Origin of the sequence: Microbacterium sp. GbtcB4 (assembly GCF_019091465.1) — a bacterium.
Lineage (GTDB): Bacteria > Actinomycetota > Actinomycetes > Actinomycetales > Microbacteriaceae > Microbacterium > Microbacterium paraoxydans.
In genome coordinates, this window is sequence record NZ_JAGXJJ010000007.1 from 55,246 (window position 1) to 167,536 (window position 112,291).

The 112,291-nt window shown below is 72.0% G+C and carries 105 protein-coding genes and 1 riboswitch (1 of these 106 cut by a window edge); of the genes, 62 read left to right on the plus strand and 43 right to left on the minus strand.

The features are described 5' to 3' along the window. Positions 1-46: 46 nt before the first annotated feature. The 7 genes from KVS71_RS12295 (at position 47) to KVS71_RS12325 (ending at position 5,679) form a co-directional block, all read left to right on the plus strand. On the plus strand, positions 47-610 hold the full coding sequence (locus tag KVS71_RS12295) for a GNAT family N-acetyltransferase (RefSeq protein ID WP_217584682.1): 564 nt from the start codon (positions 47-49) through the stop codon (positions 608-610). Between the two features lie 50 nt (positions 611-660). Continuing rightward, positions 661-1,524 carry a DNA-formamidopyrimidine glycosylase family protein gene (locus KVS71_RS12300; RefSeq protein ID WP_217584683.1) on the plus strand — a complete coding sequence of 288 codons (864 nt, stop codon included), beginning with the start codon at positions 661-663 and terminating at the stop codon, positions 1,522-1,524. A gap of 67 nt (positions 1,525-1,591) precedes the next feature. Beyond that, a riboswitch (FMN riboswitch) is annotated at positions 1,592-1,736 on the plus strand. Between the two features lie 64 nt (positions 1,737-1,800). Then, positions 1,801-2,856, plus strand: a complete 1,056-nt coding sequence (gene ribD / locus KVS71_RS12305; protein ID WP_217584684.1) for a bifunctional diaminohydroxyphosphoribosylaminopyrimidine deaminase/5-amino-6-(5-phosphoribosylamino)uracil reductase RibD — start codon at positions 1,801-1,803, stop codon at positions 2,854-2,856. Continuing rightward, positions 2,856-3,497 carry a riboflavin synthase gene (locus tag KVS71_RS12310; RefSeq protein WP_217584685.1) on the plus strand — a complete coding sequence of 214 codons (642 nt, stop codon included), beginning with the start codon at positions 2,856-2,858 and terminating at the stop codon, positions 3,495-3,497. Before ribD ends, KVS71_RS12310 begins: the two co-directional genes overlap by 1 nt. Then, a complete protein-coding gene (gene ribA, locus KVS71_RS12315) occupies positions 3,494-4,762 on the plus strand; it encodes a GTP cyclohydrolase II (RefSeq protein ID WP_025103904.1) in 1,269 nt (422 codons plus the stop codon). Before KVS71_RS12310 ends, ribA begins: the two co-directional genes overlap by 4 nt. Further along, on the plus strand, positions 4,759-5,232 hold the full coding sequence (gene ribH / locus KVS71_RS12320) for a 6,7-dimethyl-8-ribityllumazine synthase (protein ID WP_060921961.1): 474 nt from the start codon (positions 4,759-4,761) through the stop codon (positions 5,230-5,232). Before ribA ends, ribH begins: the two co-directional genes overlap by 4 nt. 87 nt (positions 5,233-5,319) lie before the next feature. Further along, entirely contained in the window at positions 5,320-5,679 is a 360-nt protein-coding gene (locus KVS71_RS12325; protein WP_025103902.1) for a hypothetical protein, read from the plus strand. An 8-nt stretch (positions 5,680-5,687) separates the two neighbouring features. Here KVS71_RS12325 and KVS71_RS12330 read toward each other — a convergent pair whose 3' ends face one another. Further along, entirely contained in the window at positions 5,688-6,191 is a 504-nt protein-coding gene (locus KVS71_RS12330; RefSeq protein ID WP_217584686.1) for a GAF domain-containing protein, read from the minus strand. Then, complete coding sequence (locus KVS71_RS12335) at positions 6,188-6,685, minus strand: YfcE family phosphodiesterase (protein WP_217584687.1); 498 nt, start codon at positions 6,683-6,685, stop codon at positions 6,188-6,190. Before KVS71_RS12335 ends, KVS71_RS12330 begins: the two co-directional genes overlap by 4 nt. 144 nt (positions 6,686-6,829) lie before the next feature. On the opposite strand from KVS71_RS12335, the gene KVS71_RS12340 reads away from it, so the two are divergent. Further along, entirely contained in the window at positions 6,830-8,290 is a 1,461-nt protein-coding gene (locus KVS71_RS12340) for an MFS transporter (protein ID WP_071328121.1), read from the plus strand. A gap of 67 nt (positions 8,291-8,357) precedes the next feature. Here the strand turns inward: KVS71_RS12340 and KVS71_RS12345 are convergent, their stop codons facing one another. Genes KVS71_RS12345 through KVS71_RS12355 form a run of 3 tightly spaced genes read right to left on the minus strand, consistent with a single transcriptional unit; the run spans position 8,358 to position 9,658 of the window. Beyond that, positions 8,358-8,978, minus strand: coding sequence for an HAD family hydrolase (locus tag KVS71_RS12345; protein ID WP_234024220.1), 621 nt, complete (start codon positions 8,976-8,978; stop codon positions 8,358-8,360). A 51-nt stretch (positions 8,979-9,029) separates the two neighbouring features. Then, the gene (locus tag KVS71_RS12350) at positions 9,030-9,416 is read right to left on the minus strand and encodes a type II toxin-antitoxin system VapC family toxin (RefSeq protein ID WP_368874730.1); all 387 of its coding nucleotides are present in this window, start codon (positions 9,414-9,416) and stop codon (positions 9,030-9,032) included. Then, the gene (locus KVS71_RS12355) at positions 9,413-9,658 is read right to left on the minus strand and encodes a hypothetical protein (protein ID WP_217584688.1); all 246 of its coding nucleotides are present in this window, start codon (positions 9,656-9,658) and stop codon (positions 9,413-9,415) included. The genes KVS71_RS12350 and KVS71_RS12355 overlap by 4 nt, the downstream gene beginning before the upstream one ends. A 119-nt stretch (positions 9,659-9,777) precedes the next feature. Here KVS71_RS12355 and KVS71_RS12360 point away from each other — a divergent pair, with 119 nt between their 5' ends. Beyond that, positions 9,778-9,984 carry an AsnC family protein gene (locus KVS71_RS12360; protein ID WP_217584689.1) on the plus strand — a complete coding sequence of 69 codons (207 nt, stop codon included), beginning with the start codon at positions 9,778-9,780 and terminating at the stop codon, positions 9,982-9,984. Between the two features lie 76 nt (positions 9,985-10,060). Continuing rightward, complete coding sequence (locus KVS71_RS12365) at positions 10,061-11,947, plus strand: ABC transporter ATP-binding protein (RefSeq protein WP_217584690.1); 1,887 nt, start codon at positions 10,061-10,063, stop codon at positions 11,945-11,947. Positions 11,948-12,233: 286 nt separating this feature from the next. On the opposite strand, the gene KVS71_RS12370 is transcribed toward KVS71_RS12365, so the two are convergent. After that, complete coding sequence (locus tag KVS71_RS12370) at positions 12,234-14,006, minus strand: phosphoenolpyruvate carboxykinase (GTP) (RefSeq protein WP_254635750.1); 1,773 nt, start codon at positions 14,004-14,006, stop codon at positions 12,234-12,236. Between the two features lie 199 nt (positions 14,007-14,205). Between KVS71_RS12370 and KVS71_RS12375 the strand changes: the two genes are divergently transcribed. Next, the gene (locus KVS71_RS12375; RefSeq protein ID WP_217584692.1) at positions 14,206-15,648 is read left to right on the plus strand and encodes an XRE family transcriptional regulator; all 1,443 of its coding nucleotides are present in this window, start codon (positions 14,206-14,208) and stop codon (positions 15,646-15,648) included. 89 nt (positions 15,649-15,737) lie between these two features. On the opposite strand, the gene KVS71_RS12380 is transcribed toward KVS71_RS12375, so the two are convergent. Together KVS71_RS12380 and KVS71_RS12385 are read right to left on the minus strand one after the other, a co-directional pair. Next, positions 15,738-16,781: a winged helix DNA-binding domain-containing protein gene (locus KVS71_RS12380; RefSeq protein WP_217584693.1), complete on the minus strand. Its 1,044-nt coding sequence runs from the start codon at positions 16,779-16,781 to the stop codon at positions 15,738-15,740. 104 nt (positions 16,782-16,885) lie between these two features. Then, a complete protein-coding gene (locus KVS71_RS12385; protein ID WP_217584694.1) occupies positions 16,886-18,328 on the minus strand; it encodes a glyceraldehyde-3-phosphate dehydrogenase in 1,443 nt (480 codons plus the stop codon). 162 nt (positions 18,329-18,490) lie between these two features. Here KVS71_RS12385 and KVS71_RS12390 point away from each other — a divergent pair, with 162 nt between their 5' ends. Continuing rightward, a complete protein-coding gene (locus tag KVS71_RS12390) occupies positions 18,491-19,834 on the plus strand; it encodes an amidohydrolase family protein (RefSeq protein WP_217584695.1) in 1,344 nt (447 codons plus the stop codon). A gap of 87 nt (positions 19,835-19,921) precedes the next feature. Here the strand turns inward: KVS71_RS12390 and KVS71_RS12395 are convergent, their stop codons facing one another. The 8 genes from KVS71_RS12395 to KVS71_RS12430 all read right to left on the minus strand — a co-directional run bounded on the left by KVS71_RS12395 (position 19,922) and on the right by KVS71_RS12430 (position 29,367). Then, positions 19,922-20,911, minus strand: a complete 990-nt coding sequence (locus KVS71_RS12395) for a methyltransferase dimerization domain-containing protein (RefSeq protein ID WP_217584696.1) — start codon at positions 20,909-20,911, stop codon at positions 19,922-19,924. Positions 20,912-20,985: 74 nt separating this feature from the next. Beyond that, positions 20,986-21,660, minus strand: a complete 675-nt coding sequence (locus tag KVS71_RS12400; RefSeq protein ID WP_217584697.1) for an alpha/beta fold hydrolase — start codon at positions 21,658-21,660, stop codon at positions 20,986-20,988. Positions 21,661-21,694: 34 nt separating this feature from the next. Further along, positions 21,695-22,282 (minus strand): TetR/AcrR family transcriptional regulator, encoded by a 588-nt coding sequence (locus KVS71_RS12405; protein ID WP_025103887.1) that lies wholly within the window; start codon positions 22,280-22,282, stop codon positions 21,695-21,697. 47 nt (positions 22,283-22,329) lie between these two features. After that, positions 22,330-23,178, minus strand: coding sequence for an ATP-binding cassette domain-containing protein (locus KVS71_RS12410; protein WP_060922412.1), 849 nt, complete (start codon positions 23,176-23,178; stop codon positions 22,330-22,332). Next, entirely contained in the window at positions 23,175-24,971 is a 1,797-nt protein-coding gene (locus KVS71_RS12415) for a dipeptide/oligopeptide/nickel ABC transporter permease/ATP-binding protein (protein ID WP_105949440.1), read from the minus strand. Before KVS71_RS12415 ends, KVS71_RS12410 begins: the two co-directional genes overlap by 4 nt. Further along, on the minus strand, positions 24,968-25,909 hold the full coding sequence (locus tag KVS71_RS12420; RefSeq protein WP_060922410.1) for an ABC transporter permease: 942 nt from the start codon (positions 25,907-25,909) through the stop codon (positions 24,968-24,970). Before KVS71_RS12420 ends, KVS71_RS12415 begins: the two co-directional genes overlap by 4 nt. 73 nt (positions 25,910-25,982) lie before the next feature. Beyond that, positions 25,983-27,512, minus strand: coding sequence for an ABC transporter substrate-binding protein (locus KVS71_RS12425; RefSeq protein WP_254635726.1), 1,530 nt, complete (start codon positions 27,510-27,512; stop codon positions 25,983-25,985). 892 nt (positions 27,513-28,404) lie between these two features. Next, complete coding sequence (locus KVS71_RS12430) at positions 28,405-29,367, minus strand: aldo/keto reductase (protein ID WP_105949439.1); 963 nt, start codon at positions 29,365-29,367, stop codon at positions 28,405-28,407. Positions 29,368-29,467: 100 nt separating this feature from the next. On the opposite strand from KVS71_RS12430, the gene KVS71_RS12435 reads away from it, so the two are divergent. The 6 genes from KVS71_RS12435 to KVS71_RS12460 all read left to right on the plus strand — a co-directional run bounded on the left by KVS71_RS12435 (position 29,468) and on the right by KVS71_RS12460 (position 35,548). Further along, the gene (locus tag KVS71_RS12435; protein ID WP_217584698.1) at positions 29,468-30,202 is read left to right on the plus strand and encodes an SDR family oxidoreductase; all 735 of its coding nucleotides are present in this window, start codon (positions 29,468-29,470) and stop codon (positions 30,200-30,202) included. 94 nt (positions 30,203-30,296) lie between these two features. Next, on the plus strand, positions 30,297-31,397 hold the full coding sequence (locus tag KVS71_RS12440; RefSeq protein WP_217584699.1) for a zinc-binding dehydrogenase: 1,101 nt from the start codon (positions 30,297-30,299) through the stop codon (positions 31,395-31,397). Positions 31,398-31,405: 8 nt separating this feature from the next. After that, on the plus strand, positions 31,406-32,365 hold the full coding sequence (locus KVS71_RS12445) for an aldo/keto reductase (protein ID WP_217584700.1): 960 nt from the start codon (positions 31,406-31,408) through the stop codon (positions 32,363-32,365). Between the two features lie 23 nt (positions 32,366-32,388). Beyond that, on the plus strand, positions 32,389-33,360 hold the full coding sequence (locus KVS71_RS12450; protein WP_217584701.1) for an alpha/beta hydrolase: 972 nt from the start codon (positions 32,389-32,391) through the stop codon (positions 33,358-33,360). Beyond that, on the plus strand, positions 33,357-34,340 hold the full coding sequence (locus KVS71_RS12455) for an alpha/beta hydrolase (RefSeq protein ID WP_217584702.1): 984 nt from the start codon (positions 33,357-33,359) through the stop codon (positions 34,338-34,340). The genes KVS71_RS12450 and KVS71_RS12455 overlap by 4 nt, the downstream gene beginning before the upstream one ends. Then, entirely contained in the window at positions 34,337-35,548 is a 1,212-nt protein-coding gene (locus KVS71_RS12460; protein ID WP_254635727.1) for a multidrug effflux MFS transporter, read from the plus strand. Before KVS71_RS12455 ends, KVS71_RS12460 begins: the two co-directional genes overlap by 4 nt. Positions 35,549-35,570: 22 nt before the next feature. Here KVS71_RS12460 and KVS71_RS12465 read toward each other — a convergent pair whose 3' ends face one another. Beyond that, the gene (locus KVS71_RS12465) at positions 35,571-36,101 is read right to left on the minus strand and encodes a hypothetical protein (protein WP_217584703.1); all 531 of its coding nucleotides are present in this window, start codon (positions 36,099-36,101) and stop codon (positions 35,571-35,573) included. Between the two features lie 66 nt (positions 36,102-36,167). Between KVS71_RS12465 and KVS71_RS12470 the strand changes: the two genes are divergently transcribed. Both KVS71_RS12470 and KVS71_RS12475 read left to right on the plus strand, forming a co-directional pair. After that, the gene (locus tag KVS71_RS12470; RefSeq protein WP_105950761.1) at positions 36,168-36,752 is read left to right on the plus strand and encodes a TetR/AcrR family transcriptional regulator; all 585 of its coding nucleotides are present in this window, start codon (positions 36,168-36,170) and stop codon (positions 36,750-36,752) included. A gap of 103 nt (positions 36,753-36,855) precedes the next feature. Next, a complete protein-coding gene (locus tag KVS71_RS12475; protein WP_217584704.1) occupies positions 36,856-38,844 on the plus strand; it encodes a primary-amine oxidase in 1,989 nt (662 codons plus the stop codon). Positions 38,845-38,871: 27 nt separating this feature from the next. Here KVS71_RS12475 and KVS71_RS12480 read toward each other — a convergent pair whose 3' ends face one another. The 3 genes from KVS71_RS12480 to KVS71_RS12490 form a co-directional block, all read right to left on the minus strand. Continuing rightward, positions 38,872-39,534: an SDR family oxidoreductase gene (locus KVS71_RS12480; RefSeq protein WP_217584705.1), complete on the minus strand. Its 663-nt coding sequence runs from the start codon at positions 39,532-39,534 to the stop codon at positions 38,872-38,874. 104 nt (positions 39,535-39,638) lie between these two features. Further along, positions 39,639-40,571: an N-acetylmuramic acid 6-phosphate etherase gene (murQ, locus tag KVS71_RS12485; RefSeq protein WP_217584706.1), complete on the minus strand. Its 933-nt coding sequence runs from the start codon at positions 40,569-40,571 to the stop codon at positions 39,639-39,641. Beyond that, on the minus strand, positions 40,561-41,451 hold the full coding sequence (locus KVS71_RS12490; RefSeq protein WP_217584707.1) for a BadF/BadG/BcrA/BcrD ATPase family protein: 891 nt from the start codon (positions 41,449-41,451) through the stop codon (positions 40,561-40,563). Before KVS71_RS12490 ends, murQ begins: the two co-directional genes overlap by 11 nt. 102 nt (positions 41,452-41,553) lie before the next feature. Here KVS71_RS12490 and KVS71_RS12495 point away from each other — a divergent pair, with 102 nt between their 5' ends. Continuing rightward, entirely contained in the window at positions 41,554-42,411 is an 858-nt protein-coding gene (locus KVS71_RS12495; RefSeq protein ID WP_105949428.1) for a MurR/RpiR family transcriptional regulator, read from the plus strand. A gap of 15 nt (positions 42,412-42,426) precedes the next feature. On the opposite strand, the gene KVS71_RS12500 is transcribed toward KVS71_RS12495, so the two are convergent. Further along, the gene (locus KVS71_RS12500; RefSeq protein WP_259982286.1) at positions 42,427-43,569 is read right to left on the minus strand and encodes a DUF998 domain-containing protein; all 1,143 of its coding nucleotides are present in this window, start codon (positions 43,567-43,569) and stop codon (positions 42,427-42,429) included. Positions 43,570-43,673: 104 nt separating this feature from the next. On the opposite strand from KVS71_RS12500, the gene KVS71_RS12505 reads away from it, so the two are divergent. The 8 genes from KVS71_RS12505 to KVS71_RS12540 all read left to right on the plus strand — a co-directional run bounded on the left by KVS71_RS12505 (position 43,674) and on the right by KVS71_RS12540 (position 52,210). Continuing rightward, on the plus strand, positions 43,674-44,630 hold the full coding sequence (locus KVS71_RS12505; RefSeq protein WP_025103869.1) for a helix-turn-helix domain-containing protein: 957 nt from the start codon (positions 43,674-43,676) through the stop codon (positions 44,628-44,630). A gap of 815 nt (positions 44,631-45,445) precedes the next feature. Beyond that, complete coding sequence (locus KVS71_RS12510; protein WP_217584708.1) at positions 45,446-46,234, plus strand: MoaF C-terminal domain-containing protein; 789 nt, start codon at positions 45,446-45,448, stop codon at positions 46,232-46,234. A gap of 107 nt (positions 46,235-46,341) precedes the next feature. Further along, a complete protein-coding gene (locus KVS71_RS12515) occupies positions 46,342-46,764 on the plus strand; it encodes a nuclear transport factor 2 family protein (protein WP_025103867.1) in 423 nt (140 codons plus the stop codon). Between the two features lie 32 nt (positions 46,765-46,796). Further along, positions 46,797-47,963: an ABC transporter substrate-binding protein gene (locus KVS71_RS12520; RefSeq protein WP_060922467.1), complete on the plus strand. Its 1,167-nt coding sequence runs from the start codon at positions 46,797-46,799 to the stop codon at positions 47,961-47,963. A 176-nt stretch (positions 47,964-48,139) separates the two neighbouring features. Next, positions 48,140-49,000 carry a branched-chain amino acid ABC transporter permease gene (locus tag KVS71_RS12525; RefSeq protein WP_101846949.1) on the plus strand — a complete coding sequence of 287 codons (861 nt, stop codon included), beginning with the start codon at positions 48,140-48,142 and terminating at the stop codon, positions 48,998-49,000. Further along, a complete protein-coding gene (locus KVS71_RS12530) occupies positions 48,987-50,759 on the plus strand; it encodes an ATP-binding cassette domain-containing protein (protein WP_217584709.1) in 1,773 nt (590 codons plus the stop codon). Before KVS71_RS12525 ends, KVS71_RS12530 begins: the two co-directional genes overlap by 14 nt. Continuing rightward, complete coding sequence (locus KVS71_RS12535) at positions 50,756-51,448, plus strand: ABC transporter ATP-binding protein (RefSeq protein ID WP_217584710.1); 693 nt, start codon at positions 50,756-50,758, stop codon at positions 51,446-51,448. The genes KVS71_RS12530 and KVS71_RS12535 overlap by 4 nt, the downstream gene beginning before the upstream one ends. A 111-nt stretch (positions 51,449-51,559) precedes the next feature. Next, a complete protein-coding gene (locus KVS71_RS12540; protein ID WP_144880777.1) occupies positions 51,560-52,210 on the plus strand; it encodes an HAD-IA family hydrolase in 651 nt (216 codons plus the stop codon). Positions 52,211-52,248: 38 nt separating this feature from the next. Here KVS71_RS12540 and KVS71_RS12545 read toward each other — a convergent pair whose 3' ends face one another. Both KVS71_RS12545 and KVS71_RS12550 read right to left on the minus strand, forming a co-directional pair. Beyond that, entirely contained in the window at positions 52,249-53,064 is an 816-nt protein-coding gene (locus tag KVS71_RS12545; protein WP_217584711.1) for an SDR family oxidoreductase, read from the minus strand. Positions 53,065-53,117: 53 nt separating this feature from the next. Beyond that, on the minus strand, positions 53,118-53,960 hold the full coding sequence (locus KVS71_RS12550; protein WP_368874743.1) for an SDR family NAD(P)-dependent oxidoreductase: 843 nt from the start codon (positions 53,958-53,960) through the stop codon (positions 53,118-53,120). A 150-nt stretch (positions 53,961-54,110) separates the two neighbouring features. Here KVS71_RS12550 and KVS71_RS12555 point away from each other — a divergent pair, with 150 nt between their 5' ends. Genes KVS71_RS12555 through KVS71_RS12575 form a run of 5 tightly spaced genes read left to right on the plus strand, consistent with a single transcriptional unit; the run spans position 54,111 to position 58,871 of the window. Then, positions 54,111-55,565 (plus strand): APC family permease, encoded by a 1,455-nt coding sequence (locus tag KVS71_RS12555; protein ID WP_071327387.1) that lies wholly within the window; start codon positions 54,111-54,113, stop codon positions 55,563-55,565. A gap of 39 nt (positions 55,566-55,604) precedes the next feature. Then, a complete protein-coding gene (locus KVS71_RS12560) occupies positions 55,605-56,444 on the plus strand; it encodes a molybdenum cofactor biosynthesis F family protein (RefSeq protein WP_217584712.1) in 840 nt (279 codons plus the stop codon). A 1-nt stretch (position 56,445) separates the two neighbouring features. Then, the gene (locus KVS71_RS12565; protein WP_217584713.1) at positions 56,446-58,089 is read left to right on the plus strand and encodes an amidohydrolase; all 1,644 of its coding nucleotides are present in this window, start codon (positions 56,446-56,448) and stop codon (positions 58,087-58,089) included. A gap of 25 nt (positions 58,090-58,114) precedes the next feature. Then, positions 58,115-58,471 (plus strand): YidH family protein, encoded by a 357-nt coding sequence (locus KVS71_RS12570; protein WP_025103854.1) that lies wholly within the window; start codon positions 58,115-58,117, stop codon positions 58,469-58,471. A gap of 13 nt (positions 58,472-58,484) precedes the next feature. Beyond that, complete coding sequence (locus KVS71_RS12575) at positions 58,485-58,871, plus strand: DUF202 domain-containing protein (RefSeq protein ID WP_254635729.1); 387 nt, start codon at positions 58,485-58,487, stop codon at positions 58,869-58,871. Between the two features lie 66 nt (positions 58,872-58,937). Here KVS71_RS12575 and KVS71_RS12580 read toward each other — a convergent pair whose 3' ends face one another. The 4 genes from KVS71_RS12580 to KVS71_RS12595 form a co-directional block, all read right to left on the minus strand. Further along, a complete protein-coding gene (locus KVS71_RS12580) occupies positions 58,938-60,428 on the minus strand; it encodes an FAD-dependent oxidoreductase (protein WP_217584714.1) in 1,491 nt (496 codons plus the stop codon). A gap of 2 nt (positions 60,429-60,430) precedes the next feature. Then, the gene (locus tag KVS71_RS12585) at positions 60,431-61,909 is read right to left on the minus strand and encodes an aldehyde dehydrogenase family protein (RefSeq protein ID WP_254635730.1); all 1,479 of its coding nucleotides are present in this window, start codon (positions 61,907-61,909) and stop codon (positions 60,431-60,433) included. 48 nt (positions 61,910-61,957) lie between these two features. Further along, positions 61,958-63,568, minus strand: a complete 1,611-nt coding sequence (locus KVS71_RS12590; RefSeq protein WP_217584715.1) for an HNH endonuclease signature motif containing protein — start codon at positions 63,566-63,568, stop codon at positions 61,958-61,960. A gap of 163 nt (positions 63,569-63,731) precedes the next feature. Next, positions 63,732-64,169, minus strand: a complete 438-nt coding sequence (locus KVS71_RS12595; protein ID WP_071327392.1) for an Lrp/AsnC family transcriptional regulator — start codon at positions 64,167-64,169, stop codon at positions 63,732-63,734. Positions 64,170-64,319: 150 nt separating this feature from the next. On the opposite strand from KVS71_RS12595, the gene KVS71_RS12600 reads away from it, so the two are divergent. From KVS71_RS12600 to paaZ, 8 genes are all read left to right on the plus strand, one after another. Further along, positions 64,320-65,432: a thiamine pyrophosphate-dependent enzyme gene (locus KVS71_RS12600; protein ID WP_105949420.1), complete on the plus strand. Its 1,113-nt coding sequence runs from the start codon at positions 64,320-64,322 to the stop codon at positions 65,430-65,432. Next, positions 65,429-66,457: an alpha-ketoacid dehydrogenase subunit beta gene (locus tag KVS71_RS12605; protein WP_105949419.1), complete on the plus strand. Its 1,029-nt coding sequence runs from the start codon at positions 65,429-65,431 to the stop codon at positions 66,455-66,457. Before KVS71_RS12600 ends, KVS71_RS12605 begins: the two co-directional genes overlap by 4 nt. Then, positions 66,454-67,872 (plus strand): dihydrolipoamide acetyltransferase family protein, encoded by a 1,419-nt coding sequence (locus tag KVS71_RS12610; protein ID WP_217584716.1) that lies wholly within the window; start codon positions 66,454-66,456, stop codon positions 67,870-67,872. Before KVS71_RS12605 ends, KVS71_RS12610 begins: the two co-directional genes overlap by 4 nt. Positions 67,873-68,007: 135 nt before the next feature. Further along, on the plus strand, positions 68,008-69,327 hold the full coding sequence (locus KVS71_RS12615) for an MFS transporter (RefSeq protein ID WP_105949417.1): 1,320 nt from the start codon (positions 68,008-68,010) through the stop codon (positions 69,325-69,327). Between the two features lie 119 nt (positions 69,328-69,446). Continuing rightward, positions 69,447-70,637 (plus strand): acetyl-CoA C-acyltransferase, encoded by a 1,191-nt coding sequence (locus KVS71_RS12620; RefSeq protein ID WP_105949416.1) that lies wholly within the window; start codon positions 69,447-69,449, stop codon positions 70,635-70,637. After that, positions 70,634-71,380: an enoyl-CoA hydratase/isomerase family protein gene (locus tag KVS71_RS12625; RefSeq protein ID WP_082750143.1), complete on the plus strand. Its 747-nt coding sequence runs from the start codon at positions 70,634-70,636 to the stop codon at positions 71,378-71,380. The genes KVS71_RS12620 and KVS71_RS12625 overlap by 4 nt, the downstream gene beginning before the upstream one ends. Then, complete coding sequence (locus KVS71_RS12630) at positions 71,377-72,252, plus strand: 3-hydroxyacyl-CoA dehydrogenase family protein (protein WP_060923114.1); 876 nt, start codon at positions 71,377-71,379, stop codon at positions 72,250-72,252. Before KVS71_RS12625 ends, KVS71_RS12630 begins: the two co-directional genes overlap by 4 nt. A gap of 14 nt (positions 72,253-72,266) precedes the next feature. Beyond that, on the plus strand, positions 72,267-74,348 hold the full coding sequence (gene paaZ / locus KVS71_RS12635; protein ID WP_217584717.1) for a phenylacetic acid degradation bifunctional protein PaaZ: 2,082 nt from the start codon (positions 72,267-72,269) through the stop codon (positions 74,346-74,348). An 84-nt stretch (positions 74,349-74,432) separates the two neighbouring features. Here the strand turns inward: paaZ and KVS71_RS12640 are convergent, their stop codons facing one another. The 7 genes from KVS71_RS12640 to dhaK all read right to left on the minus strand — a co-directional run bounded on the left by KVS71_RS12640 (position 74,433) and on the right by dhaK (position 82,510). Beyond that, positions 74,433-75,041 carry a TetR/AcrR family transcriptional regulator gene (locus KVS71_RS12640; protein ID WP_217584718.1) on the minus strand — a complete coding sequence of 203 codons (609 nt, stop codon included), beginning with the start codon at positions 75,039-75,041 and terminating at the stop codon, positions 74,433-74,435. A 63-nt stretch (positions 75,042-75,104) separates the two neighbouring features. Then, positions 75,105-76,421: a phenylacetate--CoA ligase PaaK gene (gene paaK, locus KVS71_RS12645; protein ID WP_085606910.1), complete on the minus strand. Its 1,317-nt coding sequence runs from the start codon at positions 76,419-76,421 to the stop codon at positions 75,105-75,107. A gap of 31 nt (positions 76,422-76,452) precedes the next feature. Then, positions 76,453-76,830: a hydroxyphenylacetyl-CoA thioesterase PaaI gene (paaI, locus tag KVS71_RS12650; RefSeq protein WP_254635731.1), complete on the minus strand. Its 378-nt coding sequence runs from the start codon at positions 76,828-76,830 to the stop codon at positions 76,453-76,455. A 152-nt stretch (positions 76,831-76,982) separates the two neighbouring features. Beyond that, positions 76,983-78,284, minus strand: a complete 1,302-nt coding sequence (locus KVS71_RS12655) for a sensor domain-containing protein (protein WP_217584720.1) — start codon at positions 78,282-78,284, stop codon at positions 76,983-76,985. Positions 78,285-78,342: 58 nt separating this feature from the next. Then, positions 78,343-80,880: a phosphoenolpyruvate--protein phosphotransferase gene (gene ptsP, locus KVS71_RS12660; RefSeq protein ID WP_217584721.1), complete on the minus strand. Its 2,538-nt coding sequence runs from the start codon at positions 80,878-80,880 to the stop codon at positions 78,343-78,345. Next, a complete protein-coding gene (gene dhaL / locus KVS71_RS12665; protein WP_217584722.1) occupies positions 80,877-81,518 on the minus strand; it encodes a dihydroxyacetone kinase subunit DhaL in 642 nt (213 codons plus the stop codon). The genes ptsP and dhaL overlap by 4 nt, the downstream gene beginning before the upstream one ends. Next, positions 81,518-82,510, minus strand: coding sequence for a dihydroxyacetone kinase subunit DhaK (gene dhaK / locus KVS71_RS12670; protein ID WP_217584723.1), 993 nt, complete (start codon positions 82,508-82,510; stop codon positions 81,518-81,520). Before dhaK ends, dhaL begins: the two co-directional genes overlap by 1 nt. 148 nt (positions 82,511-82,658) lie before the next feature. Here dhaK and KVS71_RS12675 point away from each other — a divergent pair, with 148 nt between their 5' ends. Beyond that, positions 82,659-83,426 carry an IclR family transcriptional regulator gene (locus KVS71_RS12675; protein ID WP_217584724.1) on the plus strand — a complete coding sequence of 256 codons (768 nt, stop codon included), beginning with the start codon at positions 82,659-82,661 and terminating at the stop codon, positions 83,424-83,426. Between the two features lie 9 nt (positions 83,427-83,435). Here the strand turns inward: KVS71_RS12675 and KVS71_RS12680 are convergent, their stop codons facing one another. Beyond that, entirely contained in the window at positions 83,436-85,562 is a 2,127-nt protein-coding gene (locus KVS71_RS12680; RefSeq protein ID WP_217584725.1) for a DEAD/DEAH box helicase, read from the minus strand. A gap of 89 nt (positions 85,563-85,651) precedes the next feature. Here KVS71_RS12680 and KVS71_RS12685 point away from each other — a divergent pair, with 89 nt between their 5' ends. The 8 genes from KVS71_RS12685 to KVS71_RS12720 all read left to right on the plus strand — a co-directional run bounded on the left by KVS71_RS12685 (position 85,652) and on the right by KVS71_RS12720 (position 92,425). Further along, positions 85,652-86,071 carry a hypothetical protein gene (locus tag KVS71_RS12685; protein WP_060923570.1) on the plus strand — a complete coding sequence of 140 codons (420 nt, stop codon included), beginning with the start codon at positions 85,652-85,654 and terminating at the stop codon, positions 86,069-86,071. 87 nt (positions 86,072-86,158) lie between these two features. Continuing rightward, positions 86,159-87,145, plus strand: a complete 987-nt coding sequence (paaA, locus tag KVS71_RS12690; protein ID WP_060923571.1) for a 1,2-phenylacetyl-CoA epoxidase subunit PaaA — start codon at positions 86,159-86,161, stop codon at positions 87,143-87,145. Then, positions 87,145-87,474, plus strand: coding sequence for a 1,2-phenylacetyl-CoA epoxidase subunit PaaB (paaB, locus tag KVS71_RS12695; RefSeq protein WP_025103829.1), 330 nt, complete (start codon positions 87,145-87,147; stop codon positions 87,472-87,474). Before paaA ends, paaB begins: the two co-directional genes overlap by 1 nt. A gap of 122 nt (positions 87,475-87,596) precedes the next feature. Beyond that, complete coding sequence (gene paaC / locus KVS71_RS12700; protein ID WP_254635756.1) at positions 87,597-88,379, plus strand: 1,2-phenylacetyl-CoA epoxidase subunit PaaC; 783 nt, start codon at positions 87,597-87,599, stop codon at positions 88,377-88,379. Then, positions 88,376-88,876 carry a 1,2-phenylacetyl-CoA epoxidase subunit PaaD gene (gene paaD / locus KVS71_RS12705; protein WP_368874757.1) on the plus strand — a complete coding sequence of 167 codons (501 nt, stop codon included), beginning with the start codon at positions 88,376-88,378 and terminating at the stop codon, positions 88,874-88,876. The genes paaC and paaD overlap by 4 nt, the downstream gene beginning before the upstream one ends. Next, entirely contained in the window at positions 88,876-90,039 is a 1,164-nt protein-coding gene (gene paaE / locus KVS71_RS12710) for a 1,2-phenylacetyl-CoA epoxidase subunit PaaE (protein WP_144880757.1), read from the plus strand. The genes paaD and paaE overlap by 1 nt, the downstream gene beginning before the upstream one ends. A 9-nt stretch (positions 90,040-90,048) precedes the next feature. Then, on the plus strand, positions 90,049-90,819 hold the full coding sequence (locus KVS71_RS12715; RefSeq protein WP_217584726.1) for an enoyl-CoA hydratase-related protein: 771 nt from the start codon (positions 90,049-90,051) through the stop codon (positions 90,817-90,819). A gap of 67 nt (positions 90,820-90,886) precedes the next feature. After that, positions 90,887-92,425, plus strand: coding sequence for an ATP-dependent DNA ligase (locus KVS71_RS12720; RefSeq protein ID WP_217584727.1), 1,539 nt, complete (start codon positions 90,887-90,889; stop codon positions 92,423-92,425). Here KVS71_RS12720 and KVS71_RS12725 read toward each other — a convergent pair whose 3' ends face one another. Next, complete coding sequence (locus tag KVS71_RS12725; protein ID WP_060923485.1) at positions 92,426-92,935, minus strand: phosphoribosyltransferase; 510 nt, start codon at positions 92,933-92,935, stop codon at positions 92,426-92,428. It lies immediately after the preceding gene. Between the two features lie 160 nt (positions 92,936-93,095). Here KVS71_RS12725 and KVS71_RS12730 point away from each other — a divergent pair, with 160 nt between their 5' ends. Next, entirely contained in the window at positions 93,096-94,823 is a 1,728-nt protein-coding gene (locus tag KVS71_RS12730) for a thiamine pyrophosphate-binding protein (protein WP_217584728.1), read from the plus strand. Between the two features lie 25 nt (positions 94,824-94,848). Beyond that, entirely contained in the window at positions 94,849-95,697 is an 849-nt protein-coding gene (locus tag KVS71_RS12735) for a PhzF family phenazine biosynthesis protein (protein ID WP_217584729.1), read from the plus strand. Between the two features lie 118 nt (positions 95,698-95,815). On the opposite strand, the gene KVS71_RS12740 is transcribed toward KVS71_RS12735, so the two are convergent. The 6 genes from KVS71_RS12740 to KVS71_RS12765 form a co-directional block, all read right to left on the minus strand. Beyond that, positions 95,816-96,196, minus strand: coding sequence for a VOC family protein (locus KVS71_RS12740; protein ID WP_025103820.1), 381 nt, complete (start codon positions 96,194-96,196; stop codon positions 95,816-95,818). 76 nt (positions 96,197-96,272) lie between these two features. After that, the gene (locus tag KVS71_RS12745; RefSeq protein WP_083371087.1) at positions 96,273-96,884 is read right to left on the minus strand and encodes a response regulator transcription factor; all 612 of its coding nucleotides are present in this window, start codon (positions 96,882-96,884) and stop codon (positions 96,273-96,275) included. Positions 96,885-96,895: 11 nt separating this feature from the next. Continuing rightward, positions 96,896-98,023: a histidine kinase gene (locus KVS71_RS12750; RefSeq protein ID WP_217584730.1), complete on the minus strand. Its 1,128-nt coding sequence runs from the start codon at positions 98,021-98,023 to the stop codon at positions 96,896-96,898. 29 nt (positions 98,024-98,052) lie between these two features. Next, positions 98,053-98,814 (minus strand): ABC transporter permease, encoded by a 762-nt coding sequence (locus KVS71_RS12755; protein ID WP_144880752.1) that lies wholly within the window; start codon positions 98,812-98,814, stop codon positions 98,053-98,055. A 1-nt stretch (position 98,815) separates the two neighbouring features. Further along, positions 98,816-99,790, minus strand: coding sequence for an ABC transporter ATP-binding protein (locus KVS71_RS12760; protein ID WP_144880751.1), 975 nt, complete (start codon positions 99,788-99,790; stop codon positions 98,816-98,818). Between the two features lie 80 nt (positions 99,791-99,870). Next, positions 99,871-101,733 (minus strand): FAD-dependent monooxygenase, encoded by a 1,863-nt coding sequence (locus tag KVS71_RS12765; RefSeq protein WP_144880750.1) that lies wholly within the window; start codon positions 101,731-101,733, stop codon positions 99,871-99,873. A 128-nt stretch (positions 101,734-101,861) separates the two neighbouring features. Here KVS71_RS12765 and KVS71_RS12770 point away from each other — a divergent pair, with 128 nt between their 5' ends. After that, positions 101,862-102,569: an IclR family transcriptional regulator gene (locus tag KVS71_RS12770; RefSeq protein WP_144880749.1), complete on the plus strand. Its 708-nt coding sequence runs from the start codon at positions 101,862-101,864 to the stop codon at positions 102,567-102,569. Positions 102,570-102,628: 59 nt separating this feature from the next. Here KVS71_RS12770 and KVS71_RS12775 read toward each other — a convergent pair whose 3' ends face one another. Next, the gene (locus KVS71_RS12775) at positions 102,629-104,008 is read right to left on the minus strand and encodes an MFS transporter (RefSeq protein WP_217584731.1); all 1,380 of its coding nucleotides are present in this window, start codon (positions 104,006-104,008) and stop codon (positions 102,629-102,631) included. Positions 104,009-104,151: 143 nt separating this feature from the next. On the opposite strand from KVS71_RS12775, the gene KVS71_RS12780 reads away from it, so the two are divergent. The 8 genes from KVS71_RS12780 to KVS71_RS12815 all read left to right on the plus strand — a co-directional run. Further along, positions 104,152-105,624: a fumarylacetoacetate hydrolase family protein gene (locus KVS71_RS12780; RefSeq protein WP_217584732.1), complete on the plus strand. Its 1,473-nt coding sequence runs from the start codon at positions 104,152-104,154 to the stop codon at positions 105,622-105,624. Further along, positions 105,621-106,307 carry a GntR family transcriptional regulator gene (locus tag KVS71_RS12785; RefSeq protein ID WP_144880746.1) on the plus strand — a complete coding sequence of 229 codons (687 nt, stop codon included), beginning with the start codon at positions 105,621-105,623 and terminating at the stop codon, positions 106,305-106,307. The genes KVS71_RS12780 and KVS71_RS12785 overlap by 4 nt, the downstream gene beginning before the upstream one ends. Then, positions 106,304-107,803, plus strand: coding sequence for a 5-carboxymethyl-2-hydroxymuconate semialdehyde dehydrogenase (gene hpaE, locus KVS71_RS12790; RefSeq protein ID WP_025103810.1), 1,500 nt, complete (start codon positions 106,304-106,306; stop codon positions 107,801-107,803). Before KVS71_RS12785 ends, hpaE begins: the two co-directional genes overlap by 4 nt. 30 nt (positions 107,804-107,833) lie before the next feature. Then, entirely contained in the window at positions 107,834-109,000 is a 1,167-nt protein-coding gene (hpaD, locus tag KVS71_RS12795; RefSeq protein WP_105949396.1) for a 3,4-dihydroxyphenylacetate 2,3-dioxygenase, read from the plus strand. 9 nt (positions 109,001-109,009) lie between these two features. Beyond that, complete coding sequence (locus KVS71_RS12800; RefSeq protein WP_060922855.1) at positions 109,010-109,795, plus strand: fumarylacetoacetate hydrolase family protein; 786 nt, start codon at positions 109,010-109,012, stop codon at positions 109,793-109,795. Next, positions 109,780-110,583: an HpcH/HpaI aldolase/citrate lyase family protein gene (locus tag KVS71_RS12805; RefSeq protein WP_217584733.1), complete on the plus strand. Its 804-nt coding sequence runs from the start codon at positions 109,780-109,782 to the stop codon at positions 110,581-110,583. The genes KVS71_RS12800 and KVS71_RS12805 overlap by 16 nt, the downstream gene beginning before the upstream one ends. An 81-nt stretch (positions 110,584-110,664) precedes the next feature. Next, on the plus strand, positions 110,665-111,909 hold the full coding sequence (locus tag KVS71_RS12810) for an MFS transporter (protein ID WP_217584734.1): 1,245 nt from the start codon (positions 110,665-110,667) through the stop codon (positions 111,907-111,909). A 22-nt stretch (positions 111,910-111,931) separates the two neighbouring features. Then, positions 111,932-112,291: the start of a DUF6882 domain-containing protein gene (locus KVS71_RS12815; RefSeq protein WP_217584735.1), read on the plus strand. 363 nt of this gene lie beyond the right edge of the window; only the first 360 of its 723 coding nucleotides appear in the window; the start codon lies at positions 111,932-111,934; its stop codon lies off the right edge, out of view.

Genomic DNA, 112,291 nt, shown 5'->3' on the forward strand with positions numbered 1-112,291 from the left:
CCGGGGCGAACCGAAGGGGCCGGGTCGAGCGTTTTAGGCTGGAGGGATGCTTCCGGTCACCCTCACCACCGCACGACTCGTCCTCCACGCCCCGACGGAGGCGGACGTCGACGCGATCACCGAGGCGTGCCAGGACCCGGAGATCGCGCGGTGGACGACGGTGCCCTCCCCCTACTTCCGGCAGGACGCGGAGGACTTCGTCGCCCTCGTCGAGCAGTGGTGGGAGGACGGCTCGCAGACCGTCTGGGGTGTCTACGCCGACGACGTCCTCGTGGGCATGGTCGGACTCCACCACATCGGGGAGCATCCGGCCGGGGGCCATGCCGAGCTCGGCTACTGGGTCGTCGCGGACGCCCGCGGCCGCGGCTACCTCGTCGAGGCCGCGCGGGCCGTGCTCGACTGGGGCTTCGCGGAGCTCGGCCTCGCCCGCATCCGCTGGCAGGCCGTCGTGGGCAACGTCCCCTCCGCCCGCGCCGCCCGCGCCCTCGGCTTCCGCTTCGAAGGCACCATGCGTCAGGGACTCACCAGCCAGCGCGGACGAGACGACGGCTGGCTCGCCGGGCTGCTGCGCGACGACGACCGGACGCCGGTCGAGTGGCCGGTGCTCTGACCGCACGTCCCACGCGTGACAGCGTCGGACCCCGGTGACAGGATGGCTGCATGCCTGAGATGCCGGAGGTCGAAGGACTCGTCGCGTTCCTCGGCGAGCGCACCACCGGACGCACGATCACCCGTGCCTCCGTGGCGGCGATCGCCGCGCTGAAGACCTACGACCCGCCGATCTCGGCACTGGAAGGCGCGGCGATCACCGGGGCGGAGCGCCGCGGCAAGTTCGTGGTGCTCTCCTGCGGGTCCGAGCTGCACCTCGTCTTCCACCTGGCGAAGGCCGGATGGCTGCGCTGGTACGACACCCTGCCGACCACGCTCCTCAAGCCGGGCAAGTCGCCCATCGCGCTGCGGATCGCCCTCGACGACGGCAGCGGCTTCGACCTGACCGAGGCCGGGACGAAGAAGTCGCTGGCCGTGTACGTGGTCCGCGACCCCGCCAAGGTGCCCGGCATCGCCCGGCTCGGCCCCGACCCGCTCGATCCGTCCTTCACCCGCGACGCCTTCGCCGCGCTGCTGGACGACCGACGGATGCAGATCAAGGGTCTGCTGCGCGACCAGGGCGTGATCGCGGGCATCGGCAACGCCTACTCGGACGAGATCCTGCACGCGGCCCGCATGTCGCCGTACGCGATCGCCGGCACGCTGGACGACGCCGAGATCGACCGCCTGTTCGCGGCGATGCAGGAGACCCTCGCCGAGGCCGTGGCGGCCGCCGCGGGAAAACCTCCGGCTGATCTCAAGGACGCCAAGCGCCGCGGCATGCGGGTGCACGCCCGCCGGGGCGAGGCGTGCCCGGTCTGCGGCGATGAGGTGCGCAGCGTCTTCTTCGCCGACCGCTCTCTGGAGTACTGCCCCACCTGTCAGACCGGCGGCAAGGTGCTCGCCGACCGGCGGCTCTCCCGCCTGCTCAAGTGAGGCGCGGGGAACGGCCCCTGCCACGGAATGAAACGGGCGCGGACGCGTTGAGTACACTCAGAGCAGCAACGTGCTCCGGGGTCGGTGGGAATCCGAACCGGCGGTGACAGTCCGCGAGCGTTCCGAGTGATCGGGATGCCGATCCGGTGGAATTCCGGAACCGACGGTGATGCGAGGGACACCTCGCTAGTCCGGAAGGGAGGCAGCACGAGGCGCACGCGCGTGCGTCCGTTCCGCCACCCTGCAGCGACCCCGAGGCCGCAGAGAGGACGACGGATGGCAGTGACCGCGACAGAGCGCCGCGCGATGGATCGCGCGCTCGCCCTCGCGACCCGTGGCCCCCGCGGAGTCAATCCGCAGGTGGGCGCCGTGCTCCTCTCCCCCGACGGCGAGGTGCTGGCCGAGGGCTGGCACCGGGGCTCCGGCACTCCGCACGCCGAGGTCGACGCGCTGTCGAAGCTCGGCCCTGGCGCCGCACGCGGCGCGACCGCGGTCGTCACGCTCGAACCCTGCAACCACACCGGTCGCACCGGTCCCTGCGCGCTCGCGCTCATCGAGGCCGGGGTGGCACGGGTCGTCTACGCCCTCGACGACCCGGGTGAGGTCTCCGGCGGCGGCGCGGAGCGGCTGCGCGCCGCGGGCGTCAGCGTCGAGTCCGGCGAACGGGCCGCGGAGGCACGCGCGCTGATCGGCGACTGGCTCTTCGCGGCGCGACGCGGCCGTCCGCACGTCACCGTCAAGTGGGCGCAGAGCCTCGACGGCAGGGCTGCAGCGGACGACGGCACCAGCCAGTGGATCACCGGGCCCGAGGCGCGTGCCGACGTGCACCGGCGACGCGCCGCGGCCGACGCCATCGCGGTCGGCACCGGCACCGTTCTCGCCGACGACCCCGCGCTCACTGCCCGCGCCGGCGACGAGCTCCTTCCGCATCAGCCCGTCCCGGTCGTGATCGGCGCGCGGCCCACCCCTGCGGATGCGGCGGTGCACCGTCATCCGCACACGCCGGTGTTCTTCGACACGCGCGACCTGTCGGCGGTCCTCGCCGCGCTGCACGCGCGCGGCATCCAGACACTGTTCGTGGAAGGCGGCCCGACGCTCGCCAGCGCGTTCCTCGCCGCCGGACTCGCGGACCGTGTGCTCGCCTACGTCGCCCCGGTCCTCCTGGGCGGGAGCCGCCTGGCCGTGTCCGACATCGGCGTCCGCTCGATCGACGAGGCGCGCCGCCTCGTCGTGGACGAATGGCTGCCGTTGGGCGCAGACCTGCTCGCGATCGCGCATCCTGCGGACGCGGACGACCCGGACCACACAGGCACGGAGAAGGGAAGCCGCTGATGTTCACCGGAATCATCGAGGAGATCGGCGAGGTCACCGCCATCGCCGAGTCGGGCGACGGCTGGCGGCTCACCGTCCGCGCCCCGAAGGCGGCCGCCGACGCCGTGCACGGGGAGTCGATCGCGGTCTCCGGCGTCTGCCTGACCGTCGTCGGCTCCACCGCCGAGACCTTCGACGCCGACGTCATGAAGCAGACGCTCGACGTCGCGGCCCTCGGCACGGCGACCGTCGGGACCAGGGTCAACATCGAGAAGGCGATGCCCGTGGGCGCACGGCTCGGCGGGCACATCGTGCAGGGCCACGTCGACGGCACCGGTGTCGTGCTCGAGGTTCGCCCGGGCGCGCAGTGGAGCGTGCTCCGCATCAGCCTTCCGGACGACCTCGCGCCACTCGTCGTCGACAAGGGCTCCATCTCGGTCGACGGCACCTCGCTGACGGTGAGCGCGGTGAGCCCTTCGACAGGCTCGCGGACCCGGGGAGGGCACTGGTTCGAGGTGTCGCTCATCCCGGAGACCCTGGCGGCGACCACCCTCGGCACCCGCGCGGTCGGCGACCGCGTGAACCTCGAGACCGACATCCTCGCGCGGCACGTCGAGCGGCTGCTCGCCTTCCGCGCCGCACCGGAAGGGGGCTCGCGATGAGCCTGGCAACCATCCCCGAAGCCCTGGAGGCGCTGCGCGCCGGCCGGCCCGTGCTCGTGGCCGACGACGAGAACCGCGAGAACGAGGGGGACGTCGTCCTCTCCGCCGAGCTCGCCACCCCCGAATGGGTGGCGTGGACGGTGCGCTGGTCGTCCGGCTTCATCTGCGCGCCAATGCCCACCGACCTCGCGGACAGCCTCAACCTCCCGCCGATGGTCGCGGCCAGTGAAGACGCCCGCTCCACCGCCTACACCGTGAGCGTCGACGCCGCGGAAGGGGTGACGACGGGAATCAGCGCGAGCGACCGGGCGCACACCCTCAACGTCCTGGCCGATCCGTCCTCGACGGCGACGAGCATCATCCGCCCCGGCCACGTGCTGCCGCTCCGGGCCGTCGACGGCGGTGTGCGCGAGCGCAGCGGTCACACGGAGGCAGCGGTCGAGCTCATGAAGCTCGCCGGCCTCCGGCCCGTCGGCGCGATCGCGGAAGTCGTCGCCGAGGACGGCAGTATGATGCGGCTTCCCGGGCTTCTCGAACTCGGCGCCCGCGACGGCGTGCCGGTCATCACGATCGAGCAGCTCATCGCGCACCTCAACGAGATCGACCCGGACGGAGCCACACCGGCCGCCCAGCGCGGACGCCGCGTGAGCCTCCGTGCCGACGCCACCGTGCCCACCGACCACGGCACGTTCCGCTTCCTTGCCTACAAGGACCGCGTCACCGGCACCGACCACATCGCGGTCGTGTCAGGCGAGCCGACCGAGACCGCCCTCGTGCGCGTGCACTCCGAGTGCCTCACCGGCGAGGCGTTCGGCTCCCAGAAGTGCGAGTGCGGGCCGCAGCTCGATGCCGCGCTGGACGCGATCGACCGCGAGGGCGGGATCGTCATCTACATGCGGGGGCACGAGGGGCGCGGCATCGGGCTCATCAACAAGCTGCGGGCCTACAGCCTGCAGGAGGACGGCCTGGACACCGTCGACGCGAACCTGGCACTGGGGCTCCCGGCGGACGCCCGCGACTACGCCGCGGCGGCCGGGATCCTCACCGACCTGGGCGTCTCGAAGGTCCGGCTGCTCACCAACAACACCGACAAGGTGAACAAGCTGCGCGAGCTCGGCCTCGACGTCGTCGAGCAGGTGCCGCTGATCGTGGGTGTGGGCCCGAACAACCACCAGTACCTGGAGACCAAGCGCGACCGCATGGGCCACATCATCGGCGAAGCAGAGCTCGCCGAGGCCCTCGCGGCAGGAAAGGACGAGGAATGAGCGGCGCCGGAGCACCGAAGACGGGGAACATCGACGGGCGGGGGCTGGAGATCGTCGTGATCGCCGGCACCTGGCATGAGGTGATCTCGAACGGCCTGATCGCCGGCGCCCAGCGGGTGCTCGACGAGGCGGGGGCGACGCATCGGCTCGTGCGAGTGCCCGGTTCGTTCGAGCTCGCCGTGGCCGCACAGGCCGCCTTCGCCGGCGGTGCGGACGCGGTGGTCGCCCTCGGGGTCATCATCCGTGGCGGCACGCCGCACTTCGAGTACGTCTCGGCGGCGGCGACCGACGGACTCACCCGCGTCTCCCTCGATGCCGGCAAGCCGGTCGGGTTCGGGCTGCTCACGCTCGACGACGAGAAGCAGGGGCTGGACCGCGCGGGCCTGGAGGGCTCGAAGGAGGACAAGGGCGCGGAGGCCGCGGACGCCGCACTGCGCACCGCCCTCGTGATCCGCGAGCTGCGCGGCTGACTCCCTCCGCGCCTCGCGCCCGATCGCGGGCGCGAGGTCAGGCGTGCCTTGGTGGCGCGGAACGCCGCGCTCTCGTACGGTGAGGGCATGGAGACCCTGCGCCACATCGTGCTCTTCGTCCACCTCATCGGCTTCGCCGTGCTCTTCGGGGCCTGGGCGGCGCAGGCGTTCGGCGGCAAGCGGGTGTTCACGCGTCTGATGACCATCGGCATGACGATCGCCGCGGTCGCCGGCCTCGCCCTCGCCGCCCCGTGGGGCCTTCCCGAGGGCGTCGAGATGAACTACGCCAAGATCGGGACGAAGCTCGTCATCCTCCTCGCCATCGGCGCCCTGCTCGGGATCGGCACGGCGCGCCAGAAGCGCGACCAGGTGGTGCCGCCCGCGGTCTTCTGGCTCGTGGGCATCCTCACCGCGGTCAACGCGGCCATCGCCGCGATCTGGCGCTGAGGCGCGGATCAGCGGAGGCTGCGCTTCCAGAGCGCGGCTGACTGCTCCCCGACGCCGGCCGTTCGGATGCGCTGGCCGTTGCGTCCCCCGCGGGCAAACGTGGCCGTGACGCCCGGCGGGACATCGGAAGGCGCCACCGGGCGCGACGACCAGGTGCAGTCGCGCACATGCACGAGGTCTGCCGCCACCGCCGCCGGATCGTCGTCGTAGCGCCACGGCCCCGTCAGCGTCCCGAGCCAGAAGTACCCGTCGACGTCGCGCGTCCAGACGAGGGTTCCCGTCGGAAGCGCCGCGAACCGCTCCAGCCGCCGCGCCGACCGCTCGCCATCACGGGCGTCGACGGCCGCGAGCGCCGCGGTCAGGGAACGGGGCGCGCGGTCGAGCCGCCCGCCCATGCCGCACACCCCTTCGGCGAGCGCGCGCTCGACCGCGACCCCCGGGGCGACGGCATCGTCGCGGGAGCGCATCGGCGCCCGGTAGGCGATCGGCCCGTCGACTGCGTCGCCCGTCATCGGAGCGGCACCAGGGTCGCCTCGACATCGCGCCCGTCGACCACGACGTGCATCATCGTGTGCACCGGCTGCCGGCGTCGGTCGGTGGGAGAGCCCGGGTTGAGCAGCCGCAGCCCGTTCGGCGTCACGGTGTCCCACGGGATGTGCGAGTGCCCGAAGACCAGCAGGTCGGTGTCGGGGAAGGCCAGATCCATCCGCTTCTCGCGCCCCGTCGCGGCGCCCGTCTCGTGGATGACGGCGACGGCGGTGTCCTCCACGGTGAACCGCGCGATCTCCGGCAGCACCCGGCGGATCTCAGGGCCGTCGTTGTTGCCGTGCACGCCGTGGAGCACGCGCGCGCGGGCCTGGAGCAGCTCGACGGTGGCGAGATCGACCCAGTCCCCCGCGTGCACGACGACGTCGGCCTCGTCGATCGCCCGGAGCACCGCGTCCGGCAGCCGCTTCGCGCGCTTCGGGACGTGCGTGTCGGCGAGGAGCAGCATCCGCGTGGTCATGGTTCCCCTCCGGCCGGCCTCCCCCGACTCTACGCGGGGCACCGACGCGCTCGACCCGGTCCCGTCATCAACGTCCAGCGAACTCCCAGGAAGGCGTAGACTCGCCCGAGTCCGCTGGTATACCGGCGGAGGATCGGAGACCCCTTGAGCACCGCCACCACCCCCGCGAACCCCCGCTCGCGCGTCATCACCGCGAGCCTCGTCGGCACCACCATCGAGTTCTACGACTTCTACGTCTATGCGACGGCAGCCGTGCTCGTCTTCCCCACGCTCTTCTTCCCCAGCACGAACGACACCGCGTCGCTGCTGTCGTCGTTCGCCGTCTTCGGCGCGGCGATGGTCGCCCGCCCGATCGGCGCCGTGATCTTCGGGCACTTCGGCGACAAGTTCGGGCGCAAGGCGACCCTCGTCGCATCGCTCCTCACCATGGGCATCGCGACCTTCGTGATCGGTCTCCTGCCCACCTTCCAGCAGATCGGCTGGGTCGCCCCGCTGCTCCTGCTGATCCTCCGTCTCGCCCAGGGCTTCGCGCTGGGCGGCGAGTGGTCGGGCGCGGCGCTGGTGGCCACCGAGAACGCCCCGAAGGGCAAGCGCGCCTGGTACGGCTCGTTCCCGCAGCTCGGCGCACCGCTCGGCTTCATCATCGCGAACGGCATCTTCCTCGCCATCAACTTCGCACTCCCCCACCCCGAGGACCCGGCGCTGAAGTCCGAGGCCTTCCTCTCCTGGGGCTGGCGCGTGCCGTTCCTGTTCTCCGCCGTCATGGTCATCATCGGCCTGTGGGTGCGGCTCCGGCTCGTCGAGTCGGACACGTTCAAGAAGGCGGAGAAGACCGGGGCCATCCGCAAGCTCCCGCTCGCGACCGTATTCCGGCACCACTGGAAGCAGCTCATCCTCGGCACGTTCATCATGCTGGCGACGTACGTGCTGTTCTACCTGATGACGAACTTCACGCTCACCTACGGCACGAAGGCCGCCGACCTCGAGACCGCCTCGGCCGCCGCCCGTGCTGCCGCGGAGGCGACCGGAAAGGACTTCGACCCGAGCGCGTTCGCAGCGCAGTTCTACCCGGGCCTCGGCTTCGGCTACACGGACTTCGTGCTCATGCAGATCATCGGCGTCGTGTTCTTCGGCATCTTCACACTGCTGTCCGGGCCGATCGCCGACGCCATCGGGCGCCGCAAGCTGCTCCTGTGGGTCACCGGACTCATCGTCGTCTTCGGCCTGTCGTTCAACATCTTCCTGCTCCCGCAGGCGGACCCGAAGTTCACCGGCGCTCTCACCCAGGCCTTCCTCGTGTTCGGCTTCATGCTCATGGGCACGACGTTCGGCCCGATGGGGGCACTCCTGCCGGAGCTCTTCCCGACGAACGTTCGCTACTCCGGCTCCGCGATCGCGTACAACGTGTCGTCGATCCTCGGTGCGGCCGTGGCACCGTTCATCGCGGTGGCCCTGTGGGCGGCCGTCGGCGGCGAGCCCTGGCTCGTGGGGCTGTACCTCTCGTCGATGGCGGTGCTGACCTTCATCGCACTCATCTTCACCCCGGAGACGAAGGACCACGACTACGAGGACGACCTCGGTCTCGCCTCCGCCGTCGAGCTCTAGAGGCCGACCGAACGACGAATGGCGCCCGTGTCCTCGGACACGGGCGCCATTCGCTGTCATGGTGCGCTCAGGCCCGGAGGAACTGCTCGATCGCGGCTACGGTCTGCGGGGTGCTCCGGTGGAGGAGCGCTGACATTCCAATCTCACGGGCGCCGCGGACGGCCTCCACGTGGTCATCGATGAAGAGGACATCCTCCGGGGCCGCATCCATCCGTTGGAGCGCGCTGCGGTACGCCCGGGCGTCGGGTTTCGCCACTCCCAGCTCGTGGCTGTAACAAATGGGATCGAACACCGCAGAGAACCCGTAGCGCCGTTCCTCCTCCTCGCGCGCGCCGTCCGCCGAGTTCGAGAGGATCGCCACCCTCGCCCTTCCCCGCAGCGTCGCGGCGTGCGCGATCAGCTCCGAGTCGGCATGACCGCAGTAGGAATCCCAGAACTCCGCACGCATCTGCGCCTGGCGGTCACTGTCGAGACGCAGCACCGCCCCGAGTCCCTCCCAGAACGCCTCAGCCACTCCCGCTTCGAGGTCGATCCTCGGGAGTGCCGCAGCCGCCAGGCGCTCATCCGCTTCCTGGGGCGTGATGTCAGCCTCACGGCACCAGCGCGCCCACCACTGGTCCTGCCAGGCGTCATCGTCGACGACCTCGAGCACGCCGCCGACGTCGAACAGTATCCACTTCTCCGGCATCCGCTCACCCTAGTCTCGGAGCGGGTGGGGTGTTCTCGCCTGGCCGGGTGCTCACAGCACCACGACGTCGCAGTACCGGGCCGCCGTCTTCGCCAGCCGGCGATCGGCCGTGAGCAGAGGGACGTCGAGGGCCTCCGCGAGCGCGACATAACCGGCGTCGTACGCGGAGACGTCACCGCGCAGCGACCAGATCCGCGGGATGAGCCGACGCAGCGGATGGCGGGTAATCTCCAGCGCTCCGAACGCGTCGAGAGCCTCGCGAGCGGCATGCGCCGGCATCGAGGACCGCATCGTGAGGCGTCGGAGCACGGAGAGGACCTCGATATCGAGACCCGCATGTGCATGGAACTCCTTGCCGTGCGCCCAGACCTCCTCGCCGAGCAGTGCCTCGATCGCCGCCGAGGCATCGAGCACGACCGCCTCGGACGTCCCGCTCACTCGCGCTCGTCCCGTTCGCGATCACGGGCGGCGAGGATGCCCTCGCGCGTCAGGGAGACGCCGGCCGCGCGCGCTCGTGCCCGCGACACCTCGAGGACCTCGGCATTGCTGCGGTACCGGACGAGGTCTTCCAACTCGCGCGCGACGTAGTCCGACAGGCTCATGCGTTCCGCCGCGGCACGCTCTTTGAGCCGGGCGTGAACCTCATCCGGCAGGTTCCTCACTTGCAGCATGCGAGCCATCCTGTCAGCATCGCATGCGCTCCACATGCGGGCAAGGCCGTGCTGTGGACAACGTGCTCGTCAACACTTCTTGACGCGGGCCCGCCGCGTCAACGAATATTGACGCGAAGGAGGTCCCTATGTCTCAACGGACCACCATCGCCGCGGCCGAGGGCGGCGGACCCCTCGCCGAGCTCCACCGCCTGGCCGCGTTGCGCAAGGAGCTCGCGCGCGCCGAAGAGTCCCAGGTCCGTCGCGCCCGCACGAGCGGCTACTCGTGGCAGGCGATCGCGAGCGCCCTCGGCGTCACCAAACAGGCGGCACATCGGCGCTTCGGGCGCACCTGAGCCCATACAGCCGCCCCATAGGAAACGGCCGTCCCCCGAGTACGGTCGAAGTACCATCTCCAGATCGAGGTCCCCCATGTCCCGCACGGCGACAGCACGCCGACGCGGACGGGGCGCACCGGCCGACGGGCCCCGCGCCACCTTCCGCCAGCTCCTCCCCTTCCTCTTCGAGCACAAGCGCACCCTCGTCGTCGTCGCCGTCCTCAGCGTGTTCGGCGCCGCGACCTCGCTCGTGCAGCCCCTCCTCGTGGGCCAGGTCATCGAGGCCGTGCAATCCGACGGCACGATCGGCGTGCTCGTGTGGCTGCTCGTCGGTTTCGTGATCGTGTCGTCGATCATCTCGGGGTTCCAGCACTACCTGCTGCAGCGCACCGGCACCGCGGTCGTCTACTCCAGCCGCCGCAAGCTCATCGCCCGCATCCTTCACCTGCCGACGTCCGAGTTCGACGCACGGCGCACCGGCGACCTCGTCTCCCGTGTGGGCACCGACACCACGCTCCTCTACGCCGTCCTCACGCAGGGGCTCGCCGACGCGGTCGGCAACGTCGTCCTCTTCGCCGGGGCGCTGATCGCGATGCTGCTCATCGACCCCGTGCTGCTGCTGCTCATCGTCGTGGTGATCGGCGTCTCCGTCGTGGTCGTCGTCGCCCTCAGCGGCCGGATCCGCACGGCGTCCACCGCCCAGCAGGAGAAGGTCGGCGAGCTGGCCTCGGGCGTCGAGCGGGCCGTCGGGTCCATCCGCACCATCCGGGCCTCGGGCGCGACCGAGCGGGAGACCGCGGCGGTGACGGAGCGGGCCTCTGAGGCCTATGGCATCGGCGTGCGGATCGCGAAGATCTCCTCGCTCGTGGTGCCGGTCGCCGGCATCGCCCTCCAGCTCTCCCTGCTCGTCGTGCTCGGCGTGGGCGGCTTCCGCGTCGCCGCCGGAGCCATCTCGATCGCGGCCCTCATCTCGTTCGTGATGTTCCTCTTCCTGCTGGTGATGCCCCTCGCCTCGACGTTCGGCGCGATCACCTCCGTCAACCAGGCCCTCGGCGCGCTCGGCCGCATCCAGGAGGTCCTCGACCTGCCCACCGAGACCCAGGACGACGCCGCCACCGCCGCCGCACTGCCCCGTGACGAGGAGCCCGGTGCGGACGCCCCCGCCCTGGAGTTCCGCGACGTGCGGTTCCGCTACCCGGAGAACGTCGTCGCCGCCCGCCGTGCCGCCGCGAGGGAGGCGCAGACCCTGCTCGCCGATGCGCACCTGGAGCAGACCGAGGCCGCCGTCGACCCGCAGGACCACGAGGTGCTCCGCGGGGTGTCGTTCGCGGTCCCGCGCGGGGCACGGGTGGCGCTGGTCGGTCCCAGCGGGGCGGGGAAGAGCACCATCCTCTCCCTCATCGAGCGCTTCTACGACCCGACGGGCGGCTCCATCCGCCTGAAGGGACACGACACCCGCACCTACGCGCGCGACGAGCTGCGCGCGCACTTCGGCTACGTCGAGCAGGACGCCCCGACCCTCGCCGGCACCCTCGCCGAGAACCTGCGGCTCGCTTCCCCCGACGCCACCGATGCGGACTGCGAGCGCGTGCTCCGCGCCGTGAACCTCGGCGACGTGCTGGAGCGGAACCCCCTCGGGGTCGACGCTCCGGTCGGCGAGGACGGCGTGATGCTCTCCGGCGGCGAACGGCAGCGGCTCGCGATCGCCCGGGCACTCCTCACGGACGCCCCGATCCTCCTGCTGGACGAGTCGACCTCGTCGCTCGACGGCGTGAACGAGCAGCGCATGCGCGAGGCCATCGACGCGGTCGCCACGGACCGCACGCTCGTCGTGATCGCGCATCGTCTGTCCACCGTCGTCGACAGCGACCTCATCGTGGTGCTGCACGACGGCGTGGTCGTCGGACAGGGCACCCACGCCGAGCTCGTGGAGTCGACCCCGCTCTACCGCGACCTCGCCCGCCACCAGCTCCTCGCCTGACCCCCTCTCCCCCCTCCCCTACCCCTACTCCCCTACCCCTACTCCCCTCCCCCTGCCCTCCTCCGCCTGCTGAGACCCCGGTTTCGCGTCGAGACCCCGCCTTCCGCACGTATGCGGGGCGGGGTCTCGACGCGAAACCGGGGTCTCGACGGGAGGGGGTGCCACGAAGGCGGGGCGTCGGAGACCACTCAGCCATGGGTTCGTCTCTGATGCCCCGCCTTCGCGGGTAGGGCTCGGCCCGGAGGCCGAGGGTGCCGGCTCCCCCGAACCGGCACCGGTCTGGGGGCTACGCCTTCGCGAGGCGGTAGCGCAGCGACGCGAGCTCGGTGCGCAGAGCTGCGGGCACCCGGTCGCCGAACGTGTCGTAGAACTCCTCCGTGAGGTCGGCCTCGGCCTTCCACGCCTCGGGGTCGACCGAGAAGAGCTCGTCGAGGTCTTCCGCGGGGATGTCGAGCCCGTCGAGGTTGAGGTCCTCCACGCGCGGCAGGCGTCCGATGGGGCTGTCCACGGCCGGCACGTCGCCGGCCACCCGGCGGATGATCCAGTCGACGACACGGGAGTTGTCGCCGAATCCGGGCCAGAGGAACCGGCCGTCCGCCCCACGGCGGAACCAGTTCACCTGGAAGATGCGCGGTGCACGGTCGAACCGCAGGCCGCGGCCGACCTTGAGCCAGTGGCCGAAGTAGTCGGCCATGTTGTAGCCGCAGAACGGCAGCATCGCGAAGGGGTCGCGGCGCAGCTCGCCGACCGTGCCCTCGGCCGCCGCCGTGCGCTCGGAGGAGATGTTCGAGCCCAGGAACACGCCGTGGGTCCAGTCGGTGGCCTCGACGACGAGCGGCACGTTGCTCGCGCGGCGTCCGCCGAACAGGATGACGTCGAGCGGCACGGCCTCCTCCCAGTCCTCGGAGATCTGCGGGCACTGGGCCGCCGACACGGTGAAGCGCGAGTTGGGGTGCGCCGCGGGACGACCGGAGTCGGGCGTCCAGTCGTTGCCCTCCCAGTCGATCAGGTTCGCAGGCGCCTCGTCGGTCAGGCCCTCCCACCACACATCGCCGTCGGGACGGAGCGCGACGTTGGTGAAGATCGTGTTGCCCCACAGCGTCTCGACCGCGGTGACGTTGGTCGACTCACCCGTGCCGGGCGCGACGCCGAAGAAGCCGGCCTCCGGGTTGATCGCCCAGAGCCGTCCGTCCTCGCCGGGGCGGATCCAGGCGATGTCGTCGCCGAGGGTCTCGACCTTCCAGCCGGGGATCGTCGGGCGGAGCATCGCGAGATTCGTCTTGCCGCAGGCCGACGGGAACGCGGCGGCGACGTGGTACGCCTTGCCCTGCGGGTCGATCACGCGGATGAGGAGCATGTGCTCGGCGAGCCAGCCCTCGTCACGGGCGATCACCGACGCGATGCGCAGCGCGAAGCACTTCTTCGCGAGGATCGCATTGCCGCCGTAGCCCGATCCGTACGAGTACACCTCGAGCGTCTCCGGGAAGTGCACGATGTACTTGTCGTCGTTGCAGGGCCACTCGACGTCCGGCTCGCCCGACTCCAGCGGAGCGCCGACGGAGTGCACGGTCTTGACCCAGGGCGCGCCCTCGGCGATCTGGCGGGTGACCTCGTCGCCCACGCGAGTCATGATGCCGATCGACGCGACCGCGTAGGCGCTGTCGGTGATCTGCACGCCGATGTGCGACAGGGGGCCGCCGACGCGACCCATCGAGAACGGCACGACGTACATCGTGCGACCGCGCATCGAGCCCTCGAAGATCTCGTCCATCTTCGTGTGCATCTCGGCGGGGTCGGCCCAGTTGTTGGTGGGGCCGGCGTCGTCCTCGCGCTCCGAGGCGATGAAGGTGCGGGCCTCGGTACGGGCGACGTCGCTGGGGTGCGAGCGCGCCAGGTACGATCCGGGACGCCACTCGGGGTTCAGCTTGATGAGCTTGCCCTCGTCGACGAGTCCGCGCAGCAGCCAGTCGTTCTCAGCGCGCGAGCCGTCCACCCAGTGCACGGCGTCCGGCTGCGTGAGCGCGCGGATCTCTTCGACCCAGGCGGCGAGTTCCGCCATCGCAGGGGTGTCGTAGGAGGGGGCGGTGCCGAACGTGCGCGTCGGGGCGACAGGGGACGTGCGAGGGGTGAGGACTTCGGCCATGGCCATGACTGCTCCTTCGAAGTGTGGGGCGTTGCTTCCATCTTCTTCGCCCTCGGCGCGGACTTTCGGCCAAATCGAGCGATAAGAATCACGGTTCTTTCGATAGACTCAAACTATGGCGTCCTCCGGCATCCACCTCACGACCCTCGGCCACCGCATCCGGCACCGCCGTCTGGAGAAGTGCTACACGCTCGACGAGCTCGGAGCCGTCGTCGGGGTCGCCGGCTCCCAGCTCAGCCTCATCGAGAACGGCAAGCGCGAGCCCAAGCTCTCCCTCCTCCAGGCGATCGCGCAGGCCACCGGCACGGAGGTGACCGACCTCATCTCCGGCGAGCCGCCGAACCGACGCGCGGCCCTGGAGATCGAGCTGGAGCGGGCGCAGGAGAGTCCGGTCTTCCGTCAACTCGGGGTCTCGCCCGTCCGGGTCACGAAGGGCATGAGCGACGAGACCATCGAGTCCATCCTCGGGCTGCACCGCGAGCTGCAGCGCCGCGAGCGCGAGGCCATCGCGACCCCTGAGGAGGCCCGTCGCGCCAACACGGAGCTGCGCCTGCGGATGCGCGCGCAGAACAACTACCTCCCGGACATCGAGAAGCTCGCGGAGAAGCAGCTCAAGGCGGCCGGCCATTCGCAGGGCGCCCTGACCCACCGCACCGTGAGCATCATGGCTGAGAAGCTCGGCTTCGAGCTCATCTACGTCAACGATCTGCCGCACTCGACGCGCTCGGTCACCGACCTCGAGAACGGCCGCATCTACCTGCCCCCGGCATCCATCCCCGGCGGACACGGCCTGCGGTCCATGGCACTGCAGGCGATGGCGCACCGCCTGCTCGGGCACACGCCGCCGACCGACTACGCCGACTTCCTGCAGCAGCGCCTGGAGATCAACTACTTCGCGGCGTGCTGCCTGATGCCGGAGACCGCCGCGGTCGCCTTCCTGCAGCAGGCGAAGAAGGACCGCAACCTCGCGGTGGAGGACTTCCGCGACGGGTTCGGCGTGACGCACGAGGCCGCCGGCATGCGCATGACCAACCTGCTCACGCAGCACCTCGGCATGTCGCTGCACTTCCTGCGCGTCGACTCGACCGGAGCCATCACGCGCGTCTACGAGAACGACGACCTGCCGCTGCCGATGGACGTGACGGGAGCCGTGGAGGGACAGCGGGTGTGCCGGAAGTTCCAGGCCCGTTCCGCCTTCACGGAGCAGAACCGCACCGTCGAGCACCACCAGTACACGGACACCCCGTCCGGCACGTTCTGGTGCTCCACGCAGACCGGGTCGTCGAGCGAGGGCGAGTTCTCCGTCACGGTCGGCGTGCCGTTCGACGACGCCCGGTGGTGGCGGGGTCGCGAGACGAACGACAGGGCCGTGTCGACCTGCCCCGACGAGGCGTGCTGCCGTCGCCCGTCGGCCGAGCTCACTGAGCGCTGGAAGGGTCGGGCGTGGCCGAGCGCCCGCGTGCACACCCACATGTTCTCGCCGCTCCCCCGCGGCATGTTCCCCGGCGTGGACGACAACGAGGTCTACAACTTCCTCGGTCGCCACGCCAGCGAGTGACGTCGACCCACCCCCTTGCGTCCACCCCGGCCCGTTACGCGCGGCCGTAAGGGGCCGGGACGCGCGGAAGGGGGTGGGTCGACGCGAGGTCAGGCGAGGAACGCGGCGAAGCGGGCGAGTGCGGTGGCGACGGCGGCGGGATCCTCGGGTGCAGTGAAGAACTCCGGAGGGGTGGTGTGGGCGGCGGCGGCGTGCGTCCAGCAGCCGATCACGCGGCCGTGCTCCACGACGGTCGCCCGGACCATCCCGTTCTTCCCCGGTCCGACGGCGGCGAGGTACTCGGGGTCACAGACGACGGTGCGGTCGGCGTAGGAGATGTAGTACTCGTCGAAGGCTCCGAGGGCGAACACGGCCGGACGGCCTGCCGCGCGCCGGGGCGGGGTGCGGCCGACGAAGACCCCGTCGTCGGCCTCGGTCACCCGTGTCGCCGCGCGCTCCGCCGCCTCCCTGGACCGCCCGAGCGTCAGCCCCGACCACCACGCGAAGTCCGCGACCCCGGCGGGCCCGTGTCCCTCGACGTAGCGGACGAACAGCTCGGCCAGCGGGTCCTCCGGGTGGGCGTGGTCGCGGATGTGGTCCGCCGCGAGCACGAACCGCTGCTCCCGCGTGATGCCCTCCCGCGGCACGACCGGCCCCTGCACGAGCACGCCGGAGACCGTCAGCGCGAACAGCAGATGGATGCCGCGCTGGCCCGAGGGGTCGATGCCCATGCCCTCGAGCACCGGGAAGATCTCGCCCCTGGTGAGGCCGCCGTCACGGAGCCGCGGCGTGAGCTCCCGGACCACCGTGTCGATCATGTCGTCGTCGATGCCGAGCTGCCGCTGCCGGGAGGCCGCCTGCTGCAGCTGTCGTGCGGCCGTGACCTCCAGCACCCAGCCGAGGTCGCGCGCGGGGATCGTGTGCAGCGTCCCCCGCATGGTCCAGGCCCGGACGAGGTCCCCACGGTCGAACGCGGCGTCGACGTCACGAAGCCGTACGTCGCCCTTCGTCCGCAGGGCCAGCGCCCACCGTCCGGCCGTGAAGTCCTGGCTCTGCACCGCGAGCAGCCGCGCCGCCGCCCCCGCCACGTCCCGCTCCGGCGCCGTGAGCCCTTGGAACCGCAGCCGCTCCTCCCGCCATCGTGAGGTCTTCATGCCCCTCATCATGCCGCGACCCACCCCCTTTCGCGTGCCCCGGCCCGTTGCGTTCGCACGCAGGGGGCCGGGTCGAGCGGAAGGGGGTGGGTCGACGGGAGGGGTCAGAGGGTAACTTCGCGGCGGGCGGGGAGCACGACCGGGTGCGACCCCGCCATGGTCTCCAGCACCCGGATCACCTGGCAGGAGTAGCCGAACTCGTTGTCGTACCAGACGTAGAGGATGAGGGTGTCCTCGTCGGCGATCGTGGCCAGGCCGTCGACGATGCCCGCGCGGTGCGAGCCGACGAAGTCCGTGGAGACCACCTCCGGGCTCTCCACGTAGTCGATCTGCTGCCGGAGCTTCGAGTGCAGCGAGACCCGGCGCAGGTAGTCGTTGACCTGGTCCTTGGTGGCGGGGCGCTCCAGTGTGAGGTGCAGCACCGCGAGCGAGACGTCCGGCGTGGGGACGCGGATCGCGCTGCCCGTGAGCTTGCCCTCGAGTTGCGGCAGAGCCTTGGCCACGGCCTTCGCCGCCCCGGTCTCGGTGATGACCATGTTCAGCACGGCGGAGCGACCGCGGCGGTCGCCCTTGTGGAAGTTGTCGATGAGGTTCTGGTCGTTCGTGAACGAGTGCACGGTCTCGACGTGACCCTTCACGACGCCGTAGGCCTCGTCGATCGCGGCGAGCACCGGGGTGATGGCGTTGGTCGTGCACGACGCCGCGGAGACGATGCGGTCTTCCTCGGTGATCGTGTCGTCGTTGATGCCCTGCACGATGTTCTTCAGCGGGCCCTTGCCGGGGGCGGTCAGCAGCACGCGGGCGACGCCCTTCGCGCGGAGGTGCTGGGAGAGTCCGGCCTCGTCACGCCAGCGGCCGGTGTTGTCGACGACGATCGCGTCGTCGATGCCGTAGGCCGTGTAGTCGACGGCCGCCGGGTCGTCGGAGTAGATGACCTGGATGCGCGTGCCGTTGGCGATGATCTGCTCGGCGTCCGCGTCCACCGTGACCGAGCCCGCGAAGCGGCCGTGCACCGAGTCGCGCAGCAGCAGCGACGCGCGCTTGACGAGGTCGTTCTCGGAGCCGCGGCGCACGACGATGGCGCGGAGCCGGAGCCCGCTCCCGCCGCCGGTGTGCGCGATGAGGATGCGGGCCAGCAGGCGGCCGATGCGCCCGAAGCCGTAGAGCACGACGTCGGTCGGCGGTGCCGGGACCGCGCCGACGGCCGGGGCCAGGGTCTCGGCCAAATACTCCCCGAGCGGGCGGCCGCTCTCCGCGTACCCTTCCACGAGGCGGGCCACGTCGATCGACGAGGCGCCGGGGGCCAGGGCGTGGATGCCCTCGAGCACCGCCAGGCTGTCCTCGACGTCGAGGCGCTCGTGTCCGAGCTGGGCCACGCGCTCGTGCACCTCGACGATGCCGGTGGCCGAGAGGCCGAGCAGGCGATGACCGTGCAACGAGGTGACCACGTCGCGCTCGCGCTTGAGAGCCCCGATGAGCGGGATCATCCGCTCCGCCAGCTCTTCGCTCGCCGTCCATTCGTCGCGGTGTGCCGCGGAATCGTTCATCTGCGTCCTTGCATGTGTGAGCGCGCGCCGAGGTCGCCGGCGCGCACGAGGTTGCCGGGGTGTTCGGGGGATGACTCCAGGGTACAAGCCGCGGAACCACGCGCCGAATCGGGCAGCGCAGACGCCCGTGCGCGAGAGTTTTACGTCTACACTGGTGGAATAATGAGCAGCGCACTCCTCGGCGACGACGCCGACCTCCTTCTCCGCGGCGGCCGCATCCACACCGTCGACGCCACCGATTCCGTCGCCACCGCGATCGCCGTCCGCGACGGGGTGATCGTCGCCACTGACGCCGCCGCCGAAGCCCTCCCGGCCCGCGAGATCGTGCAGCTGGACGGTCGCACCGCGATCCCCGGCCTCAACGACGCCCACCTCCACGCCGCCTGGCTGGGCGCGCGCTGGCCGCACCTCTTCTTCTCCGACACCCCGCCCGAGGAGCAGCCCACCGGCCGCCTCGTGGCCACGGCCGACGAACGACACGCGGCCCTGCGCCGGGCCTGGGCACTGCTCGCGGAGTTCGGCATCACCAGCTACACGGAGCCGGGCATCGGCCCCGGGGAGGACGACGGCGAGACCGGCTGCTTCGGCACCGACATGCTCGACGCGTACGTGGAGCTGCACCGGGAGGGCGCGCAGACCTCGCGCGTCACGCTGCTGCGCCTGTTCGGGACGATCGACGGCGAGAGCTCCCTGGAGGACTTCGCCGCCGGACTCCCGGTGCCGCCCCCGTCGACCGACCCCCGCTGGCTCGCGATCCCCGGCGTGAAGATCTTCGCCGACGGCATCCCGCCGATGGCCACCGCCTGGACGTCGGCCCCCTACCCGGACGGGACGACCGGGCATCTGCTCACGCGCGGCGATGCCGATCCGCTCAGCGCCTTCCAGCGGATGATCGCGCTGGCCGCGAGTCGCGGTCTCCAGATCGCGGTGCACGCCACCGGCGACCGCTCGATCGAGGAGTTCCTCGCGGCACTGGAACGGCACGGCCAGACACCCCCGCCGCCGGCACCTCACCACATCGTGCACGGCGACCTCGCGACCCCCGCGCAGATCCGCCGTGCGGAGCGCCTCGGCGTCGGCTTCGCCGTGCAGCCCCTCATCGCCGCGCACACGCACTCCTGGGCGGCCGTGCAGCTCGGCGAGGCCCGCGTCGCCGCGGCGTGGCCGCTGGCCGAGATGCTCTCCTCCGGGGCGCTGACCACCGTGACCAGCGACGCCCCGATCGCCACGCCGGACTGGCGCCCCAGCCTCGATGCCTCCCTCGCCCTCCTCGCCGCCGACGGCCGGGCGGACGACGCCGCGACCCGGCGCCGGCTGCTGCGCACGATGACGGCCGACGCCGCGATCCAGGACGGCGCCGCGAGCTGGAAGGGCACCCTCGAGCCCGGCAAGGTCGCCGACATCACGGTGCTCGATGAGGATCCGTGCACCCCGGGTCGCCCGTTCGCCGATCTTCGGGTCGAGCGCACCATCGTCAACGGCCGCACGGTGTTCGCGCGCGACTGACCACCCGAGCCACGAAAACGGCGGGCGGCATGTTCACGCATGCCGCCCGCCCCTGATCCCCCTCGGACCAGTCTCGAACCGCGGTCGTCAGACCGCGGTGGCCAGGAGCACGCGCGGGCTCCCCGGCAGGGCGACGGTGTCGCGCACCGCCCAGCCGGCGTCCGTCAGCCAGCCACGGACCTGCGACTCCGGGTACACGACGGTGCCGTCGATCACGAGGTACTCCCCCGCGTGCAGGGCGTCCAGCGCGCGCTGCTCGTCGTCGTCGTCGAGGAAGAAGTCGAGCACGGTCAGCGTCGCCCCCTCGACCGCTGCGGCACGGAGCCGGCGGAAGATCTGCGCGTTCTCCTCCGCGGAGAAGCGGTGGATGACGTGGTTGGCGAACACCGCGTCGTAGGCACCCTCGGGGGCCGCAGTCGCCGTGTCCCCCACCTCGACGGCAGCCCGGTCGGCGACGCCCGCCGCCTCGACCGCCTCGGCCACGCCGTCCTCGAATCCCGGGGCGTAGACGAACGTCGTATGCAGCTCGGGGTTGCGCGCCATGACGGCGAGGGCGAACTCGGCGGACAGACCACCGAAGTCGAGGGCCTTCGTCGCGCCGGCGAGCTCGACGAGCCGGCCAAACTCCTGCGCGTGCAGGCGGTTGTACGTCATGACGCCGGCCATGAACGTGCCCCACCGCGCGTCGTCCATCTGCAGATCGCCGGGCTCGGTCGTGTCGACCGTGTGCGCGAACTGCAGCCAGTGCGGGTAGCTGATCTCGTCGAGGAACGTGAGGAACGGAGCGAGGTCGATGACCGCGCCCTCCCCCGTGAGGTAGGCGGAGGCGTCCGGAGCCAGGGCGTAGCGCCCCTCCGTCCGGACGAGGAGACCCTTCGCGGCGAGGGCGTCGGCGAGCAGCCGGGCGATCCGCTCGCTCACCCCGCAGCGCTCGGCGATCGCCGCGGCCGTGTCGGCGCCCGCGGCGACGGCGGCGAACAGCCCGATGCGGCTGGCCTGGAAGAGCTGCTTCGCGGCCATGTAGCCGGTGGCGATGTCGAGGATGCGGGCGGCGTCGGGGGTGGGGGTGTCGGTCATGGCGGATGCCTTTCGGTATGTCTACGAACGTGGGAAATAAAGGACAGGAGGACGCCGGGCGTCGGACCGGCGGGTCAGTCCGCGAGGAACCCGCGTACGGCGTCGCGGAACGCGGCGGTGTGCAGTGCCGCGAGGTGATCGCCGGGGACGCGCCGCACCCGGACGTCCGGCAGCCGCGCGGCGAGCTCGTCGATGCCCGCGGCCATCGGGTCGTCCTCGCCACCCAGGAGCAGCACCGGCATCGTCGGCGCTCCGGCTTCGGGCGCGAACGGCTCGGTCGCGAGCCCCTCGATGAGGTCGAGCAGATCGTCCGGGCGGTTGCCGGGCAGGCTCACCATGTGCACGATCATCCCGGTCAGCGGATCGACGGGAGACGGTCCACCGGCGATGGCGGCTCGCGCGGCGGAGAGGCCGACGAGCGCGAAGGGCTCCCCCGCGCTGAGGCCGCCGAGCACGAGACGCCGCACCGCGACACCCGGGTGCCGGGCGAGGTCCCAGGCGAGCCGGGCCCCGAGCGAGTAGCCGACGAGGTCGACCTCGTCCGGGCCGATCGCTGCGGCGAGCGCGTCGAGCACCGCGGCGGTCGGCACGACTCCGAGCCCGGGGGCGTCGCCGTGCGCCGGCAGATCGAGGACCCGGCGCGGCCGATCGCCGAGCACCGCCGTCCACTCACTGTCCGGCCAGTCCTGCGTGCCGCGCGAGGCGAGGCCGTGCAGGAACACCACGGGTCGTTCCGGGGGAAGGGTCATGACGGGCCGTCCTCTCGGGACCGGCCCCTCGCCCTCAGCGCAGCCGCGCGAGGAACCGGTCGATGTAGTTCTCGTAGTCGGCGATGCGGTCGCCGTCCGGGTACATGAGGTTGATGACCGTCGCACCGACCGCCGCGGAGATGTACTCGTCCGCCAGCGGGCCGTAGTCCTGATCGCGGATCGACCCCTCGTCGCGGGCCGCCTCCATGCGCGCGATGAGCGAGGCTCGCCAGGAGCCCAGGTGTCCGCGGTAGAGCTCGGCCAGCGACTCGTTCGCCATCGCGTACTCCCACAGCGCCAGGAGCACCCGGCCCGCGGCGATCTGCTCCGGGTCGCGCGGCACGGTGGCCTGCAGGAAGCCGCGCAGCGCGTCGTCCGCCGCCACCGGTTCCTGCCCGGCGGCCTCCACGCCCTCGGACATCTGCTGCAGGATCGTCTCGAACGTCGCCGCGACGATGCTCTCCTTCCCGGGGAAGTAGTGCTTCAGCGCACCGTTCGCGAAGCCCGCCTCCGCGGCGATGCTGCGCATGGTCGCCGCCTCGAACCCACCCTTCAGGATGATGCTCTTGGCCACCTCGACGATGTCCCGTCGCCGCTGGTCGTGGTCGATGATCTTCGGCATGGCGTCCTTCCGGCCGAGTCCGGGGTGTGGCGAGTTCCGGCCTGGAGCTACCGTACCGCCGCATCGGGCACCTCCCGCAGAGCGAGCCACTGCGCCCGGCGTTCCCGCTGGGACGCTGGGTCGGCGACGGGCGAGGCCAGCCGCAGCCGTTCGGCGTACGGGTGGCGTGGCGCGCGGGTGACCTGCTCCCCGTCACCGATCTCCACGATCTCGCCCCGGTACATCACCGCGACCCGGTGGCAGACCCGCCGGACGACGCCGAGGTCGTGCGACACGAACAGGTAGGCCACACCGGTGTCGCGCTGCAGCTCGATGAAGAGGTCGAGGATGGTGGCCTGCGTGGTGAGATCGAGCGCGCTGACCGGCTCGTCGCACACGATCAGCCGCGGACCGCGGACCAGGGCGCGGGCGATCGCGATGCGCTGCCGCTGCCCGCCGGAGAACTCGCTCGGGTACCGGTCCATGCTCGTGGCGGGCAGGCGCACGCGGTCGAGCATGTCGCGCACGCGCGCGTCGGCCGCCTTCGCCCCGATGCCCGTCGTCAGCAACGGCTCGGCGAGGATGTCGCCGATGGTCAGTGCCGGATTGAGGGAGCCGTACGGGTCCTGGAACACGACCTGCACGTCGTCGGCGAGCGCCCGTCGGGCCCGGCCGCCGAGGCGGCCGATGTCCCGGCCGTCGAAGCGGATGCGCCCCGCCGTCACCGGGGCGAGGCCGAGGATGGCCTTGCCGAGGGTCGATTTGCCCGATCCGGACTCGCCGACGAGGCCGAGGCACTCACCGGGGGCGATGTCGAGGGAGACGCCGTGCAGCGCGCGGAAGGCGTGCCGACCCCGGCCGTACTCGACCACGAGGTCGTCCACCTGCAGCAGGGGGTTCACCGGAGCGGTGTTCATGCGGGGACCTCCGTCCGCCGGCCGTCGAGCGCGGCGCGGCCCTCGGCTTCGTCGAGCGACGCGGCGATGAGCTCGCGCGTGTACTCCTGGGTGGGCGCGGCGAAGAGGTCGTCCACGGGCCCCGACTCCACGATGTCGCCGCCGCGCATGACGATCACGCGGTCGCAGATGTCGGCGACGACGCCGAAGTTGTGCGTCACGATGAGCAGCGCCATGCCGTACTCGGCCTGCAGCTCCCGCAGCAGTTCGAGGACCTCGGCCTGCACGGTGACGTCGAGGGCGGTGGTGGGCTCGTCGGCGACGAGGAGCGACGGCCGACCGGCGATCGCGCCGGCGATGAGCACGCGCTGCGCCATGCCGCCGGACACCTGATGCGGGTAGCTGCGCATCACGCGATCGGGGTCGGACAGCCCGACCCGCAGGAGCACCTCCCGCGCGCGCTGCCGGGCGGCGGCCTTCCCCAGCCCGTGCGTCCGGCGCAGCGGCTCGATGAGCTGGTGCCCGATCGTGTACGACGGGTCGAGATTGCTCATCGGCTCCTGCGGCACATAGCCGATGGTGCGCCCGAGCAGGGCCTGGCGCTCCTTCGGCGTCGCGTGGGTGACCTCCGCGCCGCCGACCCAGATCGCGTCGGCGGTCGCCCGGCCGGTCGCGGGGAGCAGGTCGAGCACCGAGAACACGGTCTGCGACTTGCCCGACCCGGACTCGCCGACGATCCCGACGACCTCCCCTGGCGCGACGTCGAGGGTCACTCCGTGCACGACCTCGGTCTCCCCTGTCGGTGTCGCGTGCACGACGTGCAGGTTCTCGACGCGGAGGGCCGACGCCGGAGCCTCATGACGCACGCTGCCCGTGGCGGGAGCCGCGGCGACCTCGTCCGCGGTCTCGAGCACACCGCGCCGCCGCCGTCGGGCCGCCCGCGGCGTGCGCACCTGCACGAGCTCGGCGAGCGTGGAGCCCATGATCGCGAGGACCGCGATCGTGAGACCGAGCGCGGCGGAGGGCCACAGCAGCATGAGCGGGTACGTGAGCATGAGCCGGAAGCCCTCGAGCATCATCGCGCCCCAGCTCGGCACGTTCGAGTCGCCGATGCCGAGGAACTGGAGCCCCGCCTGCATGCCCATGGCGATGCCCGCCGTGAGCGCGGTCTGGATGATGACCGGCGGGTAGACGGCCGTGATGACGTGGCGGAAGATGATGCGCGCGTCCGACAGCCCCGACACGCGGGCGGCATCGATGTACGCCTCGCCGCGGACGGCGAGCGTCTGCGACCGCGCGATGCGGAAGTAGCCCGGCACCATGAAGACGCCGACGGTGACCATCAGCAGCTCGAAGTTGTTGCGACTGCCGGCGGCGACCACGAGGAGGATGATCATCCCGGGGATCGACTGGAGGGCGTCGCTGATCCAGGTCGCGACCCGGTCGAAGACGCCGCCGAAGTACCCGGCCGCGACACCCGACGGGACGCCGATGACGAGCGCCGTGACGATCGTGATGAGCGCACCCCACAGCGTCGTCCTCGTCCCGTAGATGAGGCGGCTGAGGATGTCGCGCCCGGTGGAGTCGCCGCCGAGGAGGTGCTCCGGCGAGGGCGGGGCCTTCGCGGCTGCGAGGTCGACGAGGTTCGGGTCCATCGGCGCCAGCAGCGGCGCGAACACCCCGACGAGCACGATGAGCACGAAGATCGCGAGCGGAATGTAGCCGCCGGGGTGACGGAGGAAGCGTCGGAACAGGCTCGACCGGCGCTTCTGGGCGGCCCGGTCGAAGGCGACGCGGATGTCAGTCGTGGTCATGCGACGCGCACCTTCGGGTTGATCCAGCCGAGGACGAGGTCGAGCAGGAGGTTGATGAGGACGACGAAGACGATGGAGACCACCGTGATCCCGAGCAGCATGGGGATGTCGCCGTTCTGCGACGACTGGTTCGTGAGCTGCCCCAGACCGGGGAGGCTGAAGATCTGCTCCACCACGATCGCCCCGGAGAGCAGGCCCACGAACATCAGGGCGATCACCGTGAGCGCGGCGGGCGAGGCGTTGCGGAGGATGTGCAGGTTCACCCGGGCGGCGGACAGGCCGCGACTGCGGAGGGTGCGCACCCAGTCCTGGCGGCTCTGGGCGATCACGGCATTGCGCAGCTGCTCCGAGACGGCGACGATGCCGCCCAGGGCGAGGGAGATCGCCGGCAGCGTGATCGAGCGCAGCCACCCGTCGACGGACTGTGTCGGCGGGACGTACCCCACGGCCGGGAACCACTTGAGCTGCACGGCCAGCCACATGACGAGGACCAGGCTCACCCAGAACCCGGGGAGCGCGAAGAGGACGACGGAGATCCCCTTGATGATCCGGTCGAACCAGGTGCCGGGGCGGAGTCCGGTGATCATGCCGAACGCGACGCCGATGACCGCGGTGATGAGGGTCGCGAGGGTCACCACGGAGAGCGTGACGGGGACCTTGACCGCGAGCTGCGCGCCGACCGGCTGGAAGTTGCGCCACGAGACGCCGAAGTCGAGCAGCACGGCGTGGGAGAACCAGTCCCAGAACTGCACGATCAGGGGGCGGTCGAGACCGATCTTCGCCGCCAGCGCCTCCTGCTGCGCAGGACTCGCCGTGGTCCCGAGGAGCGAGGCGGTCGGGTCGCTGATCGCGAGGTGGGCGAGGAAGAACGTGCCGATCGAGACCGCGACGAGCAGGAGGATGCCGGACAGCACCCGCTTCGCCGTGAAGAGGAGCATGGGGGCCTCTCGAGGGTGAGGAGGAGGGGAAGGGGTGCCGGGGCGGCCGCATGGCGACCGCCCCGGCGGGCGTTCAGCCCTGCGTGATGTACCGCAGCGTCGGGAACATCATCCCCACGACGGGCTGCAGCTGGATGCCGGGCGCCGTGTAGTAGATGTTGTTCGCCTGGTACCAGACCGACCACCAGGCCTGGTCGACGAGGGCCTCGTTGAGCTCCTTGATGGCGGCGGTCTGCGCGTCGCCGCGCTCCGTCTGCACCTTCTCGACGAGCGGGGCGATGACCTCGTTCTTCGCGTAGTCGGGCTCCGGGTTGAACCACTGCACGCTCGTCAGCTGGCGAGAGACGGTGGCCACGTCGTTGCCGTCCATCGCGAGGAAGGAGATGAACATCGGGTAGTTCGGTGCGTTGAGCTGGTAGTCCGGCATCTGCATGTTGTCCCAGGTGACGGTGATGCCGAGCTCGTTGAGGGCCTGCTCGGCCGACGGTTTCCACATCTCGAAGATCGGGGACATCGGCATCGAGATGTCGAAGCCGTCCGGGTAGCCGGCGTCGGCCAGGAGCTCCTTCGCCTTGTCCATGTTGAACGCGTAGGCGTCGTTGAGCTCGGGGTCGTTGATGTCGCCGCCGTCCGGGAAGACCTGGTTGGTGGCCACGCCCGCACCGCTGCCGACCGCCGCGAGGACGGCCGCACCGTCGAACGCGTAGTTCAGCGCCTGGCGTACCTCGAGCTTGCCGAGGGGCTCGCTCTTCGCGCCGGTGTGGTCGGTGATGACGAGGCCCGCCCACCCGGAGACCCGCTGGGCCGTGTTCCAGCCCTGCTGCTCGGCCTGGTCGAGGTTGGCCACGTCGCCGTACTGCACGTTGATCTGCCCGCTGAGCATCGCGTTGTGGCGGGCGGTCGCGTCGGTGATCGGGTAGATCGAGAGCTCGGCGAACGGATATGTCTTCGCGTCCCAGTGGTCCTCGGTCTTGGTGAAGTGGTACTCGGCGCCCGCGACGCTGGTGTCGCTGTCGAGCACATAGGGGCCGGAGCCGACCGGATCGCTGCCGAGCGTGCCCGCCTCGATGGAGGCCGGGGGCATGACGTAGCTGCGGCCGAGGCCCATCAGGTAGAGGATCGTGTCGTCGCGCTGCGTGAGGGCGATGCGGACGGTGTCGTCGTCGACCTTCTCGAACCCCTCCGCGTTGACGTAGGCCTCACCGGACCGGGCGCCGGCCTTGAGGTACTCGAGGCTCGCGACGACGGCGTCGGCGTCGACCGGGGTGCCGTCGCTGAACACGGCGTCGGTGCGGATGTCGAGGTCGATGCTGAGGTCGTCGTCGGCCACGGTCCACTTCGTCGCGAGCGACGGGATCGGGGTGCCGTCGCTGTCGAGGGCGATGAGGGCGTCGTACACCGCGGACAGGTAGGGGCCGTCGAAGCCGATGTCGGCGAGGGACGGGTCCCACGAGGTGACGTCGAGGAAGTTGCCGATGTTGAGGGTGTTGGGGCCTTCGGCGCCACCGCCCTCGGACGGCGAGGGCGTTCCGCCGCCGCTGCAGCCGGCGAGCGCGAGGGTCGCGGCGACGGCGGCGGCGACCGCGAGGGGCATTCGTTTCATGGTTCCTTCTCTCGGGTGCAGGGGGTGGTGAAGAAGGTTCGAAGAGCCGCTGACCGGAGACCGGGACCGACGCCACTTCGATGTGTCGTGCTGGTTAGTCTACATGCGTGGAAAAAGAGCGCAAGCGTGTTTCCGACCCCAGCCGCGCGGACCGATGCCTCAGCGCGCACGCGCCTTGCTCCCCCGCGCACACCCCGCCTCGCGGGTGCCGGTTCCGGTGCGGGTGCCGGTGCCGGTGCCGGCGCCGGTGCCGGTGCCGGGATCACTTCCGCACCTCTCCCCTCCCCACAGGGCCCGTTTCTGATCCCGCCACTGCGCCCACCCCGCCAGCCGGATCAGAAACGCCCCTCCGCGTCGCCTTCCAGGCACCCTTTTCATCCCGCACCGGAGCAAGTGACGGCGCGGACGTACTATGCCGCCGCCCCCGAGGGACACCACACCCACCCTCCCGGGATCAAGAACGCTCCTCCCACGCGGGCAGGACGAGCACTTCTGATCCGGCGCATGCGCGGGAGCACTTCCGATCCCACACTGAGGCGAGGAGCACTTCTGATCCGGGGCGCCGAAGAGCGGTTCGCTTGCCCACGAGCGGCGGGCCCGGCGACTGACATACCGCCGCCGCCAGAAGCCGGATCAGAACCGGCCGCACGCCCTCCCCACGCGGCGGGGTTTCGAATCGGCGCGCAGAGAGTCACGCCGCGCGGGATCAGAAATGTGCGCGCGGGGCGCGCGCGAGGTGCGGAAGTGATCCCGCGCGGCGAGTGGGACGCGGGGGCCGCGCGAGGCGGGATCAGGAACGTGCCTGCGGGGCGTGTGAGAGGTGCGGAAGTGATCCCGGACGGCCGGGAGGGGGGGAGGCGGGGGGGGGAGGCGGGGCGTGGGGGGTACGGGGTCACCAGGTGCCGTCGGGGCGGACGGCGTGGTCGACGCGGCAGTCGGCGAGGGCGACGCGGACCTCGGCTCCGTGGTCGCGGGCGAGGGCGAGGGCGGCGTGGTTCTCCTCGAGCTGCGCGACGCGGGAGGCACCGAAGAGCACGGTGGCCGTCGCGGGGTTCGCCAGACAGAAGGCGATGCCGAGGGCGGCCGGGGTGACCCCGAACTCCCCCGCGACCCGTGCGACCTCGGGGTACACGGCGAGGATCCGCTCGCGGATACCTCCGACATCGGCACCGATCTTGCGCTGAGGCATCCGTCCGGTGGCGAGGATTCCGCCCTCGAACACGTCCGAGGCCTGCAGCGCGAGGGTTCCGTCGGCGAACAGCGGGCCGTACGCGTCACCCTCCGCCATGGCCCGTCGGGCGATGCCGTACTTGAGCTGCGCGAACGAGGGGCCGATCAGCCCCTGAGTGTCCGCCTCGGCCAGCGCCGCCCTGGTGTCCGCGATCCGCCAGTTGTTGATCCCCCACGAGTCGACCAGGCCGTCCGCGAGGAGAGCGTTCACGTCGGCGACGAGCCGCGGCATGTCCGGGGCGTCGAGGTAGTCCCCCACCACGAGGGTGTCGAAGCGGTCGAGGCCCGCCCGCTCGAGCGACTCCTCGATCTGCCCACGGAAGCCCTGATTCGGCCAGTCCCACAGCCAGAGCTTGCCGCACAGCACGACCGCGGCACGGTCCACCCCGCTCGCCTGGAAGGCCTCTCCGAAGAGGATGTCGGTCCGGGAGTTCTCGGCGTGCGGCCCCATGTTGTAGTACGCCACGTCGAAGAATCCGGCATCGAGCTCGACCGCCCGGTGGATCAGCTGCACGGCGTCGTCGAACTCCATGCGATCCCAGGTGTTCCACGATCCGAGGGCGAGCGGCGGCACCGTCGCCCCTCCCGGAGACAGCGGCTTGCGGGGGGATGTCGCATCGGGCATGGGGGCTCCTTCGCCGGCTCTGGGCACGGGGTTGTGTTTTTCTATGTTTGTAGAATATAACGGACTCATCCCGTCAGAACACCCGTCAGTGAGGACGAACATGACCGCTTCCCCCCGTGGCATCCTGGTCACCGGAGGCGCGTCCGGACTCGGCCGCGGGATCGCCACCGCCTTCCGCGCAGCGGGCGACGAGGTGTTCATCGGCGACGTGGACGACGTCGCCGCCGCAGCCGTCGCCGCCGAGATCGGCGCCACCGCCCTCCCCCTCGACATCGGCGACGAAGCGTCGGTGCAGGCGGCAGCCGAACGGATCCGCGAGGCCGGCGGACTCGACGTCCTCGTCAACAACGCCGGTGTCGTCGCCGGCGGGGGAACACTCCAGGAGGTCGCGGTCGACGCGGTCGATGCGGCCCTGCGCGTCAACGTCCGCGGCACGTTCCTCATGCTGCGGGTCTTCGGCAGGCTGTTCGCCGCGGCCGGCCACGGGACCATCGTCAACATCTCCTCGATCGGCGCCCGGCAGCCCACACCCGGCCTCGGGCACTACGAGGCCACGAAGGCCGCGGTCGACGCGCTCACCCGGACGGCGGCCATCGAACTCGCCGACTCCGGGGTGCGGGTCAACGCCGTCGCCCCCGGCCCCGTGCTCACGCCCCTGACCGCCGACTTCGCCTCCAACCCGGACGCCCGCGCCGCGTGGGAGTCGCGCATCCCGCTCGGCACCATCGCCGAGGTCGACCAGGTCACCCCGCTCGTGCTGTTCCTCGCGAGCGAGGCCGCCAGCCACATCACCGGGGTCTCGGTCCCCGTCGACGGCGGCCAGCTCCTCGTCTGACCCCGTCCCCCTCCGTGCAGGATCGATTCCGCCCCTCCCGGGCTCCGCGGAGGACCGTCTTCGATCCCGCCACCCGCCCCGCGACTGGAGAACCATGACCCTCCCCACCACCACCCGCGCCGCGGTGCTCGCCGCGCACGGCGAGCCGCTCACCCTGCAGGACCTCCCGCTGCCCGCCGAGATCGAACCCGGCGCCGCCCTCGTCCGCATCGCCTGCACCACGCTGTGCGGCACGGACATCGAGATCTGGGAGGGGAAGATGTCGTTCCCCGGAATGCTGCCCATGGTCCTCGGTCACGAGATGGTCGGCGAGATCGTGGCCACCGGACCCGACACCCGCGACGCGCTCGGCCGCCCGCTCTCCCCCGGCGACCGGATCGGCTGGTCGGAGTCCACCTGCGGCGAGTGCCACGGCTGCGTCGTGCTGCGGGAACCGGTCGCCTGCTCCCGCCGCGGCTACGGCTTCCTCCAGCGCGCCGACGTACCGCCGTTCGCGACGGCCGGGCTCTCCGAGTACGCGTACGTCACCCCGGGTGCCGCCAAGCTCCTGCTCCCGGCGGCGGTGAAGGACACCTGGGCCTCCATGGCGGGCTGCGCCGCGAAGACCGTCCTCCGCGCGTTCGAGCGGGCCGGCCGCATCCGCCCCGGCTCCCGCGTGGTGGTGCAGGGCTCCGGCGCCCTCGGCATCTTCGCCACGGCAGTCGCGAAGATCGCGGGTGCCGGGCAGGTCATCACCGTCGGCGCTCCCGCGGCCCGTCTGGAGCTCGCCGCCCGCTTCGGCGCCGACGCCGTCGTCGACTTCCGCGACGGGCCCGTCGTCGACCAGGTCCTGGCGCTCACCGGAGGCCAGGGAGCGGACCACGTGTTCGACTTCGCGGGCGCACCGAGCGTCGGACCGGACGCCGTCGGCATGGCCGCCCAGCGCGGCACCGTCGCGATCGTCGGCTCGACCGGCCCCGCCGGAGACGGCTTCGCCCTCAGCACGATCATGGGCAAGGAGCTCACGGTGGTCGGCTCACTCAACGGCGACATCTCCGACTACGCCCGCGCGATCGACTTCTTCACGGCGTTCGCCGACCGCTTCTCCTGGGACGACCTGTTCAGCGCCCCGGTCGGGCTCGCCGACGCCTCCGCGAAGATCGCCCACATGCACCACCTCGATGAGGTCAAGGCCGTCATCGACCCGAGCCTTTGAGGAGCATCATGACCACTCCCCTCCCCGTGCGCGAGATCGGCCGCAGCGGCCTGCACGCCTCGCTGTTCTCCCTCGGCTCGTGGCATACCTACGACCGCATGGACTTCGCCGACGCGGTCGCACTCCTCCGCGAGGCCACCGACCGCGGCGTGAACCTCTTCGACGTGGGCGTGTACTCCGCACCCGGCGCCCCGCCCGTCTTCACCGACGTGATCTTCTCGGCGATGGTGCGCGCGGCGGGGTTGCGCCGGGAGGAGTGGCTGCTGTCGTCGAAGCTCTGGCTGGAGGCCTTCGGCGCCGACGGCTTCCGCCCGCAGCTCGAGAACGCCCTGATGCGGGTGGGCACCGAGCACGCCGACCTCGTGATCCTCGGCGACCTGCGCCGCGACGACCTCGACCTGCGCGACCTCGTGCTCGACCTCGCCGCCCTCGCCGACGCCGGCCTCATCCGCGCGTGGGGCGTGAACAACTGGTCGGCGGGGAGCATCCAGGCCCTGATCGACCTCGCCGCCGCGGAAGGCGTGCCCGGCCCGCAGATCGCGCAGCTCAAGTACAGCGTCTCGCGGCGGTCGATCCCGGACGGCGAGCCCTTCGCACGCCTCTGGGAGCAGGGCCTCACACTGCAGGCCTCGGACTGCCTGGAGGGCGGGATCCTCGCCGGGACGGTGAACGGCGGCCGGCAGATCGGGCGCGACCCCGGCGGCATCCGCGAGCGGATCGTCGCCGACGTCCCCGCGTTCACCGCGGTCGCGGAGGACCTCGGCGTGACCCCGGCCCAGCTCGGCATCGCCTTCACCCTCACCCACCCCGCCCTGACGACGACCCTGTTCGGCGCCTCCCGCGTCACGCAGCTGCGGGCGAACCTCGACGCGGCCGCCCTCGTCGACCGCGTCGGCGCCGCCGAGCTGCGCCGTCTCGTCGAGCCCTTCTGGGCCGACCGCGGGGTCGTCGACCCCGAAGGCCCCTGACGCCGTCCCACCCGAGGAGAACCATGATCATCCCCGTCCCCTTCGATCCCGACGTGCAGGCCGTGCTCGACGAGATCGCGAAGAACCCGCAGCCCGCGCTCACCCGCGAGACCCTGCCGCGCGACGGCGTCGACCGGATGTTCCCGGACAACGACACCGTGATCGCCGGCCGGGACATCACCTGGGAGGACCGTGTCATCCCCGGCCCGCCCGGAGCCCCGGACGTCGAGGTCACGATCTTCCGCCCCGCGGGTTCCGAGACCTCGACGCTCCCGGGCTTCGTGAACATCCACGGCGGCGGCATGATCGTCGGCCACCGCTCGTGGGAGACGGCGCGGGTCGTCGACATCGTCGCGGAGCACGGCGTCGTGGCCGTGAACGTCGAGTACCGCCTCGCGCCGGAGGACCCGTACCCCGCGGGGGTAGAGGACTGCTACGCGGCCTTCGTGTGGACGCACGCCCACGCCGCGGAGTTCGGCATCGACCCCGCGCGCATCGTCGTGGGCGGCGGCAGCGCGGGCGGCGGCCTCACCGCGGCCGTCGCCCTGCTGGCGCGCGATCGGCGGGGCCCCGTCATGGCCGGGCAGCTGCTGCTGTGCCCCATGATCGACAACACCAACACCACGATCTCCAGTCGGCAGTACGACGGCATCGGCACCTGGCAGCGCGACATGAACCTCCTCGCCTGGTCGTGCGTCCTCGGCGAGGACCTCGCGTTCAGCACCGAGGCCCCGGCCTACGCCGCGCCGAGCCGCGCGACGGACGTCTCCGGCCTCCCTCCTGCCTACATCGAGGTCGGCGAGGCGGAGATGTTCCGCGACGAGGACACCATGTACGCCCTCCGGATCTGGGAGACCGGCGGACAGGCCGAGCTGCACGTCTGGGGCGGCGGCGCCCACGGCTTCGACATGTACATGCCGGAAGCCGAGATCACCCGCGCCGCCCTCGCCGCGCGCGCCTCCTGGCTGCGACGGATCTGGCGGGCCGCCGCATGAGCGCGCCCGAACCGGTGCCCTACGACCCGGAGCTCGTCGCCGGACTCGACGCCTTCGTCGACCTCGTGGAGGTCATCCCGCTGCGCGCCGACACGATCCACGCCAACCGCGACCACTTCGCGACGATCATCCCGCCGATGGCCGTGCAGGCCGAGGGTCGCGCCGTGACCTGGGAGGACCGGGTCATCCCCGGCCCCGTCGGGGCTCCGGACCTCGAGATCACCGTCGTGCGCCCGGCGCAGGCGCCCACGGACCCGGCACCGGCGGTGCTGTCGATCCACGGCGGCGGCATGGTGCTCGGCACGCGCTTCTTCGGCACCGCCGAGCTCATCGACCTCGCCGAGCGGCACGGCGTCGTCGGCGTCGCGGTCGAGTACCGCCTCGCCCCCGAGCACCCCGGACCGGCGCAGGCGGAGGACTGCTACGCGGCGCTGGAGTGGATGGTCGCCCACGCCGACGAGCTCGGCATCGATACCTCCCGCATCATCGCCTCCGGGCAGAGCGCCGGGGGCGGGCTCTCGGCGGCGGTCGCGCTGCTCTCCCGCAACCGCGGCGGGCCCCGGCTGGCCGGGCAGCTCCTCGGCTGCCCGATGCTCGACGATCGCAACGAGACCCCGTCGAGCCATCAGTACGACGGCTTCGGCGCCTGGGACCGGAACAACAACGACACCGCGTGGGACGCGATCGCCGGAGCCGACCGGTTCACCGACCGCGTGTCGCCGTACACGGCACCGGCCCGGGCCACGGATCTGTCGGGACTCGCTCCGGCGTTCATCGAGGTGGGCGCCGCGGAGACCTTCCGCGATGAGGCCGCCGCCTACGCCTCGCGGATCTGGGCCACGGGCGGGCAGGCCGAACTGCACGTCTGGGCGGGCGGCTACCACGGCTTCTCCGGGTTCTCCCCCGATGCCGAGGTCTCCCGGGCCGCAGTGGCCGCGCGGGAGAGCTGGCTGCGCCGCGTGCTGCGCCTGGGCGGATGAGCCTCCCGGCGCGCGGTGGGCCCGCGCGGATGGGCACTCTGCGGGCGATGCTGGTGCTCGGCATGCTGGAGGCCTTCGGTCCGCTGTCGATGGACCTCTACCTGCCGCAGCTCCCCCAGCTCGCGGCCTCGCTCGGCACGACCGAGGCCCTGGCGCAGGTGACCATGTCGGCGTGCATGATCGGCCTCGGCCTGGGGCAGCTCGTCGCCGGCCCTCTCAGCGACCGGCTGGGCAGGCGGCTGCCGCTGCTGATCGGCGTAGCGGCGTTCGCGGTGCTCTCCGCGGTCTGCGCGGTCGCTCCGACCATCGAGCTGCTGCTCGTCGCCCGCTTCCTGCAGGGGCTGGCGGGATCAGCGGGCATCGTGATCTGCCTGGCGATCGCCCGCGACCAGTTCGAGGGGGTCGAGCTCTCCCGCATGCTCTCGCTGCTGTTCCTCGTCTCGGGCACCGCGCCGATCATCGCGCCGGTGGTGGGCGGCCAGCTCGCCCGCATCATGGACTGGCGCGGGATCTTCGGGGTGCTGGCCGGGATCGGCGTCATCCTGCTGCTCGTGGTCGTCTTCCTCCTGCCGGAGACGCTGCGACCGGAGGCGCGCCACGGCGGAGGGCTCCGCGCGCTGCGGGCGCACGCCGGCGCCGTGCTGGGCGACCGGCTCTTCGCCGCGGTCCTGTGCGCCTCCGCCGGTGCGGGCGTGGCGTTCTTCACCTATCTCTCGATGTCGTCGTTCGTGCTGCAGGACGAGTTCGGCCTCAGCCCGCAGAGCTTCAGTCTCGCCTTCGCCGCCGGCGCCCTCGCGAGCATCGTCGGCAGCCAGTCGAGCCGCCTGGTCGTGCGCCGGTTCGGCCCCCTCCGCGTCTACCTCGGCGGGGTCACGGCGACGCTCGTCGCGACCACGACCTTCCTCGTCCTGGCGCTCAGCGGGACGGGGGCGGCTGGCGTGGTGGCGGCACTCGTCGGATTCATGCTGTGTGCGGGCCTCGGCGGCCCGAACGGCCAGACACTCGCCCTCGCGCATCACGGCGCCAGGGCGGGGACAGCGTCCGCCCTGCTCGGCATGTCGTCGTTCCTGTTCGGCCCGGTGCTCGCCCCGGTCGCCGCCGGGATCGGGGGCACGAACGCCGTCACGATGGCGGTCACCATGACCCTGGCCGCCGCCGTCGCGGCGATCGCCGCCTGGGCCTTCGTCCGCCCCGCCGCGCGGGAGTGAGGTCGGGCGTCGCACCGCACGGTCAGCCCGCGATGCCCATCGCGACGACCCCGATCGCCATCGCCCAGGATTCCACCGCGAGCAGCCGGGCGGTGCGCCCCCGATGCCCCGTCGGACGCAAGGCCGCGGCGAGCGTCCACCCGACGACGGCGACCGTGCCGAGCACGAGGAGCGCGCCGAGCGCACCGCCGAGGCCATGCCCCGCGTGTCCCGCTGGCGTCACGCCCTGACCCCCCGCTCCGGCGGCACTGTGGAAGGCGCAGATCGCCATCACGAGCGCCCCGAGCGCGCGGTGGCAGCAGCCGGCCGCCGATGCCGCCCCGCGGACGCCCATCGTGCCGATCATGCCGGACACGAGCATCAGGGCACCGAGCAGCAGCGCACCCAGCGCTCCTGTGATCCCCGCCGCCACCAGCAGCATCCCCACCGCCATCACCACCGCGGCCTGGCGCCCCTGCCACGGCACAGCGCGCCGGGCAGCGAGGCAGGCGCCGGCCGACACGAGCGCCGCCGCCGCCATCAGCCACGATGCTGCCGGGAGCAGGAGGTCCACAGCCGAAGTATATTGATCGATTGCTCAAAAAAGCGAGACCCCGTCGCGATGCGACACAATGAGCACGTGCCCCGCATCGTCGACCATGATGAGCGTCGCCGTCAGATCGCCGACGCGCTGCTCGTCGTCGCCGCCAGGGACGGTCATGAGAGCGTGTCCTCGCGGGCGGTCGCGAAGGAGCTCGGCGTCGCGACCGGCTCCCTGTGGCACTACTTCGACGGCTTCGACGACGTCGTCCGCGCCGCGGCGGCCGAGGTCACCCGTCGCACCGACGAGCGCATCGCCGCCGCGACGGACGGGCTGCGCGGCCTCGCCCGCCTGCGGGCCCTGATGGGCGAGGTGCTCCCCGTCGACGAGCGCACCCGCACCGAGGCGCACGTGGTCGTCGGCTTCTGGGGACGCCTGGCCACTCTCGCACCGACTCCTGACGCCGGAGCGCCGACCCTCGCGACGTGGCAGGACAGCATCCGGGAGGCCCTGGACGAGGCGGCGACCGACGGGGAGCTGCGCCCCGACACCCCCACCGGCGACCTCCTCGCCCTCCTGCGCTCGATCACCTACGGCCAGCAGGTCGTCGAGGTCACCGAGCCGCAGACGCCGGCGGCGCACTTCGCGGTCCTCGACAGCATCCTCGCCCCCTGGCGACGCTGACCTCGACATCGCCCACACGCCACGGTTGTGCACCCGTGCACGCCGTCGTATCATCGTGCCAATCCGTTTCTTGAGCGTTCGCTCGAAAATAGTGAGGTCAACGATGTCCCCGCACTCCCCCCAGCCCGTCTCCCTCGAGCCCATCGCCGCTCCGCATCCGCTCGATCCGCTCACCGGCGCCGAGATCGCCGCCGCCCGCGCGGTGCTCGACGCAGCCGGCCTGCTGACGGCGACCACCCGCGTACCGATGCTGCTCCCCGACGAAGCCACGAAGGAGGAGCTCGCGGCCTGGCGCCCTGGCGCCCCCATCGACCGCCGGGTCGACGTGACACTGCTCGACATCGCCACCGGCGTCGCGACCGAGGTGATCGTCTCGATCACCCGCGGCGAGGTCGTGCGCCAGGAGCGGGTGCCCAACGACGCCCCGCCCTACGGCCAGCCGCAGTACCTCTTCGAGGAGTACGAGCGGGCCGAGGCCATCGCCAAGGCGTCCCCGGAATGGCAGGCGGCCATGCGCCGCCGCGGCCTGGCGGACCACATGGCCCTCGCCTTCTGCTCCCCCCTGGCCCCGGGCTACACGGGCCGGGCCGACGAGGTGGGCCGCCGCGTGATCCGGTCCCTCACCTTCCTCCGATACGACGAGCAGGATTCCCCGTGGGCGCACCCCGTCGAGGGGCTGATCGTGCACATCGACCTCACCTCGGACAGCGTGATCCGCGTGGAGGACGAGGGCGACGTGCCGGTCCCGGCCGGACACGGCAACTACTACCCGGAGGTGCAGGGCGCGGCACGGACGACGCTGAAGCCCATCGAGATCACCCAGCCGGAGGGGCCGAGCTTCGGCGTGTCCGGCTCGCTCGTCGAGTGGGAGGGCTGGTCGATGCGCGTGGGCTTCAACGCCCGCGAAGGCCTCGTGCTGCACGACGTGTCGTTCCAGGGGCGCTCCGTCCTGCACCGGGCGAGCGTGCCGGAGATGGTCGTGCCCTACGGCGACACCGCCCCCGGCCGCTTCTGGATCAGCTACTTCGACGCGGGCGAGTACCTCCTCGGCAAGAACGCCAACCACCTGGAGCTCGGCTGCGACTGCCTCGGCGTGATCAGGTATCTCGATGGCTACGTCGCCGACGACCACGGCCACCCGGTGCGCATCCCGAACGTGATCTGCATGCACGAGGAGGACTTCGGCATCCTCTGGAAGCACACCGACCTCTCCGGGCGCTCCGACGTGCGGCGCTCGCGGCGCTTCGTCGTCTCGTACTTCTCCACCATCGGCAACTACGACTACGGCTTCTACTGGAACTTCGGCCTGGACGGCTCGATCGAGGTCGTCGCCAAGGCCACGGGCATCGTGTTCGCCGGTGCCGGAGAGCCGGGCGTCCGCCAGAAGCACGCGACCGAACTCGCCCCCGGCGTCTTCGCCCCGGTCCACCAGCACCTGTTCTGCGCGCGCCTCGACGTGGCGATCGACGGCCAGGACAATCGCCTCGTGGAGGTGGACGCGCAGCGGGTGCCGATGGGGCCGGACAACCCGTTCGGCAACGCGTTCACCTGGTCGGAGACGGTGCTGGAGACCGAGCACGCCGCCCAACGCGAGGCCGACTCCTCGGTCGCCCGGGTGTGGGAGGTGCAGAGCGCCTCGCGGACGAACCACGTCGGCCGCCCGACCGCCTACCACCTCGTGCCGGAGCCGACCGCCCTGCTGATGGCCGACCCCGCGTCGTCCGTCGCTGCCCGCGCGGCCTTCGCCACGAAGCACCTCTGGGCGACGCGATACGAGCACGGCCGGATCTGGCCGGCCGGGCGCTATCCCAACGCGCACCAGGGCGGCGCCGGCCTCCCGGAGTACACGGCCGATGATCGCCGGATCGACGGCGAGGACATGGTGCTCTGGCACACCTTCGGGCTCACGCACTTCCCCCGCCCGGAGGACTGGCCGATCATGCCCGTGGACTACGCGGGATTCTGGTTCAAGCCCTACGGCTTCCTCGACCAGAACCCGGCCATGGACGTGCCGGAGTCCTCCCAGGCGCACGGCGGAGCGACGGCGACGGCCTCCTGCTGCGGCGGCGACTCCTGCGCCTGCGGCCACTGAGAGCACCGGGGCCGCTCCGCCCCGTGATCAGTAGCGGGCGGAGAAGGCCCCGTCGGCCTGGAGGAGCTGCCCGGAGATCCAGCGTCCCTCGTCCGAGACGAGGAACGAGACGACGGCGGCGATGTCGCCCGGCGTGCCGAGGCGCCCGAGCGGCGTCATCCCGGCGAGGTCGGTGCGCGTCCCGTCGTCCATCCAGCCGGTGTCGATGGGGCCGGGGTTCAGGACGTTGGCGGAGATGCCGCGCGGACCGAGCTCGCGCGCGGCGGAGATCACGAGCCGGTCGAGCGCGCCCTTGGACGCCCCGTACGGCAGGTTCCCGGTGACGTGATCGCTCGTGAGAGCCACGATCGCGCCGCCGTCCTCGGCCTGGCGGGCGAAGGCCGCGATGAGGAGCAGGCTCGCCCGCGCGTTCACGGCGACGTGCCGGTCGAAGCTCTCCGCCGTGGTGTCGAGCACGCCGGACTCGACGTCATGCGCGTGGCTGAGGACGAGCGCGGAGATCGGGCCGTGCGCCTCCGCGACCTCGGCGATCAGCCGCTCCGGTCCGTCCGCGGTGGAGAGGTCGGCCGGGTGATCGGCGTCGTCGAGGTCGCTCGTGACGACGGTCCAGCCGTCGGCACGGAGCCGCGGGACGATGCCGGCGGCGATGCTGTTCACGCGCGCGGCGCCGGTGACGAGAGCGAGGGGCATGCCCTCACGCTAGTGGGCAGCCCGTCGCGGGTGCGAAAACGTGCCCCGATCGTTCCGGGCAGGAGCGCTTCGCATCCCGCGCCACGGGGAGGGCGACGACCGACTCAGGTGAGGGCGGCGATCGCGTCGCGGAGGATGCCGTCGGCGTCCGCCAGTGCGGCCGCCGCGGTCTCGGCGGACGCTCCGGTCGCGAGCAGGAGCAGCGCGAGCTTGACGGAGCCGTCCGCGGCCTCCAGCGCGGCGGACGCGGCGTCGACGTCCACGCCCGCAAGCTGCGAGACCGTGCGGATCGAGCGGGCGTGCAGCTTCTCGTTCGTCGCCAGCAGGTCGACCATGACCCCGCGGTACGTCTTGCCGAGCTTGATCATCGAGAGCGTCGTCAGCATGTTCACGACGAGCTTCTGCGCCGTGCCGGACTTCAGCCGCGTGGAGCCCGAGATGAACTCCGGGCCCGTGACGACCTCGATCGCGATCTCGGCCTCCGCGCCGATCGCCGACCCGGCGTTCGAGGCGATCGCCACCGTGAGCGCGCCGAGGCCCCTGGCGTACCGCAGCCCGCCGATGACGTACGGGGTGCGGCCGGATGCCGAGATCCCCACCACCGTGTCCAGATCGGTGAGGTCGAGGTCGCGCAGAGCGAGGGCCGCGGCCTCGTCGTCGTCCTCCGCGTTCTCCACCGCCGAGCGGATGGCCGTCTCCCCGCCCGCGATGAGCCCCACGACCATCGACGGGTCGGTGCCGAAGGTGGGCGGGCACTCGCTCGCGTCCAGCACGCCGATGCGTCCGGCCGTGCCCGCACCGATGTAGATGAGGCGACCGCCGCGTCGGAACCGCTCCGTGATGCCGTCCACCGCCGCCGCGATCTCCGCCGTGCGACCGGCCACGGCCTCGGGCACGCGCCGGTCCTCGGCGTTCATGCGCTCGATGAGCTCGGTCGTGCTCAGCAGGTCGAGGTCGCCGCGCTCGGTGGTGGAGGCCTCGGTGTCGAGGCCCGCGAGCTCGGCGAGGAGGGTGGTCAGACGGGGGTCATTCGGCACGGTGCACGAACCTTTCATGGGGGAGGTCGAGGCGACGGGTCAGCAGCAGGGCCCCGTCCATGGCGCCGCCGCGCGCGGGGACGACGCGGTGGCCGCTCGTCTCCAGGGCGCGGGTCAGGGCGGCGCGGAAGCCGTCGTGGTCGGTGAGGCCGCCGTGCAGCACGACGTCCGCTGTCGCGCCGGCGGCCGCAGCGGTCGTCGCCGCGAGGAGCCGGACGGCCTCGTCCACGATCCCGCCGGCGACGGGGTCGTCGTCTGCGGCCGCGGCGAGCACGAGGGGCGCGAGGGTCGCGAGGCGGCGGGCGAGGGCTCCGTCGGCGGCGAGCCAGGCCTGCACGGCCGAGGGCGGGCCGACGGGGGCGGCGAGCGCCGCGGTGAGAGCGGTGGGGGCGGCCAGCCCGTCGTGGGCACGGAGCACGGCACGCAACGCCTCCCGGCCGAGCCAGGATCCGCTGCCGAAGTCGCCCAGCTCGGGGCCCCAGCCGTCGACCAGACGCGCACCGGAGGGGTCGACGCCCAGCGCCACGGCTCCGGTGCCGGCGATGAGCAGCACGCCGGCCGCGCCGTCGAGAGCGCCCGCATGGGCGGTGACCACGTCCGACGCCACCGCCACGCGTGCGCCGGTCCGTGCGGCGAGCGCGGCGGCGAGTTCCGCGGCCGCCTCCGGGGCGAACCAGGCGCCGGCCGCCCCCACGCCGAGCGTGTCGATGCGCTCGACATCGTCGAGCAGCGGGAGAATCGCGGTGAGCGCCGCCTCCACTCCGCCCGCCGCGGCGAGGCCCGGGGCTCCGAGCCCGGAGCGCTCCCCGGCCGCCGCGCCGTGCACGACGAGGCGGCAGCGGGACTTGCCGAGATCGACGGTGGCGATCGTCTCGCTCATCGGCACTCCTCGGATCTGGCGGAAAGAAAGAAAAGCGACTACACAACACGTAGACTCGCTGAAAAGAATTTACCATCCCGTTCCGCCGTTCCGGAGGATACCGTGAGCATCCAGTCGACGATCGAAGCCGCCGCTGCGACCCTGCCCCCGTCGCTGGCCCGTGTCGCGGCCGCCGTGCGGGAGAACCCGAGCCTCGTGATCGACAAGACGATCAGCGAGCTCGCGACGGAGTGCCGCACCTCGGTCGCGTCCGTCGTCCGGTTCTGCCGGGCGATCGGCTTCACCGGATACGCCCCGCTGCGCATGGCCCTGGCCACCGAGCTCGGCAAGGAGGCCGCCCAGTTCTCCGCCCGCGGCGCCTACGGCTCCGAGATCTCCGACGAGGACTCCCTGGAGGAGGCCGTCTCCAAGCTCGCCGCCCTGGAACTCCTCGCGATCGAGGAGACCGTCGGTCAGCTCGACTTCGCCGTGTTGGCGGCGGCGGTCGCGGCCATCGACGGCGCCGACCGGATCCTCCTGTACGGCATCGGCGCCAGCCAGTTCGTCGCGGAGGACCTCGCGCACAAGCTGCTCCGCGTCGGCCGCAACGCCCACGTCCTCTCCGACCCCCACGAGGCGATCGCCGCCGCCGTGCTCCCCGTGGGCACGACCGTCGCTATCGGGTTCTCGCACGCCGGGTCGACCATCGAGACGGTGCGGTTCCTCGAAGCCGCCGTCGCCAACGGCGCGACGACGGTGGCCGTCACCTCCGTCAAGGACTCCCCCCTCGCCCAGGTCGCCGACCACGCGCTGTTCACCGAGGTGCGCGAGTCGACCTTCCGCGCCGGGGCGATGGTGAGCCGGATCGCGCAGCTCGCCCTCGTGGACTGCCTGTTCATCGGCGTCGCCAAGCGCCGGTACGCCGAGACCGTCGACGCCCTGCAGCGCACGCGTCAGGCGACGCGCCTCCTGCGCGACTGACGACGCCTCGCCCCGTCAGTCGAGCGCCGACTTCGGGGTCGCACGGGCGTCCGCGCGCGTCGCGGAGGCTCCCATCGTGCCGGCGGTGCGCAGGAACACGATGATCCAGCTGAAGATCAGCACGGCCGCGATGAGCTCGACCGCCGTGAGGTTGTAGTAGCCGACCGCGAAGAACGCCCCCAGCAGCACGATGACCAGCACGTACGCCCAGCCGAGCCCCACGAACACCCGCGGGATGCTGCGCACGAACCACGGCAGGCCGACGACGATCACCGCGAACACCACCGCCATGCCCGTCGCGACCGTGTTGTGCAGGCCGAAGAACTCGTCGACCGGGAAGATGCCCACGCACGCGAGGAAGATCCCCATGAGGATGAGGCCCCCGCGCACGATCGTCCGGCCGCGGCGGTCGACCGGGTCGTCGACGGGCAGCCCCGCGGTCGCATAGCGGGAGATGGTCGTCACCATGATCCCCGCGATGATGAGGGTCACGTTGAAGGCCACCGAGGCGCTGTTGCTGCTCATGCCCAGCGCCGACAGGTTGTCGCGCCACCAGTGCACGTCGCTCGACGCCAGCATCGCCGCGAACGCCCCGACGACGAGGAACACCGCCAGGACCAGCGACAGCACGGTCGGCGTCAGAGCGACGGCGCTGAGGAAGGCGACATACCCCGTGAGCGCGAAGGCCACCGCGACGAGGATCGCCCCGGGGAACGGGAAGACCGGGGCGTCGACGAAGCTCTGCTCCAGCAGCTGCGCGATGCCGAGCCAGCCGAGGTAGGCGATGGCGGCGTGCGCGAAGGCGATGGCGGCGAGGTCATACCAGCGGAGCCGGTCGCCGGGGACGGCGAATCCGTCCCTCGCGACCGAGGGGTCGACCTCCGGAGCCCGCACGGCGAGGCGTCCCAGGGCGAAGGCGAGCGCGGCCGCGATCGCACCGCCGTACGCCGCGAACATGCCGATCGAGCCGGTGCCGCTGATCGAGAGCTGGTGCCCCCAGAACACCGGCAGGGCCACGAGGAATCCCACCAGGAGGAACGCCGCGCCGACGATCAGCGCCGTCGCTTCGAACACCGCGTCCGAGGTGGCGGGTCCACGCACCTGACGGAGCACGTGCCGGATCCGCTGCCCCACCGTAGACATCATCCCGCCGTTCACGGACCACATCCTAGACGGCACCCCGCGCGGCCGTCGCCGGTGGTAGCATCGCGGAACGGATCGTATACAACGTCGTCGTTCCCACCAGCCCGAGGTGATCAGTCATGAACGGTGCCCTCACCACCCCCGCCGAATCGGTGTCGACCCTGGTCGCGCGCAACATCAGCGAGTTCCGCGCCGCCGTCTCCGAGTCCTTCGTGCCCCTGCAGGTGTCCTCCGCGGGCGCCGACCAGTTCCGCGGCGTGATCCGGGGCGCGGCCGTCGACGAGGTCCACGTCAACGACATCCGCGCGACCTCGCACGTCGTCGAACGCACGACCGAGCTCATCGCCCGCGGCGACCGCTCGTACTTCAAGGTGAGCCTGATGCTCGCCGGGACCGGGCTGCTCATCCAGGACGACCGCGAGGCCGTGCTGCAGCCGGGAGACCTCGCCGTCTACGACACCGATCGGCCGTACTCCCTCGTCTTCGATCAGGACTTCCGCACCATGGTGGTCATGTTCCCGAAGCACCTCATCAGCCTGCCCGCGGACATGATCGGGCAGCTCACGGCCGTCCGCATCTCCGGGCAGGAGGGGCTGGGCGGCATGGTCGTGCCGTACCTGACGCAGCTCGCCGGCAACCTCGACGAGCTCGCCGGCACGACGGGGGCCCGACTCGCACACAGTGCCCTCGACCTCGTGACCACCGTGTTCACGCGGGAGCTCGGTCTCGATCAGGCCTCCGCCGACCCGCATCGCGCCCTCATGCAGCGGATCCGTGCGCATATCGACCGCAACCTCGCCTCCACGGACCTCGGTCCGGCCTCCATCGCCGCGGCGCACTTCATCTCCACCCGCCACCTGCACGGTCTGTTCCAGGAACAGGGGGTGACCGTGTCGACGTGGATCCGCACCCGCCGCCTGGAGCAGTGCCGTCGCGACCTCCTCGACCCGATGCTCGCCGACCGCCCCGTCGCCGCGATCGCCGCCCGCTGGGGCTTCGTCGACGCGGCACATTTCAGCCGCGCGTTCAAGACCGCCTTCGGCGTCTCCCCCAGCGAGTACCGCGCCACCCACTGACCCCGTCGTTCCCGTCCTCCCCGTCGCGCGCGGGATCAAAACCGCCCCGCCAGCGCCCGCCCCGCGCACGTTCCTTATCCCGCACCGTCCCCCGCCCCGCGCGCGGGATCAAGAACGCACCCCAGACGCCCTTGGCAGGTGCAGTTTCGACCCCGCACCGACGAGCGGCACGCCCTGCACGGAAGAACACGACTCCCGTGCACCAGAGGTACACCGCGTTCGGGTGCGGGATCAGGAACGGGCCTCATACGCGTCCGGCAGGGGCGTTTCCCGTCCCGCACCGGGGCGGCCGCACGCGGGACGCCGGTGCGGGATCAGGAACGCACTCCACCCGCGTCCGGCAGGGACGTTTTCGATCCCGCTCCGATGAAAGGCACGCCGTGCGCGGAAGGGCGCGACTCCCGCGCGCCAGAGGACACGGCTGACCCCCGCGTGCGGGATCAGGAACGGGCCGCACACGCGTCCGGGAGGGGCGTTTTCCGTCCCGCGCCGGGGCGGCCGCAGGCGGGACGCACGTGCGGGATCAGGAACGCACCCCAAACGCGTCCGGCAGGGGCGCTTCTGATCCCGCACGGAGGGCCGGGGGCGGATCCGCGGACGTGACCGGAAGGCGGGGCTGCCGCGGGGACGGGACCGGTACGGGGCATCCGCGGGGGCGGGCTTGCCCGGGAGGGCACGCCGGTTGACTCTCGGCGCGGGATGGACTCCGCGCGCTTGAGGGCTCCCCCGGGCCGGCCGGAGCATGAGGCAAGCGCATCGCGACGACGCGGTGCCCGGGGCGACGAGGCCCCGCCGTGTGCGACGTCAGGACCCTCATGACCGACATCTCCACCGACCCCGCTCTGGACGAATGGCGCACGTACGACGAGTTCGCCGCGGGCATCGACACGTTCCGCCTGCCGAACAGGACGCTCGCCGGAACCGCGCTCATGCTCACCCTCGACGACGACACCACGCTCGCGCTCCGCTTCGACGAGGACTCCGTGACCTGGGAGGGACTGGGCTCCTCGGGACGCGACCCGTATGACGCGGTCCGCGTGCGCGACGACGTCGTCTTCGTGAACATCCCCTTCGAGACCCGCGAGCGTGAAGCCCTCACCGTCGTGTTCTCCACCACGACCCACCGCGCCACCGTCATCCGCTCCCGCATCGCGCCGGAGGCGGCCGAGGGCACCCCGCAGGTGGGGCAGGACTTCTGGGCCGCGACCACCGACGCCGGCCCCGCCACCGGAGAGGTCCCCGGTCCGAGCCGCGACCTCATCGGCAAGCGGAACATCTACCGCTACAGCCCCCACCACCTGTACGAGCACGTCTACGTGTCCAGCCAGCGCTACGCGTGGCAGTGCCTCGAGGGCGTCCAGCGCGGTCACGGCGACATGGACCTCTCCACGGTGTGGAAGTTCGCGGACGGCCTCTACCTGTTCTGCTTCCGCGAGTTCCGCATCGCGGTGGCGAGCGTCTGGCTCCACGACCTCGGCTACCAGCTCATGACGACGGGGATCTTCCTCGGACTCAACGGCGACGGCGAGTCCGAGCACTCCCGCGCCGGCGGACACATCTACCCCCTGGGCGCCGTCGCCTACCCCGACGCGCAGCCCGTCTGACCCTTCGACAGGCTCAGGGACCCCCCTTCGACAGGCTCAGGGACCCCTTCGACAGGCTCAGGGACCCACCCTCGACGGGCTCGGGGACCCGGAACGAAAGAGAGCACATGAGCAACGCAGACCTGATCCGCGAGCACTACGCCGCGAACGACCGGGGCGACCTGGACGGCATGCTCGCGCCCTTCGCGGCCGACATCGAGTGGACGGAGGCCGCCGGGTTCCCTTACGCCGGGACCTACATCGGCCCGGACGCTGTCGCCGAGAACGTCTTCGGCCGCATCCAGGAGGAGTGGGACGACTACACCGTCGCGATCGACGAGGTCGTCGACGGCGGCGACGTCGTGGTCGGCATCGGCACCTACTCCGGCACCTACAAGCGCACCGGGCGGTTCTTCGCCGCCCGGGTGGCCCACGTCTGGCGCGTGGCGGGCGGCGAGATCGTCGCCTTCGAGCAGTTCACCGACACGGAGCTCGTGAACCGCGCCCTGCGCGCGCCGTCGACGAGCACCGACACCCAGCCTTCGAGCTGACAGCACGACCCGAACAGGAGAGGCAGAAGCACATGAACAGACGAGCATCCGGCACCGCGGCGGTCATCGCCGTGGCCGCCCTCGCTCTCGCCGGCTGCGCCGGTGGCGACGGAGCCGGGGGCGACGGCGCCCCCATCGTCGTCGGCTCCGTGAACACGATCAGCGGCCCGGCGACGTTCCCGGAAGCGTCGCAGGCGGCCGCCGCCGTCTTCGACGCGTTCAACGAGGATGGCGGCCTGGACGGCCGGAAGATCGAGTACAAGATGCTCGACGACAAGGGCGACCCCGCCACGGCCACCGCCTCGGCGCGGGAGATCGTTGGCAGCGACGAAGCCGTCGCACTCGTGGGCTCCGCGAGCCTCATCGAGTGCGAGATCAACGCGAAGTACTACGAGCAGGAGGGCATCCTCTCGGTGCCCGGCATCGGCGTCGACACGGGCTGCTTCGACAGCGAGAACATCTCGCCGGCGAACGTCGGCCCGTTCAACGACATGACCCTCACGCTGCAGTACGGCTCCGAGGTGCTCGGACTCGACGACATCTGCATCCTGCTGGAGATCGCCGGCTCCACCCGCCCGACCTATCAGGCCGCGATCGACAAGTGGACCGAGATCACGGGCAAGGAGCCGAAGTACGTCGACGACACCGTGCCGTACGGCGCCTCCGACTACACGCCCTACATCGTCAAGGCGCGCGACCAGGGCTGCAAGGCCCTCGCGATCAACCCCGTCGAGCCCGACGCGATCGGACAGGTCAAGGCCGCGAACGCGCAGGGCTGGGACGACGTGACCTGGCTCTACCTCACGAGCGTCTACAGCGAGAACTTCGCCGACGCGATCGACGACGCGGGCGCTGGCATCTACGTCCCCGCCGAGTTCTACCCGTTCACGGACGACAGCGACATCAACGCGGACTGGCGGGCGCTGATGGAGGAGAACGACATCCCCCTCACCTCGTTCAGCCAGGGCGGCTACCTCGCGGCGACGTACTTCATCGAGGTGCTGAAGAGCATCGACGGCGACATCACCCGGGAGAGCGTCTCCGAGGCACTGAAGGGCATGGACCCGATCGAGAACCCGATGGTGGGCACGCCCTACGCCTTCGGCACGCAGAACACCGCGGGCTGGCCGATCATCCTGAAGTCGGGCACGAACGCCTGGGAGAAGGTCGCCGACGACTGGCTCCGGATCGGCGAATAGTCCCGCGCTTCGACAGGCTCAGCGACCCACCCCGGGTCCCTGCGCTTCGACAGGCTCAGCCACCCACCTCGACAGGCTCGGCGACCCACCCGGGTTTCCCGCGCTTCGACAGGCTCAGCGACCCACATCTGGGTCCCTGAGCCTGTCGAAGGGCCCCTCACCAGAAAGGACGCCTGATGCTCCAAGGCGCCATCGCCGGTCTCGCCGCCGGCGGCCTCTACGCCGTCCTCGGCGTCTGCCTCACCCTCATGTCGCGCCTCGTGCGCGTGGTGAACTTCGCCCAGGCCGCGACCGGCATGTTCGGCGCGTTCACCGCCGTGTGGTTCGTCCGTGAGATCGGGCTGCCCATCTGGCTGGGCTCGATCCTCGGGGTCCTCGTCGCGGGCCTACTCGCCGCGGCGATCGGGTTCATCGCCGCGACCTGGCTGTCGGAGGCCTCGACGACGACCCGCTCGGCCATGACGGTCGGCCCGCTCCTGCTGCTCATCTCGCTGTCGTTCATCCTGTTCGGCAACAAGCCGCAGCCGTTCACCCCGATCATCGCCGGCCCCGCGTTCTCCTTCGGCGGCGTGGTGATCAGCCAGGTCACCGTCGCGACGGTGGCGATGGCCGTCGTCACCGCCGTCGCCGTCCGCATCGTGCTGCGCCGTACCCGGGTCGGCACCCAGCTGCGCGCGCTGTCGGAGCGGCCGACCACGGCGGAGCTGCTCGGCATCCGCTCCCGGCCGCTGTCGATCGCCGTCTGGTTCGTCACCGGGATCATCAGCGCCATCGCGATCATCATCGTCGCGCCCTCGCAGTCGAACGATGCCACGAGCCTGTCCATGCTCATCGTCCCCGCCGCGGCGGCCGCGCTCCTCGGCGGCTTCCGCCGGCTCGACCTCGCCGTCGTCGGCGGCCTGCTCCTCGGCGTCCTCGGCGGACTCGTCGCGCAGATCGACGAAGTGGCGCTCGTGCGCAACTTCCTGCCGTTCCTGTTCATCGTCGTCCTGCTGCTGTGGACGCAACGCAAGGAGGTGTGGGATGCCGCTCGCTGACCGCCCCTGGTTCCGGATCACCTGGCCGTTCGCCGTCGCCCTGGTCGGCATCGGCGTGGGTGCGCTCCTCAGCGCCGCCCTTCCCGGCTACTTCGTCTTCCTCGCGATCAGCGCCGTCACGGCCGCGATCGCGATCCTCGGACTCGGCATCGTCACCGGCTCGGCCGGCATGATCGCCCTCTGCCAACTCACGTTCGCCGCGGTCGGCGCGTGGATCGTCTCACTGCTGAACGTGATGCAGGCGCCGGGCGGCTTCCTCGTCTGGCTCGTGCTCGGTGGCGTCGCGGCCGGTCTCGTGGGCATCCTCGTCGGGCTCCCCGCCCTGCGGCTGCGCGGGGTGAACCTCGCGGTGGTGACGCTCGGCTTCGCCGCGGCGGCCGACGTCACGCTCGTGCAGATCCAGTTCCCCGGCTCCGCGGACGGCATCGCGATCGAGCGCCCGGCACTGTTCGGGAGCGACCGGGAGTTCTTCTTCCTCTCCATCGTCGTGCTCGCCGTCTGCGGCCTGGCGGTGTTCTTCCTGCAGCGCGGCCGGTGGGGCGCGAGCTGGAAGGCCGTCGCGTTCTCCGAGCGGGGCACGGCCGCGGCCGGGCAGAGCGTGCGCACCGCGAAGCTCACGGCGTTCGCGGTGTCGGCGGCCCTCGGCGGCATCTCCGGCGGACTGCTCGCCGGACAGGTGCAGCTCCCCTTCGCCTCGAGCTTCACGCCGCTGCAGTCCCTCGCCCTGTACGTGCTGGCGATCATGTCCGGCGCGCACCTCATCGACATGGCCATCTTCGGCGGACTCCTGTGGGTGCTCGTGCCGGAGCTGCTCAAGCGGTGGGGCGTGCCGCAGGACTGGGGCTTCGTCGTGTTCGGCGTGCTGGGAGTGCAGGCGCTCACGAGCGGCACGAACCTCGGCCAGGGCATCCGCAACCTCCTGTACCGACGGGCCGACCGGCGCACGGCCAGCGCGAAGCTCACGGCGCTCCCGCCTGACGCGGGAACCGATGCGACGGCGATCACCACGACCACGACGGCCACCGTCGACGAGGCCGCCCTCGACGGCGCCCCGGTGCTCACGGTCGACGGTCTGACCGTGCAGTTCGGGGCGCTCAAGGCCCTCGACGACGTCTCGTTCACGGTGCCCGCCGCCTCGATCATGGGACTCATCGGTCCGAACGGCGCCGGGAAGTCGACCTTCGTCGACGCCATCAGCGGCTTCCTCCCCCAGCACGAGGGCCGCGTGCTCCTCGGCGACCGCGACCTCGCCGGGCTCTCCCCCACCCGGCGTGCGCGACTCGGACTGCGACGGACCTTCCAGCAGGACCGCGTCCCTCCGGCGCTGACCGTGGGCGGCTACGTGCGCTTCGTGGCCAGACGGCGGCTCGCCGCGGCGGACATCGACGAGGTCCTCGCGTTCTTCGGGTGCCCGCCGGCCCGGGCGCGCCTCTCGAGCGTCGACGTCGGCACCCGGCGGCTCGTGGAGGTCGCGGCGAACGTCGCCGCCCGCCCGCGACTGCTCATCCTCGACGAGCCCGCCGCCGGCCTCTCGCACGAGGAGCATCTGGCACTCGCGGCTCGCCTGCGCGAGCTCCCCGGGCGCTACGGCGTGGCCCTCATCATCATCGAGCACGACCTGGACCTCGTCCGCTCGGTGTGCCCGACCCTCACGGTCCTCGACTTCGGCCGCGTCCTGGCGAGCGGCCCGCAGGCGGAGGTCCTCGCGAACCCCGACGTCGTCAAGGCGTACATGGGAGAGACGGAGCTGCTGAAATGAGCGCACTGGTGCTCGACGGCGTCACGGTGAGCCGCGGCGCCGGGCCGGTCATCTCGGACGTCTCGCTGCGGGTCGCCGGCGGCGAGGTCCTGGCCCTGGTCGGCCCCAACGGGGCGGGCAAGACGAGCCTGATCGAGGCGGTGTCCGGCGTGACGCCGCACTCGTCCGGGTCGATCCTGCTGGACGGGGATCCGATCGACCGGCTCTCCCGCGTGGCGCGGGCCCGGCGCGGCATCGTGCACATCGAGCAGGGGCGGGCCGTGTTCCCGTCGCTGACCGTGCGCGAGAACCTCTCCCTCACGGCGCGCACCGCCGGGGAGATCGAGGCCGTGCTGGCGCAGTTCCCGGAGCTGGAGAAGCGCATCGACTCCCCCACGGCACTGCTGTCGGGTGGGGAGCAGCAGATGGTGGTGCTGGCACGGGCGTTCGCAGCGAAGCCCCGGGTGCTGCTCATCGACGAGATGTCCCTGGGCCTCGCGCCGGTGGTGTTCCTGCGCCTGATGCCGATCGTGTCGTCGATCGCGAAGTCCGGGGTGGCGGTGCTGCTGGTGGAGCAGTTCACGCAGCTCGCCCTCGGTCTCGCGCAGGAGGCGGTCGTCGTCGCCGGCGGCCGTGTGTCGTTCCAGGGCGCGCCGCAGGCCCTCCAAGACGACCCCGCCCTCCTCCACCGCGCCTACCTCGGGGGCTGACTCCCCGTCGACCCACCCCGTTGCGTTCCTCCCGGCCCCGTGCGCGCGTTCGCAAGGGGCCGGGGCGCGCGAAAGGGGGTGGGTCGGCGGCGTGAGGGTTAGCCTGAGGGAGTGACCGAGATCCTCCACGCCCGCGCCGCCCTCCTCGACATGGACGGGACCCTCGTCGACTCGACCGCCGTCGTGGAGCGCCTCTGGCTCGCCTGGGCGGAGCCGCACGGGATCGACCCCGAGACCGTCCTGCGCACCGTCCACGGGCGCCAGGGTCACCAGAGCATGGCGATCCTGCTCCCCGAGCGCGACCACGCCATCAACCTCCGTGAGAACGAGGTCATGCTCGCGACCGAGGCCTCCGACGTGGACGGTGTGATCGGCATCCCGGGCGCCGAGGACCTGCTCGCCGCGCTGCAGCCGTTCCCGCACGCGGTGGTCACCTCGGCCAACGTCGCGCTCATGACCGCGCGGATGGGCCAGGCCGGGCTCACGGTCCCCGAGCTCGCCGTCACCGCGGAGAACGTCTCCGCCTCGAAGCCCGATCCGGAGGGCTTCCTCCTCGCCGCCCGCACGCTCGGCATCGACCCCGCGGACTGCGTCGTGTTCGAGGACTCCGGCGCCGGCATCCAGGCCGCCCACGCCGCGGGCATGCGCGTGATCGGCATCGGTCCGCACGCGGGAGCCCACGCCCCGACCGCACACGTCGACGACCTCACGCACGTCGCCGTGGTCCCGACCGACGACGGCTTCGAGCTCCGGATCAACTGATCTCGGGGCGACGGCCACCGCCCGCCCCTGACCCGGCGCTACATCCCGGCGTGGTCGAAGGCGATGGTCGGCACGTCGACCACGTGCGACCCGCCGTCCGCCACGATCACGGCGCCGGTGATGTAGGACGACTCCCCCGACCCGAGGAACCGCACGACGGAGGCGATCTCGGCGGGCCGCGCCGGGCGGCGCAGCGGCACGTCGGCGGTGACCGTCGCGTAGCCCTCCTCCCGGGAGCCGAGACCGGCGTGCGCCGCGAACTCGTCCATCTCCTCGTCGGCCATCGGCGTCTGCACCCACCCGGGGCAGATCGCGTTGACGCGCACGCCGTGGCGCCCGTAGTCGCGCGCGAGCGTCCGGGTGAGGCCGATGAGGGCGTGCTTGCCGACCGTGTATCCGGCCACCGACGGCCCCGCGAAGAGCCCGGCCAGCGAGGAGACGATCACCACCTGCCCCTTGGCCTCGATCAGCGCCGGCAGCGCTTCCCGCGCCATCACGAACGCGGTCGTGAGGTTGGCACGGATCGCGGCGTCCCAGCTCGCGTCGTCGGTCTCGGCGACCGGGGAGAACCCGTGTCCTCCGGCGTTCGCGACGAGGACGTCGATGCGGCCGAACCGCGCGAGGATCTCGGCGATCGCGGCCTGCGCCGACGTGGTGTCCGCCGCATCCGCGACGATCGGCAGCGCCCCGACGGCCCGCTCGACCTCGTGCAACGGCTCCGGCCGGCGACCCACCACGACGACGTGCGCCCCTTCGGACGCGAAACGTTCCGCGACCGCCGCGCCGATGCCCGTGCCGCCTCCGGTGATGACGACGACGCGTCCGGAGACGCTCGATCCGACCACGGTTGCCATGTGTGCTCCTGTGTGTTCTGCGCGCGTGCGCGGTGGGGCCGGACGCGGGCGCGTCAGGCGGGGAATCCCGACCGGGCGGTGTACCCGAAGTCGCTGAGGAGGGTGGTGCCGTTGACCGCCCGGCTCCGCGGGGAGAGGAGGTAGGCGACGTGCGCGGCGACCTCGTCGGCGCTCTGCACGGGGAAGGCGGGCTCGTCGAACGCCGCCGCGCCGAGGTCGCCCCGGCTCATCGGCGTGTCGACGATGGACGGTGACACCGCGTTCACCCGCACCCCGGTACCCGCGAGGTCGACCGACAGCGCCCGCCCGAACTGGACGAGCGCGGCCTTCGAGGCGGCGTAGGGGGCCATGCCCGGGGAGGCCACGACAGCCGAGTCGCTCGCGAGCAGCACGACGGATCCGGCGGCGGACTCCCGGAGCGCCGGGATCGCGTGCTTGAGCACGAGGAACGCGCCGGTGACGTTCACGGCGAGGACGCGGTTCCACGCCTCCAGGGGCGTCTCCTCGATCGGCGTCCCGACCGGGCCGGAGATCCCGGCGCAGCAGACCACCGCGTCGAGACCGCCCAGCGCGTGGACACCGGCGGCGACGGCGGCGGCCACCTGCTGTTCGTCCGTGACGTCGGCGGCGAGCAGCACCGGATCGATGCCGGCCTCCCCCGCCGCGTCCCGGAGCGCGGCGGCGTCCCGGTCGAGCAGCGCGACCCGCACCCCCTCGGCGGCGAGCGCCCGGGCGACGGCACGACCGATGCCGGAGGCAGCCCCCGTGACGAGGGCCGTCGTGCCGTCGAGCTGCAGGTCCATCGCATCCTCCGACCGCGGCCCGGCGCCGCGCGGCGCCGACGAGACCGCGGTGTCGTCCCGGTCATCCTGCTCCGCGGTGCGGAGGGCCCGCACGCCCGCCGGCGGGGTGTGCGCGGTGGCACCATCGTCCTTCGCTCACGGTCAAGCGTCGGAACGGGGCGGCGAGCAGACTCGCTCTATCGACGATTCCCCTCGTCGTCGATGCCGTGTCCACACGGCCGTCACCCGAGCAAAGGAGCCGACGTGGCAGAGCAGACCTCCGCACCCACGACGCCGCACCACACCTCCCTCCGCCCCGGCGCCCTCGGCGTCGCGGGCATCGTCTTCCTCGTCCTGGCCGCCGTGGCGCCGCTGACCGGGATCGTCGTCGTCGCCTCCCTCGCCATCGCGCTGGGCAACGGCGGCGGCACCCCGATGTCGTTCTTCCTCGTCGCGGCCATCCTGCTGCTGTTCGCGATCGGCTACGCCCAGATGTCGAAGCAGCTCGTGAACGCCGGAGGCTTCTACGCCTTCGTCGTGAAGGGCCTCGGCCGCACCGGCGGACTCGTCGCGGGCCTCATCGCGACGCTCGGCTACAACTTCTTCGTGGTCGGCACGATCGGCACCAGCGGCTTCTTCATGCAGACGATCATCCGCGACCTCACCGGGCTCGACGTGCACTGGCTCGTCTGGGGCCTGCTGTCGATCGTCGTCTGCTTCGTGCTCGCCCGGATCGGCGTCGACTTCAGCTCGAAGGTGCTCGGGGTGTGCCTCGTGCTCGAGGTGCTCATGCTCGTCGTGTTCGACATCTCGGTGCTCGTGCAGACCGGCTACGACGTGGCGGCGTTCAGCCCGGAGGCCGTGTTCTCCGGCTCGCTGCCCATCGGCCTGCTGCTGGCGGCGACCGGCTTCCTCGGGTTCGAGGCCACCGCGCTCTTCAGCGAGGAGGCCAAGCAGCCGCTGCGCACGATCCCGCGGGCGACCTACACCTCGATCATCGCGATCGGCGTGATCCTCGGCGTCACGACCTGGGCCGTGGTGAGCGCGACCGGCGTCGCGCAGGCGCAGGCCACGGCGCTGGAGCACCTGCCCACGGGCGACCTCATCTTCTCGCTCTCGCAGCAGTACCTGGGCGGACCGCTCACGACCGTGATGATGGTGCTGCTCCTGGTGAGCCTGTTCGCGGCGATGCTCGCCTTCCACAACTCCGCCACCCGCTACCTGTACTCGCTGGGACGCGCGAAGATCCTCCCGCAGGCCCTCGCCCGCACCCGCCCGAACGGCGCCCCGCAGCTCGCGGGCATCGTGCAGGCCGGCTTCGCGGCGATCGTGGCGATCCTGTTCGCCCTCGCCGGTGCCGATCCCATCGTCACGCTCGTGCCCGCGATGCTCGGCTTCGGCACCCTCAGCGTGCTGATCCTGCAGGGACTCGCGGCGATCTCGATCGTCGTGTACTTCCGGCGCCGGAACGACCCTCGGTGGTGGAGCACGTTCATCGCTCCGGGCATCGGCTTCCTCGGCATCGCGGCCATCTCGATCCTGGCGATCGTGAACTTCAACATCGTCGCCGGCTCCGAGGAGCTCGCGATCCGTCTGATGCCGCTCCTGCTCGTGCTCGCCCTGATCGGCGGCATCGTCTACGCCGCCTACCTCCGCCGTGCGAAGCCCGCCGTCTACGACGGTCTCGCGACCGACCTGGAGCGGTTCAGCGACCGCTGACGCCCGCGCCGACCCCGTTCTCCGAAGGAAGGAAATCCCATGACGACCCTCAACCCCGCTGACACCTCCACCTGGCTGCCGCTGGAAGGACTCGCCCCCGGCTTCGACGCCAACAAGGCCCCGCACAGCACCGCCCTGAGCGGTCGCGAGATCGCCGTCGTCGACGACCGCGGCACGCGCATCGTCCACCGCTTCGACGACTCGACGGTCGCCTGGGAGTACCAGCCCGGCGCCGAGGACCCCACGGAGGCCGCGTCCGACACCGACGACTACGAGGCGTTCAAGGTCGACGACGAGCTCTACTTCGTGCAGTTCCACCACCGCTACCTCCCGAACGAGGCCGTCTCGCTCGTCCTCGACCTGCGGCACGGACGCTCCCTCGCGGTGATCTCCGAGATCCTCCCCGCGCCCGAGCAGGGCCGCACCCGCGTGCAGCACCACTTCGCCCCCGGCACCATCGAGGGCGCCGACGTCACCGGCGCCGAGGCCGCCCCCACGACCACACTCATCGGCCGTCGGGTGGAGTGGGTCTACAGCGAGGAGCACGCCTACGAGCACGTGTACCTCTCCCCGCGCTGGTACTCGTGGCAGTGCCTGGCCGGTCCCGAGCGCGGGCTCGCCGACACCGACGAGAACAGCGTGTGGGAGGTGCGCCCCGGGATCTACGTCTTCGCGTGGCGCGAGAAGGTGATCCCGTGCGCCTCGGTCACGATCGCCGACCACCGCGACGTGAACGCGATCCGCTCCCACGGCGTGCTGTTCGGACTCGACGAGAGCGGTGAGGTGCCCACGCACTTCACGTTCGGCGCACACGGCCGCCTGCTGTCGACCACCCACCACACCCCGTCGCTCGAGCCCGCGACCTTCGGAGACGCCTGACATGACCGACGTCGCCGACCTCATCGTCACCGGTTCCGTGATCCGCACGTCGGACCGCGCCCGTCCGCGTGCCGAGGCCTTCGCCGTACGAGACGGACGGATCCTCGCCGTCGGCGACCGCGCCGACGTGGAGGCGTTCCGCGGCCGTCGCACGCGGCTGGTCGAGGTCGGCGACGCGGCGGTCTACCCCGGGTTCGTCGACGTGCACAACCACCACGCGCTCGCCGGACGGACCGAGCTGTTCGAACTGTCGCTCGCCCCCTCGCTCACGCTCGACGAGATCCTGGACCGGGTGCGGGAGAAGGCGCAGGCGCTGCCCGAGGACGCCTGGATCGTCGGCGGCGCCGTGGCCACGACCCTGCTTCCCACCCTCGCCAACACCGCCACGCGGTTGCGTCTCGACGAGGCAGCGGGCGGACGGCCGGTGGCGCTCATGGAGGACTCCCGCCACAACCGCTGGGCCAGCACCCGGGCCCTGGAGCTGGCCGGCATCACGGCGGACAGCATCCCGACCTCCGGGGTGACGCTGCTCGACCCCGACGACGGCACGCCCACCGGCGTGCTCCTGGAAGCCGCCGGCATCCCGGTGCAGGAGGCGTACGACCGCAGCGGCGGACTCACGCCGGAGCAGCACGCCGCCGCGTCTCGCCGCGGCATCGAGCTGCTGAACTCCTTTGGGATCACGGCGTTCCAGGACGCCGGGGTCTCCGTCGACATCCTCGCCGCGCTCGCCGGACTCGACCGCGCCGACGAGCTGCACGCCTGGGTGGTCTCCTCGCTCCTCATCAACGACGAGATCTTCGGGTTCGACCCCATCGGCGCTCCCCTGCTCGACCGCGGCGAGGAGTTCCGCACGCCGCACCACCGTCCCGACTTCGTGAAGATCTTCCTCGACGGCGTGCCGCCCGCCCGCACCGCCTCGTTCCTCGACCCGTATCCGGCGGATCCGGTGCACGGCGCGCACTTCCACGGCGAGACGACCATGACCCTCGACGAGCTCACCGACTGGCTCCGGGCCGTCGCGGCGCGCGGTCTCGGGGCCAAGGTGCACTGCACCGGCGACGGGTCGGCACGCCTCGTGCTGGACGCCGCCGAGCGCCTGCGCGCGGAGGGCTTCACGACGCCGGTGCAGATCGCGCACGGGCAGTTCCTCGCGGAGAGCGACATCCCCCGGCTCGCGGCGCTGGACGTCTCCGCCGACATCTCCCCGTTCATCTGGTACCCGGGCGTCATCCCCCAGGCGCTCGCGGACGTGCTGGGAGAGCGTGCCGAGCACTCGCAGCCCAACCGCGCACTCCTCGACGCCGGGGCCCTCGTGGCCGGCGGCTCGGACTGGCCGGTGAGCGAGTCGCCGAACACGCTCGAGGGCCTGCAGGGGCTCGTGACACGCGCCGATCCGCTCGGCCGCGCCCCCGGCACGCTGTGGCCGGAGCAGGCGATCTCGGCCGAGGAGGCGCTGGAGGTCTTCACGATCAACGCCGCGACGGCGATGGGGCTCGGCGCCGAGACCGGGTCCCTGACCCCCGGCAAGTCGGCCGACTTCGTGATCCTGGAACGGGATGCGATCGGCGGACCGGCGGAGGAGATCGTGCACACCGAGGTCATCTCGACATGGTTCGCCGGGCGCGCGGTGCACGAGCGCTGAGCGCGCCGCGCCGTACGATGGGCGCATGCGCCGCTTCCCCGCCTCCGTCTACCGGGTCGGGGACGAGCCCGATCCCCGGTTCTCCCTCGCCAACGAGCGCACGTTCCTGGCGTGGACCCGAACCGGCCTGGCGCTGATCGCGGGTGGCGTCGCGCTCGAGGTCCTCGGCCTCGACCTGCACCCCGGGTTCCGGCTGGCCGCCTCGCTGCTGCTGATGATCGCCGGTACGGCCGTGGCGCCGCTCGCCTGGTTCGAGTGGATGCGGGCCGAACGCGCTCTCCGGCAGGGACGACCGCTGCCTGGCGCGCTGTCGGCGGTGGTGCTCGCGGTGGTCGTGGTGACGACGGGGCTGCTCGTCCTCGCCGGGGTGCTGTGGCGCTGACGGAGCCCTGCCGATGACCGCCCCCGATACTCCGGTGCCCGACACCTCGGCGCCCGATCTGTACGACCCCGGGTTGCAGCCGGAGCGCACGGAGCTGGCCTGGCGGCGCACGGCCCTCGCGATCGCGGTCGGCTCGCTGCTGTCGCTGCGGGTCTTTCCTCTCGTACTGCCGAGCGGCGCCGAAGGGTGGGGCCTCGTGCCGGGCGTGCTGGGCGTCGGCACGGCGGCGCTGCTCTGGATCGCCGCTCGCCGTCGGCAGCGTCGGACGACCGCGGTACTCACCGCGCGGGCGCGCGGGCCGCTGCCGGGCGGCGCACTCCCGCTCGCGCTGACGGTGTTCGCGACCGGGTTCGGTCTCGTCGCCCTCGCGCTCGTGGCGGTGACGCTGCTCACGCGCTGACACCCAGGAGCGCGGGGCGATCACGACAGATGCCGTGACCGCCCCGCCTCCCCTCGCCGCCCTCCCTCAGTCCGCGAGGAGGAACCGCGCGCCGCGTTCGCCGATCATGGCCGCGGGCGCGTTGGTGTTGCCGGTGGGCACGGTCGGCATGACCGAGGCGTCGATCACCCGGAGCCGCTCGATCCCGCGCACCCGGAGCTGCGGATCGACCACCGACTCCGGGTCGGAGCCCATGCGACAGGTGCCGACCTGGTGGTGATAGGTGATGGCGGTGCGGCGCACCCACTCCTCCACGTCGTCGTCCGCCACGTCCGGCCCGGGGTAGACCTCGACCGCTCCCCACTCCTCGGCGAGCGCGGGCTGCGTGCCGATCCGGCGGCACTGGCGCACGGAGGCGGCCAGGGCATCGACGTCTCGTTGATCCTCCAGCGCCGCCAGGTCGATGTGCGGCAGGTCGTCGAGGCCGGGACCGGTGAGGCGCAGCTCGCCGCGGCTGTACGGCGTCACCAGGCCCGCCATGAGCGTGAACCCGTCGGTGCCCTTCGGCTCGAGCTCTCCCCACATCGGGACGGAGAAGTGGATGGGCTGCGTGTCCGGCTGCGCGAGGCCGTCGCGGCTGCGCCAGAACAGGTGGCTCTGCGTGACGGAGACCCCCGGCTGCGGCGGGCCGACGGGCTTCTTCTCGGTCGCGAAGACGACCGGCGACAGGAGGTGGTCGTGCAGGTTCTTGCCCACAGCGGGGGCGTCGAGCACGACGGGGATGCCGAGCGCACTCAGCTCGTCGGCGGGACCGATGCCCGAGCGGAGCAGGATGACAGGAGTGCCGAGTGCACCCGCCGAGAGGATGACCTCGTCCGCGAACACCTCCTCGGTCTCGTCGCCCTCCCCCAGCCGGATGCCGACCGCACGACCGTCGCGCACGATCACCGAGTGGACGGCGCGACCGGTGAGGATCGTCATCCGGTCGGCGACGGGCTGCGCGTACACGGTCCAGGTGTTGACGCGCCGTCCGTCCTTGATCGTGACCTGCTCCTGGGAGACCCCGTCGAGCGTGCCCCCGTTGTAGTTCGGGTTGCGCGGCAGCCCCTCCTCCACGGCGGCGTCGATGATCGAGGCCTGGATGGGCGCGAGCGCGTAGTCATCGGTCACGGGCAGCAGGTCGTTCTCGATCGCGTCGTAGCTCGGCTCGACCTCGGCCCAGCCCCATCCGGTCGCGCCGGCCGCCTCCCACGCGTCGTAGTCGGAGGCCGCGCCGCGCACCCAGATCATGGCGTTCAGCGCGTGCGACCCACCGGTGACCTTGCCGCGAGGAAGATGCAGCCGACGACCGGCCGCGTGCGGCTGCGGCACGGTGAAGAAGTCCCAGTCCTCGGCGGAGTGCCACAGCTCGCCCGCCCGCGAGGGGTCGTGGATGGCCGGGTTCGTGTCGTAGCCGCCCGCCTCGACGAGCGTCACCGCGACACCGGCGTCGGTGAGACGCCGCGCGACGATGGCGCCCGACGTACCGGCCCCGACGACGATCGCGGAGCGCACCGCACCGTTGTTCGCCGCGGTCACGCTCACGCCTTCCGGCCGGGTCCGGAGACGACCTGGGTCACGGCGACGGACTTGAGCCCCTCGACGCCGAACTCCAGCCCGTAGCCCGAGCTCTTCACGCCGCCGAACGGCACCATCGGGTGCAGCCCGCCGTGCGAGTTGATCCACACCGTGCCGGACTGCATGCGCGCTGCGACGGCGCGGGCCTCCTCCGGGTCGCTCGCCCACACCGAGGCGCCGAGACCCACGTCGAGGGCGTTCGCGAGCGCGAAGGCCTCGTCGACGTCGCTGTACCGGATGACGGGGAGCGCGGGACCGAACTGCTCCTCCTGCACGAGCGCCGCGTCGTTGTCGATGTCGGCGACGATGGTGGGCCGGTAGAACAGCTCGCCGAGGTCGGCGGCCGGCTCTCCACCGGTGACGATCCGGGCGCCGCGGCTCCGCGCATCGTCGACGAGGCGACTGACGATGTCGAACTGCGGGCGGTTCTGCAGCGGCCCGAGCACGTTGCCCTCGTCGAGCCCGTTCCCCATCGGCACCTGCGCGGCGATGGCGGCGAGCGCGTCCACGACCTCGTCGTACACGGAGTCGTGCACATAGAGGCGCTTCATGGCGGCGCAGGTCTGTCCGGTGTTGATGAACGCCCCCCAGAAGAGGTCTTCCGCGATCGCGGAAGGGTCCGTGCCGGGGAGCACGATGCCCGCGTCGTTGCCGCCCAGTTCGAGCGTGAGGCGGGCGAGGTTGCCCGCGGAGCTCTCGATGATGCGGCGCCCGGTCGCGGTGGAGCCGGTGAACATGATCTTGGCGATGTCGGGGTGCGAGGAGAGGCGCGCACCCACCTCGCGGTCGCCGGAGACGCCGATGAGGACGTCGGCGGGCAGCACGTCGTTCATCACCGCGAGCATCGCCATGACGCTCAGCGGGGTGTACTCGCTGGGCTTCGCGACGACCGTGTTGCCCATGCGCAGCGACGGCCCGATCTGCCAGATGGTGATCATGAGCGGCCAGTTCCACGGCCCGATGGCGCCGACCACGCCGGCCGCCTTGTACACGAGCTCGGCGTGCAGCGTCTCGTCGTCGACGAGGACCTGCGGCTCCAGGACGGTGGTGGCGTTGGTGCGCAGCCAGGCCGAGCAGGCGCCGAGCTCGAACCGCGCGTTGGGGCCGTTCAGCGGCTTCCCCTGCTCCCGCGACAGGAGGTAGGCGAGCCCTTCGGCGTTCGCGTCGATGGCGTCGGCCGCGGCGAGGAGGAGCGCGCTCCGCTTCTCGTGTCCGAGCGCTTCCCACGCGGGCTGCGCGGCCTTCGCGCGGGCGATGGCGTCGTCGAGGTCGGAGACCGTGGCCACGGGCGCGCGTCCGATGACCTCCCGCGTCGCGGCGTCGGGGATCTCGCGCCCCTCGCCCTGCGGGGCCTGGATGCGGTCGAGCAGCGCCGCAGCGGCGGAGGCCGCGGAATCGGCTGGTCCGTGGTCGACGGCTACGGGAACGGCGGAATCGGACATCGGTGTCTCTCCTTCGAGCGGGTCACGGCGCGGACGCCGGTCTTCTTCTCATTCTCGGTCGGCCCTTCCCGCCGCACTTGTCGCGGAGCGCGCCGGAGATGTCCCCGCGCGAAGGATGCGCTCCCGCGCCGGTCCCGCGTGAGCGAATCGGGCCCCTGTGAGCGAATCGGCCCCCGTCCGGTCCGTGAAGCCGGGAAACACCGGGCGCGGCATGCGCCATCGTCGCCTCGGATCCCACCACGCCGGCCCTCGCACCTGCGGCACTCCCCCGCGCATGCGGATCTGCCACCCCGAGGTGTCCAGGGTGCGGTGGTGATGCCAGCACAGCGCGACCCCGTTGTCGGTGTGCGTCGGGCCCCCGTGCGCGTGCTCCGTGACGTGGTGGATCTCGCACCAGGCGGCGGGGACGTGACACCCGGGGATGAGGCACTCGCCGTCCCGCACGCCGATCGCCCGGCGCTGCGCCGGGGTGAAGATCCGGTCGCTCGACCCGAGCCCGACGATCCTCCCGCCTGCCCCCAGCACGACCCGCTGGACCGTCCCTCCGCACGCCGTGTGTGCGGCCACCCGCGTCGACACCGGCGTCTCGACGCCCTCGACCCGCGCCCAGCCGCGCCCCGTGGCATAGTCCTCGGCGCCGACCGTGACCACGAGTGTCGGGGCCCCACCGCCCAGCCGTGGCATGTCGTCGTGCCGGGCCGCGATCCCCAGGGCCGCCGCGAGCGCGTCGTGCTGCTTCTGTGCCCGCGTGCGCCCGTCGGCCATCCCGCCGGGGTCGCCAGACGGGAGCACATCGTCGTCCGGAGACACCGCGGTGTGCCGCCACTCAGCATCCGCGAGTTCCGCGGACGGCACGAAGTGCACGCCGGGAAGCGGCGGCCCGTCGACCTTCGGGTTCAGGTACGCGTCCCAGATCCGCTGCAGCTGCCCCGCGACCTCGGGCAGCAGTGCGCCCCGGACCGGGATCACACCGTCCTTGGCGCGCCCCAGCACCAGACCGCGAGCGCGCAACGCGATGTCTTCCGCGGGCTCCGCGCCGTCGGGGTCGAGGTACTGCACGATGAGCTGCGCCCGCACCCGCAGCTCCTCGGGCGTCGGCGCCGGACCGGGCTCGTTCTCGTCATCCTCACTGTTCTCGTCGTCGCTCTCCTCACCCCGAGCGACCTCCGCGAGATACGCGTCGGCCTCCCAGCGGTCGGCGAGGCGCACGCGAGGGCCGGCCTGCTCGATCGGCCCGGTCGCGGCCAGCAGCCCGGTCACGCCGATCGCCGCGTCGAGGAGCGCTTCACGCAGCGCCGGCCACCGCGCCGGCAGCCACTCCCCGGAGGAGAGATCGACCTCGCGTCGCACCAACCGCGCAGCCTTCACCAGGCGCGCGGCGGACGCGCCGTCGGTGCGGAGCACACGCTGCAGCAGCTCGTTCATCGAGCGGCAGCCGAACCGTCCGCAGAACGCCGGTTCCCCGGACCCCGCCGGACGCGGATCGACGCTCGCCACCGCGTCGACGATCACGGCCTCCACGCGTCGCTGGATCTCACCCGCGACCCGCAGCAGGTCCATCATCGCCCCGGCATCGAGAGCGCCTACGGTGCCGGACTGCAGCACGGCGTCGAGAGCGACGACCGTGTCGTCGAGAACCGCTGCCGGGGTGCTTTCCATACGACGATTCAACAGAGGGCCACCGACATTGCGAGGCCGGATTACCCCTGCTCAGAGCGATATTCCAGTACGCGCGAAGGACTCCTCCTGCACGCGAAGAGACGCGCAATCACCTCTCCACACCACCGCCGCACCCCAACGACCCCGTCACGGGATACGACCGTCACGCCCGGTCGAAGTCCTCGAAGATCAGGATCGTCCGTGTCGAGCGGATCGACGGGATCGCCTGGATGTCCTCCAGCACGATGCGGCGCAGGTCGCGGGCGTCATTGGCGCGCACCAGCAGCAGCACGTCGAAGTCGCCGCCGACGAGCGCCATGTGCTCGATCTCCGGGATCGCCCGGAGCCGCGCGCTCACCTCCTGCCACGTGGCCTGTTCGATCGCGAGGGTCACGTACGCGCTCGCGTGATGCCCCAGCAGCACGGGGTCGGTGCGCACGGTGTAGCCGGTGATCACTCCGGCATCGGTGAGGCGCTTGATGCGGGCATGCGCCCCCGCGCGGGAGATGTGCACCGCCTCGGCGATCGCGGTCATGGACGCCCGCGCATCCCGCCGCAGCTCCGCGAGGATCGCGCGATCCGTCTCGTCCAGCGCCGCCATGGCACCCCCCTCCCGTCCGGGAAATCCTGACATTTCGGAAGCCATTGTGGCATGTCTCGAGCAATCGTCCACGATCCCTCGACGGATCTTGGATGACTGTCGCACGCGCGGCATGCTGTCCTCATCGAGTTCGGCAAGGAAGGCGGACGGATGCACCCCCACGACATGCTCCCGCGAGACACCGCGGTACGACTGATCGCCGAGGACGGGACCACCCTCCCCGACGAGGCCTACGCGCTCCCCGCCGCCGACGTCCTGCTGGCGGCCTACCGCGGCCTCGTCGAAGGCCGTCGCATCAACGATCAGGCCGGCGCGCTCGTGCGCCAGGGCCGCCTCGCGGTCTACCCGTCGTCGCACGGCCAGGAGGCCTGCCAGGTGGCCGCGGCGATGGCACTCGGCGACACCGACTGGCTCTTCCCCACCTACCGCGACTCGGTCGCCGTGATCGCCCGCGGCGTCGCGCCTGCGGAGGCGATGGTGCTCCTCAAGGGTGACTGGCACTCGGGCTACGACGTGCGCGCGCACCGCGTCGCCCCGCAGGCCACCCCGCTGGCGACTCAACTCCTGCATGCGGTCGGCTTCGCGCAGGCGGCGAAGCACCGCGGCGAGGACACCGTGGTGCTCGCGCTCTGCGGCGACGGCGCGACGAGCGAGGGCGACTTCCACGAGGCGATGAACTTCGCGGCGGTGTTCCACGTGCCCGTCGTGTTCTTCGTCCAGAACAACGAGTTCGCGATCTCGGTCCCCCTCTCCCGGCAGACCGCCGCCCCCTCCCTCGCCCACAAGGCGGTCGGCTACGGCATGCCGGGGCAGCGCGTCGACGGCAACGACGTGGCCGCGGTCCTCGCGGTGCTCACGGAGGCCGTGGACCGCGCCCGCGCCGGTGGCGGCCCCTCCCTCGTCGAGGCGCACACCTACCGCATGCAGGCGCACACCAACGCCGACGACGACACCCGCTACCGCCAACGCGAGGAGGTGCAGGCCTGGCTCGCCCGCGATCCGCTGCTCCGCCTGCGCGCGCACCTCACCGCGACCGGCGCTCTGGACGACGAGGCAGAGTCGCGCTTCGCCGCGGGCGCGGAGGAGATCGCCGCCGCCATGCGCACCGCCCTGAACACCGATGCGGAGCTCGACCCGGAAGACCTCTTCCGCTTCGTGACCGCGACCCGCTCGCCGCAGCGTGAGGAGCAATGGCGGCTCCTCCGCGACGAGATCGCCCGCTCCCACCCCGCCGAGACGATGACGACCGGAGGCCCCCGATGACCATCGCCGAGCACGAGACGCCGGTCGCGACGGACGCCGCCACCACGACGACCATGACCATGGCCGCCGCCCTCAACCGCGCCCTCGCCGACGCCCTCGCCGCGGACTCTGACGTGGTCGTGTTCGGAGAGGACGTCGGAGCCCTGGGCGGCGTCTTCCGCATCACCGACGGACTCACCGCCCGCTTCGGCGAGGACCGCTGCTTCGACACCCCGCTCGCGGAGTCCGGCATCATCGGCACCGCCGTCGGCATGGCGATGAACGGGATGCGCCCCGTCGTCGAGATGCAGTTCGACGCCTTCGCCCTCCCCGCGTTCGAGCAGATCGTGAGCCATGTCGCGAAGCTCGGCAACCGCACCCGCGGCGGGATGCGCATGCCGCTCGTGATCCGCATCCCGTTCGGCGGCGGCATCGGGGGCGTCGAGCACCACTGCGACTCGTCCGAGGCGTACTACGCGCACACGCCCGGCCTCACCGTCGTGAGCCCGTCCACCCCGCAGGACGCCTACTCGCTGCTCCGGGCAGCCATCGCCTCGCCGGACCCGGTGGTCTTCCTCGAGCCCAAGAAGCTCTACTGGTCGAAGGGCGAGGTCGACACCGCGGTGACGGCGGAGATCGGCGCGGCGCGCATCGCCAGGGAGGGCTCCGACGTGACCCTCCTCGCGTACGGAGCCTCCGTGCCGCTCGCGCTGGAGGCGGCGGAGGTCGCCGCGGGCGAAGGGCGCAGCGTGCAGGTGGTCGACGTGCGCTCCCTCTCCCCCTTCGACGACGAGACGGTCACCGCGGCGGTGCGGTCCACGGGACGCGCGGTCGTCATCGCCGAGGCCCCGGGATTCGTCAGCGTCGCCTCCGAGATCCAGGCCCGGGTGTTCGAGCGCTGCTTCGAGTACCTGGAAGCCCCCGTGCGGCGGGTGACCGGGTTCGATACCCCGTACGCGCCGCCGAAGTTCGAGCACTGGTACCTGCCGGACGTCGATCGGGTGCTCGACGCGATCGACACGTTGCACTGGGAGGACGACGTATGAGCACCCCGGTGAAGACCGCAACCCGCGTGTTCCGCCTCCCCGACCTCGGCGAAGGACTCACCGAGGCCGGCCTCGTGCAGTGGCTGGTGGCCGTCGGCGACACGATCGCGACCGATCAGGCCATCGCCGAGGTCGAGACCGCGAAGAGCGTCGTCGAACTGCCCTCGCCGTTCGCGGGTGTCGTGACGGCGCTGCACGGCACGCCCGGCGACACCATCGACGTCGGCGCCCCGGTGCTGGAGGTCGCCGACCCCAGCAGCGAGGAGACCGCGTCCGCGCGGCAGGCCCCCGCCGCGCAGCCCGAGCACGAGGCGTACCGGCAGGAGGAGCGTGCGGGGTCGGGCAACGTCCTCATCGGATACGGCACCTCCGCGTCCGCCTCGACGGGTCGGCGACGTCGCCCCGCGGCACCACGCCCCACACCGGCACCCGCCTCGACAGCGCCCGCACCGGCGGCCCCCGCCCCTACCGCTCCGGAGTCGCCCGCACCGGCCTCCCGCGAGCCCGCGCGACCCGCGCCGGTCGCCGTCCGGTCGCCGCTCGTGCGGCGCCTCGCCCGCGACCTGGGCCTCGACGTGCACGCGATCTCCCCCACCGGAGCGGACGGGGCGATCACGCGCGCCGACGTGCTGCGCGCCGCCGTGGACCACGCGGTGGACGGCGTCGCCGCGGCCCCGACGCCGACCTCCGCGACCGCTCCCACCGGCGAGATCGACGGCCTCCCGGTTCGCAGTCGCGAGCGCCTGTCCCCGCTGCGCCGCACCGTGAGCGCCCGGCTCGCCCGCAGCCGCTCGGAGATCCCCGAGGCCACCGTGTGGGTCGACGTCGACGCCACCGAGCTCTGGAATCTCCGCGGGCAGATGGCTCCCGAGGGCGCGAAGGCCCCGTCGATCACGGCGCTGCTCGCGCGCTTCGTGCTGCTGGCACTGGAGGACTACCCGGTGCTCGCCTCCCGGCTCAGCGACGACGGCTCCGAGCTGATCTCGTTCGAGGGCGTGAACCTCGGCGTCGCGGCCGACACCGAACGCGGTCTCCTCGTCCCGGTCGTCCCGCACGCGCACCGGCTCACGGTCACCGACCTCGATGTCGCCCTGCGCGAGCTCGCGGCCACCGCGCGCACCGGCACGCTGCCGCCCGAGCGCCTCCGCGGATCGACCTTCACCCTCAACAACTACGGCGGGCTCGGCGTCGACGGCTCCGCGGCGATCATCAACCACCCCGACGTCGCGATCCTCGGCATCGGCCGGATCATCGAGCGCCCCTGGGTCGTGGACGGGGTGATCGTGCCGCGTCGCATCGTCCAGCTCTCGCTCGTGTTCGACCACCGGGTCTGCGACGGCGGGTATGCGGCCGGATTCCTCCGCCGCGTGGTGGAGCTCATCGAGCATCCGCTCCGCGCCTTCGGGCGGGTCTGAGGTCGACCCGGCCGGCGAACCCTCGTGGGCGGAGCGCCGATACGCTACGCTCGGCGATTACTGACCGATCATTCGGTAAGTCATCGCCGACGTACCCGCGTCGGCGCTCCCCCCTCGCAGAACAACGGAGTTCGCATGACCTCAGCCACCGCAGCCGCCTCGTCGACCGGAAGGATGCCCGCCGAGGAGCGGCGCGTCCTCGCCGGCACCCTCGTGGGGACGTCGATCGAATGGTACGACTTCTTCATCTACGCCCAGGCGGCGGGCCTCGTGCTCGCCCCGCTCTTCCTCGCCCCCATCGCGGAGTCGAGTCCCGGGCTCGCCCAGGTGCTCTCCTTCGCGACCATCGGCATCTCGTTCCTGTTCCGCCCGCTCGGCGCGATCGTCGCCGGACACCTCGGCGACAAGCTCGGCCGGAAGAAGATGCTCGTCTTCACCCTCGTGATGATGGGGCTGTCCACCTCCCTCATCGGCCTGCTGCCGACGTACGCCGCCATCGGCGTCGCCGCCCCGATCCTCCTGATCCTCCTGCGCATCCTGCAGGGCTTCTCGGCCGGCGGCGAATGGGGCGGCGCGGCGCTCATGGCCGTCGAGCACGCCCCGACGGCGCGACGCGGCCTCTTCGGCGCGTTCCCGCAGATCGGCGTGCCGGTCGGCATGATCCTCGCCACCTTCACCCTCTGGGCGCTCACGAGCTCGATGTCCCCCGAGGCCTTCCTCGAGTGGGGCTGGCGCATCCCGTTCCTGCTCTCGATCGTGCTCATCGCGGTCGGCTACGTCATCCGTCGCGCGGTCGACGAGAGCCCCGTGTTCGAAGACCTCCGTCGCCGTCGCAAGGAGGCGTCGGCGCCCCTCGGGCAGCTCTTCCGGGCGCACACGAAGCAGGTCGTCCTCACGGCCGTCATCTTCATCGCCAACAACGCCGCGGGCTACCTGCTGATCGCCTTCTTCGCGACGTACGCGGTGACGGGTCTCGGCATGGAGCGCCCGCCGGTGCTGCTGGCGACCACGCTTGCCTCGTTCGGCTGGCTGATCTTCACACTGTGGGGCGGTGCGCTGTCCGACCGCCTCGGCCGCATCCGCACGTTCCAGATCGGGTACGTCGCCCTCGCCGTGTGGGCCATCCCGATGTGGTTCCTCATCGACACCGCGAACATCGTCTGGTACTTCGTGGCCCTGTTCGTCATGACGTTCGCGCTCGGACTCTCGTACGGCCCGCAGGCGGCGCTGTACGCCGAGATGTTCCCCGCGAACGTGCGCTACTCGGGCGTCTCGATCGGCTACGCCCTCGGGGCCATCCTCGGCGGCGCGTTCGCACCGATGATCGCGGAGGCGCTGCTGAACCAGTTCCACGCCGCGTGGACGATCGGCGTGTACATCGCCGTCGCGTCGATCATCTCGCTCATCGGCGTCTCGCTGGTGAAGGAGACGAAGGGCGTGGATCTCAGCGTCTGACTCCTGGTCCGGGATCGCGGCCGGCCGTATGCCTGTGCCATAATTACCTTACGATCGGTCAGTAATTCACGACCGGCCGCTCCCGGACCACACCAGGACGACGAAGTCAGGAGATCCGCATGCCAGAGGCCTACCTCGTCGGAGGCGTCCGCACCCCCGTCGGCCGCTACGGCGGCACCCTCTCCGCCGTCCGTCCCGACGACCTCGCGGCGCTCGTCGTCGGCGAGGCCGTGCGTCGCGCCGGGCTCGACCCGGCGCGTACGGAGCTGGACGAGGTCATCCTCGGCGCCGCCAACCAGGCCGGAGAGGACAACCGGAACGTCGCCCGGATGGCCGTGCTCCTCGCCGGTCTCCCCGACACCGTGCCGGGCATCACGGTCAACCGCCTGTGCGCCTCCGGGATGTCCGCCGTCACCATGGCCGCGCAGGCGATCCGCGCGGGCGACGCCGATCTCCTCGTCGCCGGGGGCGTCGAGTCGATGACACGCGCCCCCTGGGTGCAGGCCAAGCCGGAGAAGGCGTGGGCGAAGCCCGGAGCCGCGTTCGACACCTCGATCGGCTGGCGCTTCCCGAACCCGCACCTCATCGCGCGGGACAAGGCCACCTTCACGATGCCGGAGACGGCGGAGGAGGTGGCCCGCGTCGACGGCGTCACGCGCGCCGAGGCCGACGCCTTCGCCGTCCGCTCGCAGCAGCGCGCCGCCGCCGCGATCGCCGCCGGCCGCTTCGCCCCGGAGATCGTCGGCGTCCCGGTCCGCGACGGCGAGGTGCTCGTCGACGAGGGCCCGCGCCCGGATACCACCCTCGAGGTGCTCGCGCGCCTCCGTCCCGTCGTGGCCGGCGGAGAGGTCGTCACGGCCGGCAACTCCAGCGCCCTCAACGACGGCGCCTCGGCCGTGCTCGTGGCGAGCGCCGAAGCCGTCGAGCGCCACGGCCTGACGCCCCGCGCGCGGATCGTCGTCGGCACCTCGGCCGCCCTGGCTCCGGAGATCATGGGACTCGGACCGGTCCCCGCGACGGAGAAGGCGCTGCGCCGCTCGGGGCTCTCCCTCGACGCCATCGGCGCCGTGGAGCTCAACGAGGCGTTCGCCTCGCAGTCGCTCGCCTGCATCCGGCGGCTCGGCCTCGACGAGGACCGCGTGAACGCCGACGGCGGCGCCATCGCTCTCGGCCACCCGCTCGGCTCGTCCGGCTCGCGCCTGCTCGTGACACTGATGGGACGCATGGAACGCGAGGACTCCCGTTACGGCCTCGCCACGATGTGCGTCGGCGTCGGCCAGGGCGCGGCCGTGATCCTGGAGAAGGTGTGAGGGGCGCGGACGAGCCGCTGCTCGTCACCCGCACCGCGGACCGCGTCGTCGCGACCCTGAACCGTCCGCACAAGCGCAACGCGATCGACCAGGCCACGATCGACGCCCTGCACGCGCTGTGCGCCGAGCTGGAGGAGACGCCGCGCACGCTCATCCTCACCGGCGCCGACGGGGTGTTCGCGGCGGGCGCCGACATCGCCGAGCTTCGGGACCGTCGTGCCGACGACGCCCGTCGCGGCATCAACGCCCACGCGTTCGTCCGCGTCGCGGAGCTGCCGATGCCCGTGATCGCCGCGATCGACGGCTACGCGCTCGGCGGTGGCGCGGAACTCGCGTATGCCGCCGACATCCGCCTCGCGACCCCGACCCTGAAGATCGGCAACCCGGAGACCGGCCTGGGCATCCTCGCCGCCGCCGGAGCGAGCTGGCGGCTCAAGGAGATCGTGGGCGACGCCCGTGCCATCGAACTGCTGCTCACGGGGCGCACCGTGCACGCCGAGGAGGCCCTCCGCATCGGGCTCGTCTCCTCGCTGCACGAACCCGCCGATCTCCTCGGCGCCGCCCACGCGGTCGCCGACCGCATCGCCCGCAACGACCCCGCGGCGACCATCGCGACCAAGCGGGTCTTCCGGGCGCCGCGCGACCAGCACCCCGCAGCCGACCTCGAGGAGCAGGCCGCGCTGTTCGAGAGCCCGGAGAAGCACCGTCGCATGACCGCCTTCCTGGAACGGAGAGACCGATGAGCACGCCCTCCTCCCCCGAGGCCGCAGTCCCGACCCGCGTCGGCGTGCTGGGTGGCGGACGCATGGGCGCCGGTATCGCCCACGCCTTCCTCCTCGCCGGATCCCCCGTGACCGTCGTCGAGCGGGACGACGCCGCGGCCGCGGCCGCTGCCGCCCGCGTGTACGGGTCGATCGAGGCCTCGCTCGCCCGCGGCACGGCGATCGAGACGGCCGAGGCCTACCGGGCGCGGTTCGCGACCGGGACCGACGCCGCCCTGTTCGCGGACTGCACCCTCGTCATCGAGGCCGTCCCGGAGGAGCTGTCGCTGAAGATCGACGCCCTCACCCGTGTCGAGCAGCACCTCGCGGACGATGCGGCGCTGGCGTCCAACACCTCGTCTATCTCGATCGACGAGCTCGCCGCGGTGCTCGACCGCCCGGCGCGCTTCCTCGGGATGCACTTCTTCAACCCGGTGCCCGCCTCGACCCTCGTGGAGGTGGTCCGTGGCGGCGCGACCGCGGAGACTCTCGTCGCGGACGCGGCCTCCTGGGTCCGCGCGCTGGGCAAGACGCCCATCGTCGTCGCCGACGCCCCGGGTTTCGCGTCCTCTCGCCTCGGCGTCGCCCTCGGCCTCGAGGCGATCCGGATGCTCGAGGACGGCGTCGCCTCCGCGGCCGACATCGACGCGGCCATGACCCTGGGCTACAAGCACCCGGTGGGACCGCTCCGGCTCACCGACATCGTCGGGCTGGACGTCCGGCTCGGCATCGCCGAGTACCTCGCGGCACAGCTCGGCCCGCGCTTCGAACCCCCGGCCCTGCTGCGTCGCCTCGTCGCGGAGGGGCACCTCGGCCGCAAGAGCGGACGCGGCTTCTACGAATGGGACGACTGATGAAGGGAACCCCCATGACCGAGATCCTCCCCAGCTACGTGCAGGGCTCCTGGTGGACGCCCGCCTCCGACGCGGACGCCACCGCGGTGCGCGACGCCTCGACCGGGGAGACGGTGGCCCGCGTCTCCACCGCCGGTCTCGACCTCGGTGCGGCGCTCGACTTCGCCCGCACCACCGGCCAGGCCGCGCTCGGGGAGCTCACGTTCCACCAGCGCGCCGTGCTGCTCAAGCAGCTCGCGCTCGCGCTGACCGCCCGCAAGGAGGAGCTGTACGCGCTCTCCAGCCGCACCGGCGCCACCGCGCAGGACTCCTGGGTCGACATCGACGGCGGCATCGGCGTGCTCTTCGCGTACTCCAGCAAGGGCCGCCGCGAGCTGCCGAATGCGAAGGTCTACGTCGACGGCGCCGTGGAGAACCTGTCCCGGGACGGCTCCTTCCTCGGTCGGCACATCTACACCCGGCTGCCCGGGGTGGCGGTGCAGATCAACGCCTTCAACTTCCCCGTGTGGGGCTCGCTGGAGAAGTTCGCGCCGGCCTTCCTCGCCGGTGTCCCCACGGTCGTGAAGCCCGCCACCCCCACCGGCTACCTCACCGAGGCCATGGTGCGGGTGATGGTCGAGTCCGGACTGCTGCCCGAGGGGTCGCTGCAGCTCGTGTCCGGCAGCGTGCCCGACCTCTTCGACCACCTCCGCCTCGGCGACCTCGTCGCGTTCACCGGCTCGGCGTCGACGGCGGAGCGGCTGCGGGCTCACGACGCGGTGCAGACCGGCGGGGTCCGCTTCACCAGCGAGACCGACTCGATCAACGCCTCGGTCCTCGGCACGGATGCGGCCTCCGGCACCCCGGAGTTCGACGCCTACGTGAAGCAGCTCGTCGCGGAGATGACGTCGAAGGCCGGGCAGAAGTGCACCGCGATCCGGCGGGCGATCGTGCCGGAGGACGCGGTGGACGACGTGATCGCCGCCGTGCGCGACCGGCTCGCCGCGCGGATCGTCGTGGGCGACCCGCGCGCGGAGGGCGTGACGATGGGACCGCTCGCCTCGACGGCCCAGCGCGACGAGGTGCTCCGGCAGGTGGCACGGCTCCGCGAGGGTGGAGGCGAGCTCGTGATCGGCTCCCCTGAGACGCCGACGGTCCGCCGCGCGGACGGCAGCGAGGGCCCCGCGGAGGACGGCGCGTTCGTGGCGCCGATGCTCCTGCGCTTCACCGATGCGACCAGCCCCGCCGTGAACGAGATCGAGGCGTTCGGCCCCGTCTCCAGCATCCTCGGCTACCGCACGCTGGACGAGGCGGCGGCGCTCGTGGCCCGCGGCGGCGGCTCGCTCGTGACGAGCGTCGCGACGCACGACCCGGAGGTCGCGACCACGCTCGCCGCGGGGATCGCCGCGTACAACGGCCGCGTGCTCTTCCTCGACCGCGACGACGCCCGCAGCTCGACCGGCCACGGCTCCCCGCTCCCGAACCTCGTGCACGGCGGCCCCGGTCGCGCCGGCGGCGGCGAGGAGCTCGGCGGCATCCGGGCGGTGCTGCACCACATGCAGCGCACCGCGGTGCAGGGCTCCCCGGAGATGATGACCGCGCTCACCGGCGTCTGGCACCAGGGGGCCTCGGCCCGCCCGTTCGACACCGACGACGGCGTGCACCCCTTCCGGAAGTCGCTGGCGGAGCTGCGCATCGGCGATCAGGTCGTCAGCCCCTCGCGCACCGTCACCCTCGACGACATCGAGACGTTCGCGGCGTTCACGGGCGACACGTTCTACGCGCACATGGACGAGGCGTCGGCGGCGGCGAACCCGTTCTTCCCCGGACGCGTGGCCCACGGCTACCTGCTGGTGTCGTGGGCGGCCGGGCTCTTCGTCGATCCGGCTCCCGGTCCCGTGCTCGCGAACTCCGGGCTGGAGAACCTGCGCTTCGTGACCCCGGTGTCCCCCGGCGACGAGATCCGCGTCGAGCTCACCGCCAAGCAGATCACGCCGCGGGAGACCGACGAGTACGGCGAGGTGCGCTGGGACGCGGTCCTGAAGAACCAGGACGACGAGCTCGTCGCGACCTACGACGTCCTGACTCTCGTCGCGAAGGAGCTCACCCCCGCCTGATCCCGAGACCCCGGGTTCTCGTCGAGGCCCCGCCCTTCCCACGCGGATACGGCGGGGCCTCGGCGCGAAGACGGGGTTTCGGGGTCAGGGGTGGCGGAGGCCGTCGAGGGCGATCGCGACGACGTCGTCGGCGAGACGGTCGGCGCCCTCGCGACCGCCGGGGCGGTACCACTCGACGATCGAGTTGATCATGCCGAACGTCAGGCGGGCGACGACGGCCGCGTCGATGTCGGAGCGCAGGGCGCCCTCGGCCTGCGCCTCCGCGACGAGGGCCGTGATGCGACGGTCGAACGCCCGGCGCCGGGTGAGGGCGCGGCGCTCGACGTCGGTGTTCCCGCGCACGCGCAGCAGCAGCGTCACGGCGGGGAGCTGGTCCACGAGCACATGCACGGCCCCGCGGAGCACGTGCTCCAGGCGGGCGACCGCATCGACGGCTCCCCCGCTGTCCGGGAGGGGCGCGTCGACCACGGCTTCGAGCCCGCCGAGAGCGCTGTCGAGGGCACGGTCGAGCATCTCGTCCTTCGACCCGAAGTGATGGTAGATCGCCGACTTCGACAGCCCGAGGCGCTCGGCGAGCATCCCGATCGAGGTCGCGTCGTAGCCGTGCTCGTTGAAGGCGGCCACCGCGACGGCGAGGATCCCCTGCTGGTCGTACCCGGGGCGGCCGCGCCGCGTGGTCTGCATCTCGGACATCCCCCTCAGTCTCGCACCGCCCGCCGCGCGCATCGCGGAGGTCGACGCCGAGACCCCCGCGTGTCAGCGCAGGTCGTAGACGCGCTTGTACTTGCCCTCGCTGCGCGGCAGCGCCCCCGGCTCCTCCAGCCGCACGGCGACCGACGAGCCGATGAACACCTTGATGCGCTGCACCAGCACCTGCGCCGCCGCCTCGCACGTCTCCACGGACAGGTCGGGGTGCCGCTCGATACGGACGGTGAGGGCGTCCATCCGCCCTTCCTTCGTCAGCTCCAGGATGAAGTGCGGCGTGAGCTGCTCGATCCCGAGCACCAGCTCCTCGATCTGCGTCGGGAAGAGGTTGACGCCGCGCAGGATGATCATGTCGTCGTTGCGTCCGGTGACCTTCTCCATCCGCCGCATACCCGGACGCGCCGTGCCGGGGAGCAGGCGGGTGATGTCGCGCGTGCGGTAGCGGATGACGGGGAACGCCTCCTTGGTGAGCGAGGTGAAGACGAGCTCGCCCCGTTCGCCGTCCGGCAGCGCCTGCAGGGAGTCGCCGTCGATCACCTCGGGCAGGAAGTGGTCCTCCCACAGATGCGGGCCGTCCTTGGTCTCGAGGCACTCGTTGCCGACGCCCGGCCCCATCACCTCGCTGAGCCCGAAGATGTCGAGGGCATCGATGCCGAGCCGCTGCTCCAGCTCGTGCCGCATCTCGTTGGTCCAGGGCTCCGCGCCGAGCACCGCGACCTGGAGCGAGGTGGACCGCGGGTCGATGCCCTGCGCGGCCATCGCGTCGGCGATCGTGAGGAGGTAGCTCGGGGTGCACAGGATCGCGTCCGGCTCGAAGTCGCGGATGAGCTGCACCTGCCGGGCGGTCTGTCCGCCCGACATCGGGATCACGGTGGCGCCCAGGGCTTCGATGCCAGCATGCGCCCCCAGCCCGCCCGTGAACAGGCCGTACCCGTAGGCGTTGTGCACCTTCATGCCGCGCCGGATGCCGCTGGCGCGGAGCGACCGGGCCACCAGCGTCCCCCAGCGGTCGAGGTCGCCGCGCGTGTAGCCGACGACGGTCGGGCGGCCCGTGGTGCCGCTGGACGCGTGGATGCGGGCGACGTCGGCCATCGGCACCGCGAACATCCCGAACGGGTACGTCTCGCGCAGATCGTCCTTGGTGGTGAAGGGCAGCCGGTGCACGTCGTCGAGCGTGCGGATGTCGTCGGGATGCACGCCCGCCTCGTCGAACTTCCGCGTGTAGAGCGGTACGTTGCGATAGGCGTGCTGCACGGTCCACTGAAGGCGCTCGAGCTGCAGGCGCTCGATCTCGGCGCGGCTCATCCGCTCCTCGGGGTCGAGCTCGTCGGTCGTCGGCGGGCGGAGGGCGGAGGCGGGGGCGGTCATCGTCGACACGGGGACTCCTCGGAACGGCGGATCAGAAGGTCTGGGAGGTGGTGCGGGAGCGGCCGCGGAACTCGGCGACCGCGTCGCCCTGCTCGTCCACGACCGTCACGTCGTAGAGGCCGGAGCGACCGGTGCGGGTGCGGCGGACGGCCGTCGCGGTGAGCGTCTGGCCCGCGACGGTGGGCTTGAGGAACGAGATGTCGGCACCGGCGGCCACCGTCACCCGGTCGTCTTCGTTGCAGGCGATCGCGAAGGCGGTGTCGGCGAGCGCGAACACGAGCCCGCCGTGGGTGATCTGGAAGCCGTTGGTCATGTCCTCACGGACGTGCATCGACACGACCGCGTGCCCCGGGTCGTCGCGTTCGACCACGAGCCCGAGCATCGCCGAGGCCCGGTCGCGTTCCATCATGGCCCGGTTCGGCCGCACGGCCTCCGCCGTATCCGTCGCCTCCGTCATCGCCGACCTCCTCGTCGCGCTGGGACGGGACGACCGCGTCCCGTCCGCCCATACTAACTGAACGATCGGTCAGTAACGCAAGGGCGTCGGGGACGCGGGTGGGGTCACTCGATCCGGAACGGCGTCCGCAGCGTCGCGTCCTCCACGGTGACGCCGGTGATCACCGCCGCCGGGTCGGAGAAGTCGCGATCCGCGCGGAAGCGGATCGTGCCTCCCTCGCGCGTGGACCACTCGTAGAAGTACTCGCCGGACGAGACCACGCGGAGGAACGTGCCCTCAGGGAAGGCCGCGACCGCCTCCGTCAGCGGAGCGCCGATCCGGACTCCCCCGGCGGCGGGCAGCGCGGCGCCGTCCGGCTCGACGTCGCCCTGGATGTTCGCGATGCCGGCGGTGACCGCCGCCAGCGCATCCCCCTGCTCGGCGAAGTGCAGCACGAGGCGGGACGTCCCGTCGGCGCTCACGACGCGCACCTGCCGGTCGGACCAATCGAACTCCTCCACGGTGGCCCCCGGGATCGCCGCCACCGCCTTCTCGCGCGAGGTGCCCAGCACGAGGGGGCCCACACCCGTCGTCGTCATCTCCCAGTCGCTCCACGGAGCGGCAGGGTCGGCGGGCACCGGGGTCTCGGCGACCAGCGGGTCGTCCGTGAGCTCCTCGATGAGCGCGGCTTCCGCCTCGACCGCCCGATCCCGCAGGAGCAGAGCAGCGCGCTCGGCGTCGAACGCGGAGCCGTCGAGCGCCGGCTGCCGCAGGTGCACGACGACGTTGCCGACGGCGGCGAAGGCGTGGTGCGCGCGCCAGGGATTTCCGCCCGCGTTCATGGTCATCGTGCCGGCGAAAGCCCGCACGCCCTCCTCATCGGGCACGGCGACCGCGTCGAAGGTGCCTTCACCCCGAGCGTCGAACTGCGCGCAGCGGTCGACGGTCGAGGCGAGCAGGTCCATGCGCTCGGCCGCCACGTCCTCCGACGCGAATTGGAGGATCTCCTGCTTGCCGCTGTTCTGCGTGTCCTCGGCGTCCGCCCAGGGCACCGTGCGCGCCCCGATGCTGAACATCGAGGTCTCCATGATCAGCATCCCGCACACGGACGGGGTGAAGTCCGGGCCGCCCCCGTCCGCGTACTGCAGCAGAGTGTCGTCGACCTCACCCGCCGGCGGCGCGGACGGAAGCAGGTCGGCGACCTCGGCCGGCGTGAGCGCGAAGGCGTCGAGGTCGTCCCCCACGAACAGGAGCGGGCCGTCGTACGGCTCCGGCGTCGGCGTCTCCGTCACCGGAGAGGCGGTCGCCGTGGGCGTCGCCTCCGGGGTCGCCGCGCATCCGGGCACGGCGATCAGCACCGCTGCCGTCGCCGCCGCGAGGAACGCCGCGCCGCGCCTCTTCCGCCTCCCGGGCACCGCAGCCGTCATGAACCCCTCCGAGTGGTCTCGTGCGCACCGATGCGCGCCCCTGAGGGAAGGATAGCGGTCAGGATCCGGGACTCAGGACGGCGGCGGCCGCCCGCTGTGCGTCCGCCGCGGTTCTCGCGCCGCTCGCGCCCTCGGCCGCTCGCCGGCAGGCATCGGCGTCCACGGCGTCGAGCGCGGCCGCCACCCGCCCGAGGGCGCGCGGCGTCATCGACAGCGAGGTCGCTCCGAGCCCGACCAGCACGGGGGCGAGTGCCGGGTCACCGGCCGCCTCCCCGCAGATCCCGACCGGCTTGCCCGCCGCCCGTCCCGCTGCCCCGACCGTCCCGATCAGCCGCAGCACCGCCGGCTGCCAGGGATCGTTGAGATCGGCGAGCGCACTGGACAGCCGGTCCGCAGCCAGGGTGTACTGCGCGAGGTCGTTGGTCCCGAGACTCACGAAGTCCACGACCTCGAACAGCTCGGCGGCCAGCAGCGCCGCCGCCGGGGTCTCGATCATGATCCCCGCTCTGTCCAGGCCCGCGGCACGGCACCGTGCGGCGAAGTCCGCCGCCTCGTCGACCGTGGCGACCATCGGGGCCATGACCTCCACCTCGGCGGACTCCGCATCGGCGGCCCTGGCCAGCGCGCGCAGCTGGTCGTCGAGCAGGGCGGGCCGGCGCCGGGAGAGGCGCAGACCCCGGACGCCGAGCGCCGGGTTGTCCTCGTCGTCGTCGTTCGCGAACGGCAAGGGCTTGTCGCTCCCCGCATCCAGCGTGCGCACGACGACCTTCCGCCCGGGGAATGCGCGCAGCACCCCGCGGTACGCCTCGACCTGCTCCTCGATGCTCGGCGCCTCCGTCCGGTCGAGGAAGCAGAACTCGGTGCGGAAGAGTCCGACCCCCTCGGCGTGCGCAGCGGCCGCGCTCCCGGCGTCCGCGGCCCCTCCGACGTTGGCCAGGAGCGGTACGCGGGTCCCGTCCGCGAGACGGCCCCGTCCGTCGAAGGTCACCACGACCGCCGCGGCCCGCGCCTCGGCGATCTCCGCCTCGTCCGGGTCGACGTGGATCGTGCCGCGATCCCCGTCGACGAGGAGCATGGCCCCCTCCGGGATGCCGGTCGCCCCTGGCACTCCGACCACGGCCGGGAGCCCCAGCGCCCGCGCGATGATCGCCGTGTGCGACGTGGGTCCGCCGTCCGCGGTCACGAGAGCGACGCAGCTCCCGCCGTCCAGCGCTGCCGTGTCGGCGGGAGCGAGGTCGGTCGCGACGAGCACGAACGGCTCGTCTCGTTCGGGGACGCCTGGCATGTCCACCCGGAGGATCTCGGCGATCATGCGATCGCGGACGTCACGGATGTCGGCGGCGCGTTCCGCCATCCTCCCGCCGAGCGCCGCGAGCGCCGCCTCATGCGCCGCGGACGTCTCCCAGACCGCCCGCGCCGCCGTCCGCCCCTGTGCGCGCACGAGGGCGGTGGCTTCGGCGACGAGCTCCGGGTCCGAGGCGAGGAGCCGGGACGCGTCCAGGATCGCCCGCGCCTCTCCGCGGGCCCGTTCGGCGCGCGAGCGCAGCTGATCGGCGACGGCGACCGCCGCCCACTCGATCGTGGAGACCTCCGCCTCCCGACCCTCCGGCGGGACGACGGTCTCGGCATCCGGTTCCGGGAGTGCCGGCGCGAGGGACACCGCCCTCGCGGCCACACGTCCCGGGCTGACGCCGCGGCCCTGCAGCTCGGATCCGGAGACGATCTCCGGCGTCGGCGCCGACTCGTGGTCGGCCCGGGCTCCCGCCTGGTCGTCGCCGGCGGTGGCGCGCGCGGGCGCGGTTCCGGGGCTGCCGGCGGCGCCCTCGTCCGTCTCGACGCCCTCGCCGAACCCGCCCTGGAAGAGCGACACCAGGCGGTCGATCGCCGCCTCCGCGTCGGCTCCCCGACCCGTGAGCTCGATCTCGGTCCCCTGACGTGCTCCGAGTGCGAGCAGCCGGGTCAGGCTCCCGGCCGCGGCTTCCGGGCCGTCCGGCAGCCGCCGCAGGCGCACGTCCGCGCCCGCCGCCGATTCCGCGATCAGGGCGGCGGGCCGGGCGTGGATGCCGAGAGGGTTGCGCACCCGCACACGACGGGACACCGTCTCCCCGGCCGGCTCCGACCCGTCAGGAGCGGGCTCCGCGGGCGACGTCTCGGTGTCTTCTACCGTCGCATCGTCCGTCGGGCCGAGCTGACCTGTCTTCGCGGCGAGGGCCGACGCGGCTTCAGCGGCGACCGCATCGAGGTCGCCCCCGGCCGCCGCGGCCACGACCGCGGCGAGGAGCCCCTCGACGAACGGCGCGGGCGCGAGCCGCACCGGCACGTCGCTGCTGCGCAGTTCCAGCGCGAGCTCGGCGCTCAGCACGGCCGAACCGAGGTCCATGAGCACGAGCACGCCGTCGACCTCGGCGGCGAGCTCGTCGATCGCCGCCGAGACCGCGACGGCGTCCGTCCCCAGGATCGGCGCGCCGTCCGCGTCCACGCCAGCGCCGGCCGCCACGCGGACCTGCACGCCGCCGCCCGGCACCATCTGCAGGGCGAGTTCGAGTGCCGCCTCCCCGAGCCGGGCACTGTGGGAGACGGCGACGATCCCGATCATCCGGCGTCCGCGAGGGCCGCCGCGAGCGCCTCGAACAGGAGCGCGGTCGAGGCGGCACCGGGGTCGAGGTGACCGGCGCTGCGCTCACCGAGGTAGCTCGCCCTGCCCTTCCGGGCGACGAGCGGCACCGTGGCGTCGCGACCGGCGACCGCGGCATCCGCCGCCGCCCTGGCAGCGGCCGCCGTATCCGCACCTCCGGCGAGGGCCGTGTCGAAGGCGTCCACCGCGGGGGCCATCGCATCGAACATCGTCTTGTCGCCCGCCTCGGGCTTGCCCCGCGCGACGATGCCCTCGAGGCCCGCCCGGAGCGCGGCGGCCAGCGCCGGTCCGTCGAGCGACGTCACCGCACCGGCGGACATCCCCATGCGCAGGAAGAACGTGCCGTAGAGGGGGCCGCTCGCGCCGCCCACCGAGCTCACCAGCGTCATGCCGACGGTCTTGAGCAACTCGTCGATCGTCGCGGGCGTCGTCGCCGCGAGCTTCTCCCCGACCGCCGTGAAGCCCCGCGCCATGTTCGCGCCGTGGTCGGCGTCCCCGATCGCGGAGTCCAGTTCCGTGAGCCAGTCGCGCTGCGCGGTGACGGCCTCGCGGTACCGGGAGATCCAGTCGACGAGGACGTCGGTGCCGACGGCCGCCATCACGCGCCCCACCGCAGGCCGGGGGTGTTCACCGGGGCGTCCCACAGCCGCAGCAGCTCGTCGTCGGCCTTCAGCACCGTGACGGAGCACCCGGCCATGTCGAGGGAGGTGATGTAGTTGCCCACCAGGTTCCGCGCGATCTGCACGCCGGACTTCTCCAGGATCGCGGCGACCTCGCCGTACATGAGGTAGAGCTCGATCAGGGGCGTGGCGCCCATGCCGTTGAGCATCACGATCGCGGGTCCTGCCGCATCGAGGTCGCCGAGGATCGGCTCGACGAGCTGCCGGGCGATCTCCGACGCGGGGGCGAGCGGCTCACGGTGTCGGCCCGGCTCTCCGTGGATGCCGATGCCGATCTCCATCTGGTCGTCGGGGAGGTCGAAGGTGGGCTTGCCCGCGGCGGGGACCGTACAGCTGGTGAGGGCCATGCCCATGGAGCGCCCCTGACCGTTGATGCGCTTCGCGAGGTCGACCACGGCCGCGAGGTCGCGGCCCTCCTCCGCAGCGGCCCCCACGAGCTTCTCCAGCAGGACCGTGAGGCCGACGCCTCGGCGTCCCGCGGTGTAGAGCGAGTCCTGCACGGCCACGTCGTCGTCCACGACGACCGTGCCCACCTCGATCCCTTCCATGGCGGCGAGTTCGGCGGCCATCTCGAAGTTCAGCACGTCGCCCGTGTAGTTCTTGACGATGTGCAGCACGCCGGCGCCGCGGTCGACCGCCTGGGTGGCGACCTGAACGCGGTCGGGGGTGGGCGAGGTGAAGACCTCGCCGGCGACGGCCGCGTCGAGCATGCCGGTGCCGACGTAGCCGCCGTGCAGGGGCTCATGGCCGGATCCGCCGCCGGAGACGACGGCCACCTTGCCCTGCGCCTTCGGTGTCGCCCGGGTGATGACGTGGTTCTCCAGGTCGACCGAGAGTTCGGGGTGCGCGGCGGCGACGCCCTTCAGGGACTCGACGAGGACGTCCTCCGGGGCGTTGATGAGCTTCTTCATCCTGCGATCTCCTTCGATGCGGCGTGAGTCTCGAGCGAAAATCCGAAAAGGATTCGTCAATGTCGAATATGCTCGGAGCCTGCCGGGTTGTCAAGATCGATCCGGCGACCGGAAACCCGGCTCGACGACGACCGGAAGGAGGACGCGCATGATCCAGGCGATCGACCGCGCGGCGAAGATCCTCGACCTGCTCCAGGGCGCCCGCCACCTCGGCATCACGGACCTCTCCGCGGCCCTGAGCCTGCCGCCGTCGACCGTGCACGGCCTCGTGAAGTCGCTGCGCGCGCACGGCCTCGTCGCGAAGGAGCGCGGCGGACAGCGGTACATGCTCGGCCCCACCCTGTTGCGGCTGAGCAACGTGTACCTCGACACCCTGGACGTGCGGGCGCGGGCGATGCGCTGGACGCAGGAACTGGCGCGACGCACCGGGATGTCCGTGCGCCTCGGCGCCCCGCACCTCACGGACGTCCTCGTCATCCATCACAACCTCCGCCCCGACGACAGCCCTCAGATGCTGGAGACGGGGATGGCGGTCCCCGCCCACGCCTCCGCGATGGGGAAGGTGCTCCTCGCGTACGACCAGGGCTTCCAGGAGAGCGTGTTCGCCGAGCCCCTGCGCAGCCTCACCGGCGACACGGTCACCGACGTCGCCCGGCTGACCCTCGAGCTGCCGGGGATCGCGGAGCGCGGGACGGCGGCGGAGAGCGATGAGGCCGTCCTCGGCGAATCGTCCCTCGCGGCGCCGATCGCCGACGCCTCGAACACGATCGTCGCCGCGGTGGCCGTCGTGCTGCCGACCGCGGAGGCACCGGCATCCGACACCGTCGTGCACGCGCTCCGCGAGACGGCACGGAACATCTCCCGCGAACTCGGCGCGACGACCTGGCCACCGCCCGTGGCCCCCGCCCAGGACTGACGGCGGCGGTCAGCCGCGCAGGCCGAGCGCGAACGGCAGCACGGCCGTGGCCCCGGCCTGCCGCACCGCGCGCGCCGCGACCGTCAGGGTCCAGCGACTGTCGATGAGGTCGTCGACGAGCAGCACCGGGCCGGCGGGGACCTCGAGATGCGCCGCGTCGAAGCGGTCCCACACCCCCGCGAGCCGGAACACGCTGTTCCCGCCCGCCTGCCCCGAAGGCCCTCCGCCGCGCCACTCCAGCGCGCCGAGGTACGGCAGCCGCCCGATCTCGGACAGCCCGCGGGCGAGGGAGTCGACGAGCTGCGGATGCGACCGCGACGGCATCGCGATCACGGCCACCGGCCGCTCCGCCCAGTCCCACCCGGCGAGCACGCGCACGCACGCCTGCAGCAGCGCCGGGCTGATCGGCGCGTCCGGGGCGCCTGCCGCGAAGATCTCGCGCAGCGTGCCGCCCAAGCCCAGGTCGGTGAGCCGGGCGAGGGCACGCCCCTCATCGGCCTGCTCTCCCGCGGGGATGCGGCCGCGCACCGGCACATCGAGGCGGTCGGCCCCTGTCGGCCACGCGCGACGCGGCTCGACCGGCACGCCGACCCGGTCGAGGGAGGCCGCCGCCTGCACGCTCGCCGTCTGCGCGACCTCCGCCGGGAACCACACGCCCGCGCAGTTGTCGCACCGGCCGCAGGGGGCCGCCGTGTCGTCGTCGAGAGCCCGCTGCAGGAAGGCCATGCGACAGCCGTCCGTGCGCTCGTACTCCAGCATGTGCTCCTGCTCCGCGACCCGCTCGGCGGCGATGCGCTCGTAGCGTTCGGCGTCGTACGTCCACGGCTGTCCCGTCGCGACCCACCCACCCTGCACGCGACGCACGGCACCATCCACGTCGAGCACCTTCAGCAGCAGCTCGAGGGGCGTGCGGCGGATGTCGACGAGGGCCTCCAGCGCCGGCGTCGAGATCGGGCTGTCGCCGAGCGCCGCGATCACCCGTTCGGCACGCTCCCGATCCGGCATCGACGCGGTCGCGAAGTAGTGCCAGATCTCACGGTCTTCGACACCGGGGAGCAGGAGCACGTCGGCGCTCTCGCTGGCACGCCCCGCTCGTCCCACCTGCTGGTAGTACGCGACGGGCGAGGACGGGGCTCCGAGGTGCACGACGAATCCGAGGTCCGGCTTGTCGAACCCCATGCCGAGGGCGCTGGTCGCGACGAGGGCCTTCACCTCGTTGCGCTTGAGCATGCCCTCCGACTCCGCACGCTCCTCGGCGTCGGTCTGCCCCGTGTAGGCGCGCACGTCATGGCCGTGATCGCGCAGGAACCGCGCGGTGTCGACCGCCGCCGCCACCGTCAGCGTGTAGATGATCCCGCTGCCGGGGAGGTCGTCGAGGTGGCTGAGCAGCCAGGCCAGGCGGCTCGCCGAGTCCTTGAGGCGGAGCACCCCGAGCCGCAGCGAGGTGCGGGCGAGGGGCCCGCGGATCGTGAGCACGGGCACCGTCTCCGCTTCGCCCGCACCGCCAGGCAGCGCCCCGAGCTGCTCGGCCACGTCTGCCACCACGCGGGAGTTCGCCGTCGCGGTCGTCGCCAGCACCGGCACATCGGCGGGCATCTGCGCGATGAGGTCGCGCAGTCGGCGGTAGTCCGGGCGGAAGTCGTGCCCCCAGTCGCTGATGCAGTGCGCCTCGTCGACGACGAGCATGCCGAGCCGCGCCACCAGCGCGGGCAGCTGCTCCTCTCGGAAGGCCGGGTTGTTCAGCCGCTCCGGCGAGACGAGCAGCACGTCGACGTCGTCTCCGGCGAGCCGCTCCTGCACCTCTGCCCACTCGTGGGCGTTCGTCGAGTTGATCGCCACGGCGCGCACGCCCGCACGCTCGGCCGCGGCGATCTGGTCGCGCATGAGCGCCAGGAGCGGGGAGACGAGCACGGTGGGGCCGGCTCCCTGCCGGCGGCGGAGCAGGGTCGCGACGAAGTACACCGCCGACTTCCCCCACCCGGTGCGCTGCACCACGAGCGCGCGGCGACGCCCCTCCACCAGCGCCTCGATCGCCTCGAACTGGCCGTCGTGGAAGTCGACGTCGGGACGACCGACGAGTTCGCCGAGGGCGGCGCGGGCGGCCTCGCGGAGGGGGACGGCGGTCGGAGAGGTCATGCCCTCCACTCTGCCGCAGACCTCGGACAGGACTCCGACCGCCGCCCGCTCTCGGTGGATGACCGGTGGGAAGGCCGTAGCGTGGAGGAATGATCACCCGCGAACTCGCCGTCGCGCTCCGCGATGCCGGTCTGACCTGGAAGCCCGCGGAGGGTGACCGGTTCCAGCTCGATCTGCCCGACGAGGTGGAGCTGGAGGCGGAGGCCGACGTCTTCACGGTGAGCGCGATGACCATCGAGGCGAGGCAGACGCCGGCCGGCACGGACCTCGCCTTCAACGGCACGACGGAGTGGGCGCTCGACGCTGTGACCCTCGCCGATGCGGTGTGGCTGCCGCGCGAGGACCAGCTGCGCGACCTCCTCCGCGGGACGTTCCGCACCCTCACCCGCCTCCCTGACACGTTCCGCGTCGAGATCGAGCTCGCCGGTGCTCCCCTGCGGTTCGAGCACCCGGATCCGGCGGAGGCCTACGGCCGCGCGCTGCTGGCGCTGATCTCGCGCTCCCGTTGACACGCCCTGTTGAATCGGGCCGTCGCGTGTGTCAGAATTACCTAACGATCGGTCAGTAAAGAAGGACCGGAGCCCGAGGAGTCGACGATGACCAGTCCCGCAGACCTGTCCCTCGTGGACGGCGAGACCTCCGACGAGGAACGCCTGTTCGACGAGCTGATCGCGAACGAGCAGCGCATCGAGCCGCGCGACTGGATGCCCGAGGCCTATCGCAAGACGCTCATCCGGCAGATCTCCCAGCACGCGCACTCCGAGATCATCGGCATGCAGCCCGAGGGCAACTGGATCACCCGCGCACCGAGCCTCAAGCGCAAGGCGATCCTCATGGCGAAGGTGCAGGACGAGGCCGGGCACGGCCTCTACCTCTACTCCGCCGCGCAGACCCTCGGCATCACCCGTGACGAGATGATGGACCAGCTCATCTCCGGCAAGGCGAAGTACTCGTCGATCTTCAACTACCCCACCCCGACCTGGGCCGACATGGGCGCGATCGGCTGGCTCGTCGACGGCGCCGCGATCTGCAACCAGGTGCCGCTGTGCCGCGCCTCCTACGGCCCCTACGGCCGCGCGATGGTGCGCATCTGCAAGGAGGAGTCGTTCCACCAGCGCCAGGGGTTCGAGATCCTGCTCTCGCTCATGCGCGGCACCGACGAGCAGCGGCAGATGGCGCAGGACGCGGTGGACCGCTGGTACTGGCCGAGCCTGGCGATGTTCGGGCCGCCCGACGACCAGTCCCCCAACTCCGCCCAGTCGATGGCGTGGAAGATCAAGCGCTTCTCCAACGACGAGCTGCGTCAGCGGTTCGTCGGCATGCTCGTGCCCCAGGCCGAGATCCTCGGCGTCACCCTCCCCGACCCGGACCTGCGGTTCGACGAGGAGACCGGTCGCTACGAGATGGGCGAGATCGACTGGGACGAGTTCTTCCAGGTGCTGCGCGGCAACGGCCCCTGCAACGCCGAGCGTCTGGAGCGCCGCCGCACGGCGCACGACGAGGGCGCGTGGGTGCGGGAGGCCGCCGCGGAGTACGCCCGCAAGCAGCGTTCCCGCCTGACCCCTGAAGGGGCGGTGGCGTGATGGCGACCCCCGGGGCCGACCCTTCGACGAGCTCAGGGACCCAGGGCCGCGAGGTCTGGCCCCTGTGGGAGATCTTCGTGCGGGCGAACCGCGGGCTGAGCCACGTGCACGTCGGCTCGCTGCACGCCCCCGACGCCGACATGGCCATCCGCAACGCGCGCGACCTCTACACCCGCCGGGGCGAGGGCGTGTCGATCTGGGCGGTCCCCGCCGAGGCGATCACCACGAGCGACCCCGATGCCAAGGGGGCGTACTTCGAGAGTCCCGCCGGCAAGAACTACCGGCACGCGGTGTACTACACCGCCTCCGAGGGGGTGCCGCACCTGTGACCCTTCGACAGGCTCAGGGCCCCAGCTCCGCTCAGGGCCCCAGCTCCGCTCAGGCCCCCGGCTCCGCTCAGGGAGCCGGCGCCGTCCACGGGGAGGCGCATGGCGACGTCTCCGTCGACGAGCTGCGGCTCAGCGAAGAGCTCGCCGGCGCGGGCACGACCGCGGCGAGCGCCGACATCGCCGAGTACGCCCTGTGGCTCGGCGACGACGCGCTCATCCTGTCGCAGCAGCTCGGCGCCTGGATCTCCCGGGCCCCCGAGCTCGAGGAGGACGTGGCACTCGGCAACATCGCCCTCGACCTGCTCGGCCACGCGCGCTCCTTCCTGCACTTCGCAGGCACGTGGGACGGCCGGTCCGAGGACGACCTCGCGTACTTCCGCGACGAGCCGGAGTTCCGCAGCGCCTGGATCATGGAGCAGCCGAACGGCGACTTCGCGCAGACCATCGCGCGCCAGCTCGTCGCCTCGGTCTACCTCGTGGAGCTGTACACCGCCCTCCGCGCGAGCTCCGAGCCCACGTTCGCCGCGATCGCGGAGAAGGCGCTCAAGGAGGTCGACTACCACCGGGACCACGCCGTGCAGTGGGTGCTGCGCCTGGCGGGCGGCACGGAGGAGTCGCGGCGGCGGATGATCCGCGCCCTCGCGGATGTGTGGCCGTACGTCGATGAACTGTTCCGCGACGAGCCGCTGATCGACCGGCTCGGCGACGTCGCCGTGCGCCCGTCGACCCTCCGCGCTCCGTTCGACGCGGTCATCGCCACCGTGTTCGCCGAGGCCGAGCTCACGGTGCCGGAGGTTCCGGCGTCGTCGGCGGGTGGCCGGAACGGCGCGCACGCGACCCCCTTCGGCCACCTCCTCGCCGAGATGCAGGTCCTGGCCCGACGACACCCGGGGGCGTCATGGTGACCCGGACCACTGCCGACACGACGGCCGAGGCGTGGCGGATCGCCGCCGCCGTGCCGGACCCGGAGGTGCCGGTGCTCACGATCGAGGACCTCGGCGTGCTGCGGGCGGTCGAGCTCCGCGGCGAGCGCGTGATCGTCGACATCACGCCGACCTACAGCGGGTGCCCGGCCATGGACACGATCCGCGACGACGTGGTCCTCGCGCTCACAGCCGCCGGCTTCGCGGACGTCGAGGTGCGGCTCGTGCTCTCCCCCGCGTGGACCACCGACTGGATGAGTGACGCCGGGAAGCAGAAACTCCGCGAGTACGGGATCGCGCCGCCCAGCGGCCGCGCGGCCGTACCCGCCGGTCCGATCCGGCTCGCCCTGAGCGTGCGCTGCCCCCGATGCGGCTCGCTCGACACCAGGGAGGTCTCCCGCTTCGGGTCGACCTCGTGCAAGGCGCTGTACGAGTGCCGGGCATGCCTGGAACCCTTCGATCACTTCAAGGTGCACTGATGTCGCTGTTCTCCCCGGCCCCGACGACGACGCCGGCGTCCTCTCCCGCCTCCGCCTCCCGGGCGCGGAGCCGTGCCCGGTTCCACACGCTCGAGGTCGAGGACGTCCGTCCGCTCACCGAGGACGCCGTCGAGGTGACCTTCACGGTGCCCGCGGAGCTCGCCGACGACTACGACCACCTCCCCGGGCAGTACGTGGCGCTGCGGACGACGCTGGACGGCGTGGAGGTGCGGCGTTCCTACTCGCTGTGCCGGGCGCCCGAGCATCGCACCGACGGGGCGCCCACCCGCCTGAGCGTCGCCGTGAAGCGCGACGAGGGCGGGACGTTCTCCACCTGGGCCCAGACCGGCCTGCACCCGGGCTTCCGCATCGACGTCATGAGCCCCCAGGGCACGTTCACCTCCGGTCTCGACGATCTGGACGAGAAGCACGTCGTCGGCATCGCTGCCGGCTCCGGGATCACGCCGCTGATGGCTCTCGCGCACACCGTGCTCTCCCGCTCGCAGACCTCGCGGTTCACGCTCCTCTACACGAACCGGTCGACGCTGGACGTGATGTTCCTGGAGGACCTCGCCGACCTCAAGGACCGCTACCCGACGAGGCTCACGCTGCACCACGTGCTGTCCCGCGAGCAGCGGACCGCGCCGGTGCTCTCCGGCCGCATCGACGAGCCCAAGCTGCGGACGATCCTCGACGCGCTGATCGACCCGGCCGACGTGGACGAGTGGTTCCTGTGCGGACCGCTCGCGCTCGTCGACCTCTGCCGGGAGGTGCTGGCCGACGTGGGCGTGCCCCGCGAACACGTGCGCTTCGAGCTGTTCACGACCGGCGACGAGCCGGTGCGGGCCGCTCGGCCGGTCACAGTGCGCTCGGGCGAGAAGACGGTGCGGATCGAGGTGAACCTCGACGGCGTCTCGTCTACGGTGGAGAGCCCGGTCGCGGCGCGCGAGTCGGTGCTCAACGCCGCACTGCGGGTGCGGCCGGACGCCCCGTTCGCGTGCGCGGGCGGCGTCTGCGGCACCTGCCGCGCGCGCGTGCTCGAGGGCAGCGTCACGATGACCGAGAACTACGCCCTGGAGCCCGACGAGCTGGAGCGCGGCTACGTGCTCACCTGCCAGTCCCATCCCACCAGCGACCGCGTGGTCGTGGACTACGACGTCTGAGGAGTCCTGATGATCGATCTCGCCATCGCCGACGACGTCGCCACCGTGGTGCTCGACGCCCCCGCGAAGCTCAACGCCCTGGACGAGGCCGCCCTCGCCGAGCTCGACGCCGCGTACCGGGAGGCGGAGGCCGCCGGGGTGCGGGCGCTGCTGCTCCGCGGTGAGGGGCGGGCGTTCTGCGCCGGGCGGGACATCTCCGCCGTCGATCCGCGCGACGACGACGTGCTCGGCTACCTCGGCGGACGCGTGACGCCCCTGCTGCAGCGGATGTCCCGCTTCCCGGCGCCGACGTTCGCCGTCGCGCACGGCGCCTGTCTCGGCGTGGGACTCGGCCTGCTCATCGCGACCGACGTCGTGTACGTCGCCGAGTCCGCGAAGATCGGCTCCCCGTTCGCCGCCCTCGGGGCGACCCTCGACTCCGGCGGGCACGCGCTGTTCCTCGACCGGCTCGGCGCGCACAAGACGCTCGACCTCATCTACACGGGGCGGCTCATGAGCGGCACGGAGGCCGTGCGCTCGGGGCTCTTCTCTCAGGTGTTCCCGGACGACGAGGTGCGGGCCGCCGCGGCGGCTGCCACCGCGGCCGCTGCCCACGGCGCCACGGCCGCCTTCCGGGCGAGCAAGGAGCTCGTCGCCCGCATCCGCGACGAACGCCTCACCCTGTGGGAGTCCATCGACGTCGAGAACGCGGCGCAGGCCGCCCTGTGCGACACCGAGGACTACCGCGAGGGCTTCGCCGCGTTCCAGGAGAAGCGGAAGCCGGAGTTCCGCGGGCGCTGACGTCACGGCCCTGTCGTCGCTGTCAACCGTCTCGTGCGGTGTCCGACCCCGGTGGGAGGATGCCCGCATGCTGCTCTCGGAGCTCGTCACCACCACCGACCAGGTCGCCGCGACCTCGTCTCGCCTGGCCAAGATCGAGGCGATCGCGGCGCTGCTCCGCCGGGCCGACGCCGACGACATCGCACCTCTCGTGGGACTGCTCCTCGCCGCGCCGCGCCAGGGTCGCCTCGGCGTGGGCTGGCGGGGGCTGACGAATCTCGCGATCGAGCACAGCGCGACCTCGACCCTGACCATCGCGGAGGTCGACCACGTCTTCGACACCCTGGCGCACACCTCGGGCTCCGGTTCGGCCGGCGTGCGCAGCGAGCTGCTGCACGACCTCGCCGCCCGGGCCACCGCTCCCGAATGGGACTTCCTGACCAGGGCGATGCTCGGGGAGCTCCGCACCGGCGCGTTGAGCGGCGTGCTCCTCGACGCGATCGCCCGCGCCGCCGAGGCCCCGCCTGCCACGGTGCGACGGGCCGCCATGCTCTCCGGCGACCTCGGTGAGACGGCGCTGCTCGCGCTCACCGGTGCCGAAGGAGCGCTCGACGAGGTCGGGCTCCGGGTGGGACGCCCCGTGCTCCCCATGCTCGCGGCCACGGCGCCGACGCCCACGGCCGCCCTGGAGATCACCGGACGCGCCTCGGTCGAGTACAAGCTCGACGGCGCGCGGATCCAGGTGCACCGCCGCGGCGATGAGGTCGGCATCTACACACGGAGCCTCGCAGACGTCACCCACCGGCTGCCCGAGATCGTCGAGGTCGTCCGCGGTCTTCCCGCGCAGGAGGTCATCCTCGACGGCGAGACCCTGGCGCTCGACGAGGACGGCGGTCCCCGGCCGTTCCAGGAGACGATGTCCCGGTTCGGCGCGGATGCCGCGCGCGAGCTCGCCCTGCGACCCTGGTTCTTCGACGTCCTGCACGTGGACGGCCGCGACCTACTGGACGAGCCACTGTCGGTGCGTCAGGAGGTCCTGGCCGAGGTCGCCGGCGAGTGGCGCATGCCCGGCATCGTGACCGACAGCGCGGAGGAGGCCGAGCGCCTGTCCCGCGAAGCCCTGGCGGCCGGTCATGAAGGCGTGCTCGTGAAGGCCGTGGATGCGCCGTACGCCGCCGGCCGTCGCGGCAAGTCCTGGGTGAAGGTGAAGCCGGTCCTCACGTTCGACCTCGTCGTGCTCGGCGCCGAGTGGGGGTCGGGGCGACGGCGCGGCTGGCTGTCGAACCTGCACCTCGGCGCGCGGGACCCGGATGGCGACTTCGGCGAGCCCGGCGGCTTCGTGATGGTGGGCAAGACCTTCAAGGGCCTCACCGATGCACTGCTGCAGTGGCAGACCGACGAGTTCCCGGCGCACGAGACCCATCGCTCCGCGTCCACGGTGTTCCTCCGGCCGGAACTCGTGGTCGAGATCGCGATCGACGGCGTGCAGCGGTCCCCGCGTTACCCCGGCGGCCTCGCCCTCCGCTTCGCCCGGGTCAAGGGCTACCGTCCGGACAAGACCGCTGCGGAGGCCGACACGATCCAGACCCTCCTGGCCCTGCGGCGCGGTGCGGCGGACGACGCCTGATCAGGCCGTGGGCGGGAGTCCCTCGTCCTCCTGACGCACCGTGCCGCGGAACGACCAGGGGAAGTCGATCCAGAGGTCGGTGTCCTTCCACGCGAAGTCCGGCTGGATGATCGTCGAGGGCTTCGTGTAGATCGTGACCGAGCGGACGTCGGCGCCCTTCTCCTGCAGCAGCTGCACCGCGAGCGCCAGCGTGCGACCGGAGTCGGCGACATCGTCCACGAGCAGGACGCGGCGACCGTCGAGGTAGGCCATGTCGAGCTCGGGCGGCAGCACCTCCGGGGCGTCCAGCACGGTGCCGATGCCGGTGTAGAACTCGACGTTGATGGCGCCGCAGTTCTTCACGCCGAGCCCGTACGCGATGGCGCCGGCCGGGAGCAGGCCGCCGCGCGCGATCGCCACCACGACCTCCGGCTCGAAGCCCGTCGCGATGATGTTCCGCGCCAGATCGCGCGTCGCCGCGCCGAAGCCGTCCCACGTGAGCGTCTCGCGCTCGATCGATGCATCCGTCATCGGTCCATTCTCGCGCATCCGCTCCGTCCGAGCCGCCGCTAGACTGAGCAGGTCCGGCCCCGCCGGTGCCTGAAAAAGAGGCACGAAGCACCTCGCATCGCCGCGAGGGCGAGACACATACGGATCCCCCTTCTCCGTCCCTGTCTCGAAAGGCTTCCCCATGCCCTCCGTCTCCGCGCACGTCGCCCTCACCCTCGCCCAGCACGTCGATGCCGTCTTCGGCGTCATGGGCAACGGCAACGCCTACTTCCTCGACGCCCTCGAGACGCAGACGGACGCCACCTTCACCGCCGTCCGTCACGAGCAGGGCGCGGTCGTCGCGGCCGACGCGCACTTCCGCGCCTCCGGCCGCATCGCCGCGGGCACCTCCACCTACGGCGCCGGCTTCACGAACACGATCACGGCGCTGGCCGAGGCCGTGCAGGCGAACGTGCCGCTCGTCCTCGTCGTCGGTGACGAGCCCACATCGGGGCCGCGGCCGTGGGACGTGGACCAGATCGCTCTGGCCTCGGCGGTGGGCGCGCGCACCTACACCGTCGGGTGGACCGATGCCGCCGCGACCACCGTCATCGCCGTCGAGCACGCCCTCACCTATCGCGTGCCCGTCGTGCTCGCCATCCCCTACGACGTGGCCGCCCTCGAGGCCGGCGCGGTGCCGGCGGCCCCGGCTCCCCGCCTCCCCGCGCCGCTCGCCCCGCGCGGGGACTTCGCCGAGGGCATGCTGGATGAGATCGCCGCCGCCCTGCGCGACGCCGAGCGCCCGTTCCTCCTCGCCGGGCGCGGGGCCTGGCTGGCCGACGCGGGCGAGGCTCTCGGCACCCTCGCCGCGCAGACCGGGGCCCTCACCGCCTCCTCCGCCCTCGGCCGCGGCATCTTCCCGGACGCCCGGTACGACCTCGGCGTGACGGGCGGCTTCGGCGCCGAGGGGGCGATGGAGCTCGTGCGGACCGCCGACGTCGCCGTGGTCTTCGGCGCGAGCCTCAACCAGTTCACGATGCGCTTCGGCGAGCTGTTCGCCCCGGGCACCCGGGTGTACCAGATCGACACCGCTCCGGCCGCGACCCATGCCCACGTCGGCGGCTTCGTGCGCGCCGACGCCCGCCTCGGCGCCGAGGCCCTCGTCACCCGCCTCTCCTCCGGGCACGACTTCGGAGATGCCGCCGGACTCGCCGGGGCCACCCCCGACTCCGGCGGCGTGTCGGGCGCGGGCTCCGACGTTGTGCCCGCCCGACCCTGGAGGGAGACGGTCGACGTCGCCGCGGCCCGCGCGTACGAGCCCGGAGACGAGCTCGCGCCGGACGGCCGCCTCGACCCGCGTTCCGCCGCGCGCCGGATCGCCGAGCTCCTCCCCGAAGACCGCGTCGTGGTCTCGGACGGCGGGCACTTCATCGGCTGGGCGAACATGTACTGGCCGGTCGCCGCGCCCGACCGGATGATGATGATCGGCACCGCGTTCCAGTCGATCGGACAGGGCTGGCCCAGCGTGGTCGGCGCCGCCCTCGCCCGTCGTGACGCGACCATCGTGCTCACCTCCGGCGACGGCGGTGGGCTCATGGCGATCGCCGACCTCGAATCGGCCGTGCGGGCAGCGGGCGGACGCGGCATGGCCGTGGTCTGGAACGATGCCGCGTACGGCGCCGAGGTCAACCTCTACGGGCTGAAGGGCCTGGCCGAGGGACCGATGCGCATCCCCGAGGTCGACTTCGCCGCGTTCGGGGCCGCGGTCGGTGCGGAGGGCGTCGTCGTGCGGACGCTCGACGACCTGGAGCGTCTTTCCACCTGGGCCGAGGAGGACCCGGCGACCCGGCGCTTCCTCGTCCTCGACCTCCGGATCTCCGGCGACGTGATCGCGCCGTACCAGCAGGAGATCATCCGCGTGAACTCCTGACCGCGCGGGCCGATAGGCTCCCGGAATGACGGATGCTCCCGAGGTCCTGCGCTACAGCGCCTTCGCCGCGACGCCGGACGGCGGCAACCCCGCGGGGGTCGTCTTCGACGCCGACGGGCTCGATGAGGCGGACATGCAGCGGATCGCGGCCGAGGTCGGCTACTCCGAGACCGCGTTCGTACAGGAGGCCGCGGCGGACGGCTCCCGCTTCCGCGTGCGGTACTGGTCGCCGGCTGCGGAGGTGCCGTTCTGCGGGCATGCGACGGTCGCGACCGCGGTGGCCCTCGCCGAGCGGCAGGGTCCGGGGGCGGTCGTGTTCGAGACCGCGGCCGGAGACGTGTCCATGGAGTCCTTCGCGGACGCCGACGGCCGGGTCACGGTGTCGTTCACGAGCGTCGAGCCGGAGGTGCGCGACCTCGACCCCGTCGTGCGTGACCGCCTCCTCGCTCTGCTGGGGATGGAGCCGGGCGATGTCGACCCGCGCTTCCCGGTCCGCGAGGCGTTCGCGGGCAACTGGCATCCGATCGTCTTCGTCGCCGACCGGGAGCTCTTCCACCAGTTCCGCTTCTCCCCCGCCGACGTGGCGGCCCTCATGCGCGCACAGGGGTGGCACGGCACGGTGACGGTGCTGCACGCCGACGATCCGGCCGAGATCCAGGCCCGCAACCTCTTCCCCGTGGGGCGCATCACGGAGGATCCGGCGACAGGGTCCGCGGCCGCTTCCGTCGGCGCCTATCTCCGCGCCCAGGGCTATCCCGGCGACACCGTCCGCATCCATCAGGGCGCCCACGTCGGTCGCCCGAGCGAACTCCGCGTCGCGATCCCGTCCTCCGGCGGCCTCGTCGTCTCCGGCGGAGCCACCCGCCTCCCCTGACCTCCCGGGCTCCCTGATCCCGGACACCTACCACGCACGTCCGGACTGCTCCGCCCGCACGACCCCGCCCGAACCCGGACCAGACCCCGGAACCGCCCCGAACCCGGACCCGGACCCGTCAGCCCTGGGCGCTGTAGTCCGGGAGCTCCTGCAGGGTCCAGGTGTTGCCGTCCGGGTCGTCGAAACGCACGAAACGGCCCCAGTCCTGCTCGTCCACGCCCTCCGCCTCCACGCCGAGACCCCGCAGGTGTGCGAGAGCCTCGTCGGCGTCGGGGACGACCACCTGGATGGTGTTCTGCTGCCCCGGCTCCAAGCCGCTGGTCAGCCCCGTGCCGAAGGCGATCGAGCAGGCCGATCCCGGCGGGGTCATCTGCACGAACCGCAGCCCCTCGTACGGCACCTGATCATGGTCGGCGTGGAAACCGATCTTCACGTAGAAGTCCTTCGCCCGGTCGACATCGCTGACCGGCACGAAGATGAGTTCGATCTTCCAGTCCATCACGCACTCCTCCTGTCGGGCTCCGTCACCCGACGGCCCTCACAGTACGCGCGGCCTCCGACACCCGCCAGAGGAGTCAGAGCCAGCCCTTGTCGGACGCGATCCGCACCGCCTGCGCCCGGTTCTCGGCACCGGTCTTGCCGATCGCGGCGGAGAGGTGGTTGCGCACGGTGCCCGCCGATAGGAACACCTCCGCCGCGATGGCCGCTGCGGATCGTCCATCGGCGGCCAGCCGCAGCACCTGCCGCTCCCGGTCGCTCAGCGGGTTGGCTCCCTCGAACAGGCTCTCCTCGGCGAGTTTCGGATCGAGCACCCGGAGTCCGGCGTGCACGCGGCGTACGGCCGCGGCGAGTTCCTCGGCCGGGGTGTCCTTCACCACGAACCCGCTCGCCCCGGCGTCGAGTGCCGCGCGCAGGTATCCGGGTCGCGCGAACGTGGTCACCACGAGCACGCGCGTCTGCGGACTGGCCGCGCGGATCTGTTTCGTCGCCTCGACGCCGTCCACGCCCGGCATCTGGATGTCCATCAGACACACGTCCGGCTGCAGGTCCTCCGCCAGGCGCAGCGCCTCCGCGCCGTCCGCCGCCAGGCCCTGCACCTCGAGATCCGGCTCCAGGTCGAGCAGGGCCCCGAGCGCCCCGCGCACGAGAGCCTGGTCGTCGGCGATGAGCAGCCGGATCGGAACCATCGGGGCCGCCGTCACCACGTCACCTCCACCCGCGTGCCCGCCACCTCGCCGGGCCGCATGGTGAACCCGGCGCCGGCCGCCGCCGCGCGCTCCCGCATCCCCCGGATGCCGTTGCCCTCGCGATGCCCGGTCGCGGACGCGGGCCCGACACCGTCGTCCTCCACGGAGAGCACGCCCGGAGCGATGCGCACACGGACGGCCGCGGCCCCGGAGTGCCGCAACGTGTTGGTCGTCGCCTCGCGGAGGATCCAGCTCGCCGTGATCGCCTGGACCGGCGAAAGGGCGTCCGGGGTCCCGTCCACGACGAGCGCGATGTCCGCGGCGCGCAGCGAATCCTCGGTCGACGCGAGCTGCTCGACGAGGGTCGTCGCCCGCGCACCCGCGACGGTCTGCCGCACTCCCGCGATGGCCTCCGCGGTCAGACGTTCGATGTCGGCGAGCTCGGCCTTGGCGCGCTCCGGGTCGGAGTCCATCAGCCGCCGCACGAGCTGTGCCTTGAGTCCGACGACCGTCAGCGAGTGGCCGATGAGGTCGTGCACGTCGCGCGCCACGGCTTCCCGCCCCTCGCTGGTCGCCAGCTCCCTGCCCAGCTGCTCCGCCTCCGCCGAGCGCACGATGAGCCAGGTCGAGACCGTGTTCACGACGCCGAGGAGGGTGACGATCGCGAGGACGGACAGGTAGGAGAGGTTGTCGGGGATGAGGAAGACGCAGCCGGCCGCCACCACGAGCGCGGCGATGGTCGTGATCCAGTGCCAGGCACGGGTCAGTCCGTACGAGGCGAACGACATGATGAACGGCAGGAAGCTCAGCGCCGACCCGCCCACGGCCGGGATCGTGACGAGCGCGCAGGCGATGAGCGCGGCGAACGTGATCCACTGCCGCCGCGAGGGGGTGCGACCGAGGCCACCTCCGCCGCGCATGCCGTGCAGGAACCCCGTCACATAGAGGACGATGAACGCGATCAGCGCCACCCATCCCGTGACGACCCACGCCGGCGGAGCGGCGGAGGCGAGCAGCGCGAGGACCGGGTAGATCAGGAACACGAGCCAGACGACGGCCATCAGCCAGCCGAACCGTGCCCAGGGGTCCTTGCCCGTCCCGGATCGGACGTCCGCCTCCCGGCCCTCCTGCATCGTCATCCGTCCAACCTACTGTCGTGCCGGGGCGCTCACCGCCGTGACCGCGAGCGCCGCACGCCCATCGTCACCAGCACCGCGAAGACGACGAGCCAGACCGCGACGTTGAGGAGCAGCATCCACAGCTCATCCGTCTGCCCCGTCGTCAGCACGCCCTCCGTGAGCGGCCACCGGCTCAGGGCGACGAAGCCGTACAACGGGGTGAACCGGGCGATGTCGAGCATGACGCCGTCGAGCGGCATGAACACGTTGCCGAAGAAGGCGAAGAAGGTCATCGAGATGGACGCGAGCGCGGCGGCGGAGTCGGAGCCGAAGAACAGTCCGACCCCGAGCCCGTAGAGGCCGAACATGAGGCCGATGCCGAGGATGAGGGCGGCGGTCACGACCCAGCGCCAGGCGCCGTCCGCCTCCGCGCCGGTGAGCAGCCCGGCGACGAACACCGCGACGAGGGCGAGCGCCGCGAACGACACGGCGGTGAGCAGCTTCGTCAGGGCGTAGCCGGTGGTCGTCAGCGGCGTCATCGCGAGCTGCCTTCCCCACCCCTGCTTGGCCTCGGTGGCCGCGAGCGAGGTGAGCGAGCTCATCGCCACCGCGGTGCCGTAGGCCGCCATCGAGACCATCACGTAGAAGGAGACGTTGCCGTTGCCGGCGGAGAGCGTGCCGTACCCCATGCCCGCACCGAAGAGCAGGTACATGGCCACGGGCATGGCGAGGGTGAAGGCGAGCGTGTAGGGGTTGCGCAGTTGGCGCAGCCCCTCGATGCGCAGCATGGTGGGCGAGACGGTCGTGGTCATGTCAGTCCTCCGTGAGGGCGGTGAAGGCGGTCTCGAGCGTGGGGGCGGCGATCTCCAGGTCATGCGCTCCCCCGTCCAGCAGCAGGCGGGCGGCGGCGTCGGAGTCGGTGGCGCGGAGGCTGAGGCGGTCCCCGTCGATGCGCACGCCCGTCACGCCCTCCGCGGCGGTCAAGGCCGCGACCAGCGCGTCCGACACGGCGGGCACGGTGGCGGAGACCGTGCGCTCACCGAGGCTCGCACGGAGCAGGGCGGTGGGCGCGTCCGCGACGACGGTGCCCCGATGCATGACCACCGTGCGGCGGGCGAACTGCTCCGCCTCCTCCAGATAGTGCGTGGCGAACACGATCGTGCGCCCGGCGTCCGCGTCGGCGCGCATCACGTCCCAGAAGTGGCGCCGCGCGGTGACGTCCATGCCGGCGGTCGGCTCGTCGAGCACGAGGATGTCGGGATCGGAGATCATCGCGAGCGCGAACTTCACGCGCTGCTGCTCGCCGCCCGAGCACTTGGACACCCGGCGGCGCGCGAGACCGGCGAGGTCGGCACGGCGCATCACCTCCGGCACGCGTGCGAGGGCTTCCCGCCCGTACAGCGAGGCGATCAGCCGCACGGTCTCGCCGACGGTGAGGTCGCCGAGCAGGCCCCCGGTCTGCAGCACGGCCCCGATGGCCCCGTTCGCGGTGGCCCGTTCCGGAGCCGCCCCGAGCACGCGCACGGTCCCGCTGCTGGGGGCGGTGAGCCCGAGGAGCATGTCGAGCGTGGTGGTCTTGCCCGCGCCGTTGGGGCCGAGCAGGGCGACCACCTCGCCGCGCCGGACGGAGAGGTCGACACCGTCGACGGCCGGCACGCGGCGCTCGCCGCTGCCGAAGTGCTTGCGCACGTCGATCAGCTCCAGCGCCACGGGTCTGTCATCGACGGCGGGGGACGCGGAGGACGACGCGACGCGCGGTGCCGCCTCCTGCACGGATGTCTCGTTCATGCCTCCAGCCTCGCGCCGGAGCGGGCGGCCGTCCGGAGGGCGGTGTCATCTCCTCGGCATGACACGTGTCATGCCGAGGTTCAGCGCGCGGGAAGCAGCGCCCCGTCCAGGAAGCCCGCCAGCTCGTCCACGCCGTCGAGCGGGAGGATCGCGGCGACGTACTGGTCCGGGCGCACGACGATCACGACGCCGTCGCGGGACAGCTCCCGCGCCTCGAAGATGTCCGTTCCGCACCACTTGCTCGGGCCCGCAGCGTAGACCTTCTCCCAGTCGGTGAGTCCGAGCGGGCCGGTCTTCGGCTGGAAGAGCTCGGGCGTCGTCGTGACCTCGACCTCCTCGAAGGGCTGCTGGTACACGGCCTTCACGTCGAACACGGCGTCGGCGTCGGCATCAGCCGGGGTGAACCGTGCGAACACGGGCGCCGCCTCCTCCGCCCACGCGGCGAGCGCCTCGCCGGTCCGGTCGCCGAACGCATAGACCCGCCACCGGCCGTCGGCCTTCGCGTGGTGTCCGAGGTGGACGACGTTGCCGTCCCCGACCCGGACGACCTCCGCCGACTTGAAGCGCTTGCCCAGCGGGTACCCGACCGCGAGCGCCTGGTGGGCGTCGGTGCCGGTGATCATGGAGGACGTGTACTGGGTCATGAACCCGGACGGGAACTCGGCCGTCGCCAGGTAGTACGTGGCCAGCTCGTTCGGGTCGGAGATCTCCTCGGGCTTGCGCGCCATGAGGCTGGACCACTCGCGGTCGAAGTCGATGAGCTGCTGCGCGACGGGACGACGCTCGGCGCCGTACGTGGCGAGCAGCGACTCGGGCGCCCGGCCGCTCAGCACGGAACCGAGCTTCCAGCCGAGGTTGAACCCGTCCTGCATCGACACGTTCATGCCCTGGCCGGCCTTGGCGCTGTGGGTGTGGCAGGCGTCGCCGGTGAGGAAGACGCGCGGGCTGCGGTCGGCGCCGGGGTCCACGTCGTCGAAGCCGTCGGTCACGCGGTGGCCGACCTCGTAGACGCTGTGCCAGGCCACCTGCTTCACATCGAGCGTGTAGGGGTGGAGGATCGCGTTGGCGCGCCGGATGATCTCCTCGATGGGCGTCTGCCGCACGCGGTGGTCGTCGTCCGCCGCGACCTCGCCGAGGTCGATGTACATGCGGCTGAGGTAACCGCCCTCCCGCGGGATGTGCAGGATGTTGCCGGCCTTCGAGTTGATCGCGCACTTGGTGCGCCAGTCCGGGAAGTCGGTGTTGACGAGCACGTCCATGACGCCCCAGGCGTGCGCGGCGCTCGCGCCGACGTGCGTGCGGCCGATCGCCTGCCGCACGCCGCTCCTGGCGCCGTCGCAGCCCACCACGTACTTCGCCCGGACGACGCGTTCGTCGGCCTCGCCGACATGGCGGACGCGCACCTCGACCGGGTACTCGCCCTCCTCGTGCACGGTGAGCCCGAGGAATTCGACGCCGTAGTCCGGCACGATCCGTCCGGGGCCGTCGGCCGCCGCCTCGGCGAAGTAGTCGAGCACGCGGGCCTGGTTGACGATGAGGTGCGGGAACTCGCAGATGTCGTAGGCGTAGTCGGCGGTGCGGGTGGTCCGCACGATCCGATCGGGGTGCTCGGGGTCGGGGCCCCAGAAGTTCATCCAGCCGATGTTGTAGGCCTCGGCGATGATGCGCTCGGCGAAGCCGAAGGCCTGGAAGGTCTCCACGCTGCGGGGCTGGATGCCGTCGGCCTGTCCGAGGACGAGGCGGCCCTCGCGCTTCTCGATGATGCGGGTCGTGATGTCGGGGTACTGCGACATCTGTGCCGCGAGCAGCATCCCCGCGGGCCCGGAGCCGACGATGAGGACGTCGACCTCGTCGGGCAGGGCGGCGGGGCGGTCGATCCCGGTGCCGGCGGCGTCCTGCACGCGCGGGTCTCCGGACACATAGCCGTGGTGGTGGAACTGCATCGTCGTCGATTCCTTCCGGACGTCTTCGTCGGGTGTTGCGTCCAGGAACACCGTGTTCTATATTCGAACACAGTGTTCTACTATTGAACACAGCCTAGACCGGTGCCTCGCGCATCGCAAGGAGAGCCATGCCCGAGCGCCCCGTCACCCCCGCCTCTCAGACATTGAGCCGCGGCATCCGCATCCTCGAGGTGCTCGCCGACGCCCGCGGCGCGCTGACCATCGACGACATCGCCGGACGCCTCGATGTGCACCGGTCCATCGCCTACCGCCTCCTCCGCACCCTCGAGGATCACGGTCTCGTCACCCGCGACGCGAGCGGCGCCGTGAGCCTCGGCGCCCGCATGGCCGCCCTCGCCGCCGGCGTCGCCCACGACCTCCAGGCCGAGGCCCTGCCGGAGCTCACCGCCATCGCGAACGAGCTCGGCATGACCTGCTTCCTCGCCGTCCTCGACGGGGCCGAGTGCATCACCCTCGCCAGCGTCGAGCCGCGGCACGCCGTCGCCAGCGTCGCGCAGCGGCCCGGCGCCCGGCACTCCGTCACGGTCGGCGCCCCCGGGAAGGCGATCCTCGCGCAGCTCGACGGCGCGGAGGTGCCCGTCGGCATCTCCCCCGCCCTGCGCGCCGACGTCGACACCGCCGCCGCACGCGGGTACGCGACCAGCCACGACGAGGTCATCCCCACGGTGCAGTCCGTCGCCGTCCCGCTGCGTCTGCGCGGCCAGCGTCCCGCCGCGATCGCGGTCGTGCACGTGGCCACCGACCTGGACGACGGGGAGATCGCCGCGCGACTCCAGCGTTCCGCCGCCCTCATCCGCGAAGCCCTCGACGGCTGAGCCGGAACGCCCGAGAGCGCACGCCCCGGGACGGGACGTGCGCTCTCGTGGCAGGGGGGTCAGACCTTCGCGAGCCCGCGGATCGGGCTGACCGACTGCTTCTCCTCATGGTCCGGACCGAGCGGGATGCCCGAGCGGTCGCGCAGCAGGAGCGTGGCGACGAGGCCGAGGAGGGTCATGCCCGCGAGGTACCAGGTGACCGCCTCGGTGGAGCCTGTCTGATCGACGATGAACGTCGCGATCGTGGGCGCGAAGGCGCCACCGGCGATCGCGCCGATCGCGTACGAGATGGAGACACCGGAGAACCGGATGCTCGCGGGGAACAGCTCGGTGTACAGCGCCGCCTGCGGCCCGTAGGTGAAACCCAGGCCGATCGTGAGGATCGCGAGACCCGCGAACAGCAGCCCCACGTCACCCGTGTTGACGAGCGGGAACAGCGTGAACACGCCGACGAGCTGGAGCACCCAGCCGATGAGGTAGGTCGTGCGACGGCCGATGCGGTCGGACACCCAGCCGGCCAGCAGCGTGGTGAGCAGCCAGGTCACGGCCGATCCGGTGACCGCCCACAGCACGGGCCCGCGCTCGAGGCCGATGGGCCCCTCGGGGTTCGTGGCGTAGCCCTGGATGTAGCCGCCGGTGGTCATGTAGCCCACGGCGTTGTTCCCGGCGAAGACGAGGGCCGCGATGATGACGAGCAGCAGGTGCTTACGGAAGAGCTGCACGATCGGCATCTTCGCCTTCTCCTTGCGCTCGGCGAGCTCAGCGAACACCGGGCTCTCCTCCACCCGACGGCGGACGTAGTAGCCCACGAGGATCAGCACGACGCTCAGCAGGAACGGCACGCGCCAGCCCCACGCGAGGAACTGGTCGCCCGGAGCGATCGCGGTCATCAGCGCCATGACGCCCGACGCGAGCAGCAGGCCGAGCGGCACGCCGATCTGCGGGGAGGCGCCGAAGATGCCGCGCTTCTTGCGCGGGGCGTGCTCGACGGCCATCAGCACCGCGCCGCCCCACTCGCCGCCAGCCGAGATGCCCTGCACGATGCGCAGCAGCACGAGGAGGATCGGCGCCATCACGCCGATGGTCTCGTAGGTGGGGAGCAGACCGATCAGGGCGGTCGCAGCCCCCATGAGGATCAGCGTCCACATCAGCACGGCCTTGCGGCCGAGCTTGTCGCCGTAGTGGCCGGCGAGGAACGCGCCGAGGGGCCGGAAGAGGAAGCTCACACCGACCGTGGCGAAGCCGACGAGAGCGCTGTTGGCACCGAGCGGCGCGAAGAAGAGCTGTCCGAAGACCAGCCCGACCGCCGTGGCGTAGATGAAGAAGTCGTACCACTCGACGGTGGTCCCGACGACGGTGGCGAAGACGACACGACGCCGGTCGGCCGCCGTCGCGATGGTTCCGGTGGGCGTGAACCCACCCTGTGACTGCCCGCTCATGGGGTGTCTCCTTTGTGCTTGTGACCGCGTTGTCACGGCGCGCCCGGACGTGAATCCGATCTGCTTGCCGAGGGGTGAGACGATGATATATGATTTCGGATACGACGCACAACGCGTCCTGACGAGCGCGAGGAGGCGCATCCGTGACGGACACCATCGCCCGCCCGGGGAAGATCATCGCGATCCACCTGAGCTACGCCTCGCGGGCCGACCAGCGTGGTCGACGCCCCGCCCACCCCTCCTATTTCTTCAAACCGGCCAGCTCGGTCGGGGTCTCCGGCGGCACCGTCGAGCGCCCCGCCGGTACCGAGCTGCTCGCGTTCGAGGGGGAGATCGCGCTGATCATCGGCGCCCCGGCCCGCCGGGTCGCCCTCGCCGACGCCTGGGACCACGTGCAGTGGGTGACCGCCTCGAACGACCTCGGTCTCTACGATCTGCGCGCCAACGACAAGGGCTCCAACGTCCGCTCCAAGGGCGGCGACGGGTACACCCCGCTCGGCCCCGAGCTGATCGACGCCCGCACGGTCGACCCTGCGGCCCTCCGCATGCGCGCCTGGGTGAACGGCGAGCTCCGCCAGGACGACACCACCGCCGGGCTCATCTTCCCGCTGGCCCAGCTCGTCGCCGACCTCTCCCAGCACTTCACACTGGAGACCGGCGACGTGATCCTCACCGGCACCCCCGCGGGCTCGTCGGTCATCGTCCCCGGCGACGTGGTCGAGATCGAGGTCGACGCCCCGGACACCCCCGGCGCCCCCACGTCCGGCCGTCTGGTCACGACCGTCACGCAGGGGGATGTCCCCTTCGACGGCGACCTCGGCTCGCTCCCCGCGGTCGACGACCTCCAGCGCTCCGAGGCCTGGGGCTCCCGCGAGCTCGCCGGCCTGCCCGTCGAGAACACGGCGCCCACGCTCACCCCGGAGCTCCGCGCGCAGCTCCTCGAAGCCCCCACCGCGGGCCTCTCGGCGCAGCTGCGCAAGCGCGGACACCACTCCTGCTTCATCGACGGGGTCTCCGCCAACCTCCCGGGCACGAAGATCGTCGGCACCGCGAAGACCCTCCGCTTCGTGCCGTTCCGCGAAGACCTCTTCCGCACCCACGGCGGTGGGTACAACGCCCAGAAGCGCGCGTTCGACGCGGTCGCCGAAGGCGAGGTCATCGTCATCGAGGCCCGCGGCGACGCGACCACCGGCACGCTCGGCGACATCCTCGCCCTGCGCGCGCAGACCCGCGGCGCGGCGGGCGTGGTCACCGACGGCGGTGTGCGCGACTTCCAGGCCGTCGCTGAGATCGGGCTCCCGGTCTTCTCGCAGGGCGCGCACCCCTCCGTGCTCGGCCGCAAGCACGTGCCGTGGGACGTCGACGTGACGATCTCGTGCGGCGGTGCCACCGTGCAGCCCGGCGACATCATCGTCGGCGACAGCGACGGCGTGATCGTGATCCCCCCGGCTCTCGCCTCCGAGGTCGCCGCCGACGCCGTGGCCCAGGAGATCGAGGACGCCTGGATCGCCGAGCAGGTCGCCGCCGGGCACCCGGTCGACGGCCTCTTCCCGATGAACGCCGAGTGGCGCGCCCGCTACGAGCAGGCGACAGGCACCGGAGCGGAGCGGAAGTGAGCACGGTCGAGAGCGCCAGCAAGTCGGAGCAGGCGTACGCCTGGATCCGCGCGCGCATCTCGGCGCACACCTACGGTCCCGGCTACCGCCTGGTCCTCGGTCCGATCGCCGAGGAGCTGGGGATGAGCGTGGTCCCGGTGCGCGAGGCGATCCGCCGCCTGGAGGCCGAGGGGCTCGTGACCTTCGAGCGCAACGTCGGCGCCCGCGTGACCCTCGTGGACGAGGGCGAGTACGCCCACACGATGCAGACGCTCGGACTCGTCGAAGGGGCGGCCACCGCGCTGTCCGCTCCCCTGCTCGACGCGGACGCGCTCGCGCAGGCCGCCGAGGTCAACGAGCGCATGAGCCGCCTGCTCGACCACTTCGACCCGCACACGTTCACCGAGCTCAACCGGCAGTTCCACTCCGTGCTGTTCGAGCCGTGCCCCAACCCGCACCTGCTCGACCTCGTGCACCGCGGCTGGGCCCGGCTGTCCGGCATCCGCGACTCGACCTTCGCCTACGTGCCCGGCCGCGCCCACCACTCGGTCGACGAGCACACCCAGATCCTCGAGCTGATCCGCGACGGCGCCGAGCCGCTGGAGATCGAGCTCGCCGCCCGCAACCACCGGTGGCGCACGAGGGACGCGTTCCTCGACGCCCTGCACACCCGTTCCGTCCCCGCCGAAGGAGAAGCAACATGACCGACTCCCGCATCCCCGCCGACCTGCCCGACCACATCCAGCACTACATCGACGGCGCCTTCGTCGACTCGATCGACGGCGACACGTTCGACGTGCTCGACCCGGTGACGAACCAGACCTACACGACGGCCGCCGCCGGCAAGAAGGCCGACATCGAGCGGGCCGTCGCCGCCGCCAAGCGCGCCTTCGACGAGGGGCCCTGGCCGCGCATGCTCCCCCGCGAGCGCTCGCGCGTGCTGCACAGGATCGCCGACATCGTCGAGTCGCGCGACGCCCGCCTCGCAGAGCTGGAGTCCTACGACTCCGGCCTGCCGATCACGCAGGCCCTCGGTCAGGCCCGCCGCGCCGCCGAGAACTTCCGCTTCTTCGCCGACCTGATCGTCGCCCAGGCCGACGACGCCTTCAAGGTGCCGGGCAAGCAGATGAACTACGTCAACCGCAAGCCGATCGGCGTCGCCGGGCTCATCACCCCGTGGAACACGCCGTTCATGCTCGAGTCCTGGAAGCTCGGCCCCGCGCTCGCGACCGGCAACACGGTCGTCCTCAAGCCGGCCGAGTTCACGCCCCTCTCCGCCTCGCTGTGGGCGGGCATCTTCGAGGAGGCGGGCCTGCCGCAGGGCGTCTTCAACCTCGTCAACGGCCTCGGCGAAGACGCCGGCGACGCGCTGGTGAAGCACCCCGACGTGCCGCTCATCTCCTTCACCGGCGAGAGCCGCACGGGGCAGATCATCTTCGGCAACGCCGCGCCGTTCCTCAAGGGCCTGTCGATGGAGCTCGGCGGCAAGTCGCCCGCCGTGGTCTTCGCAGACGCCGACCTGGAGGCCGCCGTCGACGCCACCATCTTCGGCGTCTTCTCCCTCAACGGCGAGCGCTGCACCGCCGGGTCCCGCATCATCGTGGAGCGCTCGATCTACGACGAGTTCGTGGAGCGCTATGCCGCGCAGGCGCAGCGCGTCAAGGTCGGCTACCCGCACGACCCCGAGACCGAGGTCGGCGCGCTCGTGCACCCCGAGCACTACGACAAGGTGATGTCCTACGTCGAGATCGGCAAGACCGAGGGCCGCCTGGTCGCCGGCGGCGGTCGTCCCGAGGGCTTCGAGGAGGGGAACTTCGTCGCCCCGACGGTGTTCGCCGACGTCGCCCCCGACGCCCGCATCTTCCAGGAGGAGATCTTCGGCCCGGTCGTCGCCATCACCCCGTTCGACTCCGACGAGGAGGCGCTGGCGCTCGCGAACAACACGAAGTACGGCCTCGCGGCCTACATCTGGACGAACGACCTCAAGCGCGCCCACACGTTCGCGCAGTCCGTCGAGGCCGGCATGGTGTGGCTGAACAGCAACAACGTCCGTGACCTCCGCACGCCGTTCGGCGGCGTGAAGGCGTCGGGCCTGGGCCACGAGGGCGGCTACCGCTCCATCGACTTCTACACCGACCAGCAGAGCGTGCACATCACGCTCGCCTCGACCCCGCACAACCCGACGTTCGGCAAGAACTGACGCCCGCCGGACACAAGCAAGGACGCTGACATGACCGACAAGACCGCCAAGACCCTCACCTCCTCCGGCTACTACGTGAGCCAGGAGGCCCCGATCCAGAGCGACAACCCCGTCGCGACGCCCCGGAGCACGCCGCCGGACATCCTGCGCTGCGCGTACATGGAGCTCGTCGTGACCGATCTGGCCGCCTCGCGGCAGTTCTACGTCGACATCCTGGGCCTGTACGTGACCGAGGAGGACGACGAGGCGATCTACCTGCGCTCGACCGAGGAGTTCATCCACCACAACCTCGTGCTGCGTCAGGGGCCGATCGCCGCGGTCGCCGCGTTCTCGTACCGGGTGCGCGCCGCGGAGGACCTCGACCGCGCCGTGGAGTTCTACACGGAACTCGGCTGCGACGTCCGTCGTCAGGAGAACGGCTTCGTGAAGGGCATCGGCGACTCCGTGCGCGTCGTCGACCCGCTCGGCTTCCCGTACGAGTTCTTCTACGCCACCGAGCACGTGGAGCGCTTGTCGTGGCGGTACGACCTGCACACCCCCGGCGAGCTCGTGCGCCTCGACCACTTCAACCAGGTCACCCCCGACGTGCCGCGCGCGGTGCGCCACTACCAGGACCTCGGCTTCCGCGTGACGGAGGACATCCAGGACGACGAGGGCACCGTGTACGCCGCGTGGATGCGCCGCAAGCCGACCGTGCACGACACCGCGGCGACGGGCGGCGACGGTCCGCGCATGCACCACGTCGCCTTCGCGACGCACGAGAAGCACAACATCCTCGCGATCTGCGACAAGCTCGGGGCGCTGCGCCGCTCCGACGCCATCGAGCGCGGCCCCGGCCGGCACGGCGTCTCCAACGCGTTCTACCTCTACCTGCGCGACCCGGACGGCCACCGCGTCGAGATCTACACGCAGGACTACTACACGGGCGACCCGGACAACCCGGTCGTCACCTGGGACGTGCACGACAACCAGCGCCGCGACTGGTGGGGCACCCCGGTGGTGCCCTCCTGGTACACCGATGCCTCGCTCGTGCTCGACCTCGACGGCAACCCGCAGCCCGTCGTCGCCCGCACGGACTCCAGCGAGATGGCCGTGACGATCGGCGCCGACGGTTTCTCCTACACCCGCGCGGATGAGGGCGAAAAGTCGATGCCGGAGTACAAGCAGGGCGAGTACAAGCTCGGCCACCAGCTCTAGGAGACGCTCATGCTGTCTGAGGAGACCATCGCGCAGATCGCCGCGGAGCTCGCGGAGGCCGACCGCACGCACGGGGTGATCCCGCGCATCACGGCGCGGTACCCCGAGGCGACCGTGGAGGACTCCTACGCCATCCAGGGCGTGTGGCGGGATTCGCAGGTCGCGGCCGGCCGCCGGCTGGTCGGGCGCAAGATCGGCCTGACCTCGAAGGCCATGCAGCAGGCGACGGGGATCACCGAGCCCGACTACGGCGTCATGTTCGACGACACCGTGTACGAGTCCGGCGCGGAGATCCCCACGGATCACTTCTCCAATGTCCGCATCGAGGTCGAGCTCGCGTTCGTGCTCAAGGAACCACTGGAGGGCCCCGACTGCACGCTGGAGGACGCCCTCGCCGCGATCGACTACGCCGTGCCGGCCCTCGAGGTGCTGAACTCGCACATCGAGCTCGAGGGCCGCACGATCGTCGACACCATCAGCGACAACGCCGCCTACGGGGCGATGGTGCTGGGGACGGTGCGCAAGCGCCCGGACGAGATCGACCTGCGCTGGGTGCCCGGCGTGCTGTCCCGCAACGGGGAGATCGAGGAGACCGGCGTCGCCGCCGGGGTGCTCGGGCATCCGGCCACCGGAGTGGCGTGGCTCGCGAACAAGTTCCATCAGCACGGCGCGCGTCTGGAGGCGGGCGAGATCATCCTGGCAGGATCGTTCACACGCCCGATGTGGGTGTCGCGCGGCGACGAGGTGCTGTGCGACTACGGACCGATGGGGACCATCACATGCCGCTTCGTCTAGATCCGTCCTTCCGCGCGCAGCTCGCCGCGTCCGATCGTCCCTTCGTGGGGATGTGGGTGTGCTCCGGCAGCCCGCTGCTCGCCGAGGTCGCCGCGGGCTCCGGACTGGATTGGCTGCTCATCGACATGGAGCACTCGGCGAACACGCTTGATTCCGTGCTGACCCAGCTCCAGGCGGTCGCGGCCTATCCTGTCGCCCCGCTCGTCCGGGTGCCCTTCAACGATGCGGTCGCGATCAAGCAGGTCCTCGACCTCGGCGCGCAGAACCTCATCGTGCCGATGGTGTCGTCCGCCGACGAGGCCAGGGCCGCCGTGGCCGCGACCCGCTATCCCCCCGAGGGCGTCCGCGGGGTCGGCAGCGCCCTCGCCCGCAGCGCCCGCTGGAACCGCGTCGACCGCTACCTGCAGGAATCCGCGCAGCACGTGTCGCTGACGGTGCAGATCGAGACGGCCGCGGGGGTCGAGGCCGCCGCCGACATCGCCGCGGTCGACGGGGTGGACGCGGTGTTCGTCGGGCCCTCCGACCTGTCCGCGTCGATGGGCCTGCTCGGACAGCAGACGCATCCGGACGTGGTCGCCGCCGTCGAGTCGGTGTTCGCCGCGGTCCACGCCGCAGGGAAGCCCGTGGGCGTGAACGCCTTCGACCCCTCCGCCGCCGACGCGTATCTCGCGGCGGGTGCGGACTTCGTGGCCGTCGGCGCCGACGTCGCCCTCCTCGCCCGCGCCTCCGAGGCCCTCGCCGCCCGCTTCGTCGCCCGCTCCGACGCCTCCGGCCGCCCCAGCTACTGACTTCGAGTCGCGCACCTGGCTCCATCCGCGGCCGGAATGGGGCCATTTGCGCGATTCGAAGCGGCCGGGAAGGATGAGCCGGTGCACAGACTGGCGGCGATGCAGGACCGCAACTTCCGGTGGTTCTTCCTCGCGCGCGCCCTGACGCTCGTCACGGGCTCGATGTCGGCCATCGCCCTGGCCTTCGCGGTGCTCGAGATCGACAACGACGCCCGGTCGCTCTCGGTCGTACTGGCCGCCTTCACGATCAGCAACATCGTGTTCGTCCTGTTCGGGGGCGTCGTCGCCGACCGCCTCCCCCGCGCCCTCATCATCCAGTCGTGCTACGTCGTGGACATCCTGTCGGTCGGAGCCATGGCCGCTCTCCTGTTCACCGGCACGGCCACGGTCCCGCTCCTCGCCGTGCTCTCCGCGATCAACGGCGCCTCGTCCGCGTTCGTGCTCCCCGCGATGCAGGGCATCATCCCGCAGCTGACCACCCCCGCGCACCTCCAGCAGGCGAACGCGATGCTGTCGTTCGTCCGCTCGGCCGTCACGATCGGCGGCCCGGTCATCGCCGGGGTCCTGGTGGCCACCGCGGGACCCGCGTGGGCCATGGTCGTGCAGGCGGCGGGCTGGCTGCTCGCGATCCCGGTCCTCGCGCTCGTGAAGCTCCCGCCCCCCGCGGCCTCCGGCGGCACCACGATGTTCCACGACCTCCGGGTGGGATGGCACGAGTTCTGGAGCCGCTCCTGGCTGTGGACCATCGTGCTCGCCTTCATGATCATGAACGCGATCCACGTCGGCGCCTGGGGCGTCGTCGGCCCGTACATCGCGAAGAACGACGATCGCCTCGGCATCTCCGGCTGGGGGTGGGTCGTGAGCGCAGAGGGTGCAGGGGTCCTCGTGATGACCCTGCTGCTGATGTGGTTCCCGCTCCGCCGGCCTCTGCGCTACGGGATGATCGGGATGGCGGCGTTCGCCCTGCCGCTCACCCTCCTCGGCGTGCACCCGGCCGTGGTCCTGCTCGCGATGGCCGCGTTCGTCGCCGGGGCCGGGGCCGAGGTCTTCGCGACCGGCTGGAACCTCGCGATGATGGAGAACATCCCCGGGGAGAAGCTCTCGCGGGTCGCGAGCTACGACATGCTCGGCAGCTTCGTCGTGATGCCCATCGGCACGCTCGTGTACGGCTGGCTCGTCACGCACGCGGAGCCGGCCACCGTGCTCACCACCTCCGCGGTCCTCTATGCGGCGATCGCCCTGATCACCCTGCTCGTCCCCTCGGTGTGGCGGATGGGGCGGCCCGCGGCGGCCGTCCCGGAGCGCGCGGGAGTGGCGGATTCATAGCAATCCCGGCGAGACTGTGGGCATGACCTTCCCCCCGCTGCAGCCCCTCGCCGACCGTGCCGCCCTCTTCACCGCGCTCCGCCAGGACGCCCTCTCCGCGGCCGCCGATGCTCTCGGCGAGCACCGGTGGGACGCCGACCTCGCGGCGGGGACCCTGACCTTCACCGCGAACGACGACCCGACCCGGCAGCTCGTGACGCGCGCGCACCTCATCGCCACGATCGCCCCGGGCCCGCGCTCGCTGCTGTGGGCGTGGGCGCACCCCCAGGGCGACCCCCAGGGCGTCGCGGCGCAGCTCCGCGCGTACGGCGAGCAGCACGGGATCGCCGAGCTCACCGCCCCGGAGGTCCCGTTCCCGGCCGATGCCCCGGGCGACGCGGAG

What these genes read in the sequence shown, in the direction of transcription:
- KVS71_RS12640 (WP_217584718.1), bottom strand. Translation starts at nt 75,041, where the DNA reads ATGTCCGAGATGCAGACCACGCGGCGCGGCCGCCCCGGGTACGACCAG.
- KVS71_RS12600 (WP_105949420.1), top strand. Translation starts at nt 64,320, where the DNA reads ATGCACCCCCACGACATGCTCCCGCGAGACACCGCGGTACGACTGATC.
- KVS71_RS12440 (WP_217584699.1), top strand. Translation starts at nt 30,297, where the DNA reads ATGACCCTCCCCACCACCACCCGCGCCGCGGTGCTCGCCGCGCACGGC.
- KVS71_RS12685 (WP_060923570.1), top strand. Translation starts at nt 85,652, where the DNA reads ATGATCACCCGCGAACTCGCCGTCGCGCTCCGCGATGCCGGTCTGACC.
- KVS71_RS12735 (WP_217584729.1), top strand. Translation starts at nt 94,849, where the DNA reads ATGACGGATGCTCCCGAGGTCCTGCGCTACAGCGCCTTCGCCGCGACG.
- KVS71_RS12610 (WP_217584716.1), top strand. Translation starts at nt 66,454, where the DNA reads ATGAGCACCCCGGTGAAGACCGCAACCCGCGTGTTCCGCCTCCCCGAC.
- KVS71_RS12445 (WP_217584700.1), top strand. Translation starts at nt 31,406, where the DNA reads ATGACCACTCCCCTCCCCGTGCGCGAGATCGGCCGCAGCGGCCTGCAC.
- KVS71_RS12630 (WP_060923114.1), top strand. Translation starts at nt 71,377, where the DNA reads ATGAGCACGCCCTCCTCCCCCGAGGCCGCAGTCCCGACCCGCGTCGGC.
- paaB (WP_025103829.1), top strand. Translation starts at nt 87,145, where the DNA reads ATGGCGACCCCCGGGGCCGACCCTTCGACGAGCTCAGGGACCCAGGGC.
- KVS71_RS12565 (WP_217584713.1), top strand. Translation starts at nt 56,446, where the DNA reads ATGACCGACGTCGCCGACCTCATCGTCACCGGTTCCGTGATCCGCACG.
- KVS71_RS12715 (WP_217584726.1), top strand. Translation starts at nt 90,049, where the DNA reads ATGATCGATCTCGCCATCGCCGACGACGTCGCCACCGTGGTGCTCGAC.
- KVS71_RS12460 (WP_254635727.1), top strand. Translation starts at nt 34,337, where the DNA reads ATGAGCCTCCCGGCGCGCGGTGGGCCCGCGCGGATGGGCACTCTGCGG.
- KVS71_RS12300 (WP_217584683.1), top strand. Translation starts at nt 661, where the DNA reads ATGCCTGAGATGCCGGAGGTCGAAGGACTCGTCGCGTTCCTCGGCGAG.
- paaZ (WP_217584717.1), top strand. Translation starts at nt 72,267, where the DNA reads ATGACCGAGATCCTCCCCAGCTACGTGCAGGGCTCCTGGTGGACGCCC.
- KVS71_RS12345 (WP_234024220.1), bottom strand. Translation starts at nt 8,978, where the DNA reads ATGCCGGAGAAGTGGATACTGTTCGACGTCGGCGGCGTGCTCGAGGTC.
- KVS71_RS12335 (WP_217584687.1), bottom strand. Translation starts at nt 6,685, where the DNA reads ATGACCACGCGGATGCTGCTCCTCGCCGACACGCACGTCCCGAAGCGC.
- KVS71_RS12455 (WP_217584702.1), top strand. Translation starts at nt 33,357, where the DNA reads ATGAGCGCGCCCGAACCGGTGCCCTACGACCCGGAGCTCGTCGCCGGA.
- KVS71_RS12520 (WP_060922467.1), top strand. Translation starts at nt 46,797, where the DNA reads ATGAACAGACGAGCATCCGGCACCGCGGCGGTCATCGCCGTGGCCGCC.
- KVS71_RS12325 (WP_025103902.1), top strand. Translation starts at nt 5,320, where the DNA reads ATGGAGACCCTGCGCCACATCGTGCTCTTCGTCCACCTCATCGGCTTC.
- KVS71_RS12805 (WP_217584733.1), top strand. Translation starts at nt 109,780, where the DNA reads ATGCCGCTTCGTCTAGATCCGTCCTTCCGCGCGCAGCTCGCCGCGTCC.
- KVS71_RS12425 (WP_254635726.1), bottom strand. Translation starts at nt 27,512, where the DNA reads ATGAAACGAATGCCCCTCGCGGTCGCCGCCGCCGTCGCCGCGACCCTC.
- KVS71_RS12620 (WP_105949416.1), top strand. Translation starts at nt 69,447, where the DNA reads ATGCCAGAGGCCTACCTCGTCGGAGGCGTCCGCACCCCCGTCGGCCGC.
- KVS71_RS12370 (WP_254635750.1), bottom strand. Translation starts at nt 14,006, where the DNA reads ATGGCGGAACTCGCCGCCTGGGTCGAAGAGATCCGCGCGCTCACGCAG.
- KVS71_RS12330 (WP_217584686.1), bottom strand. Translation starts at nt 6,191, where the DNA reads ATGACGGGCGACGCAGTCGACGGGCCGATCGCCTACCGGGCGCCGATG.
- KVS71_RS12675 (WP_217584724.1), top strand. Translation starts at nt 82,659, where the DNA reads ATGATCCAGGCGATCGACCGCGCGGCGAAGATCCTCGACCTGCTCCAG.
- KVS71_RS12755 (WP_144880752.1), bottom strand. Translation starts at nt 98,814, where the DNA reads ATGACCACGACCGTCTCGCCCACCATGCTGCGCATCGAGGGGCTGCGC.
- paaE (WP_144880757.1), top strand. Translation starts at nt 88,876, where the DNA reads ATGTCGCTGTTCTCCCCGGCCCCGACGACGACGCCGGCGTCCTCTCCC.
- KVS71_RS12530 (WP_217584709.1), top strand. Translation starts at nt 48,987, where the DNA reads ATGCCGCTCGCTGACCGCCCCTGGTTCCGGATCACCTGGCCGTTCGCC.
- ribH (WP_060921961.1), top strand. Translation starts at nt 4,759, where the DNA reads ATGAGCGGCGCCGGAGCACCGAAGACGGGGAACATCGACGGGCGGGGG.
- KVS71_RS12490 (WP_217584707.1), bottom strand. Translation starts at nt 41,451, where the DNA reads ATGAGCGAGACGATCGCCACCGTCGATCTCGGCAAGTCCCGCTGCCGC.
- KVS71_RS12585 (WP_254635730.1), bottom strand. Translation starts at nt 61,909, where the DNA reads ATGTCCGATTCCGCCGTTCCCGTAGCCGTCGACCACGGACCAGCCGAT.
- hpaE (WP_025103810.1), top strand. Translation starts at nt 106,304, where the DNA reads ATGACCGACTCCCGCATCCCCGCCGACCTGCCCGACCACATCCAGCAC.
- KVS71_RS12570 (WP_025103854.1), top strand. Translation starts at nt 58,115, where the DNA reads ATGCGCCGCTTCCCCGCCTCCGTCTACCGGGTCGGGGACGAGCCCGAT.
- KVS71_RS12745 (WP_083371087.1), bottom strand. Translation starts at nt 96,884, where the DNA reads ATGGTTCCGATCCGGCTGCTCATCGCCGACGACCAGGCTCTCGTGCGC.
- KVS71_RS12770 (WP_144880749.1), top strand. Translation starts at nt 101,862, where the DNA reads ATGCCCGAGCGCCCCGTCACCCCCGCCTCTCAGACATTGAGCCGCGGC.
- KVS71_RS12765 (WP_144880750.1), bottom strand. Translation starts at nt 101,733, where the DNA reads ATGCAGTTCCACCACCACGGCTATGTGTCCGGAGACCCGCGCGTGCAG.
- KVS71_RS12475 (WP_217584704.1), top strand. Translation starts at nt 36,856, where the DNA reads ATGTCCCCGCACTCCCCCCAGCCCGTCTCCCTCGAGCCCATCGCCGCT.
- paaI (WP_254635731.1), bottom strand. Translation starts at nt 76,830, where the DNA reads ATGATGGAACGCGACCGGGCCTCGGCGATGCTCGGGCTCGTGGTCGAA.
- KVS71_RS12480 (WP_217584705.1), bottom strand. Translation starts at nt 39,534, where the DNA reads ATGCCCCTCGCTCTCGTCACCGGCGCCGCGCGCGTGAACAGCATCGCC.
- KVS71_RS12410 (WP_060922412.1), bottom strand. Translation starts at nt 23,178, where the DNA reads ATGAACACCGCTCCGGTGAACCCCCTGCTGCAGGTGGACGACCTCGTG.
- KVS71_RS12800 (WP_060922855.1), top strand. Translation starts at nt 109,010, where the DNA reads ATGCTGTCTGAGGAGACCATCGCGCAGATCGCCGCGGAGCTCGCGGAG.
- KVS71_RS12355 (WP_217584688.1), bottom strand. Translation starts at nt 9,658, where the DNA reads ATGGCTCGCATGCTGCAAGTGAGGAACCTGCCGGATGAGGTTCACGCC.
- KVS71_RS12365 (WP_217584690.1), top strand. Translation starts at nt 10,061, where the DNA reads ATGTCCCGCACGGCGACAGCACGCCGACGCGGACGGGGCGCACCGGCC.
- dhaL (WP_217584722.1), bottom strand. Translation starts at nt 81,518, where the DNA reads ATGGCGGCCGTCGGCACCGACGTCCTCGTCGACTGGATCTCCCGGTAC.
- KVS71_RS12450 (WP_217584701.1), top strand. Translation starts at nt 32,389, where the DNA reads ATGATCATCCCCGTCCCCTTCGATCCCGACGTGCAGGCCGTGCTCGAC.
- KVS71_RS12545 (WP_217584711.1), bottom strand. Translation starts at nt 53,064, where the DNA reads ATGGCAACCGTGGTCGGATCGAGCGTCTCCGGACGCGTCGTCGTCATC.
- KVS71_RS12510 (WP_217584708.1), top strand. Translation starts at nt 45,446, where the DNA reads ATGACCGACATCTCCACCGACCCCGCTCTGGACGAATGGCGCACGTAC.
- KVS71_RS12590 (WP_217584715.1), bottom strand. Translation starts at nt 63,568, where the DNA reads ATGGAAAGCACCCCGGCAGCGGTTCTCGACGACACGGTCGTCGCTCTC.
- KVS71_RS12725 (WP_060923485.1), bottom strand. Translation starts at nt 92,935, where the DNA reads ATGACGGATGCATCGATCGAGCGCGAGACGCTCACGTGGGACGGCTTC.
- KVS71_RS12415 (WP_105949440.1), bottom strand. Translation starts at nt 24,971, where the DNA reads ATGACCACGACTGACATCCGCGTCGCCTTCGACCGGGCCGCCCAGAAG.
- KVS71_RS12420 (WP_060922410.1), bottom strand. Translation starts at nt 25,909, where the DNA reads ATGCTCCTCTTCACGGCGAAGCGGGTGCTGTCCGGCATCCTCCTGCTC.
- KVS71_RS12310 (WP_217584685.1), top strand. Translation starts at nt 2,856, where the DNA reads ATGTTCACCGGAATCATCGAGGAGATCGGCGAGGTCACCGCCATCGCC.
- KVS71_RS12505 (WP_025103869.1), top strand. Translation starts at nt 43,674, where the DNA reads ATGAACGGTGCCCTCACCACCCCCGCCGAATCGGTGTCGACCCTGGTC.
- KVS71_RS12535 (WP_217584710.1), top strand. Translation starts at nt 50,756, where the DNA reads ATGAGCGCACTGGTGCTCGACGGCGTCACGGTGAGCCGCGGCGCCGGG.
- ribA (WP_025103904.1), top strand. Translation starts at nt 3,494, where the DNA reads ATGAGCCTGGCAACCATCCCCGAAGCCCTGGAGGCGCTGCGCGCCGGC.
- KVS71_RS12655 (WP_217584720.1), bottom strand. Translation starts at nt 78,284, where the DNA reads ATGACGGCTGCGGTGCCCGGGAGGCGGAAGAGGCGCGGCGCGGCGTTC.
- KVS71_RS12575 (WP_254635729.1), top strand. Translation starts at nt 58,485, where the DNA reads ATGACCGCCCCCGATACTCCGGTGCCCGACACCTCGGCGCCCGATCTG.
- KVS71_RS12405 (WP_025103887.1), bottom strand. Translation starts at nt 22,282, where the DNA reads ATGCCGAAGATCATCGACCACGACCAGCGGCGACGGGACATCGTCGAG.
- KVS71_RS12740 (WP_025103820.1), bottom strand. Translation starts at nt 96,196, where the DNA reads ATGGACTGGAAGATCGAACTCATCTTCGTGCCGGTCAGCGATGTCGAC.
- KVS71_RS12750 (WP_217584730.1), bottom strand. Translation starts at nt 98,023, where the DNA reads ATGACGATGCAGGAGGGCCGGGAGGCGGACGTCCGATCCGGGACGGGC.
- KVS71_RS12775 (WP_217584731.1), bottom strand. Translation starts at nt 104,008, where the DNA reads ATGAGCGGGCAGTCACAGGGTGGGTTCACGCCCACCGGAACCATCGCG.
- KVS71_RS12730 (WP_217584728.1), top strand. Translation starts at nt 93,096, where the DNA reads ATGCCCTCCGTCTCCGCGCACGTCGCCCTCACCCTCGCCCAGCACGTC.
- KVS71_RS12430 (WP_105949439.1), bottom strand. Translation starts at nt 29,367, where the DNA reads ATGCCCGATGCGACATCCCCCCGCAAGCCGCTGTCTCCGGGAGGGGCG.
- KVS71_RS12395 (WP_217584696.1), bottom strand. Translation starts at nt 20,911, where the DNA reads ATGACCGACACCCCCACCCCCGACGCCGCCCGCATCCTCGACATCGCC.
- paaK (WP_085606910.1), bottom strand. Translation starts at nt 76,421, where the DNA reads ATGACCGCCCCCGCCTCCGCCCTCCGCCCGCCGACGACCGACGAGCTC.
- KVS71_RS12380 (WP_217584693.1), bottom strand. Translation starts at nt 16,781, where the DNA reads ATGAAGACCTCACGATGGCGGGAGGAGCGGCTGCGGTTCCAAGGGCTC.
- hpaD (WP_105949396.1), top strand. Translation starts at nt 107,834, where the DNA reads ATGACCGACAAGACCGCCAAGACCCTCACCTCCTCCGGCTACTACGTG.
- KVS71_RS12400 (WP_217584697.1), bottom strand. Translation starts at nt 21,660, where the DNA reads ATGACCCTTCCCCCGGAACGACCCGTGGTGTTCCTGCACGGCCTCGCC.
- KVS71_RS12295 (WP_217584682.1), top strand. Translation starts at nt 47, where the DNA reads ATGCTTCCGGTCACCCTCACCACCGCACGACTCGTCCTCCACGCCCCG.
- KVS71_RS12525 (WP_101846949.1), top strand. Translation starts at nt 48,140, where the DNA reads ATGCTCCAAGGCGCCATCGCCGGTCTCGCCGCCGGCGGCCTCTACGCC.
- KVS71_RS12390 (WP_217584695.1), top strand. Translation starts at nt 18,491, where the DNA reads ATGAGCAGCGCACTCCTCGGCGACGACGCCGACCTCCTTCTCCGCGGC.
- KVS71_RS12615 (WP_105949417.1), top strand. Translation starts at nt 68,008, where the DNA reads ATGACCTCAGCCACCGCAGCCGCCTCGTCGACCGGAAGGATGCCCGCC.
- KVS71_RS12375 (WP_217584692.1), top strand. Translation starts at nt 14,206, where the DNA reads ATGGCGTCCTCCGGCATCCACCTCACGACCCTCGGCCACCGCATCCGG.
- ptsP (WP_217584721.1), bottom strand. Translation starts at nt 80,880, where the DNA reads ATGATCGGGATCGTCGCCGTCTCCCACAGTGCCCGGCTCGGGGAGGCG.
- KVS71_RS12760 (WP_144880751.1), bottom strand. Translation starts at nt 99,790, where the DNA reads ATGAACGAGACATCCGTGCAGGAGGCGGCACCGCGCGTCGCGTCGTCC.
- ribD (WP_217584684.1), top strand. Translation starts at nt 1,801, where the DNA reads ATGGCAGTGACCGCGACAGAGCGCCGCGCGATGGATCGCGCGCTCGCC.
- KVS71_RS12385 (WP_217584694.1), bottom strand. Translation starts at nt 18,328, where the DNA reads ATGAACGATTCCGCGGCACACCGCGACGAATGGACGGCGAGCGAAGAG.
- paaA (WP_060923571.1), top strand. Translation starts at nt 86,159, where the DNA reads ATGACCAGTCCCGCAGACCTGTCCCTCGTGGACGGCGAGACCTCCGAC.
- KVS71_RS12595 (WP_071327392.1), bottom strand. Translation starts at nt 64,169, where the DNA reads ATGGCGGCGCTGGACGAGACGGATCGCGCGATCCTCGCGGAGCTGCGG.
- KVS71_RS12360 (WP_217584689.1), top strand. Translation starts at nt 9,778, where the DNA reads ATGTCTCAACGGACCACCATCGCCGCGGCCGAGGGCGGCGGACCCCTC.
- KVS71_RS12560 (WP_217584712.1), top strand. Translation starts at nt 55,605, where the DNA reads ATGACGACCCTCAACCCCGCTGACACCTCCACCTGGCTGCCGCTGGAA.
- KVS71_RS12720 (WP_217584727.1), top strand. Translation starts at nt 90,887, where the DNA reads ATGCTGCTCTCGGAGCTCGTCACCACCACCGACCAGGTCGCCGCGACC.
- KVS71_RS12515 (WP_025103867.1), top strand. Translation starts at nt 46,342, where the DNA reads ATGAGCAACGCAGACCTGATCCGCGAGCACTACGCCGCGAACGACCGG.
- KVS71_RS12435 (WP_217584698.1), top strand. Translation starts at nt 29,468, where the DNA reads ATGACCGCTTCCCCCCGTGGCATCCTGGTCACCGGAGGCGCGTCCGGA.
- dhaK (WP_217584723.1), bottom strand. Translation starts at nt 82,510, where the DNA reads ATGAAGAAGCTCATCAACGCCCCGGAGGACGTCCTCGTCGAGTCCCTG.
- KVS71_RS12605 (WP_105949419.1), top strand. Translation starts at nt 65,429, where the DNA reads ATGACCATCGCCGAGCACGAGACGCCGGTCGCGACGGACGCCGCCACC.
- KVS71_RS12680 (WP_217584725.1), bottom strand. Translation starts at nt 85,562, where the DNA reads ATGACCTCTCCGACCGCCGTCCCCCTCCGCGAGGCCGCCCGCGCCGCC.